Annotated in this window: 63 protein-coding genes and 1 tRNA gene (1 of these 64 only partly in view); 25 read left to right on the top strand and 39 right to left on the bottom strand. The window is 46.0% G+C overall.

Going from position 1 to position 83,383, the window contains the following annotated elements; genetic code table 11:
* The first annotated feature begins 259 nt into the window (after positions 1-259).
* Entirely contained in the window at positions 260-685 is a 426-nt protein-coding gene (locus ACYVFD_RS25775) for an EthD family reductase (RefSeq protein WP_461093385.1), read from the top strand.
* Positions 686-728: 43 nt separating this feature from the next.
* On the opposite strand, the gene ACYVFD_RS25770 is transcribed toward ACYVFD_RS25775, so the two are convergent.
* Positions 729-1,808, bottom strand: coding sequence for a tetratricopeptide repeat protein (locus ACYVFD_RS25770; RefSeq protein ID WP_461093384.1), 1,080 nt, complete (start codon positions 1,806-1,808; stop codon positions 729-731).
* 27 nt (positions 1,809-1,835) lie between these two features.
* Between ACYVFD_RS25770 and ACYVFD_RS25765 the strand changes: the two genes are divergently transcribed.
* Positions 1,836-2,084 (top strand): hypothetical protein, encoded by a 249-nt coding sequence (locus tag ACYVFD_RS25765; protein ID WP_461093383.1) that lies wholly within the window; start codon positions 1,836-1,838, stop codon positions 2,082-2,084.
* A gap of 33 nt (positions 2,085-2,117) precedes the next feature.
* On the opposite strand, the gene ACYVFD_RS25760 is transcribed toward ACYVFD_RS25765, so the two are convergent.
* On the bottom strand, positions 2,118-2,327 hold the full coding sequence (locus ACYVFD_RS25760; protein ID WP_461093382.1) for a hypothetical protein: 210 nt from the start codon (positions 2,325-2,327) through the stop codon (positions 2,118-2,120).
* Positions 2,328-2,392: 65 nt separating this feature from the next.
* Positions 2,393-4,849: an outer membrane beta-barrel protein gene (locus tag ACYVFD_RS25755; protein WP_461093381.1), complete on the bottom strand. Its 2,457-nt coding sequence runs from the start codon at positions 4,847-4,849 to the stop codon at positions 2,393-2,395.
* Between the two features lie 265 nt (positions 4,850-5,114).
* On the opposite strand from ACYVFD_RS25755, the gene ACYVFD_RS25750 reads away from it, so the two are divergent.
* Both ACYVFD_RS25750 and cobA read left to right on the top strand, forming a co-directional pair.
* Positions 5,115-7,265: a nitrite reductase gene (locus tag ACYVFD_RS25750; protein ID WP_461093380.1), complete on the top strand. Its 2,151-nt coding sequence runs from the start codon at positions 5,115-5,117 to the stop codon at positions 7,263-7,265.
* An 88-nt stretch (positions 7,266-7,353) separates the two neighbouring features.
* Positions 7,354-8,106 carry a uroporphyrinogen-III C-methyltransferase gene (gene cobA, locus ACYVFD_RS25745; protein ID WP_461093379.1) on the top strand — a complete coding sequence of 251 codons (753 nt, stop codon included), beginning with the start codon at positions 7,354-7,356 and terminating at the stop codon, positions 8,104-8,106.
* 28 nt (positions 8,107-8,134) lie between these two features.
* Here cobA and ACYVFD_RS25740 read toward each other — a convergent pair whose 3' ends face one another.
* Positions 8,135-8,878, bottom strand: coding sequence for an FkbM family methyltransferase (locus ACYVFD_RS25740; RefSeq protein WP_461093378.1), 744 nt, complete (start codon positions 8,876-8,878; stop codon positions 8,135-8,137).
* Between the two features lie 109 nt (positions 8,879-8,987).
* Entirely contained in the window at positions 8,988-10,361 is a 1,374-nt protein-coding gene (gene hisS, locus ACYVFD_RS25735) for a histidine--tRNA ligase (RefSeq protein WP_461093377.1), read from the bottom strand.
* Positions 10,362-10,602: 241 nt separating this feature from the next.
* Here hisS and ACYVFD_RS25730 point away from each other — a divergent pair, with 241 nt between their 5' ends.
* Positions 10,603-13,653 (top strand): SusC/RagA family TonB-linked outer membrane protein, encoded by a 3,051-nt coding sequence (locus tag ACYVFD_RS25730; RefSeq protein WP_461093376.1) that lies wholly within the window; start codon positions 10,603-10,605, stop codon positions 13,651-13,653.
* A gap of 97 nt (positions 13,654-13,750) precedes the next feature.
* Positions 13,751-15,436: a RagB/SusD family nutrient uptake outer membrane protein gene (locus ACYVFD_RS25725; RefSeq protein WP_461093375.1), complete on the top strand. Its 1,686-nt coding sequence runs from the start codon at positions 13,751-13,753 to the stop codon at positions 15,434-15,436.
* 52 nt (positions 15,437-15,488) lie between these two features.
* Here the strand turns inward: ACYVFD_RS25725 and ACYVFD_RS25720 are convergent, their stop codons facing one another.
* The 12 genes from ACYVFD_RS25720 to ACYVFD_RS25665 form a co-directional block, all read right to left on the bottom strand.
* On the bottom strand, positions 15,489-16,475 hold the full coding sequence (locus ACYVFD_RS25720) for an XdhC family protein (protein WP_461093374.1): 987 nt from the start codon (positions 16,473-16,475) through the stop codon (positions 15,489-15,491).
* A 175-nt stretch (positions 16,476-16,650) separates the two neighbouring features.
* Positions 16,651-18,960, bottom strand: coding sequence for a xanthine dehydrogenase molybdopterin binding subunit (locus tag ACYVFD_RS25715; protein ID WP_461093373.1), 2,310 nt, complete (start codon positions 18,958-18,960; stop codon positions 16,651-16,653).
* Positions 18,961-19,548: 588 nt separating this feature from the next.
* Positions 19,549-20,964, bottom strand: a complete 1,416-nt coding sequence (locus ACYVFD_RS25710) for an FAD binding domain-containing protein (RefSeq protein WP_461093372.1) — start codon at positions 20,962-20,964, stop codon at positions 19,549-19,551.
* A 230-nt stretch (positions 20,965-21,194) separates the two neighbouring features.
* Positions 21,195-22,463, bottom strand: a complete 1,269-nt coding sequence (preA, locus tag ACYVFD_RS25705) for an NAD-dependent dihydropyrimidine dehydrogenase subunit PreA (protein ID WP_461093371.1) — start codon at positions 22,461-22,463, stop codon at positions 21,195-21,197.
* Between the two features lie 60 nt (positions 22,464-22,523).
* Positions 22,524-22,883: a four helix bundle protein gene (locus tag ACYVFD_RS25700; RefSeq protein ID WP_461093392.1), complete on the bottom strand. Its 360-nt coding sequence runs from the start codon at positions 22,881-22,883 to the stop codon at positions 22,524-22,526.
* Between the two features lie 70 nt (positions 22,884-22,953).
* Complete coding sequence (locus ACYVFD_RS25695; RefSeq protein WP_461093370.1) at positions 22,954-24,303, bottom strand: NAD(P)-dependent oxidoreductase; 1,350 nt, start codon at positions 24,301-24,303, stop codon at positions 22,954-22,956.
* 104 nt (positions 24,304-24,407) lie between these two features.
* Positions 24,408-25,274 (bottom strand): nitrilase-related carbon-nitrogen hydrolase, encoded by an 867-nt coding sequence (locus ACYVFD_RS25690; protein WP_461093369.1) that lies wholly within the window; start codon positions 25,272-25,274, stop codon positions 24,408-24,410.
* 103 nt (positions 25,275-25,377) lie between these two features.
* Positions 25,378-26,760 carry a dihydropyrimidinase gene (gene hydA / locus ACYVFD_RS25685; protein WP_461093368.1) on the bottom strand — a complete coding sequence of 461 codons (1,383 nt, stop codon included), beginning with the start codon at positions 26,758-26,760 and terminating at the stop codon, positions 25,378-25,380.
* A gap of 26 nt (positions 26,761-26,786) precedes the next feature.
* A complete protein-coding gene (locus ACYVFD_RS25680) occupies positions 26,787-28,289 on the bottom strand; it encodes an NCS1 family nucleobase:cation symporter-1 (protein ID WP_461093367.1) in 1,503 nt (500 codons plus the stop codon).
* A 100-nt stretch (positions 28,290-28,389) separates the two neighbouring features.
* Positions 28,390-29,445, bottom strand: a complete 1,056-nt coding sequence (locus ACYVFD_RS25675) for a nucleoside hydrolase (protein WP_461093365.1) — start codon at positions 29,443-29,445, stop codon at positions 28,390-28,392.
* Positions 29,446-29,564: 119 nt separating this feature from the next.
* Complete coding sequence (locus ACYVFD_RS25670) at positions 29,565-30,911, bottom strand: aminotransferase class III-fold pyridoxal phosphate-dependent enzyme (protein ID WP_461093364.1); 1,347 nt, start codon at positions 30,909-30,911, stop codon at positions 29,565-29,567.
* A 109-nt stretch (positions 30,912-31,020) separates the two neighbouring features.
* Positions 31,021-32,478 carry a CoA-acylating methylmalonate-semialdehyde dehydrogenase gene (locus tag ACYVFD_RS25665; RefSeq protein ID WP_461093363.1) on the bottom strand — a complete coding sequence of 486 codons (1,458 nt, stop codon included), beginning with the start codon at positions 32,476-32,478 and terminating at the stop codon, positions 31,021-31,023.
* Positions 32,479-32,623: 145 nt separating this feature from the next.
* Here ACYVFD_RS25665 and ACYVFD_RS25660 point away from each other — a divergent pair, with 145 nt between their 5' ends.
* Positions 32,624-33,109, top strand: coding sequence for an Lrp/AsnC family transcriptional regulator (locus ACYVFD_RS25660; RefSeq protein WP_461093362.1), 486 nt, complete (start codon positions 32,624-32,626; stop codon positions 33,107-33,109).
* Positions 33,110-33,230: 121 nt separating this feature from the next.
* Complete coding sequence (locus ACYVFD_RS25655) at positions 33,231-35,426, top strand: sensor histidine kinase (RefSeq protein WP_461093361.1); 2,196 nt, start codon at positions 33,231-33,233, stop codon at positions 35,424-35,426.
* A 125-nt stretch (positions 35,427-35,551) separates the two neighbouring features.
* On the opposite strand, the gene ACYVFD_RS25650 is transcribed toward ACYVFD_RS25655, so the two are convergent.
* Entirely contained in the window at positions 35,552-36,412 is an 861-nt protein-coding gene (locus ACYVFD_RS25650; RefSeq protein WP_461093360.1) for a DUF4349 domain-containing protein, read from the bottom strand.
* A gap of 352 nt (positions 36,413-36,764) precedes the next feature.
* Between ACYVFD_RS25650 and topA the strand changes: the two genes are divergently transcribed.
* The 6 genes from topA (at position 36,765) to ACYVFD_RS25620 (ending at position 45,514) form a co-directional block, all read left to right on the top strand.
* A complete protein-coding gene (gene topA, locus ACYVFD_RS25645) occupies positions 36,765-39,449 on the top strand; it encodes a type I DNA topoisomerase (protein ID WP_461093359.1) in 2,685 nt (894 codons plus the stop codon).
* Positions 39,450-39,641: 192 nt separating this feature from the next.
* Entirely contained in the window at positions 39,642-41,945 is a 2,304-nt protein-coding gene (locus tag ACYVFD_RS25640) for a glycoside hydrolase family 20 protein (protein WP_461093358.1), read from the top strand.
* 89 nt (positions 41,946-42,034) lie between these two features.
* Positions 42,035-42,724 (top strand): SIR2 family NAD-dependent protein deacylase, encoded by a 690-nt coding sequence (locus ACYVFD_RS25635; protein ID WP_461093357.1) that lies wholly within the window; start codon positions 42,035-42,037, stop codon positions 42,722-42,724.
* Between the two features lie 221 nt (positions 42,725-42,945).
* Positions 42,946-43,290, top strand: a complete 345-nt coding sequence (locus ACYVFD_RS25630) for a YciI family protein (RefSeq protein WP_461093356.1) — start codon at positions 42,946-42,948, stop codon at positions 43,288-43,290.
* Complete coding sequence (locus ACYVFD_RS25625; protein ID WP_461093355.1) at positions 43,253-44,539, top strand: RNA polymerase sigma factor; 1,287 nt, start codon at positions 43,253-43,255, stop codon at positions 44,537-44,539. Before ACYVFD_RS25630 ends, ACYVFD_RS25625 begins: the two co-directional genes overlap by 38 nt.
* Positions 44,540-44,758: 219 nt before the next feature.
* Positions 44,759-45,514 (top strand): YoaK family protein, encoded by a 756-nt coding sequence (locus ACYVFD_RS25620; RefSeq protein WP_461093354.1) that lies wholly within the window; start codon positions 44,759-44,761, stop codon positions 45,512-45,514.
* A gap of 71 nt (positions 45,515-45,585) precedes the next feature.
* Here ACYVFD_RS25620 and ACYVFD_RS25615 read toward each other — a convergent pair whose 3' ends face one another.
* Entirely contained in the window at positions 45,586-47,439 is a 1,854-nt protein-coding gene (locus ACYVFD_RS25615) for a M61 family metallopeptidase (protein ID WP_461093353.1), read from the bottom strand.
* A gap of 230 nt (positions 47,440-47,669) precedes the next feature.
* On the opposite strand from ACYVFD_RS25615, the gene ACYVFD_RS25610 reads away from it, so the two are divergent.
* The 3 genes from ACYVFD_RS25610 (at position 47,670) to ACYVFD_RS25600 (ending at position 53,678) form a co-directional block, all read left to right on the top strand.
* Positions 47,670-50,708 (top strand): tetratricopeptide repeat protein, encoded by a 3,039-nt coding sequence (locus ACYVFD_RS25610; protein ID WP_461093352.1) that lies wholly within the window; start codon positions 47,670-47,672, stop codon positions 50,706-50,708.
* Positions 50,709-50,810: 102 nt separating this feature from the next.
* On the top strand, positions 50,811-52,487 hold the full coding sequence (locus ACYVFD_RS25605; RefSeq protein ID WP_461093351.1) for a TonB-dependent receptor: 1,677 nt from the start codon (positions 50,811-50,813) through the stop codon (positions 52,485-52,487).
* Positions 52,488-52,508: 21 nt separating this feature from the next.
* A complete protein-coding gene (locus tag ACYVFD_RS25600; protein WP_461093350.1) occupies positions 52,509-53,678 on the top strand; it encodes an HU domain-containing protein in 1,170 nt (389 codons plus the stop codon).
* 547 nt (positions 53,679-54,225) lie between these two features.
* Here ACYVFD_RS25600 and ACYVFD_RS25595 read toward each other — a convergent pair.
* The 6 genes from ACYVFD_RS25595 to ACYVFD_RS25570 all read right to left on the bottom strand — a co-directional run bounded on the left by ACYVFD_RS25595 (position 54,226) and on the right by ACYVFD_RS25570 (position 60,642).
* Complete coding sequence (locus tag ACYVFD_RS25595; RefSeq protein WP_461093349.1) at positions 54,226-54,828, bottom strand: TlpA family protein disulfide reductase; 603 nt, start codon at positions 54,826-54,828, stop codon at positions 54,226-54,228.
* Between the two features lie 185 nt (positions 54,829-55,013).
* Entirely contained in the window at positions 55,014-55,877 is an 864-nt protein-coding gene (locus tag ACYVFD_RS25590) for a sigma-70 family RNA polymerase sigma factor (protein WP_009282104.1), read from the bottom strand.
* Between the two features lie 75 nt (positions 55,878-55,952).
* Positions 55,953-58,079 carry a polyribonucleotide nucleotidyltransferase gene (locus tag ACYVFD_RS25585; RefSeq protein WP_461093348.1) on the bottom strand — a complete coding sequence of 709 codons (2,127 nt, stop codon included), beginning with the start codon at positions 58,077-58,079 and terminating at the stop codon, positions 55,953-55,955.
* Between the two features lie 168 nt (positions 58,080-58,247).
* On the bottom strand, positions 58,248-58,523 hold the full coding sequence (gene rpsO / locus ACYVFD_RS25580; RefSeq protein WP_080056571.1) for a 30S ribosomal protein S15: 276 nt from the start codon (positions 58,521-58,523) through the stop codon (positions 58,248-58,250).
* Positions 58,524-58,638: 115 nt separating this feature from the next.
* On the bottom strand, positions 58,639-60,153 hold the full coding sequence (locus ACYVFD_RS25575; RefSeq protein WP_461093347.1) for an LptF/LptG family permease: 1,515 nt from the start codon (positions 60,151-60,153) through the stop codon (positions 58,639-58,641).
* A 96-nt stretch (positions 60,154-60,249) separates the two neighbouring features.
* Positions 60,250-60,642, bottom strand: coding sequence for an START-like domain-containing protein (locus ACYVFD_RS25570; protein ID WP_461093346.1), 393 nt, complete (start codon positions 60,640-60,642; stop codon positions 60,250-60,252).
* 114 nt (positions 60,643-60,756) lie between these two features.
* Between ACYVFD_RS25570 and ACYVFD_RS25565 the strand changes: the two genes are divergently transcribed.
* The 3 genes from ACYVFD_RS25565 to ACYVFD_RS25555 all read left to right on the top strand — a co-directional run bounded on the left by ACYVFD_RS25565 (position 60,757) and on the right by ACYVFD_RS25555 (position 62,042).
* Positions 60,757-60,830: transfer RNA gene (locus ACYVFD_RS25565), tRNA-Met, on the top strand.
* A 211-nt stretch (positions 60,831-61,041) separates the two neighbouring features.
* Positions 61,042-61,464 (top strand): hypothetical protein, encoded by a 423-nt coding sequence (locus tag ACYVFD_RS25560; protein ID WP_461093345.1) that lies wholly within the window; start codon positions 61,042-61,044, stop codon positions 61,462-61,464.
* A gap of 179 nt (positions 61,465-61,643) precedes the next feature.
* A complete protein-coding gene (locus ACYVFD_RS25555) occupies positions 61,644-62,042 on the top strand; it encodes a LytTR family DNA-binding domain-containing protein (protein WP_461093344.1) in 399 nt (132 codons plus the stop codon).
* A gap of 220 nt (positions 62,043-62,262) precedes the next feature.
* Here the strand turns inward: ACYVFD_RS25555 and ACYVFD_RS25550 are convergent, their stop codons facing one another.
* Positions 62,263-62,556 carry a hypothetical protein gene (locus tag ACYVFD_RS25550; RefSeq protein WP_461093343.1) on the bottom strand — a complete coding sequence of 98 codons (294 nt, stop codon included), beginning with the start codon at positions 62,554-62,556 and terminating at the stop codon, positions 62,263-62,265.
* Between the two features lie 826 nt (positions 62,557-63,382).
* On the opposite strand from ACYVFD_RS25550, the gene ACYVFD_RS25545 reads away from it, so the two are divergent.
* Entirely contained in the window at positions 63,383-64,165 is a 783-nt protein-coding gene (locus ACYVFD_RS25545) for an antA/AntB antirepressor family protein (protein WP_461093342.1), read from the top strand.
* 119 nt (positions 64,166-64,284) lie between these two features.
* On the top strand, positions 64,285-67,182 hold the full coding sequence (locus tag ACYVFD_RS25540; protein ID WP_461093341.1) for a pentapeptide repeat-containing protein: 2,898 nt from the start codon (positions 64,285-64,287) through the stop codon (positions 67,180-67,182).
* 461 nt (positions 67,183-67,643) lie between these two features.
* Here ACYVFD_RS25540 and ACYVFD_RS25535 read toward each other — a convergent pair whose 3' ends face one another.
* The 4 genes from ACYVFD_RS25535 to ACYVFD_RS25520 all read right to left on the bottom strand — a co-directional run bounded on the left by ACYVFD_RS25535 (position 67,644) and on the right by ACYVFD_RS25520 (position 70,338).
* A complete protein-coding gene (locus tag ACYVFD_RS25535) occupies positions 67,644-67,970 on the bottom strand; it encodes a helix-turn-helix domain-containing protein (protein WP_461093340.1) in 327 nt (108 codons plus the stop codon).
* Positions 67,971-68,052: 82 nt separating this feature from the next.
* The gene (locus ACYVFD_RS25530; RefSeq protein ID WP_461093339.1) at positions 68,053-69,399 is read right to left on the bottom strand and encodes a tyrosine-type recombinase/integrase; all 1,347 of its coding nucleotides are present in this window, start codon (positions 69,397-69,399) and stop codon (positions 68,053-68,055) included.
* A gap of 178 nt (positions 69,400-69,577) precedes the next feature.
* Positions 69,578-69,976: a hypothetical protein gene (locus ACYVFD_RS25525; RefSeq protein WP_461093338.1), complete on the bottom strand. Its 399-nt coding sequence runs from the start codon at positions 69,974-69,976 to the stop codon at positions 69,578-69,580.
* A 155-nt stretch (positions 69,977-70,131) separates the two neighbouring features.
* Entirely contained in the window at positions 70,132-70,338 is a 207-nt protein-coding gene (locus tag ACYVFD_RS25520) for a helix-turn-helix domain-containing protein (protein WP_461093337.1), read from the bottom strand.
* A gap of 444 nt (positions 70,339-70,782) precedes the next feature.
* On the opposite strand from ACYVFD_RS25520, the gene ACYVFD_RS25515 reads away from it, so the two are divergent.
* The 3 genes from ACYVFD_RS25515 to ACYVFD_RS25505 all read left to right on the top strand — a co-directional run bounded on the left by ACYVFD_RS25515 (position 70,783) and on the right by ACYVFD_RS25505 (position 73,669).
* Positions 70,783-71,457, top strand: a complete 675-nt coding sequence (locus tag ACYVFD_RS25515) for a hypothetical protein (protein WP_461093336.1) — start codon at positions 70,783-70,785, stop codon at positions 71,455-71,457.
* A gap of 302 nt (positions 71,458-71,759) precedes the next feature.
* The gene (locus tag ACYVFD_RS25510; protein ID WP_461093335.1) at positions 71,760-72,980 is read left to right on the top strand and encodes a hypothetical protein; all 1,221 of its coding nucleotides are present in this window, start codon (positions 71,760-71,762) and stop codon (positions 72,978-72,980) included.
* Positions 72,981-72,985: 5 nt separating this feature from the next.
* Positions 72,986-73,669, top strand: a complete 684-nt coding sequence (locus ACYVFD_RS25505) for a hypothetical protein (RefSeq protein ID WP_461093334.1) — start codon at positions 72,986-72,988, stop codon at positions 73,667-73,669.
* 114 nt (positions 73,670-73,783) lie between these two features.
* On the opposite strand, the gene ACYVFD_RS25500 is transcribed toward ACYVFD_RS25505, so the two are convergent.
* The 9 genes from ACYVFD_RS25500 to ACYVFD_RS25460 all read right to left on the bottom strand — a co-directional run.
* The gene (locus tag ACYVFD_RS25500) at positions 73,784-75,820 is read right to left on the bottom strand and encodes a hypothetical protein (protein ID WP_461093333.1); all 2,037 of its coding nucleotides are present in this window, start codon (positions 75,818-75,820) and stop codon (positions 73,784-73,786) included.
* Positions 75,821-75,848: 28 nt separating this feature from the next.
* The gene (locus tag ACYVFD_RS25495) at positions 75,849-77,249 is read right to left on the bottom strand and encodes a hypothetical protein (RefSeq protein WP_461093332.1); all 1,401 of its coding nucleotides are present in this window, start codon (positions 77,247-77,249) and stop codon (positions 75,849-75,851) included.
* The gene (locus ACYVFD_RS25490; protein ID WP_461093331.1) at positions 77,246-77,701 is read right to left on the bottom strand and encodes a hypothetical protein; all 456 of its coding nucleotides are present in this window, start codon (positions 77,699-77,701) and stop codon (positions 77,246-77,248) included. Before ACYVFD_RS25490 ends, ACYVFD_RS25495 begins: the two co-directional genes overlap by 4 nt.
* Before the next feature lie 32 nt (positions 77,702-77,733).
* Complete coding sequence (locus ACYVFD_RS25485; RefSeq protein ID WP_461093330.1) at positions 77,734-78,462, bottom strand: hypothetical protein; 729 nt, start codon at positions 78,460-78,462, stop codon at positions 77,734-77,736.
* Positions 78,463-78,473: 11 nt separating this feature from the next.
* Positions 78,474-78,665 carry a hypothetical protein gene (locus ACYVFD_RS25480; protein WP_461093329.1) on the bottom strand — a complete coding sequence of 64 codons (192 nt, stop codon included), beginning with the start codon at positions 78,663-78,665 and terminating at the stop codon, positions 78,474-78,476.
* Between the two features lie 278 nt (positions 78,666-78,943).
* Positions 78,944-80,158, bottom strand: a complete 1,215-nt coding sequence (locus ACYVFD_RS25475) for a DUF6371 domain-containing protein (RefSeq protein ID WP_461093328.1) — start codon at positions 80,156-80,158, stop codon at positions 78,944-78,946.
* A 91-nt stretch (positions 80,159-80,249) separates the two neighbouring features.
* Positions 80,250-81,881 (bottom strand): YfjI family protein, encoded by a 1,632-nt coding sequence (locus tag ACYVFD_RS25470; RefSeq protein ID WP_461093327.1) that lies wholly within the window; start codon positions 81,879-81,881, stop codon positions 80,250-80,252.
* Positions 81,882-81,960: 79 nt separating this feature from the next.
* Positions 81,961-82,242 (bottom strand): helix-turn-helix domain-containing protein, encoded by a 282-nt coding sequence (locus tag ACYVFD_RS25465; RefSeq protein ID WP_461093326.1) that lies wholly within the window; start codon positions 82,240-82,242, stop codon positions 81,961-81,963.
* Between the two features lie 194 nt (positions 82,243-82,436).
* A protein-coding gene (locus ACYVFD_RS25460; protein WP_461093325.1) for a site-specific integrase crosses the window boundary here: on the bottom strand, positions 82,437-83,383 show its 3' portion. The gene runs 331 nt beyond the window's last position; the window shows 947 of its 1,278 coding nt (coding positions 332-1,278); the start codon falls outside the window, past its right edge; the stop codon is at positions 82,437-82,439.

The raw sequence follows: 83,383 nt of genomic DNA, 5'->3' as shown, positions 1-83,383 counted from the left end.
CAAGCCACACAAGCTATGTCGTTCCAGCAGAACGCATTTGTGTTGGGTTCGCGCTTTTTCTACTCACCAATGGCTTTGCCGAAGTTGCACTTTTTTTAATAACAAAACCTAAAGGCGAAGGTATGGGTGTTGGGTGGATAGCTAAAGATTTCCTTTCATTCTTCACGCATTAGAGCAAATGACCCTGTTTTCCAATGGATAAAAAGCAGATTTTCATTACGTTTTGTTAGCTTCACGCTCGACAATAAAAAAGACCATTATGAAGAGTAAACTCGTATTAGTTGTATTAGCTCTTGGCTTATGTTTTTCAACATTGGCTCAACAAAAACAAGCTCCTAAATCCGAAAACAAAGCGGATGTCATCGAAAAAGGATTGATTAAAGTGTCGGTTATGTATCCTTATGCGGAAGGCAAAACGTTCGACATGGATTACTACGAAAAAAGTCATATGCCCTTTGTGGCAGGGCTATTAGGGTCCAATTTGGTACGGTATACCATTGAAAAAGGAGTTTCAAATGGAATACCTAATTCGCCATTACCCTTTATGGCTATTGGTAGTTTTTACGTGAAAAGTCTAAGCGATTATCAGGCTGCCATTGCCCCGAATAGAGAGGCTATACGGACCGATTTTCCAAAGTACACCAATATCAGCCCGACTATACTGATTAGTGAGGTGGTAAGGTGATTTTTTAGAGCGGTAGCGTTGTCAGAACCGCTCTGGGGTAAATTCATTTACACTTGGCTCTGTATTCCTGATGCGCTTGTTGGTCTCCTGCGGTATCCCCTCGCTGCCAGGCGGTGCAGGCATCGGTTGTATGCCCCATGGACCATTCGGTTGTACCGAGGTAATAATACAGGTGTTCTACGGAAGCGTCCAGTGTTTCAGCCTGCCGAAATTCGGGCATGGCTTTCGCGGGCTGGTGCTGACTTAGCCAATAAAGCCCCATGGTCAGGTGTACCCATGCATTTTGACCGTCCCGTTGCAGCGATTCTTCAACGAGCGGTCGGGCTTCAGCAGGGCGGTTTAACTTCAGTAGCAGGTAGGCTTTGTTGTTGAGGTAATAGGGCTGACGAGACTGTAAAGCCAGCGCCTGTTCCACATAGGACAACGCTTCGGCATACTTGCCCTCATGAGCCAGAAGCAGACTTTGATTGTTTAGGGCAGCATCCTGTTTGGGATTCAGTTGCAACGCCCGACGAATATCCTGTTGCGCGGGTTCGTAGGCTTTTTGATTAAAATACAACGCGCCCCGATTGGTCAGAGCTTCGACATTAGTAGGCACCAGTTGCAACGCCCGATCGTAGGCGGCCTGCGCCTGGGGTATCCGATTCAGTCGGGTATACACATCGCCCAGCCGGGAATGATAGAAGGTCGAATCGCGGTATTGGTTTTCGATTCGTTCCAGATCGGCCAGGCTATTCGTCGCATCACCCAGTTCGAGCCGAACCTCTGCCCGATTAAAATAGGCAGTAGCAAAATCGGGGTCCAGATCGATGGCGCGGGTATAATCAGCCAGAGCTCCCTCCCGATCATCATTGCGAAATTTGGCAAGTCCCCGGTTGTTGTACGCATCGGCGAAATCGGACTTTTTAGCAATTGCTTCCGAATAATACCGAATAGCTTCCCGATACTCGCGCTTCTGCAACTGAACATTCCCCTTCAGAAAAAACTGAGCTGCTTCGTCGGTGTCACGGGTGCAAGCCGTAATGATGAATGATGAATGATGAATGATAAGTATCCAGACGAAAATTTGAGTGGATATATTAACTACCTTTGTATTTCTTACCTGCCGAATCCAATTCATCATTTATAATTTATAATTCATCATTCCCCCGTGCGCTTCGTTCAGGACATTCCGCATCCACAGTTCCGCATTGGGCTCTATTCCTGGAACAGCAAATATATTGTCAAAATTGAAGCCGGTCCCTATGAGCAGACGTATAAAGTCAGTGAACTGGATCTGATCGACCCGGAAGCGATCCCTACCCTACTCGATGAGCCGTTCCTGACCCGAGTAGCTGCCCGGTTTCAGGAAATGGATGCCGACTGGCAGGCCGCCGGAGAACGACACGACGCGTTTTAGATACGTCAGTTGTCGCTCCGCGGATATCGGCTTCTACTCAAGACCAAACCCAGCGTCGTTCTGATCGTCCCAATCACGCTGTTCGACTTCACCGGAGGCTGCTGACGGGGTTTCGTCCGACCAGACATCCCGGAAATCATCCGTAAAATAATGGGTTGACGGGCCTGCTTTCGTTGACTTGAGTATATTCGACACTATGGTTGTGATGACAATCACCAGCAGCCAGATAAATGTTTCTTCCATGAGTTGTCAGGTATAAAAAGGTTCTCGAAAAGGGATTGATCTAAAGCGTAGCGAGAAGGAACAGCTTAATTGGCCCGCTCCCGTTCTTCCTCCGAACCGGTTTTACGTTTACCAGTCCCTTTAATAGACTGACTACCAAAGTTGTAGGTATAGCTCAACCGAATCACTCTGGGCTCATAGGTAACGGCAGTATAAGCGCGAATATCCTCCTCAGGCAAATTATAGTCGCCAATTCGGGTATTGGTCCAGAAAAGATCACTCAGGGTCAATCGCAGCAATCCCCGCTGTTTGTCTACTTTCTGCTGTAGGCCAACGGTAACCGACCCGTAAGCCCGTCGCTGAAAGATACCCATTGTTCGACTTGGGGAGTTGTAGAAAGCCGTAAGCTCGGCCGCAGCCCCAGGCCATAATTTGACCGTATGGGTAGTGTTCAACTGCCCATACACTTGTCCGAACGAAAGGAAGTTTTGCTCATACCAGGTCGAAGCCTGTTGCCATACGCCCAGGAACTGCGTTTGCGATTGCCACCAGCGGGCCGGGCTCCAGGGAAAGGCAAAGCTCGCGGAGACGGAATGTGTTTGGGCAATATTCCGGGTATTGAACACCTGCCGGGTTGCCTGCGGGTCAGACCGATCCAACTGAGGCTGATAATCGAAAAACTGATTTCGGTCAAAGGCATAGCGAACCGATAGCAAATAAGCGCCTTTGAACCGATAATTCAGTTGAACAGCGTCAGACATGGTGGGCAGAATGCCTGGGTTGCCGGTGCGCAGGGTGGTTGGACCGATAAAAATCATGGTCGGGGCCAGCACTTTATACGGGGGACGAGTGATTCGGCGGCTGTAGGATAGCTGCAGACTTCGCTCCTTACTGATCTCATGGGTAAAGAAAATACTGGGAAACAAGTTTATATAATTCCGATTAACCAGTTGTGTTTCCCCGTTGGCCAGCAGCAGGGTATGCGTAGCTTCCCCTCGAAGCCCTCCCTGAACCTGCCAACGCTTGCCTAACTGACCTTTTAATGACATATATCCCGCCAGGATCGTCTCCGACATGGTGGTTTGCTGACTATACAGGGAGTCTTTTTGCCAGCCTGTTGGCAGGAGTTGGTCGGTGAACACGGTATTTTGCAAGGCTAACCGGCTGCTTTTAAAACCCGCTTCGATTTTCCAGCCGGTTTGCAACGATCGACTGACATCGGCTTTGATGACCCACATGCCAAATGGAGTCTTTTTACCAATCCTTGTTTCCTGCGGAAGTGTGGCGGATACCGTATTAGTCAGGTCATACTGATACCGATAGGTTGTCGGCTGTACATTGGCGTAGTGCAGGCGATCTACATCGATCGTAATCTCTGTTTTCGCCGACTGATAGTGCAGGCTTAGATTACTCATCAGATGCTGCCAGTGATTTACCTCATCGGTGGTTATGAGGCTGTTGACGTCACTCTTCTGGTGCTGAAACAATGCCTGCGTCCGGGCTGTCATGGCCCATCGGCTATCGAACCCAGACACGATCCCGGCTACTGTCCACCGGGGTGTAAAGGCATATTCAAAGCCCACCCGGGCGGTATGAACCGGCATAGTAGCCTCCCGATCGGCCAGGGTGTACGAACGGGATGCGGCTGCTCCCTGCTGAAGCTGCCAGTCGAACACCCACTGCTGCCACATGTGATCAGCCGTATAGGCATAATCGCCAAATAGCGCTAGTTTTCGGGTCCGATAGTTCAGCATGCCAGCCCCGGACCATTTTTCGTAAAACCCATAGCCTGCGGCCAGAGTATACGTTCCGTTGAGCCCTTCGCCTGTATCCTTTTTAAGAATGATGTTGATCAATCCGGCATCTCCCTCGGCATCGTACCGAGCCGGTGGATTGGTGATCAACTCAACTTTTTCAATAAACGAGGTAGGCAATCCCGCTAGTTGCTGCAATAGGGCATCAACCGGCATTCGATTCAGTTTCCCGTTGAGCATGACCAGCACCGACGCTTTCCCATTCAGGAGTAATTTACTTTCCTGCCGATCCAAGCTGACTCCGGGTGCCCGTTCCAGCACATCCAGAGCTGTCCCTCCGGCAGATACAATACTATTTTGTACATGAATGACAAGTCGGTCGGCTTGCTGCTCAAATAAGGGTTTATAGGCCGATACCGTTACCGACTGCAACTGCTTCGTTTCTGATTGTAACGTGATCGGATCAACCTGAAGCAGGGACAGATCTGTTCGAACCGATACCAATGACGAATAGGCCTTGCGAAAGCCTACCTGGCTGGCAACCAGCAGGTAGTCCCCTTTTTTGACGGCTTCAAACGCAAATTGCCCGTCATCACGACTCAGTTCTCCCTTCACCAGCGTCGAGTCGGACGAGCGCAGCAACAATACATTAGCGAATGAAATAGGGGTTCCACTCTGACTAATCAGCTTTCCGATCAGGGTTGTCTGGGCCAGACTTACGGAGCCTGTGAACATCCAGAATAAAACAATACAACCAATGCCAGCCGGAGGCAGGTAAAGTAAACGCATAGTATAAACGTATTTAGTGTGGATAGAATAAGATGGCAATTCGTTGCCGGGAGCCTACAAATAGCTCTTATAGGCCTTAGTCGTAACCTCTTTGCGGATCGGTAACACATAACGAATTGTTATCGACCATAACCATAAGTTGGGAGCAATACGAACTTTATCCACCCTAATTGGTTTTATCTTTACAACATCAATCAGGCGCCGGACATAACCGGCGTTTCGTTTTAAGACATTAGTTGATTAACTCTATAGACAAAAATACCTTATGTCTATCCTATTCTCCGACAATGTGAGTACCGTCGCCCGGCGCGATATTCTGGATCTCCAGCAGAAAATTAGTTCGTTCCAGCAGGGCGACATCGCGGATGAAGCGTTTCGTAAATTCCGCCTGACCCGTGGTGTGTATGGACAGCGACAGCCGGGCGTCCAGATGATCCGGATTAAACTGCCGCATGGTCGCATCACAGCCGACCAGTTGGTTCGGATTGCGGATCTGTCGGATAAATTCGCGACGGGCAATCTCCACGCAACCACCCGGCAGGATATTCAACTGCATTTTGTCAAATTGGCCGATTCGCCCCAGCTTTGGGCTGAACTGGAGGATGCAGGCATTACCCTAAAAGAAGCGTGCGGCAATACGGTCCGGAACGTAACGGGCTCCGCCAGGGCTGGTGTCGATCCCGACGAACCATTCGACATTACCCCCTACGCCTATAGCATTTTCGATTATTTCCTGCGGAATCCAATCTGTCAGGATATGGGTCGAAAGTTTAAAATTTCGGTTTCATCGAGCGAAAAAGACTCGGCTTACGGGTATATGCATGATGTGGGTCTGGTGGCGCGTATTCAGGACGGCAAGCGTGGCTTTAAAGTAATGCTGGGCGGTGGACTGGGCGCACAGCCTTTCCCGGCTCAGACGGCCTTTGAGTTTCTGGAGGAAGATCTGGCTATTCCATTTATTGAGGGCGTAATTCGGGTATTCGACCGCTACGGAGAGCGTCAGAAACGCCACAAAGCGCGGATGAAGTATCTTCTTAACGACATTGGTCTGGAAGAATTACTTCGTCGGATCGAGGCAGAAACCCCTGCCCTCCGGGTTAAATCCTTTGCGGTTGATACGTCTGCGGGCAATGCGCTGTTTGCTCCCGAACCAGCTCCCCGCCCTGATGCACCTGCCCCGAGCCTGCTACCTGACAACGATGTCTATGGCCGTTGGCTGAAAACGAATGTTTTCGAGCAGAAACAACAGGGTTGGTATGCGGTTCAACTGCGGGTGCTTCTGGGTGATATGCATTCCGACACAGCTCGGGCCTTGGCTCAGGTTGTGAAAAAATACGCTGCCGACGATATTCGGGTGACCGTTAACCAGGGCTATTTGCTTCGGTTTATTAAGCCGGAAGATCTACCGGCGGTGTACGAAGCGCTGAATACGCTCGGTCTGGCCGATCCCGGTTTTGACACCACCGCCGACATTACGACCTGCCCCGGAACGGACACCTGTAACCTGGCTATTTCGAGCAGTTATGGGATAACACGGGCGCTGGAACAGATGATGACCAATGAATTCCCTGAGTTGATCTACAACAACGACATCAAAATCAAGATTTCGGGTTGTATGAACGGCTGTGGTCAGCACTCGGTGGGAAACATTGGCTACCACGGTTCATCTCTGAAAAATGGGGCCTATGTGCTACCGGCGTTGCAGGTGTTGCTGGGCGGTGGATTCAATGGGAAAGGGGAAGGACTTATTGCCGACAAGGTCATCAAGATTCCGGCCAAGCGTGGTCCCCAATCGCTGCGGTTCCTGCTGAACGATTATGAGTCCAACGCCTTCGACGGTGAGTACTATAGTGACTATTATGCACGTCAGGGTAAAAACTATTTCTATCAACTCTTAAAGCCGCTGGCCGATCTGAAAACGCTGGTCGATAGCGACTACATCGACTGGGATCATACCGAACAGTATGTGACAGAAGTGGGTATTGGCGAATGTGCCAGCGTGCTCATCGACCTGGTAGCTACGACGTTGACCGAAGCGTCAGAAAAACTGAGCTGGGCTCGGGAAGCACTAACCGAAAGCCGTTGGGCCGATGCACTTTATCACGGCTACAACGTATTTATCACCGGAGCTAAAGCCGCCCTGATGAGCCGCGATATTCCGACTAACACCCAGCACGGTATTGTCAGCGATTTTGACAAAACGTTTGTGGGCGAACCGGATTTCCATCAGGAAGAAGGTGAATTCAAAGCTCTGGTGTTCAGCATCAACAAGCAGGAGGCTTCCGAATCGTTTGCGATCCGCTTCATTGCCCAGGCTGAGGCATTCCTACAAACAATTCAGGGTTACCGCGAAACCCAGATCGAGCTGGAAGGAGCCCCCGAACTACAGGAATTAACCCAGGCGCAGGATAGTTAATTTTCAATGAGTGAATGATAGAATGAGTGAATAAATGCACCGGATGGTATTCACTCATTCTATCATTCACTCATTCTATCATTAAATTATGAAATTGACACTCGTGGGGGCCGGTCCAGGCGACCCGGATTTGATAACGGTGAAAGGTATCAAGGCGCTGAAACAGGCCGATGTGGTTATGTATGATGCCCTTGTTCACCCGGATTTACTGGAGTACTGTCGGCCCGACGCACTCAAGGTCTATGTGGGCAAGCGACGGGGTGCCTATTCCTGTATGCAGGAAGACATTAATCCGCTGATTGTTCATTATGCGCAGCAGTATGGTCATGTTGTCCGGCTAAAAGGGGGCGACTCCTTTGTGTTTGGGCGTGGGTATGAGGAAATCGAATATGCCCGGCAGCATGGCATTGCAACCGACGTAGTACCAGGTTTGTCCAGCAGCTACGCCGTTCCTGCATCGGCTGGTATTCCGCTGACTACACGGGGATTATCTGAAAGTTTTTGGGTCGTTACGGGAACCACCAAAGACGGAGAATTCTCGAAGGATTTGCGGTTAGCCGCTCAGTCGTCAGCAACCGTAGTTGTGTTGATGGGCATGCATAAACTGGCCCAGATCATGGCTGTTTTTGCCGAATGTGGTCAGTCGGATACGCCCGTAGCCATTATTCAGAATGGAACCCTGCCCGAACAGCAGGTGGTGGCCGGACAGGTGTCGACGATTGTGCAGAAAACCGACGAATCGGGCGTTAGTAATCCGGCAATTATCGTCGTAGGTGAAGTAGCTCGTTTAGCCGTTACCGACCTGACTACATTTACGCAGACAGTCCAGCAGAATCTGTAGGGTACACGAGTAAGTTGAATTCGCTTTTCTATCCCCTTTTAGCTCCTTGCACAAATAAGGCTGAGGTCCAGGATAACTCACGGCCGGTCATGCGTTCTTTTTCGTAATAATCGACCAGCCGCATATCGTGTTCGCGTAGCAAGTTTAGAATGACCAGTGGGTCGGACTGACCTTCGTAAATGGGGGCAAAATTCAGTTCCAGCAACAGGGCTCCTATCCGTTTTTCCGTAAGCAGGCGAGTTGCTCCACGAAGAACGGGAAGTTCGAACCCCTGCGTGTCGATCTTTAGCAGATCGATTTTGGCAATCCCCTGGGCCGCACAGAAGCTGTCGAGTGTTTCGACGGTGACCGACTCTACAGAGGCCACCTGTTCCCCAAAGAATATATTTTCGGATTTATCCGGGTTAACGGCCAGAAACGAACTTAGCTCCGACTGTTCATAATTACGAAATTCTGCCGTACCGGCCTGTTCGCCAAAAGCAAGCTGGTGGAGCGACACGTTCGGCCCGAATGATTGACTAGTCAAGGCATTAAAGGTCTTCGAAGCTGGCTCAAACGCGTGGATCACTGGATTGGCAAAACACTGCTGCAAGAGCTGGATCGTTTGTCCCTGATTGGCGCCTACATCAAAGCAAAGTGGATTGGGCTGCCGAATCACCTGCCGTAAATCATCTTCCAGTTTCAGTCCGTTGACTTGATTTGGGTATTTACGTGCCAAGAATACACCAAATGATGAAAAGGCGGCCTTAATCGCCGTAGCCACGTTGCTCATCTTGCTTCGATTTAAGAGTTGGTTAAACACGGAGCCACAGAGTACACAGAGAGAATAAAAGAATACGCATTTATCGTTGAAATCCTCTGTGTACTCTGCGGCTCCGTGTTTACTTATTTTGTAAAATCAAATAGCTGATTTCCTCAGTCGTTGCTTTACGCTGCTCGCCCGTTATCATGTTTTTCAGCGTAAGCAGGCCCGTTTGCATTTCTTCCGACCCTATCAGGACTACGTAGGGAATCGCTTTGGCATTGGCATAATCAAGCATCTTTTTGATTTTCGTCAGATCAGGATACACTTCAGCCGATAGGTCAGCCGCCCGTAACTGACTCAGCAGGGGCAACGCTACTTTCCGAGCCTCCACATCGAACGGCACGATAAGTACTTTTGTCCCCTGCCCTGCACTGGCCGGAAAGAGATTTAACTCCTCCATGACATCATAAATCCGGTCGACGCCAAACGAGATACCCACCCCTGATAAACCAGGCATACCAAAGGCACCCGTCAGATTATCATAGCGCCCACCACCACTGACACTGCCAATGCTGACCCCATTGGCCTTCACTTCAAAAATAGCCCCTGTATAATATGACAGACCACGCGCTAGAGCTGGATCCAGCTCTATCTGACTGTCTAGTAGACCGTAGAGTTCGACTAATTGAAGTGTTTCTTCAAGTTCAGCAATGCCTTTTTGAGCCGTTTCTGAAATAGCCAGCCAACTTTTTAATTCGTCGAGAATTTGTCGAATGTCCAGTCCGGTAAACGAGAATAAAGGCAATAGATTCGTAATGGATACTTCGGCAAAGCCGCGCTCACGCAATTCATCCAGCACTTTTTCCTGCCCAATCTTATCCAGTTTATCGATGGCTACCGATAAGGCTCCCTCCTGACCTGGTACGCCAATCGCTTCCGCAATACCCGCCAGGATCTTTCGGTTATTGAGTTTCAGGGTAAAATTCTGGATGCCCAGATTTCGGAATACTTCGTGGATCATCAGCACAATTTCGGCTTCGCAGATCAGTGAGTCGGTTCCTATTACATCGGCATCGCACTGATAAAATTCCCGGTAGCGGCCCTTATTAGGCCGGTCTCCACGCCATACAGGTTGCATCTGGTAGCGTTTAAAGGGCATAGTAAGCATATGCCGATTCATGACTACATAACGGGCAAATGGTACTGTTAGATCATAGCGCAATCCCTTTTCAGAAATTTTGGGAATCAATTTTTTATAGCCCGTAGAAATATCTAGTTCAGTCAGATTAGCGGCAAAATCACCTGAGTTTAAGATTCTGAATAACAATTGGTCGCCTTCATCGCCATATTTACCGGTCAGGGTGGAGAGGTTCTCCATGGCCGGAGTTTCGAGGGGTAAAAAGCCGAAGCGTTTGAAGGTTTGCCGAATGGTATCGAATATAAAAAGCCGTTTGCTCATTTGCTCCGGGCCGAAGTCACGCGTTCCTTTAGGTAATGTCGGTTTTTGCATCCCGCAAAATTAAAAACCATCAGGCAATAAAGCGAAGCGTAATCGGTGAAGTTGCTGGCGGCTTTGTTCTCTGGAATGTTGTTAAAACGCCTTCCATTTTACCACTTATCACAATCCGACAATTTTTTACTTGAATTATCCCACTTTTTATTAATTTTATTTTAACACTGATTAAAGCGCTTTAATCAGTGGCTTGCTTTTTTGAAACTTACAGCTTCACTTTCAATTTACCTCGTAACCTATGCGTTTTTTTTACGATTCTCCCCCTCCATTCCGGGTCAAATGGATTAGTTTGTGTTGTATACTGTTGGGAATTGGTGCCAAATCGATGGCTGGTCCCGCCCCTCAGCCCTTTTCCGCTAACCTCCGCGTTGAACGGTCTAAAAATCCATCAGCCGACATTACAGTTAGCGGTCGCGTGACAGATGCCACCACCAACGAAGCCCTGGCAGGCTGTAGCGTGGTCGTTAAAGGAACCAACCGTGGAACCAATACCGATGCCAACGGTAACTACCGTATTGCGGTACCCGACGGCAATTCAGTACTGGTTTTCGGGTTCATTGGGTTTGTTTCTCAGGAGATTTCAGTGGGTAATCAGACCATCCTCAATGTAGCCCTAAAAGCATCAGCCTCCGAACTGGCCCAGGTCGTGGTCATCGGCTACGGTAGTGCGTCCAAAAAGGACATGACCGGTTCAGTAAAGTCGATCAAAAGCGCCGAATTCAACAAAGGGATCATCAACTCGCCCGAACAACTGCTACAGGGAAAGGTTGCCGGAGTCAACGTAACCTCAGCCAGTGGCGAACCTGGCGGGCAACAAAACATTACAATTCGGGGTCCCGGTGGCGTCCGGACGGGTAGTACTCCCCTCTTTGTCCTGGATGGTATTGCGCTCGATAACTCCAGTACGGGCGGAGCTACCAACCCACTGAACTTCCTGAATCCGCAGGATATTGAGTCGATTGACGTGCTGAAAGATGCCTCGGCTACAGCTATTTACGGCGCTCGGGGTGCCAATGGAGTCGTGCTGATTACCACTAAAAAAGGGAAAGCCGGTTTCTCGAACTTTACACTCTCATCCAGCCTGGGTATTTCAAACCTGACCCGGCCACTGGCTGTTTTCTCGGCAGATGAGTATCGTAAACAGGTGCCAGCCGTAGGCGGTGTGCTCGACGATTTTAAAGGCTCTACCGACTGGCAGAAAGAAGTGACACGAACAGCCCAAACCTGGAACCATAACCTATCGTTTGGTGGTGGTACCGATAAGCTGACGTATTATGGCTCACTTGGCGTTCAGAATCAGGAAGGAATTATCAAAAACAGCCGGATGAGCCGCTATACGGGCCGAATCAACGTATCACAGAAATTGCTGGAAGATAGGCTTAATCTGGATGTAAATTTGACGGCCTCCTACACGTATAACCTGCGGCCACCAACCGAAACAATTCTGGGGAGTGCTATCTCAGCCAATCCTACTCTGCCTGCGTACGATGCCAATGGTGATCCATACAAATACCTGAGTGGCACCAATCCATTGATTACGCTGAACCTGGAAAAAGATATGACGACCATCAACCGCGTGGTTGGTAACATTTCGCCCTCGTTCAAGATCACTAAAGACCTGGTGTATAAACTTAATCTAGGAGTTGACAACTCCAGTTCGATGCGGGATGTGCAATCCCTACCCAGTCTGGTACCACAGCAGGATGGTCGGTTAGAAACCATTTACCGAATAAACCGCAACATTCTGGTCGAAAACTACTTTACGTATACACTGGCCCGGCAGGATCATAACCTGACAGCGTTGCTGGGACATTCGTACCAGAAAATCTACGTACAGGAACGGTCGTCGAGCATCAACAAATTTCCTATCTCGCCCATTGACCCGATTTACAATCCGGGACTGGGACAAGACCTGACACTGACTAACAACAAACCGACTGGTTTTGCCATCGAGAATGAACTTCAGTCCTTTTTCGGCCGGTTGAATTATCACTACAAGGATAAATACCTGGCCACTGCAACGGTCCGGGCCGATGGTTCCTCGAAATTTGGTTCCAATAATAAGTATGGTATCTTCCCCTCGTTCTCGGTTGGCTGGCGGTTATCGGAAGAAGGTTTCCTGAAATCGGGACCGTTCAGCGACCTAAAACTGCGTGCAGGCTGGGGCCGTACGGGTAACCAGGAAATACCGTCCAAAATCACCCAGGCGCTGTTCACCTCGCAGGTGTCGGCTTCGACCAGCTATCCGCTTGCGGCTACCGGTGCTTATCCAGCCGGTACATCCTACACGCGCCTGGCCAACCCCGATATTCAGTGGGAGGTATCGAACCAAACCGATTTAGGTGTTGACTTTGGCCTTTTTAAAGGAGCACTGACCGGATCGGTCGATTATTTCCGGAAAGTTTCCAACAATATCCTGCTGGAAGTAATCCCGTCCGACCCAGTTCAACCGGCTGGTACGTTCTGGACCAATGTGCCCGACATGACCATCACCAACCAGGGTGTTGAGTTGGATTTGAATTATCGGTACGCCAGCTTAAACGGCTTCCGGTTCGACATTGGCGGTAACATCACGTTTATCGACAATGTGGTGAACAATTCGCCCTATACGGTGATTCCGTCGGGTTCGGCATCGGGTTCGGGGCTTACTTCGGCTACCATCAACGGGTACATTAACGGCCAGCCAATCGGTACCTTCTTCCTGAAAAACTTCATCGGCCTTGACGATAAGGGGATTAGTAAGTTTCAGGATGCAGATGGCGATGGAATCATAACCGATAAAGATCGGATTGCCGCCGGTAGTGCGCTCCCAACGAAGCAGTTTAACCTGAACAGCAACCTGGCCTATAAAGGGTTCGATCTGGCGATCAATTTCAACGGGGTATCGGGCAACAAACTGTATGACAACACGGCCAACGCTAACTTCTACAAACTGCGGTTGTCGAAAGGGCTGAATACTACGGCAGAGGCCATTCAATATCCGAATGAGTCGATCAATAACTCAGCTCCGGTATCGACCCGCTATCTGAAAAACGGTTCGTTCTTCCGGCTGAATAACCTGACGCTGGGCTACAACCTCGATCCTAAACTGATTGGCATGAAACGCTGGATTTCGGGCATCCGCCTATCGGCAACGGGGCAAAACCTGTTCGTGATCACCCAATATGACGGATACGACCCAGAGGTAAACACCGATCGAACCATCAACGGGATTCTGTCGTATGGGATTGATTACCTCAGCTATCCCAAAGCCAAAACGTTTGTTTTCGGTCTGAACCTTACTTTTTAATTCTTTAGCCATTCAGTTGTCATAGATTGTCATTATTGGTCATTTGCTGACGTTCCAATACATGATCTGACCCATGACTACTAAAATACGATTAACAATGAAAAAGATCATATTAACAGCCCTAATACTCACGGGTATAAGTGGCATAAATGGTTGTACGAATCTGGCGGAGAAGGTGCTGGATGAAGCGTCGGTTTCGGGGCTCACCGACCGGCAGGCGGCTGATGGGATCATCGCACCTGTTTACGCCCGTCTGCCGGACATTTTCCTGCATACCAACTACTTCGCTATTCAGGAGATTTCGACCGATGAAGCAATCCTCCCCTATCGCGGAGGTACTGACTGGGGCGACAATGGCATTTACCTAGCCATGCACCAGCATACGTACACCAGCACTGACCCCAACCTGCGGAACACCTGGACGCTTATCCTACAGGGACTATCACGGGCTATTACGGCCATCAATACCCTGCCTACGCTGAAAGACCCCGTTACGAAAACCTACCTGGCCGAAGCACGGGGTATGCGGGCGTATTATGGGTTACTGACGCTGGACCTATTCGGACTGGTCTTTGTGAAGGATGATCTGGGGGCAACCTCAAGCATTTTACGTGGAGCCGAAGCTGTTGAATACCTCAAAAATGAGTTCCTGGCCGTAGAACCCGACCTGGAAACAAGTGTCGGCCCCGGTCGTCTGACCAAAGGGGCGGTCTGGGGGTTGCTGGCACGGTTGTATTTAAATGCGGGTGTTTACCGAGACATTTACGGGGCTCAGGTAACATTTAAGCCAGAAGACATGGACAAAGTAGTCGAGTACTGCGACAAGATCATCAACTCAGGCCAATACCAACTGTCGAAGGATTTCTTCGCTATTTTCAATTCCGACAACCACGACAACAAGGAGTTGATTTTTGCGGTTGATCAGCGGGCCGACCTGAACGGAACGAATCGGATGGCGTATTTCTCGCTGTCGGGCGATCAGTTTCCGATACCCGCCTATCCGAACGCCAACGGAACCGACGGACCGGCCATTACCCCCGATTACTACCGGACCTGGGTAAACGCTTACGCGCCGAAAGACCCAACGGTTGATCCACGCTTTTACAAGCAGAACCTGACCATTTACTCTAATCCAGCTGACTCCTGCGTGGCCGAAGCCGATTTCAACATCAACCGGGGGATTCTGCGGGGTCAGCAATACGGCCTGATTCGTCGGAATGGCGTATTTTTAAAATGCCCGGATGGAAAGTTTAAAGTGGCTAAACTGTTTCACGACACGCGCAATAAGCCGACTCTGGCCGTTGATTTCACCGAACAGATCGACTTTACGGTGCCGGGTAGCAACTATAATACAGGATACCGGGTCGAAAAATACGAGTTCAGCAAGAAATCGGTGAGTGGACGTAATTTTGGCGAAGCCGATATTATAATTCTTCGTCTGGCAGACATCTACCTGATGCGGGCCGAAGCTAAACTTCGTAAGAGTAACGATGCTGCCAGTGCTTTAGCCGATGTCAACACGGTGCGAGCAGCCCGGACCGTTACGGCTCCCCCTCCTGCCCTGACGTCGATGAATCTGGACTTACTGTACCGGGAACGTGGTTTTGAGCTGTATTGGGAGATGGTTCGCCGAACCGACATGATCCGGTTTGGCAAGTACGAAGGCACCTGGACGGAAAAGACGAACAGCGATAAACTGAAACGCATTTTCCCAATACCCCAGACGGCCATCGACGGAGCCTCTAACCTACCCGGTTATTTAGTTCAAAATCAGAGTTATTAAGACTGGAGTGATGAATGATGAATGATGAATGATGAATGATTATACAACAAAATCATTCATCATTTATCACTCTGTTCTTCACCTGAATCATTTCAGCGGCAATACTAACCGCAATCTCTTCAGGGGTCTGACTATGAATCGGTACACCAATTGGTGCATGGATTTGGTTTAGTCTATCGTCGGAAATGCCTTCTGAGCGATAATCAGCGAACAATTTTCCAATCTTTGTCTGGCTACCTAATACCCCGAAATACGCAAATGATTTAGTGAGCAATGCCCGGATAGCCTCATCATCCGTGCGGTATCCAAACGTCATAACTACCACAAATTTGTTTGATCCTGATGGAATTAGGTTCGCTATTTCTCTGTAATTACTGATCAAAATCTTTTCGTGCGCAACGTCGTTCCGTAGCATCGTGTGCAGATCCGGGCGGTTGTCGTAGATGCGGATGTAAAAATCCATCTGACTCATCAACCGAGACAATGCCAGAGCACAATGTCCTCCGCCAATAATAAACAGTTCATTTTTATAACCCAGCCGCTCCTGATACAGCCACTGGTCATCAGACTGCTTCACAAAGCTAAAATTGGCTTCGAGCTGTTGGTTATCTGAAAACTGAATACCGGATGGCGATATCGTCAACTGCCCGTTTCGGTTTTGTTCAAGGCAATCGACAATAGCCTGAACAGCCGACTCATCCTGTGTCTGAATCTGGTATAGCAGAATCGTTTGATCGCCGGAACAGATCATACCACTTTGGTTATGAGCGGCTTTCTTATCGTGGTACTGGGTTCGGATGGAAAGCTCAGTAGCTTGTGTTCGTAGCTTTTCTTTGGCCATTTCCACAAACTTGTGTTCCATAATGCCGCCCCCAATCGACCCCACCATATCGCCCGATGCCGTTACTGCCATCAGAAATCCCTGTCGGCCTGGGCTACTCCCATGACTTTCCAGCACATACAGGAGCATCACCGGATGACGTTGCTGAATGCACGTATGAATGAGTTGCCAGGTGGATAAAGATTTAGGGTTGGGCATTACCGAAAGAAGATAATCCGTGATAAACCGCGAAGCGGTGACAGTTTTATAGGGAAACAAGTACTCTATGCCGTTCAGAACTCCGAAGGAGTGACATAGTTGATATGTCACTCCTTCGGAGTTTTCAACTAAATGTAGGCGGCTTGTTTTCTACAAAGCTGCCACCGCTTCGCGGTTATAACTGAATCTGTTTAATATAGCTGCTATTGGTAGATGATACAGCACTATTGCTCGCAGTTGCATCGTACAGAGCCAGCAACACCTTTTCGGGCGTCATGGGGGCATCGAACGGAATGTTGGCTGTTGGGTTAAACGCCCGAACGGCATTGCGCAGGGCAAAATAGGCACCAATGCCGTACATCAATGGGGGTTCACCCACGGCTTTCGACCGAAAAATAGCCAGGTTATCCTGCTCCGTCTTTAGCGGCTCAATGGTTATTTTCTTTGGCACCGAATAAATATCTGGCACTTTATAGGTCGAAAGCGCATTGGAGCGCAACCGTCCGGCTGTATCGTAAACGACTTCTTCCATGGTCATCCAGCCGAGCCCCTGCACGATTCCTCCCTCAATCTGCCCCCGGTCGATGAGCGGGTTCATGCTCACCCCGAAGTCGTGAACTACTTTAACAGCGTCCATTTCATAGGTCCCGCGCAGGCAATCGACTGTCACCTCAACAATGGCAGTCCCGTACACATGATAGGCAAACGGATGCCCTTTCTCCCGGCTGGCATCGTAATGAATCTCAGGCGTAGCATAGTGGGCGTGTTCGGACAGGCTCACGCGTTTCGTAAACGCTTCCATCACCAGCCGATTCCAGTCCCAGTCAGTCCGTTCGCCGTTCACAAAAACACCTTCGTCTTTCAGGGTAATAGCTTCGGCTGCCGTTTGAAATTCACCCGCAGCCACCACCCTTAGCCGTTGAACAATTTCAGTGCAAGCCATTTCCACGGCCTTCCCGTTCAGGTCGGCTGTAGCGCTGGCAGCCGAAGGCGATGTATTGGCAATTCGATAAGTACTTGTCGTCTGCAACTTCACTCGCTCTGGTCGTATCGACAGCATCTGGGCGGTTACCTGTAGCATTTTCGTATTTACCCCCTGCCCCATCTCCACAGCACCCGTACTCACGCCCACGCTACCATCGGTATACACATGTACAAGTGCCCGTGCCTGATTCATGCGGGTGTTTGTAAACGAGATTCCGAAGCAAATTGGCATTAACGAGAATGCCTTCTTAATCAATAGGTTAACGCTGTTAAATTCACTAATTTGCTCGCGAATTGAGTCCAGATTATATAGCTCTACGGCTTTGCTCCAGCAGGCATGGGCTTCGCTCACGGCTTTCTGTCCGTAGGCAAATTCATCGCCAGTTTTGTTCAGGTTTTGGGCTTGTATTACCGATGCTTCAATGCCTAATTTCTCAGCCGCTTTGGCGATAGCCGCTTCTATAACGAACATTCCCTGTGGCCCACCGAATCCCCGAAACGCCGTGTTTGGTGGTAGATGGGTTCGACAGCTATAGGCCGTTGCCGTTACGTTGGGAATGAAATAGGTATTGGTACAATGAAATAAGGTTCGCTCCAATACCGCAGGCGACAGATCGGCGGCCGCACCGGCATTCTGGTAGAACGTGGCCTCATAGGCAATGATCTTCAAATCGTCGTCCAACCCGATTTTGAAGTCCGACGAATACGGGTGCCGTTTGCCGGTCATGGCCATATCGTCCATCCGGTGTAGCGAGTACTTGACGGGCTTACGGAGTACGTGCGCAGCCAACGCACACAGAGCCGCCCACATATTGGCCTGATCTTCTTTGCCACCAAACCCACCACCCAGCCGCGTGACATCCACATCGACCTGGTGCATGGCCAGCCCCGACGACCGACTTACGGCCCGCTGCACAGCCGTAGGACCCTGCGTTGATGAGTAGAGTTTGATACCGTTGTTCTCCTGCGGAACGGCATAAGCACCTTGCGTTTCGATGTACAGGTGTTCCTGCCCGTTGGTTTCCGTTCGGCCTTCAAAAATATGCGTACACTGCGCCCAGGCCGTCGTAGTATCCCCCAGCTTATGGGTGCGTGGCTTCACAATTAACTCGCCTTTTGCCTGGGCTTCGCGAGGGTCGGTAACGACGGGTAAGGGTTCGATGTCGACGGTAATTTTCTTGACGGCGGCACGAGCGACCTCGTCGCTTTCGGCCACAACGAACACAATTGGCATGCCACAGTAATGCACATGGTGTTCGGCCAGCAACGGCTCGTCAGGAATGATGCCCCCAATCTGATTTTCGCCCGTTACATCTTTGTACGTGAACAGTTTGACCACACCGGGCATGGCCTCCGCTGCTGACAGGTCCAGCTCTTTGATAACTCCATGCGCCACTGGCGAGCCAAATGCTGCTCCGAACAATGTCCCTCGGATCAGCGGAATATCGTCCAGATACACCGATTCGCCCCGCACATGCGTTCTGGAATCTATATTTTTCATTGTATGTCTTAATTTAATTATGGCTTGTTGATTCAGTCAACCTACCTTGGGTAGCCCGTATTTAAAATGTCACCCTTTCAGGGCTTTTGTTGAGATGTTTGCCTGTTTGCTACAATACTGTCTCCCCCTTCGGGGCTTTTGTTGTGGTGTTTACCTTTCTGCTATAATATTGTCACCCCTTCGGGGGTTTTGATTAGGTGTTTGCTTTTCTGCTACAATATTGTTACTCCTTCGGGGAGGCAGCATTTTCCTTTATCTATAATCCTGTCAGGCTTATTTAAATACCCCCCTTTCAAAAATGTAAATCTCGAAGAGATGGTATTATTATAGCGAAGCTGTTTAAACTTTTTAAATTACATTAAACCTGGGGAGTTTTTTGTCATGCTGACCGGGACGCGTAGTCGCAGGAAGCATCTTCGGTGGCTATAAGAATGCTGTTACCGAAGATGCTTCCTGCGACTACGCGTCCCGGTCAGCATGACAAAAAACACGCATTTTTGAATTTTCTTTAAAAGTTTAAACAGTCTCAGCAAAAGGCCGCGCCAATACCAACAAAACCTAAAGGGGTGTCAGAACTCGCTTTAACTATTAACCAACCATCAATTGCTCTACTTTCAACGCTGGGAACAACTTAATAAAGTGCGCTTTTATCAATTGACTGAGCAATAGCCGTTTGTAGGCTTCGGTGCCACGGGCGTCGCTGATGGGTGCGATGTCGGTTTGGGCTACAGCGGTGGCTTCGAGGATCAACGCTTCAGTAATCGGCCGCCCCATTAAAAACGCTTCGGTGTTTGTCAACCGCTTCGGTATGGGCGCAACACCACCCGCCGACAAGTTCACTGAGCTAATCACATCGCCATCAACCGTAAGCTGAATGGCCGAATTGACACTGGCAATATCCAGATGCGTGCGCTTGCTAACTTTCTCGAAATTGAACCGGGTGTTTTTGTAAGGTAGAGAAAACCAAATATGTGTTAGAAACTCTTCTGGTCTCTTAGCTAGCGTTTTATAGCCAAGATATAAATCCCTCAACGCTAAGTCTCGTTGTGAACGACCATCGCTCAAGGTAATAATAGCATCCAGTGCGAGGAAAAAGATCGTAAAATCGCCAATCGGTGAGGCATTGATGAAATTACCGCCGATGGTTGCCATGTTACGGATTGGCGTCGATGAGACCAGCTTCGTATAGCTCTTAAAATCAGGAAAATATTGCTGTACGATAGGCGATTCCATCAGCTCAGTTACGGTCGTTGCAGCACCAATAACACATTGGCTCCCTTCCTGACGAATACCTTTCAGCGCTTTATTATCGGACAAAAACTGAATGGAAGCCTCTTTGACTTCGTCATATTTTTGCACATAAACGTCTGTTCCACCGCCAACCCGTTGTGCCAGTAGATCATCAGTTTTCAGTTCGCCATTTAAATGTAACCGAAAAGCCTGCAACCGCTCCTGAATCGTAGCAAAATAAGTCGGCAAAATTCCATGATCTACCACAAACTGTGCTGGCGTTGCTTCTGTTCGCGCCCTTACCAGCTCAGCCACATGAGCAGCCGCCCGCTCGATAGACTTATAACCCGTACAGCGGCATATGTTGCCATCAATAGCCGAAATGGCATTTTGCACTGTTGCAGCGTTATTGCTCAGGCAATAACCGGCCAGCGACATCACAAATCCGGGCGTACAAAACCCGCACTGCGTAGCCGATTCGTCAGCCATTGCCTGCTGAATGGGATTCAGGTCATCCATATTGATGCCTTCCACCGTAACGATGTGTTTGCCATGCGCATTTCCCAGCGGCATTAAGCAGGACGTAGCTGTCCGATAGTGTAACTCCCCGGTCGAAATATCGCCCACCAACACTGTACAGGCTCCGCAATCGCCTTCCCGACAGCCGATTTTGGTACCTGTCAGGTATTGATGATAGCGCACAAAATCAAGCACCGTCGTTCCGGGCGGCAGTATCGTACTTACTTCTTTGTTATTTAAAATGAAGGAAATCAAAATGGTAATTACTTGGCTTTTAGATTTTGAGCCTGCTTAAACTTTTGTTCCAAAAGCTTTTTTGTCATCCCGAGGCACGAGGGATCTTCGGTAGCCGAAGGCTTTTCAGTCTCACCCCAAAGATCCCTCGTGCCTCGGGATGACAAATGTTTTTTCCTTAGTATTCATCGTCGTATTCCATTAACATCACCTTCGACTGTCCAATGACAAATCTCCAATGACAAGCTATGTCAGTGGTCATTCAGGGGTAACTCACGTCGTTGAAACTCTTTCCAATTCAGGTATTCATCACCTTTGCGTTGCTCGACCATCGTGATGCAACTATCGACAGGGCATACTAATTTACACAAATTACAGCCCACACACTCATTTTCGATGATCGAATAGGTATTGTAGGGCTTTCCGTACGTCAGATTGATGGCCTGATGCGAGGTATCTTCACAGGCAATATAGCATAGACCGCAGTGGATACACTTGTCCTGATTAATATTGGCAACGATGTGGTAATTGATATCGAGGTCTTCCCAGTGGGTGATGGTCGGCACCGATTTGCCGATGAAATCGTAAATGGTTTTAAAGCCTTTTTCGTCCATCCAGTTGTTCAGTCCGTCGCACAGATCGTCGATGATCCGAAAACCGTGTTTCATAACGGCCGTACATACCTGTACTGAGGTAGCGCCCAGCAGCATAAATTCGGCGGCATCTTTCCAGGTACTAATACCACCAATTCCCGAAATCGGTACGCGCGATGTAATCGGGTCCTGGGCGATGGTCGTCAGCATTTTCAGGGCGATTGGCTTCACTGCCGGACCACAATAACCACCATATACCGATTTCCCGGCTACGTATGGATTTGGTACAAACGTATCCAGGTTGACACCCGTTACTGACTGAATCGTGTTGATCAGCGACAACGCATTGGTGCCACCTTCAACCGACGCCCGGCCCGTTGGCACTACCGAATGAACGTTGGGAGTCAGTTTGGTAATAACCGGAATCGTGGCCTTTTCCATGACCCATTCGACCACCATTTTAGCAATATCGGGGTCCTGCCCGACGGCTGCGCCCATGCCGCGTTCGGTCATGCCGTGCGGGCAACCGAAGTTTAGTTCAAGTCCATGTGCACCCGTATCTTCGACCTGTGCAATCAGTTCATGCCATTTGTCGCGGGTATTATCGGCCATGAGCGACACGACCATCGCCCGGTCGGGAAACTCCCGAACGCATTCGGCAATTTCGCGCAGGTTAATATCAAGCGGACGGTCGGAAATCAGTTCAATATTGTTGAACCCCATCACTTTGGTGCCATTATAATCGACGGCCGAATAGCGCGACGACACGTTTTTGATCTGTGAACCCAGCGTTTTCCAGACCACGCCACCCCAGCCAGCTTCAAACGCCCGCAGGACATTATATTTTTTGTCCGTCGGCGGAGCACTCGCCAGCCAGTACGGGTTGGGCGATTTGATACCGAGGAAATTTGTTGAAAGATCTGCCACGTTAATTAATGATGAATTATGAATGATAAACGATGAATGAATTAGCACTCCTCTCGCCTATCAATGCTTATTATTTTTTGCGGTAAGGATAATACTACGGATGAGTTTTAGCAACTCGTTGGCATCCTGATGAATACTATCAAACTCATTAACAGTTAGATAGTCAGTTTCTCGCAATAGTTCTAGCCAGTACATCGTTTCGTCGGCTTCTTTCTGCGCCATACCCATTTTATGAATGAAATCCGCTTTACTTTCTGCATTATTGCCTTCTCGAACATTGGCTCCAATTGATGTACCCGAACGCAACATTTGCTTGCTTAGAATAAATTCTTTTCGGTTGTCTTTTAGATGCTGATATAAGCGAATCGATCGAATGGCAAAACGAAAGCTCTTTTCGAGAACGGCATTTTCTTTTTTCATCATACAAACGCGTTTAAAAATGATGAATTATGAATGATTAATGATAAACAAGTCACATTTAGCCAATCATTCATAATTCATCATTCATAATTCTCCTAAGTATCGCCCTTGCTCCATCTTTACCCGCCTGTACGGCATCGACGACTTCTTTGCCGCCGTTGACGCAGTCGCCACCGGCAAAAACGCCGGGAATGTTGGTTTCGCAGTTGTCGTTGATGGCTAGTTTACCGTACCAGTTCGTGAGTTGGTTGCTGCTCACCAGTTCTTCGTAGGGAATCTGCCCGGCAGCTTTAATGACCATATCCACGTCGAGCGTGATGGTTTTGCCCGTTTCAACCGGTGTCCGACGACCGCTAGTATCGGGAACGCTTAGCTCCATAACGTTGCAAACCAGTTGCGTCACCCGGCCATTCTCGCCTATTACTTCTTTGGGCGATGCCAGCCAGATGATGTTACAACCGTCCAACTTTGCCAGATTCAATTCTACTTCGGTACTTGGCATTTCGGCCTGAGTCCGACGGTAAACGATGGTAACCTCTTTGGCACCCAGCCGTTTAGCCTGTGTTGCGGCATCAATGGCGGTCATACCCAGTCCAATCACAGCCACCTTATCGCCAACCGGAACCGACGGATAACCTTTTTCGCGAATGTCGTAGATGAACCGAATGGCATCTTCCACGCCGTCCAGATTTTCGCCGGGAATATCCAGATGCCGGGCAACACCCACACCGATGCCCAGATAAACAGCGTCGTAAGTAGTCTGTAGCTCCGCCAACTTCACATTTCGGCCTAGTTCCTGATCGTATTTGATGGTTATTCCGCCGAGTGATGTTATAAAATTCACCTCATCTTCACAGAACTGCGGGGTCACTTTGTAGGCTGCAATGCCGTACGTCATTAGTCCACCGCCTTTGCTTTCCTTTTCATAAATCGTTACATCGACCCCTTCGCGGCTTAGTACGTGGGCGCAGCTCAATCCGGCAGGACCGGCTCCCACTACAGCTACTTTCTTACCAACGGACGGCTTCCGCTGAAATAATGGCCATTTTTGCTCAATTGCTTTCTCGGTCGAATATCGTTGCAGTTTGGCAATCGGAATGGGGGGTTCTTCGAGCAGGTTATATACGCACGAGCCTTCGCACAGCTTTTCTACAGGGCACACTTTTGAGCAACCGCCCCCCATGATGTTGGCGTCCAGAATGGTATAGGCCGAACCTTTAATATTGTCGGTGGTAATCTGCTTGATGAATTTCGGGATGTTGATGCTCGTCGGGCAGCTTTTGGTGCACGGGGCATCGTAACAAAACAGACAGCGATTTGCTTCCACCAGAGCCGATTCGCGTGATTCGAACGGTGGGTGAATGTCGCTGAAGTTTTGCTCGTACTGTTCAGTCGTAAGTCGGTTATTGAGAATAGCCATAGATAGGAGCGAGGAGCGAGGAGCGAGGAGCGAGAATAGCTTGCGCAAGCCAAAGAGAGTACGCGTCAACCATTCTCACTCCTCACTCCTCGCTCCTATTACTTTTACAGTTCTACCAATTCCTTATACGTCTCAGGTCGGCGGTCGCGGAAGAACTGCCAGACGCTGCGCACTTCGTCGATCATGTCGAGGTCGAATTCAGCAATGAGGAGTTCGTCTTTATCTTCTGATGCTTGGGCGAAGATTTGACCGCGTGGGTCCACGAAATAGGAAGTACCGTAGAACCGACCCAGATTCCAGGGCTTTTCTTCCCCCACACGATTGATGCAGCCCATGAAATAACCATTGGCGGCAGCATGAGCCGGTTGTTCGAGCTTCCAGAGGTATTGCGATAGCCCGGCTACAGTTGCCGATGGATTGTACACAATTTCAGCACCGTTCAGGCCAAGGCAGCGGGCTCCGTCGGGGAAATGACGGTCGTAACAAATGTAAACGCCAATTTTGGCATAACGTGTCTGAAAGACTGGATAGCCCAGATTGCCGGGTTTAAAGAAAAATTTCTCCCAGAAACCCGATGTATGCGGAATATGATTTTTACGGTATTTACCCAGATACGTACCATCGGCGTCGATAACAGCCGCCGTGTTGTACAATACGCCGGCTTGTTCCCGTTCATAAACCGGTACAATCATCACCATATTGTATTTTTTGGCATATTCGGCCATCCGCTCGGTAGTAGGACCAGGAACTGATTCGGCCGATGCATACCAGGCACTATTTTGCCCCGGACAGAAATAGGGCGTGTTAAAAATCTCCTGCAAACACAATATCTGCACGCCCTTCTGACCGGCCTCTTCAATAAGCGGGATGTGCTTCTGCACCATCGCTTCTTTAATTTCGTCAATCGTGCCTTCGCCCTCAGTCTTTGGCAGGCTCATCTGGATCAATCCCGATTTAATTAGTCGTGGCATGCGTATGTTGGGTTTGTTGGTTTCGCGGGGAGCAGGGTGCCGGGAGCATGGAGCTTGTTTTTCATCTTCGTGCTCCCGGCACCCTGCTCCCCGCTCCTCGCATTTAAATCTTTCCGTTTACTTTATTTCGTTTAATAAACTGACCGAAACCTTTGTCGATCAGGCATTGGTTGTCGTCAACAGCGACCGTGCCGCGAAGTAGAACAGTCTTAACTTTGCCGGTTAGCTCCCTGCCTTCGTAACCAGAATAATCGACGTTCATGTGGTGGGTTTTGGCCGAAAGCGTATGCTGTTCTTCCGGGTCAAAAATCACAATATCGGCATCGCTACCTATGCCGATTGTCCCCTTTTTGGGAAACATCCCGAAGATTTTGGCTGGGTTCGTGCAGGCTACTTCCACGTACTTGTTCAACGTGATTTTGCCTTTGTTTACGCCCTCACTGTACAGCAGTTCCATGCGGTTTTCAATAGCCGGGTGCCCATTCGGAATCTTCGAGAAATCGTCCTTACCCATTAATTTTTGCTCCCACATAAACGGGCAATGATCGGTAGCAACTACCTGTACTAGTCCCTGATTGATACCCGCCCAGAGTGCCTGCTGGTCTTTTTTCTCCCGCAACGGCGGGCTCATCACCCATTTGGCTCCCTCGAAATTCTGCTCGTACAACGACGCATCCAGAATCAGGTATTGAATACAGGTTTCGGCAAAAACTTTCTGATTACGCCGGGTGGCATTCCGAACGCCATTCAGGGCCCCTTCACAAGTCATGTGTACGATGTAGCCGGGGCAACCGGTGTAATCAGCCAGATCGGTAAAACGGCAGCTTGCTTCCGCTTCGGTCACTTCAGGCTGTGACAGATAGTGGTATAGCGGTGCTAATTTCCCTTCAGACCGATGTTTGGCAATCAAGTAATCGATCATATCGCCATTGGTGGCATGAACCGTCACCATTCCCCCCTGCTTTTTCACTTCCTGCATCAGGCCGACCATCTGGCTGTCGTTGATCATCAACGCCCCTTTGTAGGCCATGAAGGTTTTGAACGACGTAATACCTTCGTTTTCAACCATTTCTTTGATTTCCGCCTTCGACTCGTCGTTGAAATCGGTTACGGCCATGTGGAAACTGTAATCGCCTACGGCAGTTCCACGGGCGCGGGAATTCCAGTCGGCGAGGGCTTCTTTCAGCGAATGTCCCTGTTTTTGCAATACAAAATCAATGACGGTCGTCGTTCCACCGAATAGTGCCGCCCGCGTACCAGTCTCGTAGGTATCGCTAGAAAACGTACCCATAAATGGCATCGACAAGTGTACATGCGGATCAATCCCACCTGGAAACACTAACTTTCCCGATGCGTCGATAACTGTATCGGCCTGAATGGGCAGATTTTTTCCGATGGCCGAGATCGTTTCCCCCTCAATAAAAATATCCGCAACGTAATCCTCAGCCGCCGTAATAACCCGACCGTTTTTAATTAGTATAGACATATATGCTTTATAGTCTTCGAGAAATTCTATGCGCTCTTGGCGAAAACCTCTGTGCTCTTTGCGGTTAAAAGACTCCCCCGCATCAATCCTAGATATACACTCCCGCTCAGGAAAAAGCCGACGAACCAGGCATAGTTATATAGCTGTGAAATCCAGGTCGGTACACTGTCGGCAGGAATAGCGTGAATGGTCGTCAGGAAGCCTGGAATGTTCGGAATAATTCCTGCCAGCAAGGCGATAATTGCCGATGAATTAAAGCCATTCTTGAAGCTGTATATCCCGCTTGTGCTATACAGGTCATTCAGCACCAGTTTCTGTTTTCGCAGGAAGAAATAGTCTGCGATCATAATGCCACCCACCGGCCCAAGCAGGCTGGAATACCCAACCAGCCACGTAAAAATGAAGCCCGTGGGATCGGCAATCAGTTTCCAGGGAAAGATCAGAACGCCTATAATTCCGGTTATGTACCCCCCCTTCCGAAAATCGATTTTTGACGGTGCCAGATTGGCAAAATCGTTGGCAGGACTGACAATATTAGCGGCTATGTTGGTGGCTAACGTAGAGATGGCTACCGAAATCATGGCTACGCTGACCAATAGTTTGTTTTCAAATTTTCCGGCCAGGATCAGTGGGTCCCAGATCGTGGTTCCGTAAATGATTGTCGTAGCTGAGGTAACTACTACCCCAATGAACGAAAACAAGGTCATGGACGGTGGTAAGCCAATGGCCTGCCCTTTGATCTGTGCTTTCTGGCTGGTGGCATACCGGGTAAAATCAGGGATGTTCAGCGAGAGTGTTGCCCAGAAACCGACCATGCCGGTTAGAGATGGAAAAAAAAAGGCAAAAAAGGCTGATGAATTCGCAAATTTGGAGGGTAGCCGCAGAATGGGCCCTAGTCCGTTTCCAGCCGAAATGGCCCACCAAAGCAGGGCAAGTGCAGCAACAGGAAGAAAAAAAGCTTTGTAAATGAGTAATTTCCTGATACTGTCGACCCCCAGGTAGACAACATACATATTCAGCAGCCAGAAGAGCAGGAAGCATATGGCCGGGCCGGTCTGTAAACCAAACGATGCTGGGAATATGTCTGGCAAAGTCTCGATCGGTGGAATCCACAGCCGCAGCATTTGATAGACCGAAAATCCACCGAGCCAGGTCTGAATTCCGAACCACCCACAGGCTACAATGGCACGTAGCATCGCTGGTATATTTGCCCCACTGGTACCAAAACTGGCCCGTGCCAGCACGGGAAACGGGATACCATATTTAGTACCGGCATGACCGTTTAGAATCATTGGAACGAGTACAATGGTGTTCCCCAGAAAAATAGTCAGAATGGCCTGCCACCAGTTCATTCCTCCTTCAATGAGCGAACTAGCCATCATATACGTAGGAATACACAAACTCATGCTGATCCAAAGAGCCGCATAGTTCCAGGTATTCCACGTCCGCTTCGACGCGGGAATTGGGGCCAGGTCTTCGCTATAAAGTGCCGATGATTCGTCTACGCGGGCTTCGGTTTGATGCTGCATCGAGTTCGTGTTTATACGGGGCGACCCGTGCCGTTTGTAGTCGTTGGTCAAAAACAAACCTGTAAACGACACGAGTCGCCCCGCACAAACTACAAACTCTTCAACTTAATTTCAAAGTATCGAATACCAATTTCTTAAATCGGGCTTCATCAGCCTCTACACAAATGGTGGCATTAGGGGCTTTTTTCCAAACCTCTAACTCATCAATAGCCAATGCACCTACTGTCAGTTCACCTCGTGTTTCTACATCAACAAATCGGGATACCGACTGCGTTACCATAGTCGGATCGATAACGGCGGCAATGGTAATGGCATCGGGGTGGTTGGAGCCATTCATTTTCTGGTGTTCTTTGCAATACTGCCGACGAATGCGGTTGATCTTCATGAAAAAGTCCGCATACTTCGTACCTAGCTTCGACACCTGCTCATAATCGTCGTCGGTAAACACCGAACTCCTTACGCTAACATCAAACCCTACGGTTGTAATCGGAATCCCTGACTGAAACACAATCCGGGCTGCTTCGGGGTCTACCCAGGCATTGTACGTAGCGCCCGGATTAATATTCCCGTAGAACTTGTAAAAACCACCCATGAAATAAAGCCCTTTCACTTTCTTCGCAATCGTAGGCTCTTTTAACAATGCCAACGCGATATTCGTGAGTGGTCCAATCGCTACAATTGTCAGTTGGCCCGGATTGGCCTTGACCAGGCGAATCATGGCGTCGACCGCATGTTCTTTTTCCGGCTGTTGCTTCGGGTCCGGAAAAAACGAATCACTCATACCGTCGCTCCCATGTACGTAGGTTGCCGTACCATGCACTTCGCGGGTTAGTGGCCGTGCCGAGCCCTGATACACTGGAATCTGGCCTGATTTACCCGCTACTTCCAGCGTGTAAAGCGCATTTTTTGTCTGCTGCTCAAAGCCTACATTCCCAACCGTAATGGTTATGGCCTCAACTTTTAGTTTTGGCGAACTGACCGCCATCAGAACAGCCAGTGCATCATCCGTAGCCGTATCGGTATCCAGAATAATTCGTTTTCCAGACTCTGCTTTTACGGCCTTTTTGCGTTCAGACGCAAGCACTGTGGCAGGTAAGAAAGTCGAAGCTGTACCCACCGAAAGGGCTTCTAAAAATTTGCGTCTTGACGTTATCATATTTTGATGAATTTATTGTTTACCAAATCCTATTTTCGGTTCACACACTCATTGAAATCCCGCAAATAAGATACCAAACACCAAAAATGACCCCGCCGAATAGTTAATTTATCTGTCCGTTATTCTATATAAGCGTCGGCGATGGCTAACGCTTCGCTGATAATGGCTAGTCCTTCGTCGATCTGCTCACGGGTTACACACAAAGGCGGAGCCACGAACACATAACTCCAGCGAACAAAAGTGTACATACCCAATTCCTTGATTTTGGCCGCTACTTTACCCATCACGGCCATATCCTCAGGTTTGGCGTTAAACGGGGCCATTGGTTCTTTCGTGGCCCGATTTTTGACGATCTCAAAACACCCCAGCAACCCAGTCGTTCGGAAATCACCAATGCATGGATGCTTTTGTTTCATCCGTTCAGCCTGCTCCGAAACGTAGCGTCCCATCTCGGCCGCATTTTCGATCAGGTTTTCATCTTCATAGATTTTAATGGTTTCTAACGCAGCCGCACAGCCAACCGGATGGGCATTGTAAGTCATCCCGGTTGCCAGTACGGTATCGTTATACTTAGCCGCGATTTTATCCGTCATCATCAGGCAGCCAAAGGGTACATAGCCGCTGGTAATCCCTTTTGCCATAGTCACCATATCGGGCACAATCCCATGATTTTCAAAACCAAACCATTTACCTGTACGACCAAAGCCACTCATTACCTCATCGATAATCAGCAGGATACCGTACTTATCGCAAATGTCACGAACCGCTTTCAGATATCCTTCCGGATACTGCAAACAGCCCGACGTACCCGATTCGCCTTCCAGTAAAATGGCGGCAACATTACCCGGCCCTTCGTAGCCAAGGATACGTTCCAACTGCTCGACCGAATCCGTAAGCATACTGGCTTCATCGTGGTTCCAGCGGTAACGGTACGGAATGTCGACATGAACGAAATTGGGCGATTGCTGCGAATCATCCGGTAATTTTCGTGGGTCGCCACCGACCGAAAGCGCTCCATAGGTAGCCCCGTGATAGGACTGATAGCGGCTGATGATTTTATGACGCCCCGTATACGAACGAGCCATTTTGATAGCCGCTTCAATCGAAGTAGCGCCACAAAGTGTAAAATAAGCTTTGTTGAGATCGCCGGGGCATATTTCGGCTAGTTTCTTACCAAGCTCACCCCGCACCTTTGTCACGCAATAAGGTGTCACGTAGCTGACTTCCTGCATCTGCCGAACTACAGCCTCTGTAATCCGCTGATTGCCGTGGCCGATATTCACGTTCATCAAACCCGACGAAAAGTCAATGTAGCGTTTGTCGTCATAATCATACAGATATACCCCTTTCGCGTACTTTACAGCGATAGGCGAAATACCCTTCTGTTTGCTCCAGACAAACACCGTCGAATCGAAATTATCCTGAAGTACTTCGTCGGTTTCGGTAAGTGAGATTGTGTCTAGCATAAAAATTAAGTTTACAGTTTTCAGTCTTTTGTTTTCAGTTGGCTGACGCGTCAACTATTCTTGTGTCAACAAACTGAAAAAAAAGTCTGTAAACAGAAGACGTTTTGGTTTAACTCATCCAGTTAATCCCCGATTCGGGGTTCCATTTGGTGGTGGTTTTCTTCAGTTTAGTCCAGAACTCGATGGAACTTTTGCCGGTGATATCGCCCACGCCAAAACGGCTTTCGTTCCAACCACCAAATGAGAACGGCTCACGCGGAACAGGTACGCCTACATTGACCCCCACCATACCGGCACTAGCCCGATCCATCACGTAGCGCGCCATACCGCCATTTTGCGTAAAAACTGCGGCTGCGTTGCCGTATGGATTTGCATTTTCAATGGCTAGGGCTTCATCGACAGTTTTAGTTCGCATGATGCTAATGACGGGGCCAAAGATCTCTTCCCTGGCAATCGCCATATCGGGTCGAACATAATCGATCACCGTCGGACCTACATAGGTTCCGGCTTCTTTGCCTTCCACCTTTGGGCTCCGGCCATCGACCAGTACTTTAGCGCCCTGCTGTTCGGCTTCGGTAATGTATCGTTCGATCCGTTCTTTCGACTCCCGATTGATAACGGCCCCCAGGTTTTTACCCGGCACCACTTTCTGGGCTTCTTCGCACAATTTTTCGATAATATGATCGACCGGCCCGACAGCCACCATCGCCGATGCAGCCATACAACGTTGTCCAGCACAACCGGCCATCGACGCGGTAATATTTTGGGCTGTCATACCCGGAATGGCATCCGGCAGGACGATCAGGTGATTTTTTGCTCCGCCCAGCGCCAGACACCGTTTGAAATTACTTGTCGCTCGCTGATAAACCAGCTTGGCAATCTTGGTGGAGCCGACAAACGATACAGCTTCGATACCCGGATGATCGCAAATGGCTTCGACAACTTCCCGATCACCATGCACAATATTGAACACCCCATTGGGCAATCCCGCTTCCTGTAGCAGTTCTGCCAGACGACCAACACTCAACGGCACTTTCTCCGATGGTTTGATAATCATGCAGTTCCCCAGTGCTATGGCATTAGGAATGGTCCAGTTGGGCACCATGCTCGGAAAATTGAACGGAACAATGCTGGCGACGACTCCCAGCGGTGCTCGCTCGGTCCGGCATTCGACACCCCGACTCACTTCCAGAATTTCGCCGGTAACGATTTGGGGTAGAGAGCAGGCAAACTCCGACAGTTCAGCGCCTTTTTCAATTTCGGCGACGGCTTCCTCGTAAGTCTTTCCATTCTCTTCCTGTACCAGCAGCGCCAATTCGGTCAGATTCTTTTCCAGCAAGGCTTTGTAGCGAAAAAAGACCTGAACACGTTCCTTCAGCGTTGTCCGACTCCAGGCCGGAAAAGCTGCCTGCGCTGCTTGTACTGCCTTGTCCAGATCCGTCGCAGTAGACATGGGTACTGTCGATAGAAGCGTGCCATCGACGGGTGAAATCACCTCCAGCGTCCGATCCGTAGCCGCATCGACAAAGGCTCCATTTATGTAATTCTGAACCAGACTATACTTCATAGCTTTGTTGAAATTCTGCATATTTTGCAGAAATAAGGAATGCAAACTAAAAATTATTTAGACTCATGTCAAATTTTAGCAATATTTTTACACACAATAATTATCAGACAGGATTTACTGCAGTAAATCCTGCCGAAAAGCAGCAATGGAAAAGACACATAGCATCCTGGACGATCTGGATTTTGCCATTCTCTCCTGCCTTCAGAAAGACGGCCGCATGTCGTTTACTGAAATTGCTGATCATCTGAATGTATCGGTAGGTACAGCCCGAACACGGCTTAATCGGCTACTTGACGATGGTGTGCTAAGTATTATTGGCCGGGTCGATCCAGATAAAGTAGGCTTTCGTGCCTACGCCCACATCGCCGTGTACGTACGACCGGCTACGCTGAAAGAACCAGTGGCTGAAACAATTGCTCAGATGCCCGAAGTCAGTTTTCTGGCCAGTACCTCCGGCGATTATGATCTGGAAGTGGATGTGATGTGCCCTACGAACCACGATCTTGTTGAATTCATCAACGAAATCTCAAAGATTGAAGGCGTTTACCAAACAAAAACTACCCTGTATTTCAAAGTATATAAGTATGCCCAGCCTGATTTAAATCTACTACAAGGCAAATCGGCGAGCTGATCGTTACCATAAAATTGCCCCTCAAATGTCAGGTTGAGACGACCGTACAATGGTTTGTCGGGCAAATCGCCTACTTTAGAGCGTTGAACTTAACTCCGGCACTCGTTACCAATTGTCTCCGGTGAAAACACTGTTCTTATTACTCAGTAGCTGGATCGGCCTACTATCGGTAGCACTGGCACAGACCAGTCTGCCACCGGTCTATGAAATCAAGAAGGACTCTAGCTTCTTCCGACCCGACACTACTTATTTTCAGGTACTGGAAGACCTAAAGGGAAACCTTACCTTCAAACAAGTTCTGAATCATCCCGCTTTTCGTTACGATAAATTTTTCTCGCGAAAGCGGGAGTCCCACACCTACTGGATGCGAATGCGCATCAAAAACGCTCTTCCCCATGAATTAAGGATTTTTTACTGCGACTTCAACAGCGACTACATTGATCTATACAGGCTTGACAGCGCTGGCCAATGGCAACACCAGCTCACTGGAGACCTTATTCCCTACAGTAAACTACCCATCCATAAAGGGTCCCACGAACGTGCCCGTCTATTTTTCACCCTATCCTCCGGTCAGGAAACTACAGTATATGCACGGGCGCAGAATGCATTCTGGCATCCGCCCATACTGTATCTGTCGCCCCAATTTCAAACCGAACAAGGCCGTATCGAAGCTGTGTTCAACACTATAACGGCCGAAAAAGGATGGAAAAATTACCTTATTGAAGGGGTTATCATCGGAATTTTAGTGCTGGCATCCTGCTATAACCTGATTATCTATTATTCGATCCATGATCGGGTCTATCTCTATTTCGGTATTTGTCTGTTTTTTTTCGTACTCGATCGCAATAACTACCGCCTTCAGTTAGCATTCGCCGAAGAACATCCCTACGAGGTCAAACTAATCGCCAATTTTTTCTTTACCGTCTTTTTTATCTTTTTCGTCCAGTCGATCCGAAAACTACTTCAGCTACCCTCCTACATGGCCCGGCTGGACAAAGTCATTACCACAACCTTGGTTTTGACCGTAGCGGCCAATGTAGTCCAGGTCCTCTCGTTTAGCACACTCCTTGTCCCGATCGATGAATGGGCACTTTTGATTGAAGTGCTCATTAGGCTCATCTACGGACTTTGTATGCTGATGGCAGTTCGCCGGATGAAACAAGGTTTGCTTGAGGCTCGTTACCTATTGGTGGCCCTGACCCCACTGTTTCTACTCTGGCTCTTTACACTAACGACTGAGATACTGGGGCTTTATTTTAGTGTCGATCTTCCCAGAGTTATTCATGAAAATGTGGAATACGTTGAGAGTGCCTGTTTTGCCTGGATGATTATCGCCTTTACGGGTGCGCTGATGAATCGATACAAGCTGGTCCGTCAACAGGTAATCCAGCAAGCCATTGAGAAGGAACAACTGAAAAAAGAACGTGAAATCGAACGAAATCGGCTGATCGCAGCCCAGAATGAACGGCTGGAGCGTGAAGTTGAAGAGCGGACCGCTGCCTTAAAACAGTCGATCGACGAACTGAAAGCCACACAGAATCAACTTGTCCAACAGGAAAAACTAGCCTCTCTCGGCGAACTAACGGCGGGTATAGCCCACGAAATTCAGAACCCGCTCAATTTTGTCAATAACTTCTCAGAAGTATCGGCTGAACTGGTCGATGAGTTGAAGGAAGGCCCCATGCAGCACCTGCCCGACTCCGAAAAAGCCTATGCAGACGAGATTATGGGGGATTTGACCCAGAACCTGCAAAAGATTACGCATCACGGCAAACGGGCTGATTCGATTGTAAAAGGGATGCTGGCACATAGTCGCAGTACCAGTGGGCAAAAGCAGCCTACAAAGTTGAATGATCTGGCCGATGAATTTCTGCGCATTGCTTACCACGGGCTACGAGCCAAAGACAAATCGTTCAATGCCGATCTGAAACTCGACCTCGACCCAACCGTTGGGACGGTCAATCTGGTTCCGCAGGATATTGGCCGGGTGTTTCTCAACATCTACAACAACGCCTTTTATGCCGTGCAAACGAAACAAAAACAAATCGGTAATGGCTATCAGCCGCAAATTCAGGTAAGCACACGAGCTGAAAAGGACGCCGTTACGATTAGCATCAGCGACAATGGCATCGGCATTCCCGACGAAATACGGCATAAAATTTACCAGCCTTTCTTCACCACGAAACCCACCGGCCAGGGCACAGGTTTAGGTCTCTCGTTGAGTTACGATATTATTACCAAAGGGCATAACGGTGAAATTCAGATCAGCACAAAGCCAGGTGAAGGCACTGAGTTTATCATTCAATTACCTAAATAGAACACGGATCTTTATGATGATTATGATAAACAATGATTATTAATCGCTTAAATATCAATATTTTATCTTTTATTATGGAATAACAAACATCTTAACGTATCATAACAATCATAATGATCCGTGTTCTATTGTAACCGCCGTTTACGGCGCCAGCGAGCGATTAGCCAGCCAATTCCGCCAATAATCAGGAGGAGCGGTAAAAAGTAAAATACCCCGACAAAGACATTCCCAATCAGTCGAAAACCATCGGTCAGATTGGTCCATATTTGGGTGTAAAACGGCGCTTCAGGATTTAGGACCGTTTCAGTCTGCTGATAATAGGTCAGGTTAATAGTACTCCGCGCAACATCGTCCTTCAATTGGCGGAGTTCAGCTTCTTGCACCTCGCGCTCTTCCCGAATTGCGGCCAATTGTTCCTCTATTTTTAGAACATCCTCTACATTTCGAGCCTGTTTTAGCAACTTGAGATACGTTTCTTCTACGGCTTTCTTACTGCGTATCCGGGCTTCCGTATCCACATACCGCCGGGTCACATCCTCTGCTGTAATCGATTTGGTATCCGTAAATATGGATTCCTTAACAAGGTTCGCCAGCAGGGCATCAAAACCAGCAGCTGGCACCCGAATCACCAATGCATTTTCGATGGTATTGTAGCCTTTCGTTTCATTTGAGCTGGTTATCTGCCCGCCAGCCTGCCTGATTATCTGTTCTATATGTTTTCCGGATGCCGCAAAATCGCTGACACGCATCCGCAACTGAGCATTCCGTATAATTTGTCGATTCGCTGTAGGCTGAGGTTGTGGAGCCGATTCGGGCACGCTCAGTTCATCCTCATCGGCTTCAGCCTGTTCGGGCGATGGGGGTGCTTTTAGGGCTGCCATTTGACGTGGCATAGCATCCTGCGTGCTAACCGTGTCGGCCAATTCCGTTTTCGACTGGCAGGCCATCATGGGCAGGAATATCGCAAGTGTTAAAAAAATCTTCATACGTAAAAGATGCAGCAGACAGGATGTTTCCATAAAGTGATGGTTGTCGATTATCCTACCCGTTAAAATACCCATTTTAAGCTCATTCTGAGGGGTTTCTTTGATGCATTCCGAACGGAACCGGCCCACTTTGTGTTATTCCTATATAACTGTAATAGCCCGTTGGGCTGTCGATCCCCCGCTTTTGATTCGTTACACTTAACTTGGCAATTTGTACAAGTCAGTGCTTTTGCGTCTATATTTGGGCCGGTCGGTTATGGTTTACGACAAATCAACTTCCGTAAACCTTATCCCTAAATAGCTGGTTCGCAACAAAAGAAGAGCGGAAACCGTATCAACCTGAAAAACCGATATGTCGAAAAACTTAGTCATAGTGGAGTCGCCGGCGAAAGCGAAAACCATTGAAGGCTATCTGGGCAAAGACTTCCTGGTGAAGTCGAGCTTTGGCCACGTTCGCGATCTACCCAAAGATGGGCTGGCCGTCGATGTTACCAATGGCTTTAAACCGTCGTATGAAATATCCCCCGATAAAAAGAAATTAGTCAGTGAACTTAAATCGCTGGCCAAATCGGCGGAAGAGGTCTGGCTCGCTACCGATGATGACCGCGAAGGAGAAGCCATTTCGTGGCATTTGAAAGAAGCGCTTGGCCTCCGTGATAATACGAAACGAATTGTGTTCCGTGAGATCACAAAGAACGCTATCCTGAACGCCATTCAAACCCCCCGGACCATCGATGTCGATCTGGTCAATGCCCAGCAGGCTCGCCGGGTTCTCGACCGGCTGGTGGGTTATGAGCTGTCGCCGGTGTTATGGCGGAAAATTAAAGGGGGCTCCACGGGTCTGTCGGCTGGTCGTGTGCAATCGGTGGCTCTACGGTTGGTCGTCGAACGCGAACGGGAAATTGACAGGCACTCGGCCAAATCGTCGTTTAAAGTCACGGCCCAGTTTATTGTCGACGGCACTAAAGTGTTGAACGCCGAACTGCCTAAGAATTTCCAAACCTCGGGCGAAGCGCGTAAATTTCTGGAAGCCTGCATTGGCGCTACGTTTACGATCAAGAACCTGGAGGTAAAACCCGCCAAGAAATCGCCCGCTCCACCCTTTACCACCTCAACCTTACAGCAGGAAGCCTCGCGAAAGCTCAGTTACTCGGTCGACCGCACGATGCGCCTGGCGCAGAATCTGTACGAAGCCGGTAAGATTTCGTACATGCGAACTGACTCGACCAACTTGTCGCAGGAAGCCATCGACAAGGCTAAAGCCGAGATCGAAACTGAGTTTGGACCAAAGTACGTGCAAACTCGTCAGTTTAAGACCAAAAACGAGTCGGCCCAGGAAGCGCACGAAGCCATCCGGCCTACCAACTTCAACGACCGCCATGCCGGTGCCGACCGCGACCAGAAACGCTTGTATGAACTGATCTGGAAACGCGCCATTGCCTCCCAAATGTCGGATGCGCAGCTCGAACGGACTATCGTCACCATCGGCATCCGGTTTGCCAACGGCACTCAATTGGAGCAGGATTTGAGTTTTGATGTCTTCGGCGAGGATTACGATCCAGCTAAACAGGTCAAATTCAACCCACAAACACCGGCTCAGAATACAACCTTTCCTAGTGAACTGGTTGCCCAGGGCGAAGTCATTAAGTTTGATGGGTTTCTGCGGGTTTATCTCGAATCGAAAGATGACGAAGACGATGAGGAAGCGAAAGGTATGTTACCACCGCTTACCATCGGTCAGGTGCTGAACCTGGGTCAGATGAAAGCAACAGAGAAATTCACCCGTCCGCAACCCCGCTATGCCGAAGCCTCGCTGGTGAAAAAGCTGGAAGAAATGGGCATCGGTCGCCCGTCGACCTACGCGCCAACGATTTCGACCATCATCAACCGGGGGTATGTGATCAAACAGGACAAGCCCGGTCAGGAACGGACATATCAGGAATTCACCCTACAGCAGAATCACATTACGGAAACTAGCGGTAAAGAAACCTTCGGCTCCGAAAAAGCGAAGCTCTTCCCGACCAATACTGGAATCGTGGTGAACGATTTTCTGGTCGAGTATTTCCCCGACATCGTCAATTATCAGTTTACAGCGACTGTTGAGAAGGAGTTTGATGAAATTGCCGATGGACGGATGAACTGGCAGAAAATGCTGGAAGAATTCTACGGCGATTTCCATAAGAACATCGAAGAAATCCAGGGGTCGTCGGTTGGGTCATTTAAAACCGGTGCTCGTGAACTGGGGATTGATCCGGCTACTAGTAAACCCGTATCGGCCCGGCTGGGTAAATATGGGGCTTACGTACAGATCGGTGACGCCAGCGATGAGGATAAACCACGGTTTGCCAACCTGCGCGATGGGCAACTGATTGAAACGATCACCTTGCAGGAAGCCCTCGATTTGTTCGCCCTACCGCGCGAAGTTGGTTTCTTCGAAGATAAGGCTATGACTATCGGTATCGGCAAATTTGGCCCTTATGTCAAGCACGACGACAAGTATGTATCGCTGACCAAGGAAGATGACCCTTATTCGATCGATGCGGAGCGGGCTATTCAGCTTATTCAGCAGAAACGCGCCGAATCCCTCAGTGAATCGCTGGGCGATTACCTGGGCAAGCCCGTTACCACCGGCAAGGGTCGTTTTGGTCCGTATGTAAAATACGACGAGAAGTATATCTCGCTTCCTCGCAACGAGCCTATGGCAGGCTTAACATTGGAACGGGCCATTGAACTTATCGATGCCAAACGGCAGCAGGAAGCCAATAAATACATCAAGGAGTTTCCTGAACGGCCGGAAATTAAAGTGGTAAATGGCCAATATGGGCCGTATCTGGCCGTCGGCAAGCGGAATGTACGTATCCCAAAAGATATTGACCCCACTACGCTTACGCTTGAAGATTGTCTGAATCTGGCGGGCGATGATCCGGCAGCCGCCACGAAAGCACCGGCCAAAAAAGCCGCTAGCTCGAAGGCTCCGTCCAAAGCAGCCGCCACGAAAAAGCCCGCAGCAACGAAGAAAGTAGCGTCGAAAAAATAAAGCGAATTGCCTGTTACCAAAACTGCAATTCCTGTCGTTCGCGTCACAGACTTAGACCTCATCCATCCGCTATGTAATCGCGGACGAGCACTAACTACAAATAGCCTTCCCTGACCGGAAGGTTTTTTGTTTGGTGTACCATTGGGAAATCATCACTATTTTGCAGAAAAACAATCGACGTAACCGGAACGCATGAAACATTTCCTGCTTTTTTTTCTATTACTTTCAACCACTGCTTTCTCCCAAACTGACAACCAATATAACCTTATACCGTTTCCAGCCCGTTTTTCGGGTCAAAATGGCCAGTTTACGCTGACCAATACCACACGAATCGTTATTGCTCCTGCTACCGATGCCAGTGTGCGGGCGGTGGCTCAGACCTTTGCCGGGCAAGTCAAAACCGCTAACGGTATTTCGCTAACGGTGGCCCCTACCAGCCCGGGATTAGCCAAAGGAGCGCACATTTTCTTTACGTTAACTAAAAAGTTGAATCTGGGTGACGAAGGGTATAAACTGACCGTAACGCCGGGTAAGGTGCTGGCCGAAGCCGCTACGGCCAAAGGGCTTTTCTATGCCGCTCAAACCATGCGACAACTACTACCAGCCCCGCCAATGCCCTCTGCCCAGGCCCCTATGCTCTCAATGCCTGCCTGTGCCATTGCCGACAAACCTCGTTTTGGCTACCGGGGCCTGATGCTCGACGTTGGCCGGAATTTTATGCCCGTGTCGTTTGTCAAGAAGTTTATCGATCTGATGGCGATGCATAAGCAGAATACGTTTCACTGGCACCTGACCGACGATCAGGGCTGGCGGATTGAGATCAAGAAATACCCCAAACTGACGCAGATCGGTAGCAAACGGGCCGAAACGGTGGTTGGCCAGAACTACCAGAATTACCCGCAGCAGTTCGACGGAAAACCCGTGGGCGGTTTTTACACGCAGGACGAAATCCGGGATGTGGTCCGGTACGCCCAAAGCCGATTTGTGACGGTTGTTCCCGAAATCGAAATGCCCGGCCATGCTCAGGCGGCTCTGGCGGCCTACCCCGAACTAGGTTGTGACCCCGCTAAAGGGTATAAAGTGCGTACCCAGTGGGGTATTTCGGACGATGTGTATTGCCCATCGGAGAAAACATTCACCTTTTTACAGGATGTATTGACCGAAGTCATAGCCCTTTTCCCCAGTAAATATATCCATATCGGGGGCGACGAATGCCCCAAAACCGCCTGGAAAGCCAGTGCGTTTTGTCAGGATCTAATTAAGAAGAACGGACTTAAAGACGAGCATGAACTGCAAAGCTATTTCATTCGGCGTATCGAGAAGTTTTTGAGTACCAAAGGTAGGTCGATCATTGGCTGGGACGAAATTCTGGAAGGTGGACTGGCGCCCAATGCCACCGTGATGAGCTGGCGCGGGACAACGGGCGGTATTGAAGCAGCCAAACAGAAGCATAACGTGGTCATGACGCCCACCAACACCTGCTATCTGGATTATTATCAGGGCAACCCGGCAACCGAGCCACTGGCCATTGGCGGTTATCTGCCACTGGATCAGGTGTATGCCTACGAACCCATGCCTACCGAACTGTCGGCCGATGAGCAGAAGTATGTGCTGGGTGTTCAGGGGAATATCTGGACCGAAATGATGCCTACACCCGAAGTCGTTGAGTATATGGCTTACCCACGGGCGATTGCGCTGGCGGAGATTGGCTGGATGCAGGCCGGTCCGCACAACTTCGAGGATTTTGCCCAGCGGCTTAAGAATCACCTGCCCAAACTGTCGGCCATTCCGGTCAATTATGCCAAACGGTTGTTTGACATTTCGGCCAACACGCAACCTAACGATCAGGGACAGCTTCAGGTGAAACTGAGCAAGTTGGATTCGGACAGCCAGATTTTTTACACAACAAACGGTAAAGAGCCCAACGAGAAAAGCACCGAATACATTGGCCCCTTTACGCTGACCAAAACTGCAACGGTGAAGGCCATGACCCCAACCGGAGGGCGCCTGACCCAGACATTCACCCTGCATAAAGGCAAGAATAAGTCATACAAGTACGCCATAGCCCCTGATCCGACCGCCGACCCGGCCATGGCCAAATTAACCGACGGTGTTCGGGGCGAAACGCCACGCGACAAGCGCCAATGGGTGAATTTCAACGACGACATGGAAGTGACGCTCGACCTGGGCGATGTGACGAGTGTCACGAAAGTATCGCTCAACTTCCTGAAAATCATTCTCCAGCAAACGTTTCCACCTACCTCGGTCGATATTGCCTTATCGAAAGATGGCTCGGATTATAAAGAAGCGATCTCGCAACCGGTCAAGTATGAGTTAACCGGTCCCTGGGACATCTTGCCGGTCGTTGCCGATTTCAAAACTGCCCGCGCCCGCTACGTCCGCATTCGCGCTAAAAACGCAGGCGTCTGCCCCCCCGATCATCCACGGGCGGGTCAAAAAACGAAGTTCGCAACGGATGAGATTGTGGTTGAATGAGCAGAGGGCATGGGGGTATGGGCAAAGGGTAAAACAAGTAGTTAATCCACCCTCTGCCCTTACCCCTCTGCCCCATACCAATAAAGCCTATGAAAAAAATTGTTGTGCTCTCCGGTGCTGGGATTAGTGCCGAGAGCGGTATACCGACTTTCCGGGCTTCCGATGGTCTTTGGGAAAACCACCGGATTGAAGATGTAGCCACCCCCGAAGCCTGGCAGCGAAATCCGACGCTGGTGCAGGATTTTTATAACCAGCGCCGGAGACAGGCACTGAGCGTACAGCCCAATGCCGGGCACTATGCATTGGTGAAACTGGAGGAGAAATACGACGTAACGGTGATCACGCAGAACGTTGATAACCTTCACGAGAAAGCCGGTTCGTCAAACGTGGTTCATCTACATGGCGAGTTATTTAAATCGCGCTCAACCGCCGACGAATCGCTGGTATACGACATCGAGGGCTGGGAAATCAAAATGGGCGACCTCTGTGAAAAAGGCTCCCAACTGCGACCGCACATTGTCTGGTTTGGCGAAGCTGTACCCATGATGGATGTAGCTCTGGACATCACCTACGAAGCCGATCTATTCATAGTCGTGGGTACGTCTCTCAATGTGTATCCGGCGGCTGGTCTGGTGTATGCCGTTCGCGACGGCGTACCCATATACGTTGTCGACCCCAACATTCCCGACATGCACAAACGCGCCAACGTCACCTTCATCGCCGAACCCGCTACAATTGGCTTGACGCAATTAGCAAATGAGTTGCTGGCGAAGATGTAGTTCAAATTGTTTGCTTTCAATAATATCAATGCGTCAATACAACTGTAAAGTTCTGTATTGACGCATTGATTACATGGTTTAGTGCATCTATTTACGAGTTAGCTGTTATTTTAACCGACCACTCTGCAAACATCAACTGACAAAAAAAATATTTTCGACTTTATGTCCAATATTCAAAAAGTCAATCGTCATTATGGTGTAACAATTAATAAAGTAAAAAAATGAAAGAATTTCTAATGATTTTCAGAAGCGAAATCAACGAATCGTTTGGACCTACACCAGAACAAACGCAAGGCAACATTCAAGATTGGATGGATTGGATGGGCGGTATTGCTGCACAAGGAAAAATGGCAGGTGGAAGCCGTTTGAGTTTTGAAGGAAAAACTTTGAAACCTAATAATGTAATTGCCGATGGACCTTATGCAGAAGTAAAAGAAATTATTGGAGGTACCATAGTTGTTAAAGCAAATAACATTGACGAAGCGATGAAATTGGCAGAAGGTTGTCCTATTCTTAGCCACGGTGGAAATGTTGAAGTTAGAACTATTATACCAGTTAATAGTTAATTTGAACGATAAAGAACTAATTGCACAACTTTTTAAAACAGAGTACAGAAAGATAATTTCTGTACTCTGTAAGTTGTTTGGTCTTGTACATATTGAAATTGCAGAGGACATTACAAACGATACTTTTTTATTGGCTTCTGAAACTTGGGGATTAAAAGGTGTTCCTGAAAATCCAACAGCCTGGCTTTATACTGTTGCTAAACACAAAACCAAAGACTACTTTAAAAGACATAAAACATTTTCTGAAAAAATAGTTGTTGATTTTAAAATAAATCAAAGTCAAAGTGACGATATAGAAATTGATTTATCCAATAAAAATATAACTGACAGCCAATTGCAAATGATTTTCACCATTTGCAATCCAATAATTCCAGCAGAAGCACAAATTGGTTTAGCATTAAGAATCCTTTGTGGTTTTGGCATTGACGAAATTGCAGAGGCTTTTTTAACCAATAAAGAAACCATCAACAAAAGATTATTTAGAGCCAAAGAAAAATTACGAACCGAAAATTTTAAAATCGAATTTCCCACAGAAAACGATATTAATTCAAGATTAGAAGCTGTACTAACAACATTATACTTGCTGTTTAATGAGGGTTATCATTCAAGTACCCAAAAAGCTCATTTGCGAAAAGAATTGTGTTTGGAAGCAATGCGTTTAAATTATTTTTTACTAGAAAATGAAAATACAAACAAACCCATCGTAAACGCTTTAATGGCTTTAATGTGCTTTCACTCTTCACGTTTTGAAGCAAGAACAAATCAAATAGGCGAACCAATTTTGTATGATCAACAAGACAGAAATTTATGGAACGAAGAACTCATAGCAAAAGGGAATTTTTATTTAATACAAAGTGCTCAAGGAAATGAATTAAGCAAATATCATTTAGAGGCAAACATTGCCTATTGGCATAGTAGCAAAATTGAAAACCCAAAAAAGTGGGACAATATTTTACAAGCCTATAATCAACTTTTGCTAATTGAATATTCACCAATAACAGCATTAAACAGAACTTTTGCCTTGGCACAGGTAAAGGGTAAACAATCTGCAGTTAAAGAGGCAGAAAAATTAAATCTAAAAGACAATCATTTTTACTTTTCCTTGCTTGGTTATTTATATACAGATATTGACAATATGAAAGCAATTGAAAATTTTGAAATTGCATTTACCTTGGCAACGACAAATGCAGACAAAGCAACAATCACAAAAAACTTGAATGACTTGAAAGCGAAGAAAAACAACAGCTAACAAGGGGTTTGGCAATAGTTGGGCTTGGCGAATTTAACCTCAGCATTTGTTTGCTATTCATCTTTAGTTCCAGCTTGAGGTTATAAATTTAGCTTTGGTGCAAAACATCAGCAGCCTATCTTTGTTCAGCTTTGGTTCGGGCAGACGGAACTCTGAATGTCCCACCATCGCAAATACCTCGACGTTATATGCCCAATATAACCCGCCGTAAATAAAAAAATGTTCAGGCATAAAGGGAAAAGCAGGAGTTTAAAGCAAAATTTAGGTATCGCGTCTCTACTCTCCTTTGTGGCCGGTATCGTCAATGTGGTGGGCTATCTGGCGGTACAGAAATTAACCACCAATGTGACGGGGCATTTTGCGCTTATGGTGGAAGAAGCCTTAAAAATTAATATCAACCAATCTTTTTATTATTTTCTCTATATCTTTTTCTTCTTTTTAGGTTCTTTCTGTTCAAATCTCATTATTCAGATTACAGAAAAAGTAATGGATAAATACATATTTATCATTCCGGTTTTATCCGAAACATTTATTCTAACAACAATCGCATTTTTGAGCTTTGATTATATAGCTGATAATCCAAACCTGGTTGCCTGTTCAATGCTATTTGCGATGGGGCTTCAAAATTCGTTAGTCACAACGATTTCAAGTTCGGCCGTCAGAACAACTCATTTGACGGGCTTATTTACGGATCTAGGCATCGAAGTTTCTCAACTTTTCTTCTTTAAAGCGAAGGGGCAACAGACAAAACTAATAGCCGCTATAAAATTAAAGTTAACGATTATAACAGCTTTTTTTCTTGGTGGAATTATAGCAGGATTATTGTTTTCAACTTTCAAAATGAGAACCCTGCTCATCGGTTCGTTTACCTTACTAGTCGGCTTAACCATCGACTACATGAATGTAAAAATCAGGCAGAGAAAAATAAAACAGCAAAGCCTGGGACATTCCAGAAGCTTTAGCCAAATTGATTAAAACCTTAAGGACGCGAAGTCGCAAAGAATTTAGTCCTTTGCGACTTCGCGTCCTTAAGGTTCAATAAAATTCTACTTAATAAACAACCACTTATTGTACAGCGCTTTTTGAACTGACGTCTGGTTAGATAGTGGTTCCAGTCGGTAGCTGACCAGCGGATTTTGCGACAATGTGATGGGCAGCTCACGCAGAAAGCCCGCCCGGTTCACAAGCACCTTGATAGTCTCGCCAACCCGACGGCCACTGATATGACGCAGCAGATCATCCCCCACCCGAACGCTATCGATAGAAATAACCTCATCCCCAACGTTGAGTCCTCCTGTATACGCAGCCGACCCACGACGTACACTCGTAATGGTCGATTTGCCATTGGCCGGGCTTACGGCAGCACCCAGAAAACCATCCTGTGTTTTGGATGCTACATTCACCAATTGCAGACCAACAGGCTCGAAATAGGCGTTGTAGTTGATTGGATCGGCCGTGTTGACGGCCGTCCCGAAGAAATCGTCGAGTTTGCGACCCGCCATCTGCTCAGCCGCCTGCCGGAATTCAGCATCCGTAAAGCCGCGCTTTTGCTTTTTGTAGTACTCATTGTATAGGAACCGCATCAGGTCGTCCATACTACGCTCGCCGTTACTGCCCGCCAGAATCGCCAGATTCAGGAGCGTGCCCAACACACTGCCTTTGCTGTAATACGAAATGGTCGTATTGGCCGAATTTTCGTTGGGCCGATACCCTTTGATCCACGCATCCCAGCTTGATTCGGCTACCGATTGCACCCGTACTCCGGGCTGATTTTCGATAACGGTAATATCGTTAGCCACAATGGTCATATAGGCTTCAGGTGTATGAAAACCCGCCCGACGCAGAATATTATCTTCATAAAACGATGTACAACCCTCTGATAGCCAGAGCATGTGCGTATAGTTTTCGTTCTCGTAGTCGAACGGTCCCAACGCAATGGGGCGAATGCGTTTTACGTTCCAGAGGTGAAAATATTCGTGCGCCACCAATGTCATGAAGCCTTTGTAGTTCGACTCCGTAGCGTAGGCATTCCGGGTAGTTTCGAGCGTAGTTGAGTTAAGGTGCTCAAGGCCACCCCCTCCCGGCGGAATATGATGCACAATGAAGGTATAATGCGTGCACGGATGTTCACCTACCACTGTAGCGGCTGCTTCACAAACACGTTTATAATCAGCAGCGAGTCGTTTTTCGTCATACTCCACTTCGCCAAACATCGCCACCGTATGCGGAATGCCGGAAGCCGTGAATGTGAACGTTTTCTGATTTCCAATTTCAATCGGCGAATCGACTAGCCTATCAAAATCGGCGGCTTCAAACGTAAATTTTTCTCCAGAAACAGGTTCTAATCCTGTCGAAACCATGGTCCAGGATTTGTAGGGCTGTACCACCACCCGTAATGGAATCGTTTTCAGCGCATCGTGGTACATAAACATCCCGGCGGGCGTTACGTAGCCGTGGTCGGCATCCACAAAATTGGTTCGGACGGTTAGCTCGTTGGCATATACCCGATAGCGAATTGTCAGGTTGTCGTCGCTGGTATACACGCGCCAGGCATTCTTCCGAATTTTTTCGCTCGGAATGGTCTTGCCCCCCGCTGATACAGTAAAGGTTTCCACATTTTTGGCGTACTCCCGAATCAGGTACGAGCCCGGTGTCCAGACCGGCATTTTGATGTCGAGATAGCCGTTTTTCTTTGCATTCGTGGCAGTGGCTACATTTTTCAACTGCATCTCAACGTCGAAGTAGTGCGTTTGCGGCTCCGGCATTGAGAGCACATAGGTGACACTCGGTGTTACGGCAGGCAGATTTTCATCAGATACTAAAGTCGTCGCTGTTGATGATTGTGGGGTAAAAAATGTCCAGATAGTAAGTAAATACAGAAGCCGGGCGTTTTTTTTCATACGGAAAGAGAGATACCTTCGTTTTTTGTCCAGAATAGACCTGATATTTGTCAATTTATCAGCGAAACTACGACTCAATTCAGAAATAATAGTCTTGTTTCCGAAGTTTATAGTGTATTGTTTACAGTAATCGGTTTAGGGTTTATGACGGGCTAACGCATGAATGTGTGTTGCAACACCCCTTTGTAAACTGTAAACCGAATACCGTAAAACCTCTCAACATTCTGTTTATGCCCTACACAATCTCCCACATCAGTCACCGCTTGCTTTACCTGCTGATCGTTGGGCTATTTTTAACGCGTACGGTATCGGCACAGCGGACTCAAAGCTATGCCGAACCTGATTACCATTATCGGAACGGTCTTGAGCTTTTCGAAAAAGCCAACTATGCCGCTTCCCGTTATGAATTCCGTCAATATCTGGAACCTAGGCGGGGTGATGGCTCTCAAACGCTGCTCAACACCGGCGATCAAAACGCCGTAGAAGCCGAGTACTACGTTGCCCTGACCAGCCTATATATCGATGAACCGGGGGCCGAGCTACTGGTGGATCGGTTCGTCAAAAACCACAGCGAACACCCAAAAGCCGGACAGCTCTATGGCGATTTAGGTACGTATTACTTCAATCGGCAGGATTATGCCAAAGCCATCAGCTTTCTGGAAAAAGCCGTAGCGCAAGGCGGAAGCAATGCCCAGCAAACCGGCTATAAATACCAGTTGGCCCTCTCCTACTACAATACGCAGGATTTACAACACGCCCTGCCGTTGCTCAACGAGGTCAAGCTTGACCCCAGTTTTGCCAATGCGCCAGCGGCTTCATACTACGCCGGGGTAATCAATTTCCGAAACCGCAATTACAATGAAGCCGTTGCTGACTTTCGGCGGATCGAAAAAAATCCGACCTATCAGAATGAAGTGCCCAACTGGATTGCGCAGGCGCTTTATAAACAACGGCGGTACGATGAGTTGCTGGCCTATACGGAACCCTTATTGAAACGATCGAATGGAGCGGCCCTGAATGAAGTGGCTCTGTTTACGGCGGAGGTGTTTTATCAGCAGAATCAGTTTGCGCGGGCGATTCCGTATTACAAACAATATATCAATACCGCAGGTGCTAAGGCTCCCAGTGCGGTTAAGTTTCGATATGGGCAATCGCTATTCCGCACTGGCGCTTATGCCGATGCTATTACCCAGCTTAAACCTTTAGCCAGTGGGAAAGACACAACGGCGCAGTATGCCGCTTATACGCTGGGCGTTAGTTACCTACAAACACAAAACCCAACCTATGCCCTGAGTGCGTTTGATCAGGCTGGTCGTCTGTCGTTCAATAAAGATATTCAGGAAGAAGCCCGGTTCACACATGCTAAACTGCTACTCGACCAGAACAATGGAGCCGATGCGGTTAAAGAGCTGACCGCTTTTCTGAAGCAATATCCCGGCAGTAAATTCGAAAATGAAGCCAACGAACTGACCGGCGAAGCTTACTCGGCATCGAACAACTACCCGGCGGCCATCGCTTATATCGAAGGCCTGAAACGTCGAACCCCCAAAATAAACGCCACCTACCAGCGACTCACCTACAACCAGGGTGTCAATGATTTCAACGCCGAACGATACCCGCAGGCTGTTGCGAACCTGGATAAGTCGCTGAAATATCCGGTCGACAATGAGTTGCAGCAGGCGGCCCAATTCTGGAAAGCCGAATCGTATTCGGCTGGTAAGCAATACGATACAGCGATTCCTTTGTATGCCAGCATTGCTAAGTCGGGTTCGGGATCATATGCGACCAAAAGCTTGTATGGACTGGGGTATGCGTATTACAACAAAAAAGATTACACCCGTGCCCTGCCCTATTTCCGCGATTTCGTGAGTCGTGGCAACGATGCTGACAACCGTGAGCAGGTTCAGGACGCCACCATCCGGCTGGCCGACACCTATTTTGCCGGGAAACAGTATGAGAGTGCCATGCGCTATTACGAACAGGCCATTGCGCAAAATGCGGCAGATAAAGACTACGCTGCCTACCAGAAAGCCGTTATTCTCAGCTACGTAGGACGTGATGCCGAAGCCAAAGCGCAGTTCGATCAGGTACAACGTCAATTCCCCAATTCGCGCTTCGTGGATGAGTCGTTGCTGCAAAAAGCCAATGTCGACTTCGAACGGGGAGCGTATCAGGTGGCTATTCAGGGCTATACCAAACTCATTCAGGATAAACCCAACAGTTCGCTTGTTCCGGCAGCCCTGCTGAAACGGGCCATTGCCTATGGAAACGTTCAGCAATACGACCCGGCTGTTGCCGATTATAAACGCATTCTGGACAATTATGGCGACTCGGAGCAAGCACAAAGTGCCTTACTCGGGATTCAGAATACGCTAAACGACGCCGGTCGACCAGAAGAATTTTCGCAGGTATTGGGCCAATACAAAAAAGGAAATCCGGGTAGTAGTGATGTCGAACGTGTGCAGTTCGAAAATGCGAAGAACATTTATGCCAGTGGTAAATACCAGCAGGCCATTCAGTCGTTGCAGTCATTCATGCAAGAGTACCCAGCCAGCCCCAGTACGGCCGAAGCCCGTTATTACCTGGCAGAATCGTACCGCCAGACCGACGATCCAGGCAATGCGCTCCGCTACTACAACCTAATTATTGCTGACAATCGCTCAGAGTATTTGGTTCGTGCAGCTACGCGAGCGGCCGACTTAGAGACCAAACAGAAAAACTACCCCCGCGCTATTCGGAATTACCAGGTCATTATGGCCCGAGCCAACGGTAAGGCCGAGCAGGTAGCCGCTCAATTGGGTATGATGGATACTTATTTTGTCTATCCCAAACTGGATTCGGCTGTCGTTATGGCTCGCGAAGTTCTGGCGGCAGGGAACGTCGTATCGGGAGCACAGAACCGGGCGCAGTTGATGCTGGGCAAAGTTGCCTTTGCAAAAGGCGATTATAAAACCGCTCAGTCCGATTTCGAGAAAACCATTGCGTTAGCCAAAGATATTAATGGAGCCGAAGCTCAGTATAATCTTGGTACAATCCTGAACAAGCAGAAAAAATACAAGGAATCGACGACGGCTCTGCTGAAGTTCAATGAGCAGTTTGGTGATTTTGAATATTGGAAAGGCAAGGCATTCATCCTGATTGCCGACAATAACGTTGCCCTCGACGAAATAGCCCAGGCCAAAGCCGTTCTGAATTCGATCATCGAAAATTCATCCGATCAAACCATCATCACCGAAGCCAAACAAAAACTGGCGACGCTAGAAAAATAAAGAGCGAATGTGTGAAAGAGCGAATGTGCGAAACCATAGAGTAGGATTTCGCGTCAGCCTTCCGCTCTTTCACACTTTCGCTCTTTCGCTCTTTAAAATACTATGCAAAAACGAATCATACTCGTTCTAACCTGCCTTTCGACTGCGCTTTTTGCCCAGCAGCCAAAGCCAACACGGCCTACTAAAGAAGGAGAAATTGATAGTCAGGAAATTACGGTTGAGAAAAGCCGTAAAATTGAACTGCCTGCTGCCAATCGAGTTTTTAACAAAATTCCGTCGGTAAAACCCTCAGCTGACCAACGGAAGATGACCTATGAGTTTGAAGATCGTAAACTGACCGTTGGCGATCCTCGAATCAACCCAAATGTACTGGCCCCTGCTACCGGTCAGGCCGACGATACACCAGCGTATAGCAACTACGTAAAACTTGGCGCTGGTAATTATAGCTCGTTTCTGGGCGAAGGATTTGTAGGGATCAATAACTTATCGAATTTGGCTCTGGAAGGTTCCGTTCGCCATTTATCGTCCGGGTTAGGGCCTGTCGATGGTAAGAATTCGTCTCAAAGTGATACGCGTGTACGAGTAACGGGTAAGTACCTGGCCGATGCTTTCAAGCTCCAGGCCGACCTTGGCTTCGATCGGAATGCCTATAATTTCTATGGTTACAGCCGCGAATATGCAGCCCAGTCCAGCTTCAACCCCGATCTGATCAAGCAGCGACTGAATACCATTAATTTTAAGTTGGGTATCGAAAACGCTAATTCCGACAATGCCATCGACTACTCGCTACGTACAGGAATCACCTCCCTGCGCGATCGATTCAACGCTTCGGAAACCGACTGGGGGACGAATTTGAATGCATCGCTTGGCATTAGCGATAATGTGTTCGCGTTAGTTGCTGCTGATGCCTACCTGACTCAGCGTTCGGATGGCAATATTGTCGACAACCGGAATCTGTTTCGGGTAAAGCCCACCTTTAAGTACACCTCGCCCCTGTTTACGCTGACAGTTGGGATCAATGCGGTTAACCAGACCGACCAGCGACAGAATATCAATGATACCCGCGCTTTCCCTGTTGCCAATATTGATATAACTCCGGTTGGCAACATCCATATTTTTGGCGGTGTCGATGGCGATATTAACCGGAATACACTTCGATCGTTACTGGCTGAGAATAAGTGGCTTGCTCCACAAGTCCTATTGGCTAACACTGTTAAGTCGCTGGATATTTACGGCGGTTCGAAGGGAGCGTTGGGTGGTGGTTTTTCGTACGAGGGCAAAGTATCGTATGCCCGCTATCGGAACTTCTCAACCTTTAACAACACGGCCCCCGACACCACAAAATTCTTCGTTTTATATGATGGCGGTATAACCAACGTACTCACGGTATCCGGTCAGCTTGGCTATGCTCTGAAAGACAAGTTCCGATCAACACTCAAAGCTGACTTTTTCAATTACGGCCTCGACCGGCTCGAAGCCGCCTGGGGACGTCCGCGCACGACCGCTACCTGGACAAATTCATACATTCTGAATAAAAAATTATTCGTCACTGCCGATTTGTATTTTTATGAGGGTATTCAAAATAAAAATATGGTGTCGGGTGTCGCCTACACCCTAAAACCCATTTACGACGCGAACCTCAAAATTGACTATTTCTTAGGTAAGCAGGTAGCCGCGTTCGTTTCGTTAAATAACATCTTTGGTCAGAATTACCAGCGCTATTTGTATTATCAAACGCAAGGGCTTAACTTTCTCGGAGGAATTAGTTATTCGTTCTAATCTCACCACCAATCAGCTACTATGGCTTCCGTCAACGACTATCTCAAAAAGTTGCTGTACCAGTACGATTGTGTAGTTGTTCCCGAGTTGGGAGCATTTCTGACTCACTACCAATCGGCAAGTTTTACGGAATCCAACGGTCTCTATTTACCACCCCGCAAACGAGTTGCGTTCAACGAAGCGTTGCGACTGGATGATGGCATCCTGGCCAATTACATCATGTTGCATGAGCCCGTTACCCGCGAGGGTGCTCAACGACATATCAGTTCATTTGTGGCAGAACTCCGACAGCAGGTCGAAACCACCGGGCGCTTCGAACTGGAAGGGGTTGGTACGTTTACCTACAATGACGAAGGTCGATTGCAATTTGGTCCCAGTTTACGACACAATTTTTTTGGCGAAGCCTATGGCATGAGTCCTTTGTCAGTTCAGGCTATTACAAAACAGAACTTGCCCGAACCCGTTATTGAGGCTATACCCGTTTCAACGGCGCTGGGACCTGTAAAAGTAGAAGAGGAAGTCTCGTTGACACCCTATCGGCCTGCCCGTCCTTACTGGCGAGTTGCGGCTATTGCGCTACTGGTAGGGTCGCTGGGCGCATTTAGCTATTTTTCCGTTATTGAACCGGGGCAACCGTTCCAAAGTAGTCTTGATCCGGCGAATCTATTACGATTTACGACCTGGTTATTCGAACGGCCTGCTCAGACAACCGAGGTACACAAAGCTATTTCTGTCAAAAAAACAGTGCCTGCTCCAATAGCAGCTATACCAACTACAGAAACGTCTTCAGTTGAGCCTGCTACGGTAACACCCACTCCTGCCAAAGAGGTATCCGCTAAACCAGAGCCCGCTCCTACTGAGATTAAAGCAAAGGTTGATGTAGCGATGGCTCCAAAAACAAACGTGATAGAAAAGACCGTAACGCCAATTGCAATGATGAAGCCGCTCCGTACCGGTCCTCATTTTACGGTCATTGCCGGTGTGTTTCTGAGCAAACAAAACGCCCTTCGCTTACGTCGTCAACTGCGCAAAGCAGGGTATGAAGATGCATTTATCATTATGCCAGCAACTGGCGAAAAGGAGCGATATAAAGTAGCGGCTGCTGGTTCCGCCATCCGTTCAGAAGCCGTTGCCAAGATGGCTGCCATCGACTCGCTGGCGGGAACCGAATCCTGGATATTAAAGAATTAGCAAACTTAACTGTCTAAACACATCAGCCAGCCATAGAAAGCTGGCTGTTTTGTTTGTGCCGACTTTACCTGATGTTAACATTTTCTGTTTAGCCAAACCATGAAATCATATATCATCCAAGTACTCAGCGAACTAAAGAGATTTCTGAACGATGTATTAACTGGCCGCATTAAGGTAGATATTTCCTAAAAGCAGTATTCATTGCCGGTTCGCTCAATAGCCGAACTAATTAAAATACAATAAAACTGATTGACAGTAGTTTGTAATTTTCTGAGAACGAGTATATATAGTCGTTTAAACTTTTTACAACTAAGATTGATTGGATAGTGAATTTGTCATTCCGACGATAGGAGGAATCTAAAAGCTAACTATTGAGGAACTTTTAGATTCCTCCTATCGTCGGAATGACAAATTCACACCATTTTTTAGCCGAGTTATAAGGTTATTTTAACCTAGGACTTTCGCCTTTTAACTACAAATATATTCTTCAAATTATCTCTTACAGTAGCAGATCAGTTATTATCCAGGATTTCTATCTTCAGACAATTTAAAAGATTGTTAGGCTATCTATTTTCTTGATTAAGTTTAGTCGATGTTGTAGCCCTAACGCCGATGGTTCAATTCCTATCTTCTCAAAAATTAACTTCCCATCTCGATCATATATACGTGTTGTTGGCACTGCATCAAACTTAAATAAGCGTTTCAAATTCGCAACTGATTTTATATCGACTAGCCGGGCGCTGCTATTTTCAATCTGATAAGGTGAGGTAGTGCCAATGATTATAGGCAGAGTTAGTTGTTTCAAGCCTGAATGCATGAACACTTTTCGGTAGATGTCGGCACTATCAGAGGTAGACGAAAAGCGGCTTAACTCTTCATTCGAGTTTAGGGCTAAAGTTAAAAAAGTAACTCGCCTATCGAATTTATATCGGTCATATACTACTTGAAGTTCAGGTAATTTTTTGAGGCAGGGGCCACAAAAAATTGACCATATAGTCAATAGGGTCACCTTATTCTTTGTTACTCTTTGTAAATCGACTGAATCAGCTTTAAATAGTTTGGCTTTGAAGTCAGGTACCTGTGTTTTAGTAGGAGTTTGGCAACTAGTAACTATCAGAAGCAAGACAATCAGCCAATATAATCTTCTCATCTAATCTGTGGTATATCCTTCTATTATATAAAGAAGTACAGTATAGTGACTAAGTAACGAATTTTGTGCGATTCAGCAAAATAACTTAATACTCATTCATGAAGTGCTTCAAGTCTACAGTAATGCCTAAAAACAAAACGACCTCCACTTTCGTAGAGGCCGTTTTGCAAAAGCAAACAGGAACGTTAGCCTAAGTAAGTTTTCAACGCTTTCGACCGTGAGGTGTGGCGTAACCGACGAATGGCTTTTTCTTTTATTTGCCGAACCCGTTCACGGGTCAGGTTAAATTTCTCACCAATTTCTTCCAGGGTCATGGCATGTTCGCCGTTCAACCCGAAATACAGGGTGATCACATCAGCTTCGCGTTGTGTCAGCGTCGAGAGCGCCCGTTGCACTTCTTTCCGAAGCGAATCGTTGATCAGACCAGAATCTGGCTTGTCTTCGCCATCGTTTTCGAGTACATCGAGCAGGCTGTTTTCTTCCCCTTGTACAAACGGCGCATCCATCGACACGTGACGGCCCGAGATTTTCAACGTATCCACCACCTCAGCAGCTGAAATCTCCAGCACAGCGGCCAGTTCTTCGGGCGATGGTTCACGCTCAAACTTCTGTTCCAGATCGGAGAACGTTTTCGAAATCTTGTTCAGTGAGCCTACGCGGTTTAGCGGCAAACGGACAATCCGTGACTGTTCGGCCAATGCCTGCAGGATTGACTGACGAATCCACCAAACGGCGTACGAAATGAATTTGAATCCGCGCGTCTCATCAAAACGCTGGGCAGCTTTAATCAAACCCAGGTTTCCTTCATTAATCAAGTCACCCAACGAAAGGCCCTGATTCTGGTATTGCTTAGCAACCGATACCACGAAGCGCAGGTTGGCCTTTGTCAATCGTTCGAGGGAGAGTTGATCTCCTTCCCGAATTTTCTGGGCCAGCGTTACTTCCTCGTCTGGTGTGAGTAGATCTACCTTACCAATCTCCTGCAAGTACTTGTCTAACGACTGACTTTCACGATTGGTAATCTGTTTTGAAATTTTTAGCTGTCTCATATTCTGTTTTCCCCGGCAGAGCGACTATATAACGCTTTATTTTGACGTTGAATTACACAAAAAAGTAACAATGACTTACGCATTTTTGTTCTCTGGCTTCGGCAGTAAAACTTTGCGCGACAAGCGATATTTACCCGTTTTTTTATCAATGTCAATCAATTTGACCGTTACTTCCTCTCCAACCTGCAAAACACCATCCATTGTCTCCAAGCGTTCCCACTTAATCTCCGAAATATGCAATAAGCCATCCTTACCCGGCATGAACTCGATAAACGCACCGAACGGCTGGATGGTTTTGACTTTACCTACGTAGGTTTCACCCACTTCTGGCACAGCCACAATCCCTTTCACCCGCGACACGGCTTTGTCCATGCTCTCTTTGTTGGTCGCAAAGATGCTAACCCAGCCCGCGTTGTCGTGCTCATCAATATTGACAATCGCACCCGAATCTTTCTGGATGTCCTGAACCACTTTACCACCGGGTCCGATAACGGCACCGATCTGGTTGGTATCGATCTTGATGACGATAGCGCGGGGAGCATGTGGTTTGAGATCTGGGCGAACTTCGGCAATGCCTTTCTTCATTTCACCCAGAATGTGTAGCCGTCCGGCACGCGCCTGTTCCAGGGCCTGAGCCAGCACTTCGTACGAAAGGCCGTCCACTTTCAGGTCCATCTGGCAAGCTACGATCCCTTTTTCGGTACCGGTTACTTTAAAGTCCATATCACCCAGGTGATCTTCGTCGCCAAGGATGTCAGACAGTACGGCATATTTCTCACCATCAGAGATCAAACCCATGGCGATACCAGCTACGGGTGCTTTGATCTTAACCCCTGCATCCATTAGGGCCATTGTACCGGCACAAACTGTTGCCATCGACGACGACCCGTTCGACTCCAGAATATCCGACACGATCCGGATGGTGTATGGATTTTCGTCTTCGGGAGGCAATACTTTTTTCAGTGACCGGTGGGCCAGGTTACCATGACCAATTTCGCGTCGGCCAGCACCCCGGTTCGGTTTTACTTCACCCGTTGAGAAACCGGGAAAGTTGTAATGCAACAGGAATTTCTCGTAGCCCTGGAACATCGGCTGATCCACAATTTGCTCATCGGTTTTAGTACCCAGCGTAGCCGTAGTCAGCGACTGAGTTTCACCACGAGTAAACAGCGCCGAACCGTGAGGACCTGGCAAGAGACCGGCTTCGGCCGAAATCGGACGAATCTCGTCTAATTTACGACCATCCAGGCGAACCCGCTCATCGAGTACCAGTCGACGGGAGGCTTCCCATTCCAGATCATGGATATAGGTTTTAATAAGGCCTACATTCACCTCCGATCCTTCAGGGAACGAAGCGATATACTCATCACGTATGGCCTTAAACGCTTCCGAACGGCCTTTTTTGCTTGGGTTCTGCTGGCGGGCTACGGCATAGATTTTATCGTAGGTTGCCGTCCGAACAGCTGCCCGAAGGTCTTCGTCGTGCGTTTCATGGTTATATTCCCGCTTCACAGTCTTGCCCACTTTGGCTCCCAGTTCTTTCTGGGCCTGGCACTGAGCTTTGATGGCTTCGTGAGCGGCTTTCAACGCTTCCACCACTTCGGCTTCAGAGCATTCGCTCATTTCACCTTCGACCATACAAATATCTTTCTCGGTAGCGGCCACGATCAGATCAATCGTAGCCCGATTCAGATCGCCCGTTTTAGGATTAATTTGATATTTACCATCAATTTTAGCGACCCGAACTTCTGAGATAGGTCCATTGAAAGGAATATCGGATACGGCCAGGGCCGACGAAGCCGCCAGGGCGGCCAGAGCATCCGGCTGTACTTCAGGATCGGCCGAAATCAAGGTAATCATCACCTGCGTATCAGCATGATAATTATCGGGGAAGATAGGCCGCAGCGCGCGGTCTACTAAACGGCTGATCAGGATTTCGTAATCGCTCAACCGGCCTTCCCGGCGCTGAAAGCTGCCTGGAATCCGACCAGCGGATGCAAATTTTTCCTGATAATCAACGGATAAGGGAAGAAAGTCAACGCCTTCTTTGGCTTCTTTACTCGATACAACTGTGGCTAACAGCATAGTGTCGCCCAGTCTGACAACCACCGCACCGTCGGCCTGACGGGCCATTTTGCCGGTTTCGATGGTAATTTCCCGCCCGTCGGGCAGCGCAACGGATTGCGTGGTAATTTGAAACATACAACAGATTTTGAATATGTCCTCTACAGCTTTAAACCGCGTGGGAGTTATCGGGTTGGCGATAATCCCGAATTTATATTGTCAATAATTTTCACTTCCTTGTTGTAGAAACAACAAAAATGAGGGAATCTACTATAAGCAGATTCCCTTTTTTAGACTAGAGCCCGATTACTTCCGTAATCCCAGCGCGGCCAGAATAGCCCGGTAACGCATGATGTCTTTTTTCTGGAGGTAGTTCAGCAACCGCCGACGCTTACCTACTAATTTTAAAAGACCCAGTTGGGTACCATAATCGTGCTTGTGAACTTTCAGGTGCTCAGTTAAATGACTGATCCGGTACGTGAACAGCGCGATCTGGGATTCGGCCGACCCGGTGTCCGTTGCACTTTTGGCGTACCCCGAGGTGGAGAAGATCTCCTGTTTTTTTTCGGTCGTTAGATACATCTTCAGACAGCTAAATGTAAAAAAATAATGAATTCGGGTGCAAAGATAGCGAAAAAAGTCAATAGCTTGTAGTCGCCAGTTAATTGTTTATGTAACAAGTACAGATTGATGCAATTTAAGCCTGACCGCTTACGGCTACTGACTGCCGATTTCGAAAGGCTTCCCACTTCCGCTTCAACCGTTCCCAGGCTATCACATAGACGTCTTTATCAAATAGTCTGGAATCGTGACGGGCGCGTTGCATCAGCACTAAACCGATCGGGAAAAGAACAATATTGGCCATCCAGGCCCCTAAAGGCACCCAGAGCAATCCATCTTTAGCGTATTTATCGCCCGCAATAGTCAGCACATACAGGAAGATAAAAAAGACAATTGCAATCAGTACGGGCACACCAAAGCCACCTTTTTTGATGATGGCTCCCATCGAAGCGCCAATCAGAAACATGACGAAGATCGATATAGACTGGGTAAATTTATGGTGCGATTCCAGTTGGTATTTCCAGACATTTTTTTCTTTTTCGGTCAGGTAGGTTACGTTGGAAGTCGCGTACGATAGAATATTTTGGGCCGAGTTAAGCGCCATCTGTGCCAGTTCCGGCCGGGCAATCTGGTGCTTTTTCAGCAGGGAATCAACCCATTTGCCATCAGCCACCTTTTTTTTGTGGACAGTCCCATCCGATTTAAACTGGTAGCTATAGTATTGCCGGGATGTACTGGCAACGTTCAGACTGGTATTGGTATAATCTTTTCGTAATGAATCGGTCAGATCCGATAGCTCTTTGAGGTTTTTCATGTACTCATGGTACTCAAACTGGTTTTCATCTGTCCGTTTGATGCCGAACGACTCCAGACTGATGACCAGCCGATAATCTTTAAAGCCATTGCGCATGAACTGCCCTCCTCGTACGGTCGACCCACCACTGGCGTAGCTCACGGTGCTATTGTCCGAGTACTCCTGATAATCGTTGCCATTGAACAGTTCAAACACCAGATACGTCCGGTCCTTATCGGTATACATTCGCCCAGAATCGGCCAGGATAATTTCACGGTTTCCCGACTCCAGCCCACTCATTGGGTGTTTGTAAATCACCAGTCCCTTTAGCAAATCGCCGGTCTTGCTATCCTTTGGGCCTTTAATCTTGTGGTCTACTTTTATACTATAGCCCGGCAGGTCATTGTAAAAGATACCCTCTTTCAGGTTCAGAGCAGCTTTGGCCGTTTTTATATCGTAGAGAAGACTATAGCCTTTCAGGTTAGCCCAGGGCGATACCGAATTATTGAACCAGAATGAAAAAATACTAATCCCAACGGCCACGATCAACAGAGGACGCATGGCTCGTGTCAGTGAGATACCGGCACTTTTCAGGGCGGTTAATTCAAAAAATTCGCCCAGATTGCCAAACGTCATCAGGGACGAAAGCAGCACTGCCAAAGGCAGGGCTGTCGGTATCGTCAGCAGGGCAAAGTAGAAGAGCAATCGGACAAAAGTAGCCAGATCGAGGTCTTTCGAGACGAAATCATCGATGTAAAACATCAGCAGTCGCATCAGAAAAATAAAGATGACGACGGCCAGGGTCAAAAAAAACGGCCCCCAAAACGAGCCGAGTATTAGTTTATCAACCTTCTTCATTATAATGTATAATGTAGAATGACTACTGCATAATGGTAGAGAGAGAACGCCAACTTCATTATACCTTGTTCATTTTCCATTATTCATTAACATAATTTAACTCCCAACAATTTCTTTAAGCTTTTCCATTAAACCGTCCCAAAGGTCTTTGAGTTCTTCTTCATCGGTTGTGTTGGAGTAGTCGGTAATCCGCAGAAATGTCGATTGGGTCAATTCGCTCTGGTCGACCCGGAAGTCGACATAATTATTATCGGAGTCTTCATCATCTGTATCCAGAAACTCGAAGCGCACCCCCTTGTTCTGCCGCATCGACACCTGCCTGGCTATATGGCTTTCGTTATCCCATTGGAAATCGAACCGTTGTTCAGGCATGGTATTGACTTTGGTAGCAAACCACTGCGACAGGCCTGAAGCTGTACTAATATAAGGAAACAGCATTTTGGGAGAGGCCCGAAGTTCATACTCGGTGACGAATTTATATTTCTCCATAATTTATTACCATAGAAAAGGGGTCATTGGCAAAGGTAAACGATTTTTTTTTCGAAAGTCAACGCCCTTTTTTGCATTAAGTCAATTTTTTCCTACTTTTGTGGCATCAAATCCGGCGGGGTAGCTCAGATGGTTAGAGCGTAGGATTCATAACCCTAAGGTCGGCAGTTCGATCCTGCTCCCCGCTACACATATATAGCCTAATTAGTTACTTATCAACTAGTTAGGCTATATTTATTTGTGACTGTATACGGCTTGGTGTACGGAATTAGTATATCCTTAAGTTAAAAGGAGGTTGTTTGATCTTTATAAAATACATCAATTTAAAAGGAGTGGTATACTGTAAGAAGTTCACTGCTTTTGAAACTATAGTTTCGTAAAAAGCAAACAAATTGAGTAGTGAAGACAACTAAATGGTTGATTTATACAGTATTGATTGGAGCTACCCCATTTTTCGTAAGGCTCTTTGTTTTTATTTTTGCCACAAAGCTAAAATCCGATTATATCATTAATGAGGTCGATATGGTTACATTCGGTTTAGTACTTAGTGTTTCTAATATTAATGAATTGGAAGATCGTGTGGATTTGAGCCCCCTATCAAAGTCAATCTATATCGGCATATCGGTCTTTTTGCTCGTTCTCTTCGGTACATTTTTAGGCATTGCTTATTTCGCGGACATAGATAAACATAATTTAGTTGATAAAGGAAGAATCAAAACATGTTCAGCTATATTAAGCGTTGCCTCTTTGTTGTTCAGCTATTCAATATATTATAGGCAGCGGTTTGAACAAAAAATAACTCCACAATGGCAGCGTACTTAAATACCTTCGTTTTGGTTGCAACGATTGTAGGAGGTTTTTTAATGTTATTTCTTTCCTTTAAAAACTTCCAGCATATCTTTATAAAGGTACGAGATATAAAGGCTAAAGCAGAAGAAGATGCAGCGATTGCCTCTCAGAAGTACCTTAAGCTATTCGAATCCTTCTCTTCAAACTCAACCGTGCCTACGAAATACCTAAGCCATCTTAAAGGCAGAAGTAACCGGGGTGAGTTCGACTTCCCAGTAAATGAAGCCTACTACTTCATGGTCGAAGATCGGGCTTACTATGCCGAAACTATCAAAGAACGGTATATCGTTAATAAGCCCCTCAATGAACTGGAAGAAGAACTAGACCCAGCCCAGTTCTTCCGAATCAAACGCGATTATATCGTTAACCGACAAGCGGTTTTACACTACTCCTACTTGGAAAACGGTAAATACATAGTAACGCTCAATAATCCTACCCACTACGAAATCATCATTCCCCGTGTTCGGTTTCAGGAATTCGTAGAATGGTTACGACCAAGTAATACAACTACTGATGTCAATCAACCAGTTACCCCAAATGACATAAATTAATTATAAGTTATATTTAGTCTACTTCTTTAAATTCAAGGAGTCATTAATCATACTCCCAATTAAGCCCAATACATATTTTTGACTTGCCCTATCTTCGCTCTCCGTCGCCATTTACTCAGCATACGTTTGAAGAACTTGCGGGTAGCGGTGTGTTTATGGTACTTACAGGCCCGGCATTGGGAACAGCGGCAAGGTTTCGTTTTCATAGATTTATAGCCGTCTAAGTGTAATTGGCGGTTAATAAACGTTTGTCGATCTTTCTATCAGCAAGATACTCCCGAATCGAAAAAACGTCGTAGAACGGCTTAGCTCCTTCGTATCGGTGTGTTAATACTCCATCAACGGTTAATCGCCTTAATTTATCGTCTTTGATGTTTAAAGCAATCACAGCCTGATTACGACTTAGCCAACGTATGTCGGTCAACAGCGACTTTAGAAACTCGATATCCGCTTCTAGCTGCTCTACTCTTTTTACCTGTACTTTAAACTCTTCGTAAGTTGGAACTTCTGCCATTGTGTAATAACTGGACTTAAACGATTGTAAGAAGCGTGTAGGCTAAACCGACTACTTAGATGTCGTAGCACAAAAAACGCCGACTCTGGATGAGCCGACGTTTAACGAGTTCACTTACAGTACTTCAAATAATAAGGGCTTTTTGTTGGATAGAGAGCAGAAAGCGCTTAATCATTTACCAATAATAGTAACATCAATGATGGTTATTCTATACTTTAGTAGCGTATTGATTATTCGGCTTTATAACAAAAAAAACGCCCAGACTAGTAGTCCAGACGTTTCCGTTTCTATCCACACCATTAGGAATCGACACTAATCGATTCCTAGTTCAGCCACCAGGATTTCGCCTGAAGGATGTTCAATATAGCTCCTTTTGGATAGTTACTTTTGAAGAGGTCCGGTTTGTTATCATGCGGCTAAAGCAGCGATATAACAGTCTCAATTAAACTACCTGCCAGAATTGTTATGCTCAGCCGAAAAGCCAACTCGTAGTGATGGATGCGCTATTTGAGCAGCAGCACTGTTTCTTCTAATACCGTTGCTTTCTGCTCATTCATGCTGGTTAGCTTCCCTTCGGCTTCGACCTGCTTGCGGTTAACTCTGCAAATTTAAATAGCTTTAAGTTGGAGGAACTGCTTTGGGAGCAGGAGGTCGTAGGTTCGAATCCTGCCACCCCAACACTGAAAATCAGCCAGTTAGCTTAATCGCTGACTGGCTTTTTCTTTTTGGGTACAACACTAGGTACAACAAATTATATTGTAATATTAAAAAGGTTAGAGTATACTTTTATGGATTTGTTATATTTGATCATTCCATAACTGTTTCTATGATCACCTTACGGTACACGAAAAAGAACACCCCTTACATCTGGGCAAGTGAATTATACAATAGCCTTAAACCTGATCAATCTTTTTTACCTTGGTTTAAAGCGATGATTGGCTATGGCTTTAAAGAAAATACAGAGTATTGGGGTTTTTTAAAGCCTGTACAGCTAAAGAGTGGAGAGGTTAGAAATGAACAGGATTGGTCTATAAAACTAGATATGGCAAAAAGTATTGCCATGCTACAGAATAACGAAACAGGTAGACAAATCAGAGGCTATCTACTTACTCTTGAACAACAAAAGGAAGATGGTAGATTGCTTTCCGGGGAACAGATTGATGCATTAATGGAATTGGCAGAGGTAATGGGTTTGTTTACAATTCAAAAATTTCTGGAAAAAGAGCATTACGCACAGTTTATAATAAATTCTAAGCCAGATTCTTGGTGGAGTTACAGAGCTAAACTAATCGGCATTACAAAGGAAGACATTAAAGCAATTATAATAACTTATGGAATAAAGTATGAAAGTATGCGACAGTCAATGTTTCATATTGATCGCTTTGAACTAGTAAAATGGGCATGCGTTGATTTATTTAAAGCATTGGGTAAATCGGATGAATATGCCCTGAATATGGGAAATAGAGCTAAAGCATTTGCTAAAAAATTTCAGTTTAATGTTATCGATGATAGATATACGCCATTAAGCTTCACAAGTAGTCGACAAGAATTAATTATTGCTCAAATAAAAAACTACAAAAGTAAACAAGGGATATTAAGCCCATTCTAATATTCTTAATAATAAAGTTTCGATCAACTTATTAATACACTAATTTGCCCGAAGCTTAATTGTTAGAATTGTATCTATAAAACCGTAATAGTTCATTAAATCTAATCTTTGAATTCCCTATGTTAGACCCTACACAACTGCAAGTTAAAAAGCCTCTAGCTTGGTATAATAGGATTTTAAAAGTAGATTTTAAAAAACTATTTGTTTCATTATCGAAGTCATTATTGTATTTTAAATATAAAGGTGTTACTGACGGCACTAAAGAGTTTTTAGATAGTATTAGCGCATTTGATCTAAAGAAAGATCCAAGTGGCCTAGCATACATGCTAATATTAAAAGCAATGTTAAACTCTGCCAATGACTTAGTTATTGAGAACCGGAATCATTTATGCGAAGGCATGAAAACTGAGGACGAATTATATAAGAATAATATTTATATGCAGTTCTTAGATGAGATGAATGATATACTAGAGTCAAAGGAATTAACTATAGATCTGAAAACCTTAGAAAATCCGCGTACTTTATCAATACTACCTGATTTTTGTAATTATTTTGAGCAATGGCTTGTAATTTTTGGCTTAGATAAATTTGCCGCATCTACTATCGTACTACGTTTACCTTCATATTTTGTACTTAATTTAAATGAAGAGTGGAGGACTAATTCAGATTATGCTTTGATTTTACAAAATATTAATACTCCTATTACAGAGGCTGCACGCAGAGAGATAGAATGGCGTAGATATAACTCGTTTTTACAGCAACAGATTGATCAACCAATATTTGAAGAATCATTTAGTTTAAGACAAATTTATGTAGAACTTCGGGCATATAGTGAAATTAGAAAATCAGCAATGTCCAATTCTACTGATATAGATGATATTTCTAAAGAAAAACATATTCATATAAAACGCCCTTTTATATTAAAAGAAGAGTTAAACGGTTGGCTCCTTACAAATTTAGCTCGTGAGAGCATAAAGTTTCTAAGTGGTGGCCCGGGGTCAGGAAAGTCTTCTTTCGTGAAGATGTGGGCAGCCGAGGTGTCAAATAAGCAACAGATACGCACGATATTTATACCATTACATTTATTTGATATTCAAAATGATATTATAGAATCGATTGGTCGCTTTGTGCAATCATATTCAAATATTAATTTATCATATAATCCTATTGAGAAAATATCTGAAAAAATTTTAATAATTTTTGATGGATTGGACGAGCTTTCTCAACAAGGAAAGTACGCAATGGAAGTTGCCGGTCAATTCATAGATGCTTTGAGCTATATAAGTAATATTATCAATAATGATTATAATATTAAGGCCCTATTTCTAGTTGTAGGCCGCGAATTGTCAATACAAAATAATACACAAAAATTTAGGCTAGATAATCAAATAATTCATCTACTGCCTTATTATATAAGAGATATATCCGATTGGGAGAAATTAACGAAAGAGCAAGTAGATTTATTGAAATTAGATCAGAGAAATATTTGGTGGAATAAATATAGCTCACTAATTGGGGAGCCGCACAATTCTATGCCAAAAGAGTTGAATATTGAACGGCTGGAAGAAATAACGGCTCAGCCTCTACTAAATTATTTGGTAGCGTTGAGTCTCAAAAGGGGTAAGATTGAATTTTCAAGGAAAACTAATTTAAATGATATATATGCTGATTTGATAGAAGGCGTGCACGAAAGGGCTTATGAACAACATCGACGCTTTAAGCCTATTGAGATATTAGAGCTTTCTGATTTCAAGAGGATGTTAGAAGAAATTGCCCTTTCGGCGTGGCATGGTGGAGATGTTCGGACCACTTCTGTAAAAAAAATAGAGTTACATATTCAAAGAAATGACCTAGGGCAGCTTTTAGCAAAATTTAAAGAAGAAGCTAAATCTGGAATTGTTCGTTTACTTACAGCTTTCTATTTTAGGCAGCATGGCTTAAATGAAGGCGAACAAACATTTGAATTTACTCATAAAAGTTTTGGTGAGTATCTAACCGCATCAAGGCTTGTTAAGCAGATATTTCGCATTAGTAAGCAGCTTGAGGCTCGCCTGATTAATTACGATGAAGGTTGGAATGAAGAGAAAGCTTTAGAAGTATGGTTTGAAACAACTAGTGAGTCATCTATTGATGAATACCTACGAAGCTTCATTATTGATGAAATAGTAAAATATGATAAAGCTATAGTAAGGCAATGCCAAAAAAATTTAGCACATTTAATTTCGTGGGTATTGCAGAATGGCTTGCCGGTGGCTCGAGAGAGGAAATCCCATAACGAAGAAATTCGATTAGTAAGGAACACAAATGAATCTTTATTGATACTACTTAATTCATGTGCTCTTTATACGGAAGACATTTCAATAATTAAGACATATTCACAGGAATCTTTTTCTTCTTGGATTAGAAGCTTACAAATGCAGAGGATTGGGCCCCCAAATGTTGTTGGCTATAGATGTTTATCTTTTATCAAAGTATTTGCTCAGGATAAAAAGGATTTACAGCTGCCATGCATTTTTCATTTACAAGATTTGTATAGCGCAGATATAAGTCACTCTGATTTTAGAGGCTCGCAATTCCAAATTTCAATATTGATGCTAGCAAACTTAAGTTACTCTAATTTTAGTGAGGCTAATTTTCTAGATGCAAATCTTACAAGTACTAAGTTAATTGAAACAGATTTAAGGCATTCCGTATTAAAAGGTGCTAATTTAATGGGAGCTAATTTAACGGGGGCAGACCTAGCTGATTCTAATTTAATAGGCGCAAATCTAGCGGGCGCTAATTTAACTGAAACAAACTTAGCGGGCGCTAATTTAATGGGGGTAATTTTTAAATTTAAAGAATATTCGCCAAGACGATCTAGAACCCTTATAACTGAGGGAATATCATATGAACAATTAGAAAAGGTAAAATCTTTATCTGGCGCTATTGGAATACCCAGTGGAATTTTGGCTAGGCTACGCAAAGAAAAACCACATATTTTTGAATCTGAATCTGAGAATATTTTAGAAAGGTAATATTTTGAGTATGTCACTTTGATGATAATTGTTTGTATAAAAAATAATTACTGTAACATTTCACGATAAATTAATTGATATAGCCATATATCCGAAAAAATAATTTAAACAAAAGTAGGTAAATCATATCTGAAAGGATGGCTTTTGAATATGAGTTTCAACTATGTAATATCTATTAACTGATGCTTAAAGACATTTGCATACCGTAACAAGAGCTTCCTTATTTTATTGTGACGAAATGTTAGATATAGTAACGGTGATATATGTTAATATCTGGCATTTGCTTTTGTGAGTCAACTTAACCGTAATTATTGAATCGATTTAAATAATTCAATATTTGTATGGCGACCTATTGACAAAACTGACAAAAGGTTAATTTCCGGCTTTTGTCGGTTCTGTCAGTAGGTCGCTTCATACGTTTTAGAAATATATAGTATGTGGCTGGCAAAGATCTTGCCTTATCACTTACGTCTGTTTACTCTACCCGTGGCTAACCAGGCATCAATCATGGCTTTCGTGTACCATACGTCTTTTCCCTTTTTGTAAGGGTCCAGCCCGAAACGACGGTAATAGCTTAGCGAGTCATGAGAGCACTTCAGGTAAGCTTGTGCTTCGGCTGGTGTCATGAGTCGACTTGCTTCAGCTTCGGACGCAAACTTCTGCCTAGCGTTTTCCGTTTCGGCCAGCAAGGTTACGGCTTTAAGCAGATTGTCTTTATAGCTATCAATTAATTCTTCGTCTAAAGCAAGAAGAGTGCGAGATGTTTCAGTTGATTTAGTTTTATGCATGTATGATGAAAAAGACTGTAAAGTAAGCTTAACGAATTTTCTAGTATGTATTACGGGTGAACCTCACATGCTTTCTTATTGCCTAGCGATAAAATATAGCTTTCATCGGCTGTGTTGCGTCCTGTTCTTCCAAGTCGTCTGTATAGTTTTCAGTCGTCTTAAAATTACTGTGCCCTAACATCATCTGAATATCATACATGGTGATGGATGCATCTTCTTTCATAATGCGTTTGGCCAGGGCTGCGAAGCTGTGCCGTGCATTATGCATTCGCAAGGTTTCGTCTAATCCGGCTTCCTGTTGGATTAGCTTTAGACAAAGGTTCATTTGCCGGTTCCAGTGGTTTAGGTCAGCATAGAGCCGTTTTCTAACTGCAAAGGGTGCTGATTTGTAGGCTTCGTGCGTGACTAGCTTAGCATAAGGCTCAGTATTTTTCAGATAGGGTAATATATAATCAGTCGGCTTAGCCTGATCGTTCCACCAGCATTTCAGTAGTTTTCGTGCCTGGTCGAATACCGGAATACTAACCCGGTTGCCCGTTTTAAGCATTTCGTAACGAAGGTGCGTAGGTTCACCCACTTCATTCAGGGTGAAGTTTTTATAACGAAGCTGCATTACATCCGAATGACGCATTCCGGCCAGGTAGTGTGCCAGCATCCATATTTTAAACGCTCCTTCGGGTGTCACCTTTCTTCGCCTAGTTGCAATACGGGTTTGTGAGACTTTTAAAATAGTGTTTTGCTGCAACTTATCTTTCCTAGGTTTAACTTCAGGAACCGCCTTTACATCATCCCAAGGCGAAAGGTATTTTGCTTGCTTCGGCGAAACGCCCGTTTTAATCAAAACACACTGATGCACAATATGCATTCGGGCAATGTATATGTTTACAGAAGACCCCTTTCGCTTAGTATTAGTCATCTGCACTGGCAATTTAGTAAGATACTGCTGAAATTTTCTGACTAGTACAGGTGTTACCGACTGCAATAACAAATCTTCCCCAGCCCATTTCCGTAAATGGTTAACAACCGCCTTTTTGCCTAAATAGGTTGATACGGCCTGTTCTTTTGCATCATTCAGTACCTTATCTACCCAGTTGAAATAGCGGTCAGTAACACCATTTTTGAAGCGTTCGGCCAGTTGTTTAGGAGTTAGAATGTAATCCGGTTCGTCGTCTTGCCATTGTCTTACTTGTTTTTTAATCCGGTAATATTCCTCTTCAATTTCTTCGTTCAAAGCTTTAGCGTAAGGATGCCCCTTCACCCATTTACTAAACTGCTTTTGGTTCCAGTACTTTTTTAGATTAGTAGCTCTTACCGACGTAAGCACCCTGGCTGGCAACTGGCCTTTCAGTTGTAGTCGGATCATCACTGGCCATAGGCCTGTACTATTAGGTTTGCTGGCTAATTCTACGTTAAATGTGATTTGAGACACCCGAATAAAGGTTTGATAAGGCTTAAGAAATCGGGCGAAATTATTGATAAAAACATGCTGCGCAAAAGTTAGAGAATAATACTTTTAAAAGAAAAACCCCGACTATAGCCAGGGTTTTATAGTACTTGTCAAATATTCGTTACTTACTTGACAAGTACTTGTCAAAAATTTCAAGTCATTATACAGTCGCTTCTAATCGCTCAGTTCGCATACTAGCTTGGTCTAAAACCATCACCGTATCATTTGCCTCTTTCATGGCAACCAGGAAATTAACCAGGTCTAACATCTGGTTCAGATGACGCTTATTCTGTAGATTTCCCAGGTCAACAGACGGATTAGAAAGCCAGACTCTAAGCAGTTCGTTGATCGACTCAATTGGACTTTGGCAGTCCATGTAAGCTCCGACTAGCTCAAGTAGTGATGTTTGAGCTTCTGATAGACTTTGGTCTACGTCCATCGGCTTGAAAGAGTTTAGCCGATTGTCAACCGTAGATGATGTTTGGCCTTCGTTTTGGGCCATTTGTGGAAGGGTAGTTGCAGAATCTCCCTTACCCACGTAGTTTTGCTCCGTGTTCATTTGACTATGAGATTAAGTGTGACACATGGCCCCAACGCTCTTTCTGCCAAGATACCAGCGTTGGGGTTCTTCATGCTTAGCAGATGACTTCCATCTGCATTAATAATACAATACTACCAAAGCTGATTATATATAACAAGTAACAGAGCGAAAAACTATTTGAAATATACTCCAAATTCCATTCCAAGCACATCAGCAATCTTTTTGAGAGTTGCGACAGTTAAATTCTGACTTCCTAATTCATATCTGCTTACAGTAGCTTCAGCCACTCCTAATTGATCTCCCACTTCTCTCAAGGTCATTCCTTTTGCCTTACGGGCTTCTCGTATCTGTTGACCTACCTTCTGTTTAATGTCTGTCATTGTCATTGCCTTTACAGTGTGAATATACTCTTTAGCCTTAATAATGCATAAATATATTTATTGTATACTTCTGTTAAAGTATAAAAAATTCCCTAAAAAAGGGTGTTTTTCCCGTATGAAATAAGGAGCGGAAAACAGTAATTGCCCTTTAAGAATGCGAGGGTACCTAACATTTTGTTGACAAAAGATAGATAAATCACGTACAAAATTATGCTAGGTGCAAATCCATAAAATGCTTGAGGTGCAGGCTGTAAGCGATAAGTTCCATGAACCCAAAGATTGGTTTTGATTTATTTTTTGGGTTCCGTCTGAAAATTCAAACACTCTAACAGGTCATACTCTAAGTTTATTGGACAGTATCTAAGTGACAGAGGGCAATTAGCAAAGGGGGCGCAATTTCATTCGATGTTCGGCCAATTTATTTTTTTTACCTTAAAGAAGATAATGAAAAAAATATCAGTAAAAAACATTATTGTCTTTCGTAAGAAGTCTGACAAATTCAAAAAGAATTTTTTAAAGTCATTAACTAAAGATAAAGTTAATGATTCTGAAAGCGGAGGGAACTATTGGGTTAGAAGCATAAGTGCATTGAGCAACGCATTTAGAGCGAATGATAATCAATATATCAAAGATAAGATAGACGACATTAGTGTTGATTATAACTCTTCAAAACGGCAACAAACTAGAGATATGTATGAACGGAACCTCAATATTTTACATAATTACGAAGACTTTGACTTTTCAACTTGGCACCCAAATAAAACTTTTCAAATACTTGAGAAGGCTAATAAAAAACCAATTATAGAAATAGATAAAGTTCCTGTACAGGTTCTACCAAACCAAATATTTACTTTTACTAAAGATAAAACTGCATACGTGGGGGCGATATGGTTTATTGCTAAACTTGATAGATACAGTAAAGCAGAATTCGGTATTTTTGCTGAGACTCTTTTTAATTATTTATATAATAATTTTTCAAAAGATTATGAAATAAGCCCAGAAAACTGTTTAGTAGTTGACGTACTAAATATAGATGAAGTTAACTATCAGATGGTACTAGATGGAAGAATACCAGCTATCTTAAAAGAAACCCTAAAGTCTATAAGAGAAAACTTATAAGCAATCAAGGATAATAAGAGGCTTGGTTAGCAAGTAATTGAGTTTTTATAAGGCAGCTTCCCGGCGATATGCAGCAGGCCGCAAGAGTGGCTTTTTGCTCGTTCGGCGGGTTTCGCGTGATAGATTGAACGCCCCGGTTAGGCAGGTTTAGGTTTAGAAGACAGAATCATGGCGACAGGAAACTGTCGAAAGTTGATAAGCATTGGAAAAAACAGAGTTGGTTATCGTTCATCCTTCTTCCTTACTTATTAAGCCACCATTTTCGATATCACTTTAATACTAACATAAATTCACTTTTAAAGATGGCAGATCCTGTAGAAATAGCTACTATAAAACCGATTCTAGATGAAGAGTCAAATAATTTTAACTATTGGCAAGTCGAGGCGCTGCTTAGTCAATCGGCAGACTTAATAGATAAGAGTTTGAATGAATTAAAAGAATTTCGATCCCTAGATGTTTTTTTAAGCCAATTCGAAATTAATTTAACATCTGAACAAAATAGGCTTAATATTGATAATAGGCAAATAGTTGAAGTTTTTAGAAAAAATGTTGATATAACAGGTCACAGATTAGCTTTCTTTAGTAGGGAAAGCACCGGAACAAACTTTGATCGTGTAAGAAATCTCTTAACAATAGACGCTGATGCTGACCCAAATAATCATTCTAAAATAATTGCAAGAGATGAAAAAGAAATTGAGTTTGTGGCTAGGTTTAGAGAAAAACAAGTCGCCGAAATACAATCGGATATTGCTAGAGATGACAAATCCCGTTATGAGGACATACTTGTAATTCGACAAAATATTATCAATGAGCTAAATAGAAGTGTAAGACCAAATTTAGAAAGACAGCGTGATGAACTACGAATTAGTTTGATTGAAAATTATAAGGATGCATTTAGACGTTTGATAGTTGCCAAGAAGGGCCTTATCCAAGTTTACGGTTTTGTAGAATCACAAGCCTTAAACCTTGATTCAATAAGTTCAATTTCGAACTTAGCATTATGGACACGAGATGCAATAGAATTTGTTATATCAAAGCAATTATTTGACCAGAATTTTACACGCATCATTTCTATTCGAAATTTAGTAGATCCAGATACGTGGAATGATTTTAAAATTAACCAAATTGAAGTAAATATTCCTTCTTCCTTATTTGATACTCATAAGAATGTTCGATTGAGAAGTTTAGGAGCGATTATTATTGGTAAATCAGGTAAAATTCCTTGGACTTTAGAAGTTAACCTGCCAAGGCAAGCCATTTATAAGAGGGATACTGATATTGTAGTTAGTCAAACAGATTTGCCATCTTGTCACATTGGTAGAGTTGAGAACAATAATTCTTTTCGAGCGGTAGAATTATGTGGAATGGTCACTCTTATGAATGCAAGTCCTATTGGGCAATCAGGAAACGATGGATCATGGCTTCTTAAACTTGAAAAGATAGCAGGCAACAAGGAAGAATTTTCTGAAATTGATGATTTATTAATTGAAATAAACGTAGTCGGCATACCCAAAAATTTCTGACATATATGAGGATTGAAACGACAATTTCTTATGGATCATTACCAAGTGGAAGTGGACGGGAAAATAATAACGGTAACTCGCCTAACGATTCATCCCAGAAAAGACCAGACAATTCGAGCGGTGAAATACAGAGAGGATCATCACCAATAAATTCGAAGGGGGAATCGTCTGCAAAAGTTAAACCAGAAAACAAAAGTGTAAATATCGGACGCTCAGATAGGGAGCGAAGTGGCGGAATTACTGGAAGTTTTGGTAGGGAAAGGGCAGATTTTAACCTTGATAAGAAGGCTAAGATGCTTAATGATAGTATTAAAAGAAATCATACCGAGGGATATAACGAGGCTTATGAGGCATTAGCTAATGTTTATGATGTAACTAAGGGGATAACAGAAAGCGGAATGGAAATAGGTGAAAGATTAAAAGTTAATAATTATGGGGTGAATCTCGATAACCGTTTTTTTGTCGGGCTTGATCTATTACGTCTTTCAAAATCTATTTATGAAACAGATGGAAATTACGATAAAGTTTTTGCTTTAAGTTCTAGTATGCTAATAGGTCTAGGTATTGGTGCCATTCCATTTGCAGGGCCTATCTTAGCTCCTTTTGCTACATATGCTTGGGAGGCAAAGTTTGCTATTCCAACTTATCGCTGGATATTAGACCACGACCTCATTAATGAGGCTTTGTAAAGGTGATTCTCTCGATGATGTGCGTGTGCGCGTCCCGAAGGATGTTTCCAGCCCAACCTAATGAGTTTGTAAAGAATAGTGGCCAATAAGTTTGTACTCATTGGCCACTATTCTTTACAACGCAATCAAAACTACTTCACAGGTCTTGCCAGAACGGTACTGATTTAATTTATTGAGGTAAAAAACGTTGTCGTTTATATCCAGACTGCCTACTCGAACCGCCTTCAGTCGAATCGGTACGGACAAATCCAGTGTCGCAATATCCGACGGTTGCAGATAGACCGATAGCGTTAACATCCGTGGTCTGCGAAGTACCCGCTTCAGGGCTGAAAAGTAGCGAACCAGTAACGGCTGTTCGTACTGGCCAGCCACGGGCGAAAAAGAGAGCGAAAAGTTATTTTCATCCGTTCGCACACCATCAGGCCGTATTGCCCACCAGCAGCCCGTAAGCGTAACTGGAACGGTGATAATATCACCCGAAGGCGTTAGCGTTTTGGTCTGGACTGTGACGGTTTTACTTGGTTCAATCAGCACAATACGTGCGCCTGCATCACTCTTATCAATGCTGGTGTTATCACCTACTTTCTGAATGGTGCGCGTCTTGATCAGGATAGGCTTGCCATACCCACCAATCGCATTTTCAGACACTACAGCAGCCATAAAGGGCAGTTCAAATAAGGTGCTTTCACTACTACCCGCCGTGCCACTACTCAAATAGCCGTCACCATAACCTAGATTAGCTTTATCTTCGTTTTCTTTCCACTTACACCAGTTTTTTGCGCCGTATCCGTCAAGCTGCACGGTTAGTTCTGGTTCGACTGATTCATCAACCTTGTCGGACCAGTTCAAGGCATTCGGAATATTACTAACAGCCCTATCCAGTGGCACCAGCTTCACGGTTTTTCGTAGCTCATCGACTTCAAATGTCCCTTGCATCACTTTGGCAATCGTCAGCATCAAGTCAGCACAGGAAATGTCATTCGGCAAGTTAGGTGCCACGGGCCACAGATCACCCAAATGAACCGAAGCGTCCGGCGTGAAGCTGGCCCATGTGTTGCCAGAAGACAGATCGAAAAGGAATTCATAATCGGCAAAGTTGGTACGGCTGCTACCTGTAAGTTTCAAAGAAAGTTCATCCCCAGGCAAGCAATCGACTGATGTATCCAAACGTAATGCATCTGCAATCTGTAGATGATCATAATAGCCACCTTCTGAAAAGTAAGCGGATTCGATTTCCTGGCCGTTCTTTAATAGGATTAGCTTTATTTCAGCCGCACCAAAACGGGTAATGCTGTAGAAGAGGATTTGAGCTTGTACCTTGACACGCATCCGGTCGGGACATACATACGTGTAGCGGTCAGTTTTGAAGGGTTTCAGCTTCCCATTGGTAAAACCATCAAGGGGCAAGTTGTCGACCGATAAGGGTAATAACTGGTCAATTGGATGACCGTCTACTAAGCGAATATCGCCTACATTGCCATTCGTTGTTATCCAGGCTGAACGATCTCTTATCCATTCATCGTCATGCGATTTGGGATCAGCGTTCACAAACGGCAAAGCCATTGCGGTTAATAGTGGGTCAGTTAGCCAGTCACCTACGGGCTTGTAACCCGCTTCCTTACAGAGTTGGCCGACAACCGTTTTGACGTACACGGCAGGGCAAGCCGTGTCGTACGGCACAATACCTGCATCTATGCCGCCGTAGTCGATCATCGGGTAAACGACTCCTTCAGTCGATCCGGCCAGTTGTGAAATGCGTTCCAGTGTCCAGGGATGGTCTAAGGCAGATAGGTTCAAGCTCGTTAGCATCTTGTCTTTGATTGCGTCAAAGAATGATACAATGCTATCCAGCAGGTTTATTTTCCACCCGGCCTGAAAGCTGACAAAATCGGCTACACCCCGAAAGATTCGTTCGCCCTCATCAATCACGCTGGCTGGCAGTTGCCGGTAGGGCATAGGTCCACCCGCGTCAACCTGTTCACTCCCTTGCATCAAATCACGCATGGTCTGACTATCGGGCAAGGTGAACGAATTGGAGAATGAAGCGGTACGGGCATCGGGTTTAGTGAGGTCGTTACCCTGAAAGGTTAACGAGAAATCGACTTCAGAAACCCATTCGCCGTTGATATATAGTCCGTCGTCAAAAGTCATTGTTTTATCTGTCTAATGGTTGTTGTTACTAAGAAAAGTAGCTGTGTTGCTTACGCTGAGGGATTTTAATGGTAGGCCGTTTATGCTGTACAGGCTGGTGTCTATGTTGATCGTAGGCCAGGGCTAGTGCCATAACGCAATCATCATGCAGTCCTTCGGGTGCTGAATACCTGACACCTGTACGGGTATGGGTGTACTCGAACGAATAGAGTTCATCTTCAAGCGGTCCACCTTCAGGAAAGGTGATTTCTCCCATTTGAAAGGCTGTTGCCAGGGCTTCGATTAATCGCTGCTTACTTGATCCCGTAAATACGAATCCTTCGGTATGCTTACGGCCTTTCTGCATCCGTTCCAGAATTGGCTTACCTACGCCCGTAGAATCCACGCCTGTAGGCACATCCGGCAATTTGCTTAGGTTGGTTGTGGTCAGTTCCCAATCAAGCTGATAGCGATTAAACAGACATACAGCCCGATCATTGTTTAGCCCGATTTCTACTGTAAAGTCAGTAGTCGAAGCTAGGTCCACGCCTAAGCTTTTGATAGGACCAGCAGCCAGGCCGCTACGCTTAGCCCTGTCGAGGTTTTTCACGCCAAATGGGTTCCCGCCATCATCAGACGGTTCAGCTTCGTAGAGTTCACGAAACACGTGTGCTGGTACGTCGGACTTTGCCTGTAGCACTTCAGCCAGACTAAGCCGGTTTTTTACATCCTTCGGGCTAAGTGGTGCATAGGCATAGGCTAGTAGCTTATCATACACAGCCTGTGCCCGTTTTACGTCGTCTGGATCATCAGCACCGGCAAAGATTTTAGAACGGTTGCGTGTTACCTCTTCAGGGTCAAGACCGCCAGTCATAACAGCATCCCAGCACGTAACCTTTCTGTAGGCATATTCAGGATCGCCACCATTCTTCGCCTTTTGAGCCAGCTTGTAATACCAGCCACGGCCACGCACGTTAGCAATAAACTTGCATTTACCTTTCGTACTGGTCAGTGTCGAACGGATCGCAAACCACGCTGATTCTTTGGCCCTTGAAGCTTCATCAAATACGCAGGCATACACATCTTCACCATAAAGGCTATCGGGATTATCCGCGCTCTTGAAGTGAATGACTGAACCTGTAGGCAAGGTTAAGGTCAGTTCACTTTTATTATCGGTGAAGAAGTTCTTTACCCCTATTTGAGCTTTCATTCGGTCAAAGGCAATCTTCGCCTGTGATCGAATAGGAGCCACCCACCAGAAGTTATGGCCTGCTTTACCCTTTAACGCCTGTTCCAACAGCCAGATAATCAAGGGTGCTGTCTTGCCGACTTTCGTAGCGCCTTCTACTACTGTGTAGCGTTCTGGATTGTCCATGAACGAGCGTTGGTACTCGAATACAAACGGTCTGATCCAGACAATTTCAAGTTCTTGTTGTTTACGGTTCCTCATGATTGCTGGCTTGAATTAGGATCACCGTCTAGATGCATGGTTAGCACAATCTTAGGCGGCAATTCTACGTCTACTTTGTCCCTCCACTTGTCCGGCTGTCTGTTCTTCAGCCAGTTCAAAGCAGCACCAGCGTCAGGCAGCACTACGGCTGTGACGGGTACACGCTCAACCTGTGAACACCCATCGCCTATAGATATAGTTACAATCTTCTCGGATGGATATTCGTACCCGGTTGCCCGTTTGAAAAAGCTTACTGCCACTTTTGCATCTGCAAGGTCTCTTCCTTCCTGGACTGCCTGAAAAAACTCTTCATGTTGGTTCAGCCAGTAGTTTATAGTACGCTCAGATACATTGAACGTGCTGGCAAGTTCCTTATTGGTGTACCCTAATAAGCAAAGTTCTTTCGCTTGTTCAGGGTGATAATCCGGTTTGTATTCTCTTGGTCGTGCCATCTTCTTTATTAGCTGTCTGTTGGTACTATATCTTATTGTAGAGGAATGAAATCGAAGCTGAAGTCAATGACCCCTTCACGGCTTGAGTAGTAATGATTGTAATCGCTGATCAGTCGGGCCGCGCAAGGCAGAGCATCTTGTAAGATGGTATAAGTGCGTGCTGAATCTTCTTTCAATTGGCGAAGTTGCCCAATTCGTTCATTGAGTACTTCGTCCGATAGGGTAGATAGATCGCTGACTTTGTCAAACTGACGATACGGACCCGTAAGCTTTACCTCAACCAGGCCAAAGCCCTGATTATGCTTGTGAATGTGGTAATACTCTGACTCGCAAAGCAGTTCTTCCAGGTTATTCCAAACAGCACGGGGAGAAGAGCAGGCTTCATCATCGTTGCTAACGTCCATGGTCACGTTCATTGACTCTGACAAGTCGCTATCAGCATCTATGGTTACGACTATACGTTTACTGTTGGGCTGAGGAATAATCAGGTTTGGCCGAAATTGTTGCCTAAAGACGGTGCATATAATTTCGGGTTTGTTGGTCACGATGGATAGGTCAGTTTCCACCAGGTGAATTGCTATTTCCAGCACATGTGTTCGAAGGGGTTCAGCCTGTAAATTCTCAGCAAACTGAAAAGCGGTTTGCCTGGCTGAAAGAAAATTAGCATCCCGAAACAGATTTGATGCATAGCGTTTCTTGCCTGATTGGTCTATGGCCTGGACTAAATAGCCACGTTGTAGGGGTTTTTCTTGGGTGTTCATTGGAGCTTGGTTTATGATACGTGTGTTTGAATGATTCTTTTTGCCTTGTTAATCAGGTGTTCAATGGCTAAGCCGACTGGTTGGCCGTTTTGGTTTTGATAGCCCTCCCAGGGTGGTTTTTGCTGGCCTGCCTTTGCCTGTTTTTCGAGAATATTGACTACTGCCAAGGCTAGGCCGAGCAGCTCGTCGTGTGGGTTTTTCATTGATTGTATCGGGTCTGGTTCTAATGATATAGCCATGTGCTCGTTTAAGGATAGTTCCGTCTGAAGCCGTGATTTCGTCAGGAGTCAGTTTCACTTCCTGATAAAATCCAAAGCGGGTACGCTTGAATGTCGAATTGTCACCGCAACTTTCGGTTCTATGGCCATCTGGGTAGCCGTGTCTATGCGATTTTCCGCAAAAGGGGCAAGGCTCGATTTTGTCAGTTTGGCCTATTCTGAACAGGACGGCTACAGGATTGCCCTGATAAGTTTCGTAATTCTCACAAATCGGTAGTGTAGGGGCACGTCTCATAATTGATTATTGGTTTAAGTGTAGTATCCCATTCGGCGGGATAAGTATCAGTCAATTCAACATTCAATACTTCACCGTAAATAATTTGATCGCTGTCAGCAGGGAAGTAGCAGGCACGGGTTAGCAGGTCGCGTAGATCAATGTTTTTCATACCTGCTGGTGCATTCTTCTCAACATAATCCGTTACATGCAGTGATTGAACCAGTGGCCGTAAAACTTCAGCTTTTTGGCACCAATCATCATACTTACCCGTGTCAGGCCAAAGGGTTACATTGCGACCACGTAGCACACGGAACCGTTCAGGAGAATACCAGCTACCACCCGTGCTACCGCCTGTAGCTAACCAGATGTATTGCGGCCACAGGATAGAACACACAATGGCTGTTGACTCGCCTTCAACTAATGCGACCGCTTTATCTAGGTATTCGGATAATAGGTGCTCACCAAAGAAGCATTGGCGAAGGTTAGGCCGATTCGCTTTTGAATAGCAGGGGAGGAAACGGCCAACAATTTTACTCTTATCTGTAAGGGGTTCTGTTGGCTTATAGCGTTTGGCTTTTACATCCCATTCTAAGGCTTGCTGGTGGTTCTTTACCCGCCTGCCACTCATGGCATTAAAGACAATAATCTTAATCTGACAGAGCCGGTTAGCATAATCAAATTGAGGTAAGCATGTAGCCTGATAGCCGTAATACTGCCAACGTCTTGATGTGCCTAAGCGGTAACGGGTGAAAGCTTCCTGTGCTGCCTGTAGGCCATAGGTGAATCGTAGGTACTCGTACAGACCGTTGTATTCAAAGTGCGTTTGGCAACGCTGGTAGTATTCGATAGGGATATAATCAACGGGTTGTGGTGGTTTTGGCAGTTGAACAAGCCGTGGTTTTGGTTTATCAACTACCGTGTCCCCGTAATACTCTTGAATCAATTGGGCTTTGGCCGTATTGAAATCAAGATCATAGAACAGGCTGTAGGCTGTAACTGGGTAATAGCGTTTACCATTCTGATAATCTTGGATGTAGGGCTTACCCTGCTTGTCAGTAGGGTAATACACCTCTGCACTATTCTTTGTTTTATCGAGCAACCTTACTGACTGTTGATTTCTGGTCAATGGTTCTCCGCACAATTCGGAAAGAATAGCCGTGCCATGCTCTAATTCTAGCTGGTCTAAAGTGATCGTTTCCATAACTAAGTGCTGGAAACGCATAGGCTGACCTACTGACAAAACTGACAAAAGTCAGTACACAGGGTTTTGTCGGTTTTGTCAGTGAGTCGCCTTACGCGTTTTGAATGATTTCAGGGTTAATTAAGTAGTGAGGTGCTTCTGGCCGACCGCCTGTAGGTTGGTCCGTTTGTACTTCCTTCAGCCAATGAGTAGCAATCAGTTCACTTAAAGCCGATTCTATTGTTTCCTGATCGGAAAGTCCTGACCAACCTTTACGCTGCACATCTCTAGCCTTGAATCCGTCCTTCAAATGACCTATTTTGATGTGCTGTAGCAAGGTTTTAGCTGCTTCCACCTGCTGATTATCCAGAAGACCGTAGATACGACGTGCGTGTGATTGCAAATAAGTACACCACTCTACAGCCATTAGCGCCGCTTCGGTTGATACCAAGTATTTCTGTTGCGGGTTTGCTAGGCCAGGCTTATCCACACAATTAACGACATGGAAAATTAAAGCTAGCGAGGGCATCAAGGAACGATATTTCGTGAAGTGTTCCAGCAGTAAGCCGCTTTCATTGGGCAGCACATTAGTTTCCCAATCTGTAATCCATTGCTTAAAGATTTCCTGTGCTTCAGAGGCAAAGCGGGTATATGGATACCGATTATAATCATCAGCATCATAAGCGATTTCTGAAAAGTCAGACTCCGTTATTTTACGAATAATGGCAAAAGCTTTGTCTCTGGCATAGGCATCAGGAAATTCATCTACATACTCCCAGGTCGGTTTATTTGGATAAACGGATACCTGTAAACGTTGCACAAATCCATCATTGTCAAACTGATTAGCGGCTTTTAAATAACCCATTAGTTTAGAAGGCTGAATTCCGCCAAACAGCGACACACAAACGTTCTTGACATGCGTTGTGCCTCGTCCTATTCGATCAATTGTCATTGATCCGTTGCCATTCCACGCTTCTAGATAGAATGCTCTGTCTTGCTCTTTTCCTGAACGGTCCCAACCTGTTAATAAGCCTGTTAATTCATCGCGGAATTGTAGCAATCCGGTAGGATTCTCGTTGAGCAATTCTCCGATTTTTTCAATAGACGCATCGTTAGTCATGTACCGTCGTTCGGTCGGCTTCTTAGGCGATTCAGGATAGCCGATTGGATTGCTAACGGGTTTGCCTTTTAAGCGATCCTGCTCCTGAGCTTGATAGACTTTCTTTTGAACCTCGTATGTAAGCTGCTCTGCTTCATAGCATTGCATTTCCTCCTCAAAAATCTTAATGGATTCAGCAATCAGCCGATTAAGGGTTTTGAATACCTCACTGACTGAAGGTGTTTTCATAGTAGAAGGATCACCAATGGCTGCACCCCATAAATTGACAATGATCGTCCAATCATCTTTTGCTTTTGGCTTAATGGCTAATCGAGTGCCGATCAACGATGAAAGCATAACGACCGTTGCAGATGCTACGAAGTCTAACGGACATTTCATCCGGTTGGAAATGTCAATTAGCCAGGGACGTAATTGCTCAGGAAGCATAGAAGGACTTACTGACAAAACCGACAAAAGATTACTTTTTAAGGGTTTGGGTTTCAGCCATTGCTGTGAAGAAGACAAGTTCGATTCCATTTCCTTGGCTATATCCTCACGTGGTACCGACGTTTTTTTGCCGTTCGGATTTTGCGTAAATTTGTCCCATTCTCCAAGTAAAGGGACCGTTGATTGTGGCGCACTCATTCGGTTCCTTTGTTTTTGATTGAGAATTCAGGGTAAGGCAATAGAGCAAATCCCTGAAAAATCTGAATGATTGAAGGCTTCATGCTGACACAATTTCCTTTTTGGTCAGAGCTGCAATGATTTCCTGCCAGATAAAGTACTTGCGGTTACCTAAGTGATAACCCTTGATTAGGCCTTTCTTTTCCCATGCCCATGCTGTAGGCTTAGAAATATCTAGCCGTTTACATAACTCTTCAGGAGAAATAGGTTCCGCTGAAGGAGAGCTAGTTGCTATTACAGGGGCGTTACTTTTTGCGGCCTTGCTAGCCTCTTCAAACATCATTGTCCGCACTTGATCGGCGGGTAAAACAACCATTTCCATGCTTCGCGTTGGTTTGCGTTTGACATGGACAAAAGTGGCTTAGGAGGAGGGAAATTAAATCAGGTTAAACGCAAACGATGTGCTATCGTTTACATTCAGTAGTATAGATTAAACTAGCTACAAATACGCATAATCTAGATGAGCCGCCTGGATTGTCGACTCATAATTAGGTAGTTGCGATCTTTTAATATACCCTATTGGGTTAGTTTTTGCCAATGCATGGCAATGATTTTGGCGTGTTGTTCTTCGTCCAGCTTTATATACCTCATAAATGCTTTTTCGGTCTTATGACCTGTGATTCGCATAATGGTAATAGCTGGAACACCCAACAGATACATATTAGTCGCAAAACTTCTGCGAGCCGTATGCGTAGAGACCAACTGCCACTTTTCAACCGAACGAACAACACGAACCCCTCCTTTGGTTATCCCCTTCCCTTCTTTACTAGTCAGACCGGCCAGTTGGCAAAGTTCTTTCAGGTAGTCATTCATCTTTTGGTTGCTGATCGACTGTGGCAAGCGCCCGTTGTATTTTTCCAACAAAGCCGTTACAATCGGGTGACAGGGAATAACAACCTTACCCATCGTTTTAAACTGCTCCATTCGTATTAGCCCATCTTTGATGTATTCCGGTCGTATAGCTGTGAAATCAGAGAACCGAAGCCCTGTATAACAACCAACTAAGAAAAGGTCTCTAACGCGTTCTAATCGAGGTTTACCCGAAAGGTCAAGATAATTTAATCGTTGCAATTCCGGCTCTGTCAGATAAATGCTGTCGGCATCTTCTTTGAGTACTTTAAACCGGTTGCTTTTATAATCCAGCTTTGCGTTTATGCCTTTGGCTGTCGCTTCGTTGAGGAAGACTTTAAGCGTCTGTATGTATTTACCGACACTGTTGACGGCTAACCCTTCTTTTTTGGTTAGATAAGCCGTAAAATCGCCATAGAAGTCTAAATCCATCGTATCAAAGTCAACCGGGCGTTTATAGGTACTGGCAAACTCTCTAAGCACTTTAACCGTCGTTCGATACTTCTTTATCGTTCGTTCGTGAATATGCTTTCCCGTTTCAATATTGACCCGTTGAGGGGCGTCTTCTATAAATTGATCAATGAACGAAAATAAAGCGGCTTGCTTTGGCTTTT

This window comes from Spirosoma gilvum, assembly GCF_054776815.1.
This window is presented reverse-complemented; position numbering and strand designations above follow the sequence as displayed.

Bases quoted from the DNA above. Each gene is read 5' to 3' on its own strand.
- ACYVFD_RS25525 (WP_461093338.1), bottom strand. From the start codon at position 69,976: ATGAACACGGAGCAAAACTACGTGGGTAAGGGAGATTCTGCAACTACC.
- ACYVFD_RS25770 (WP_461093384.1), bottom strand. From the start codon at position 1,808: ATGATGAATTGGATTCGGCAGGTAAGAAATACAAAGGTAGTTAATATA.
- ACYVFD_RS25505 (WP_461093334.1), top strand. From the start codon at position 72,986: ATGAGGATTGAAACGACAATTTCTTATGGATCATTACCAAGTGGAAGT.
- ACYVFD_RS25730 (WP_461093376.1), top strand. From the start codon at position 10,603: ATGCGTTTTTTTTACGATTCTCCCCCTCCATTCCGGGTCAAATGGATT.
- cobA (WP_461093379.1), top strand. From the start codon at position 7,354: ATGAAATTGACACTCGTGGGGGCCGGTCCAGGCGACCCGGATTTGATA.
- ACYVFD_RS25475 (WP_461093328.1), bottom strand. From the start codon at position 80,158: ATGGAAACGATCACTTTAGACCAGCTAGAATTAGAGCATGGCACGGCT.
- ACYVFD_RS25470 (WP_461093327.1), bottom strand. From the start codon at position 81,881: ATGAGTGCGCCACAATCAACGGTCCCTTTACTTGGAGAATGGGACAAA.
- ACYVFD_RS25700 (WP_461093392.1), bottom strand. From the start codon at position 22,883: ATGAAAAAAGAAAATGCCGTTCTCGAAAAGAGCTTTCGTTTTGCCATT.
- ACYVFD_RS25615 (WP_461093353.1), bottom strand. From the start codon at position 47,439: ATGAAAAAAAACGCCCGGCTTCTGTATTTACTTACTATCTGGACATTT.
- ACYVFD_RS25510 (WP_461093335.1), top strand. From the start codon at position 71,760: ATGGCAGATCCTGTAGAAATAGCTACTATAAAACCGATTCTAGATGAA.
- ACYVFD_RS25695 (WP_461093370.1), bottom strand. From the start codon at position 24,303: ATGGCTATTCTCAATAACCGACTTACGACTGAACAGTACGAGCAAAAC.
- ACYVFD_RS25640 (WP_461093358.1), top strand. From the start codon at position 39,642: ATGAAACATTTCCTGCTTTTTTTTCTATTACTTTCAACCACTGCTTTC.
- ACYVFD_RS25600 (WP_461093350.1), top strand. From the start codon at position 52,509: ATGGCTTCCGTCAACGACTATCTCAAAAAGTTGCTGTACCAGTACGAT.
- ACYVFD_RS25520 (WP_461093337.1), bottom strand. From the start codon at position 70,338: ATGACAGACATTAAACAGAAGGTAGGTCAACAGATACGAGAAGCCCGT.
- ACYVFD_RS25595 (WP_461093349.1), bottom strand. From the start codon at position 54,828: ATGAGAAGATTATATTGGCTGATTGTCTTGCTTCTGATAGTTACTAGT.
- ACYVFD_RS25535 (WP_461093340.1), bottom strand. From the start codon at position 67,970: ATGCATAAAACTAAATCAACTGAAACATCTCGCACTCTTCTTGCTTTA.
- ACYVFD_RS25550 (WP_461093343.1), bottom strand. From the start codon at position 62,556: ATGGCAGAAGTTCCAACTTACGAAGAGTTTAAAGTACAGGTAAAAAGA.
- ACYVFD_RS25690 (WP_461093369.1), bottom strand. From the start codon at position 25,274: ATGCCACGACTAATTAAATCGGGATTGATCCAGATGAGCCTGCCAAAG.
- ACYVFD_RS25480 (WP_461093329.1), bottom strand. From the start codon at position 78,665: ATGAAAAACCCACACGACGAGCTGCTCGGCCTAGCCTTGGCAGTAGTC.
- ACYVFD_RS25660 (WP_461093362.1), top strand. From the start codon at position 32,624: ATGGAAAAGACACATAGCATCCTGGACGATCTGGATTTTGCCATTCTC.
- ACYVFD_RS25575 (WP_461093347.1), bottom strand. From the start codon at position 60,153: ATGAAGAAGGTTGATAAACTAATACTCGGCTCGTTTTGGGGGCCGTTT.
- ACYVFD_RS25620 (WP_461093354.1), top strand. From the start codon at position 44,759: ATGTTCAGGCATAAAGGGAAAAGCAGGAGTTTAAAGCAAAATTTAGGT.
- ACYVFD_RS25665 (WP_461093363.1), bottom strand. From the start codon at position 32,478: ATGAAGTATAGTCTGGTTCAGAATTACATAAATGGAGCCTTTGTCGAT.
- ACYVFD_RS25650 (WP_461093360.1), bottom strand. From the start codon at position 36,412: ATGAAGATTTTTTTAACACTTGCGATATTCCTGCCCATGATGGCCTGC.
- ACYVFD_RS25635 (WP_461093357.1), top strand. From the start codon at position 42,035: ATGAAAAAAATTGTTGTGCTCTCCGGTGCTGGGATTAGTGCCGAGAGC.
- ACYVFD_RS25670 (WP_461093364.1), bottom strand. From the start codon at position 30,911: ATGCTAGACACAATCTCACTTACCGAAACCGACGAAGTACTTCAGGAT.
- ACYVFD_RS25540 (WP_461093341.1), top strand. From the start codon at position 64,285: ATGTTAGACCCTACACAACTGCAAGTTAAAAAGCCTCTAGCTTGGTAT.
- ACYVFD_RS25630 (WP_461093356.1), top strand. From the start codon at position 42,946: ATGAAAGAATTTCTAATGATTTTCAGAAGCGAAATCAACGAATCGTTT.
- ACYVFD_RS25515 (WP_461093336.1), top strand. From the start codon at position 70,783: ATGAAAAAAATATCAGTAAAAAACATTATTGTCTTTCGTAAGAAGTCT.
- ACYVFD_RS25760 (WP_461093382.1), bottom strand. From the start codon at position 2,327: ATGGAAGAAACATTTATCTGGCTGCTGGTGATTGTCATCACAACCATA.
- hisS (WP_461093377.1), bottom strand. From the start codon at position 10,361: ATGCAAAAACCGACATTACCTAAAGGAACGCGTGACTTCGGCCCGGAG.
- ACYVFD_RS25465 (WP_461093326.1), bottom strand. From the start codon at position 82,242: ATGGAAATGGTTGTTTTACCCGCCGATCAAGTGCGGACAATGATGTTT.
- ACYVFD_RS25500 (WP_461093333.1), bottom strand. From the start codon at position 75,820: ATGACTTTTGACGACGGACTATATATCAACGGCGAATGGGTTTCTGAA.
- ACYVFD_RS25725 (WP_461093375.1), top strand. From the start codon at position 13,751: ATGAAAAAGATCATATTAACAGCCCTAATACTCACGGGTATAAGTGGC.
- ACYVFD_RS25750 (WP_461093380.1), top strand. From the start codon at position 5,115: ATGTCTATCCTATTCTCCGACAATGTGAGTACCGTCGCCCGGCGCGAT.
- ACYVFD_RS25590 (WP_009282104.1), bottom strand. From the start codon at position 55,877: ATGAGACAGCTAAAAATTTCAAAACAGATTACCAATCGTGAAAGTCAG.
- ACYVFD_RS25675 (WP_461093365.1), bottom strand. From the start codon at position 29,445: ATGATAACGTCAAGACGCAAATTTTTAGAAGCCCTTTCGGTGGGTACA.
- ACYVFD_RS25775 (WP_461093385.1), top strand. From the start codon at position 260: ATGAAGAGTAAACTCGTATTAGTTGTATTAGCTCTTGGCTTATGTTTT.
- ACYVFD_RS25485 (WP_461093330.1), bottom strand. From the start codon at position 78,462: ATGAACACCCAAGAAAAACCCCTACAACGTGGCTATTTAGTCCAGGCC.
- ACYVFD_RS25680 (WP_461093367.1), bottom strand. From the start codon at position 28,289: ATGCAGCATCAAACCGAAGCCCGCGTAGACGAATCATCGGCACTTTAT.
- ACYVFD_RS25610 (WP_461093352.1), top strand. From the start codon at position 47,670: ATGCCCTACACAATCTCCCACATCAGTCACCGCTTGCTTTACCTGCTG.
- ACYVFD_RS25585 (WP_461093348.1), bottom strand. From the start codon at position 58,079: ATGTTTCAAATTACCACGCAATCCGTTGCGCTGCCCGACGGGCGGGAA.
- ACYVFD_RS25605 (WP_461093351.1), top strand. From the start codon at position 50,811: ATGCAAAAACGAATCATACTCGTTCTAACCTGCCTTTCGACTGCGCTT.
- topA (WP_461093359.1), top strand. From the start codon at position 36,765: ATGTCGAAAAACTTAGTCATAGTGGAGTCGCCGGCGAAAGCGAAAACC.
- hydA (WP_461093368.1), bottom strand. From the start codon at position 26,760: ATGTCTATACTAATTAAAAACGGTCGGGTTATTACGGCGGCTGAGGAT.
- ACYVFD_RS25720 (WP_461093374.1), bottom strand. From the start codon at position 16,475: ATGCCCAACCCTAAATCTTTATCCACCTGGCAACTCATTCATACGTGC.
- ACYVFD_RS25570 (WP_461093346.1), bottom strand. From the start codon at position 60,642: ATGGAGAAATATAAATTCGTCACCGAGTATGAACTTCGGGCCTCTCCC.
- ACYVFD_RS25625 (WP_461093355.1), top strand. From the start codon at position 43,253: ATGTTGAAGTTAGAACTATTATACCAGTTAATAGTTAATTTGAACGAT.
- ACYVFD_RS25715 (WP_461093373.1), bottom strand. From the start codon at position 18,960: ATGAAAAATATAGATTCCAGAACGCATGTGCGGGGCGAATCGGTGTAT.
- ACYVFD_RS25755 (WP_461093381.1), bottom strand. From the start codon at position 4,849: ATGCGTTTACTTTACCTGCCTCCGGCTGGCATTGGTTGTATTGTTTTA.
- ACYVFD_RS25740 (WP_461093378.1), bottom strand. From the start codon at position 8,878: ATGAGCAACGTGGCTACGGCGATTAAGGCCGCCTTTTCATCATTTGGT.
- ACYVFD_RS25495 (WP_461093332.1), bottom strand. From the start codon at position 77,249: ATGAGGAACCGTAAACAACAAGAACTTGAAATTGTCTGGATCAGACCG.
- ACYVFD_RS25545 (WP_461093342.1), top strand. From the start codon at position 63,383: ATGATCACCTTACGGTACACGAAAAAGAACACCCCTTACATCTGGGCA.
- rpsO (WP_080056571.1), bottom strand. From the start codon at position 58,523: ATGTATCTAACGACCGAAAAAAAACAGGAGATCTTCTCCACCTCGGGG.
- ACYVFD_RS25490 (WP_461093331.1), bottom strand. From the start codon at position 77,701: ATGGCACGACCAAGAGAATACAAACCGGATTATCACCCTGAACAAGCG.